The organism is Enterococcus sp. DIV1059_2 (assembly GCF_051713685.1).
Taxonomy (GTDB): domain Bacteria; phylum Bacillota; class Bacilli; order Lactobacillales; family Enterococcaceae; genus Enterococcus_D; species Enterococcus_D casseliflavus.
The window spans coordinates 286937-402279 of record NZ_JBIOQK010000001.1 but is presented as its reverse complement, the minus strand read 5'-3'; the positions used below and the strand labels follow the sequence as shown (position 1 = coordinate 402279).

The window sequence follows — 115343 nt, the reverse complement described above, 5'->3', positions numbered from 1 at the left end:
CTAAAGCTGCATTGGGTTGATTGTAATCAGAGAATTGGACATATTCTAAATTGATGCCTTCGTCTTTCAAACGATCCTTGACATCATCCCAAACGTCGGTGTCCGCCCCGATCACCCCTAATTTCACCGTCACTTCTTCTTGGTCATTGGCTGCGGCACTGCCATTGTTTCCGCATCCTGTAATAAATAATAATGCTGCCCCTAAGACGATTGATTGTACGATTTTTTTCATTTTTGCTTCCTCCATAGACTTGCTTGATTTTTTATTTGTACGTAAGTGGTGGTCAGTGTGATACTCGTTTAATGAGTAGGTTGCTGACAAATTGACTGATAAAAACGAATACCAAGATGATCAAGGTCGCCATGATCGTGACATCGGTCTGGAATCGGTTGTACCCGCGGGTGATGGCTAAGTTGCCTAAACCACCAGCGCCAACAGCTCCTGCCATGGCGGTCAATCCGATCACATTGATCACGGTCAATGCAGAGACCCGAATGATTCCCGCCACGCCTTCTGGTAAATAGACCCGAAAAATGATACCGAAAGGACTGGTGCCCATCGCTTCAGCTGCTTCTACGACACCGGGGTCAACTTCTAGCAAGGCGATCTCGATCTGCCGAGCAAAGAAGGGGATGATCCCAGCAATCAGAGGAACCAATGCTGCTGTTTCGCCGATGGTCGTTCCAACAAGGAATCGGGTAAAGGTTCCTAGTAACGTCAATAAGATAATAAAGGGGATCGAGCGGACCACATTGATGACTTTATCGAGAAATTCAAAGAGCGGTCGATTTTCTAAAATCCCATTCGGTCGAGTTACTACCAAGACGATCCCTAACAAGATACCTAAGATGCCCGCAATCAAAGAGGTCCAAAAAACCATATACAAGGTTTGGATCGTTGCTGTCACAAATTCATCTTGGATCGCAACAACATTGGGAAAATATCTTTCTAATAAGGCAGCCATCTAAAATCCTCCTTTAATCACATTGTTTAATGGTTCTGCATGATTTTCTTTTAAAATATTGGTGTAAACTCCTTGAGCCTTCAAGTATTCTAAGGCATGTTTACGCTGATGATATTCGCCAGATAAGCTAACGACTAAGCTGCCGATCGGCACTTCTTGCAAGATCTCCACGTTGCCGTAAAGAATATTGGTGGTCACTTTGTAGCGGCTGTACAATTGGGCGATCAGTGGTTCATTGGTTTGATCGCCAACGTAGGACAGCTCCACCAGCCATTCATTTGGTGCCAAGGAAGAAAACTTCGAACTGCCAAGGATCGTTTCTAAGGCTTGGTCGATGTGCGTCGCCGTTCGGATGAAATCTTTGGTCAATGGTTTTTCTGGTTGACTGAAAATCTGAACGCTTGAACCTTGCTCGATGACTTCGCCGTCTTCCATCACTGCCACTTTGTTGCAGATTTCTTTGACGACTTGCATCTCATGAGTAATGATCACGATGGTCAAGCCGAGGGTTCGATTTAATTTTTTCAACAAAGCCAATATCTGTAAGGTCGTTTTCGGATCAAGGGCGCTGGTTGCTTCATCACAAAGCAAGATCTCTGGATCATTCGCTAACGCTCTGGCAATCGCGACCCGCTGTTTTTGTCCTCCAGATAGTTGGCTAGGAAACGCTTGGGCTTTTTCTTCCAATCCCACCAATGCTAACAGCTCGGTTACTTTTTGATGACGTTCCTGTTTGGACCGTCCCCCATATTTTAAGGAGAAATCCACGTTATCAAAAACATTGCGGCTGTCCATCAAGTTGAAGTGCTGAAAGATCATTCCGATCGTTTTCCGTTTTTCTCGCAGGGCTTTCGCAGAAAGCGTGGTCAGCTCGGTACCATTGACGACGACGCTGCCGCTACTTGGGCGCTGCAATAAGTTGATCACACGGACGAGTGTACTTTTCCCGGCGCCTGAGTAGCCCACGATGCCGTAAACGTCCCCTTTGTCGATCTCGATCGATACGTTTTTGACCGCTTGGATCGCGGGTTTCTTTGGTTGATTGAATGTTACTGATATGTCTTTTAATGAAATCATCGTCTTCCCCCTAGTTCTTGTCTTTTTCAATAAAAAAAGGCATCCTCAAACAAGTCACCTGTGACTTGTTTGAGGACGCCTTTTTGCGTGTTACCACCTCAGTTTAAGCTGTACTCGCATACAGCTCCTTTTCGAGTACGATCATACTCTAGCCAGATAACGGTCGCTACCGTCGTCGCCTTGCAAACTACTGCTCGGAACGAATCACTCCTTGGCCATTTTCTAAAAGTCGTTTGATGCTTCTTTTCAGCTACCGAAGCTCTCTGTTGAAAAAACGTGCTTTTGTACTTACCAATTCTTCGTGTGTGGTGCTATTTGATTTTAGGTATAAAAAAAGTCCTTTTACCAGCGTTTGCTAGTAAAAGGACGAATACTCGTGTTACCACCTTTTGTTTAGAAGGTTTCCCTTCCCTCAACCCAACGTCTAGTCGTGCTAGAGATTGGTGCACTTTGTAACGGTAGTGCGCATCCGTGATTGCCTACTTATCGACAATCAATCCTCCAAGGCCATTTTTCATCGCTTCTGACTTGACTCTTTCCACCAACCAGAGTCTCTCTTTGAAGTATCCGCGGTTACTTTCCTTCTCAACAGATTCATTATTCTTGTTGAAGAGTACTTTACTGGAAAATGAACGCCTTGTCAACAAGAAATCACAATTTTTTCATCTGAGGATTTGCCAAGACTTCCGCAAAGCGTCCTTGCCAGATCATTTCGTACCAATCAATGATTTCAGCTGCTGATCGTCCTCGGCTTGGATACGTCGTTGTGGCTTGGGCATACACGACGTTTTGATAACCCAGACCATGCGCGAATTTGATCGTGCCATCAAGGCAATATTCCGTCTGAGCACCAGCAAATTCGATACTACGCACTTGGTTTGTCTGTAAGACCGCTTATAGATCTGTTTGAAAAAAACTATTGGCGTGTTTTTTTCGAATCAAACGATCCGTTGGTTCATAGGCCAATGCTGGGTGCAGTTGCCATGCTTTGCTACCGTAGGGCAACGTCTCCTCTTCATGCTGAACAAAAATAACTGGTTTTTCTTCTTTACGATATCGTTGGATTCGTTGGTTGACGAACAGCAATAATTCCGACAAATGGTCAATTGTTTGGTCATTTGTTTGACAGACCCCATTTTGCAAGTCAATGATCAATAAGACATCTTGCATCACTTCACTCCTCAATTTTGATAGAGCATGCCTTTTTCTGCTAACTGTTGTTTGGCTTTTTCCAGAGCCGCAGGATCGGTGTAGCGCAACGTATGCAAGTGTACCCCATTGGTTAAATCTGAGAGCAAGCGGGCTTCTGCATGTTTGGTTTTGTTGATGAAATCAGTCACGTCTTGGTCTGTTTGAATCTGCAAATTGCCAGTGATCTCTCCATAGATCTCATGCTCAACGATGACATCGACCACTTCCACACCACAAGCGACAAAGATGCGCAATTCTTCTTCCGTTTGTTCAGGTCGATGCTGCACTGCTAGCTTACTTACATGTCCTGCCTCATCCAACAGCGCTTGCAGACGATAGCCGCGAGCCGTAGCCACAATCGCTTCACCAGCTGCTCGCAATAAGGCAATGTCCCCAACGATGATTTGACGGCTGACTCCGAGGGATTCTGCCAGTTTGCTGGCACTGATCGCTTTGTCCGCTTGCTTCAATGCCGCTAAAATGTTTTCTCGACGTGTTCCTCCATCCATACTCATTCCTCCAATTGATTCTCTTGATAGGTTTTTGAGTGGTTCATAATTGATTGAAACATAGCCAAAATCGTTTCTTCATAGGCTTGATTAGAAATCGCCTGCCGAATGTTTTCCAGCACTTTCTCTTCACGATTTTCATCTAATACTGGCAATTGACTGCTTTTCTTCAATTGTACGATTTCGTTGACCGTGCTCATACGTTTTTCCAAAAGATGCGTGAGTTGCCAATCAATGTCATCGATCGCTGCCCGCTGAACAGCCAAGGGATCTTGCTGGTTGTTTTCTTCTTCTAAATCGATCGTCTTGATGACCCGTGCTGGATTTCCCGCCAACACAACATTGTCTGGGAATGATTTGGTAACGACACTGCCAGCGCCTACCACGACATTGTTGCCTAAGCGGACCCCTGGCAAAATCGTGGCCGCACCACCGATCCATGCGTTGTCGCCAATCACGATCGGTGCCCCTAATTCTAAGCCGCTGTTTCGTTTGACCGGATGTAATGGATGAGTCGCCGTAAACAACCGAACATTGGGTGCCAGCATACAATTGTCGCCAAAGGTAATCGGGCAAACATCTAATAGCACACAGTCGTAGTTAGCATAGAAGTTTTTGCCGACAGAAATATTGTAGCCATAATCAAAGCGGACATTCGGTTCGATATAGATTCGACCAGTCACAGAGCCGAAAGTTTCTTTTAGTAACTGCTCTTTGATTTTTGTATCAGTTTCTTGGTTGATCAGGTTCATTTGTTCACGGGCATATTTTCGATCTGCCACCAATTCTGGATCTGGGGAAAAGTACAATTCGCCAGCAATCATTTTCTCTTTTTCGGTACGTTGTGTCATATCATAAACTCCTTCATTCAATTTTCTGGAAAAACGTTTCGGCTGCTGCGGTCAACATGCCATATTCATTCGGGATCGCCAATGGTTCCTTATTGATGACCAACACCTGCTGGCTGTAATCGACTAGCCCTGCAAAAGGATAGACTTGCAGCGAAGTCCCCACGACCACCGTCAGGTCGGCTTGAGCAACGGCTTGAATGGCTCCTTCAATGGTTTCATCAGTAAATCCTTCCCCGTAAAGCACGATCGCTGGCCGAATCTGACCACCGCACCCTGCATGGTGCCAATCTTGCAAATACGCTTGCCAAGGTACCGAATTGCCGCATTTTCGACAATAACAGTTGTACAAGGAGCCGTGAAAATCGATTCTTTGGTGACTGCCTGCTTTTTCATGCAAGCCATCGATGTTTTGCGAAACGACCCAGACGGTTTTCTTCGCTTGCAGCTCAGCCATTTTTTGATGAATGATATTAGGCTGTGCTTGAGGATGGTAGAGGTGCTTGACGAACTGATAAAATGTTTCCGGTTCGTTTTCTAAACAGTCATGGCTTAACAAATACTCTGGCTGTGCCACTCCTTGATAGACCCCTTTTAAGGAACGGTAATCAGGAATGCCCGATGGGGTCGAAACACCAGCCCCCGTCAAAAAGGTCACGGATGGTGCGGCGGTGACCGCTGCGATTGCTTGCTCAATAGATACCTTCATCGTTCTAACTTCCTTTATGGCTTTTCTCTTATTCTAACCGAAAAAGAACCGTTTTTGCGAAAAATCAGCCATTTTCTTTTTTAAAAGCAACTAATGCTTTTTCGTGCGGAATTGCTTATAATAGATGCAACAAATGCAAGGAGAATGGGAAAACCAAATGAAAATTTTGATTATCGAAGACAACAATGAGATCAGCGAAATGTTGGCTACTATTTTAGCAGCTGACTATACTGTCCAGCAAGCCTATTCAGGCACGGAAGGTCTGCTACTTTTTCAGCAAGATGCTTTCGACTTGATTTTGCTAGATCGAATGCTCCCTGGTAAAGATGGGACACAAGTCTTGCAAGAGATTCGCCAAACCTCCACGGTCCCCGTCATTATCTTGACTGCCTTAGATGAACCAGCCGATGTTTCCACCCTTTTGCTGGCGGGTGCCAATGATTACTTGACCAAACCCTTCAATGTCGAAGAATTAAAAGCCCGTATCATTGTTCAGTTGCGCACAAACAAACAAGCCCCTCCTGTTGCCAGCAGCCTCTCGTATAAAAACATTCAACTGTTGCCTGACTCGTTTCAGCTGCAACGAGGAGAAGCAACGGTTCAGTTGAAGAAAAAGGAGTTTGAGATTTTTTCCCTGCTCTTAGCCAACCCCAAAAAAGTTTATACGAAAGAAATGCTCTATGAAGCTGTTTGGCAAGAACCCTATTACGGTGAAGAAAACACGATCAATGTCCATATCAGCCATTTACGCAGCAAAATCAAAACACTCGATCCAGAGGAAGCGTATATCGATACTGTCTGGGGCATCGGCATCAAGCTAGCTTAAAAAGGAGGAACCCCATGCATATACTTCAGTTTTTCGCTGCCTTGATCGTTGCTTTATTGATCGGTTACTGGCTATTTTTACTGTATGATCTGAAAAAGTACCACCAACAATTAGCAAGAATCAGCGAAATCGAAACAAATCAAGAGATCCATTTGCAGACCCGAGTGCCCGCTTTAAAAGCGATCGCCTTGTTAAACAATCAGATACTTAGAAAAAATAAGCAGCAACACTATCAAATGCTGCAAGAAAACCAGCAATTGGAACAAGCCATTCAAAATATCTCTCACGACTTGCGCACCCCTTTAACGGTCGCCAGCGGCTACACACAACTGCTGCAAGCCGATACGACCCTCGACAACCAACAGCTGCAACTGTTGGAAAAAGTCAGCAGTAACCTAGAAAAAGTCGAAAATCATCTGGAACAGTTATTGACCTATCAGCGCCTCAAAGACAATCAACTGGCTTTGATCTTAGAAGAATTCGATCTTTCTCGTTTGCTGGAGGAGGAACTGCTCCAGCTCTATCCTTCTTTTGAGGAAAACCATTTATCACTGACGGTTGCGATCCAACCCAATATCATGATCATTTCAGATAAAAAAAGTTGGCAGCGTATTTTTCAAAATGTCCTTGGTAATCTGCTGGAACATGGCAATGAAACGGGAACGATCCGCTTGAAACAACAAGGAGATCGCATCGTTTTCCAACAGGAAAATCAGCTGAGGACACCGATCCAGCATCCAGAAAAATTGACTCACCGCTTTTATACGGAAGACCTTTCACGGCACAAACAGCAAGCTGGACTTGGTCTGTATATCATCGCGGCATTGACTCATGCATTAGAGGGCAAGATTCAATTGGATACAACCGAAGAGACGTTTCGTTTGACTTTGGCTTGGCAGCAGTCTGCTAAGTCCCATTAAACACTGGCTACACGGACAAAAACGCCCAACAGTCTGACCTTTTGCGGTCGGTCCTGTTGGACGTTTTTCTTTTCTTTATAATTCTTGTCTCTTAAACACCAGATGTGCAGCCAAAAGACAAAGCAACAAACTAATCAGACTCCCGACAAAAATTGGTTGAACCATTTCCCACGTTTTGAAAGTGGTCATAGTCACCATCTCTAATCCGCCTTGGAAATCCAAGTATTCTAAGAATTTCCAGGTTGGCAAAGAAAAACGTGCAATCGCAAAGCCCATTGGAATAAAGATCGTCGCCAATACGCTGACTGCTGTATTTTTAGTCAAATACAACACCAACAAGGCAAAGGATGAGGTAGCCAATAAGATCAATACAAAGCCAGCGAAATAATACACTAAGTTTTCTAGCTGAGAGATGTCTTCAAAGCCGGTACCGCCAATGATCGTTCCCGCAACAAAGCTCACTAAGCAAATAGCCAAAATTTGCAAGACAAGTACCAACGCATACACCAAGAATTTTCCAAAGAGATAGGCGGGTTTAGAAACACCGACGGTAATGATATTCTTCATCGTCCCTTTCGTGTACTCACTCCCTAAAACTTGCATCACTAACGGCAGTGAATAATATAATAGCATGGAAGACAGGCTGGTCTGGATCGCAAGAAAGCCCGTCATTTCGGCAAGACTGCCTGTGGTTTGCGTACTATCTCCCAGGGTGACTCCCACGTCACCATTTGAAACAACCGCTAAAATCACCAACAATAAAATAATTCCTTCTGTGATCCAAAAACTTTTACTTTTAGATAAACGATACAAATCTGCCCGAATAAAATTCAACATCTTAATTTCCCCCTTCACTTGTCACTAACTCTTTGAAATACGACTCTAGGTTTTCCCCTTCAAAAGAAATCTGGTCGATAGCGATCCCTTCATAAACCAATTGACGGATTAGATCACGAATCAATACATTTTCTTGGTAGATGTGGATCTTGTGGTCACTGACAACTTTATATTCAGAAATCAGCTGACTGTCCAGTAAGCGGCTAGCTGTGGCTACATCATCGACTTCTAATTGAATAAACCGTTTCGCCATCAGATCGAATTCGTGTTTGGTCATCTCTTTGATCAGACGCCCCTCACTAATGACCCCAAAGCGTGTAGCCACTAAGTACAACTCTTCTAAAATATGGCTGGAGATCAAAATCGTCATGCCGCGTTCTTGATTCAATCGTAAAAGCAACTCTCGAAATTCAACGATCGCGACAGGATCCAAGCCATTGATCGGTTCATCTAAAATTAGAAAATCTGGCTGATTCAACAAAGCAATCGCTAAGCCCAGTTTTTGTTTCATCCCTAAAGAAAAATCACGGTATTTCTTGTTGCCGATATTGGTCAAACCAACAAACGCCAGTGCTTTACTAACGGCATCAGGTTCCACCACTCCGCTGATTTTGCAATAATAGTTCAAATTTTGTTCTGCGGTCAATTGGTCGTATGCGACTGGGGTCTCAATCACATTACCGACCCGTTTCAGCATCTGGATGTACGCTTTGCCGCCTTCAACACCAAACAACTGCAGACTGCCACTGGTGGGTTGGATCAACTGCACGATCGCTTTTAGTAAGGTCGTCTTCCCAGCACCATTTCTCCCTACCAATCCATAAATATCTCCTTTGGCGATCGTTAGATCGACATCATGCAGCGCCAGCTGTTTGCCGTAACGCTTGTTTAATCCTTTGATTTTAAGAACATTTTCCATTTCTACTTCCTCCTTGCTTGCTTCTGTGATCATTCTAGCAAGCAGATCTAAATCAGCTATTAACTAATTATTAATTGATTCTTAACTCGTATTCTTTTGCAAAAAACAACTTATTTCTATTATACACAGCTGAAAATGCACCTTTCGAAGAAAATCTCTCTTTGACAGAAAACCCTCCAGCAATAAATATAGCAAACGATCATTTTGCTGCAGCTTTTGCGCTTTGTTTTTTGCCTCACAAAGAAAGAGATTCCTTCATGACAAGGAACAAAAAACGTGGTAAACTAGTCACGAATCAAAGTGAGGTGAAATACATTGGTAGCAGCTATTATTTATTGGGCAATGATCATTATCAGTTTCGGTTGGTTGGCAGTCAGCTTATATTTCTCTATCTTCTATTTAGCACGTAAAGAAAATGGCAATTTATGGGCATTTGGCTTTTTAAATGTCATCACAGCAATCATTCAAGCCATCGTCCTTGTGGTTTATCGTACCTTAGGACAAGATTGGGGCGTTACACAATACTCAAGCCTCATCTATCTAGCACTTGGCTTATTGCTTGGCTTGACAGTCATCCAAGCTGTTTTAGGCCGTGAACCAAAAGCGAAAGTCGCTTAAGGGTTCCAATAGACACTCGTAAAAACGATCCGCTTTCTCTTTGATAAAAATAGGGAAATGGTCGTTTTTTTGTTAAAAAGAATTGACATTTGGGTGCTTTTCTTCTAAACTCTGAGAATAATCAAATTAAATACGAGTACCCTTTAACATTTAGGTAGAGGTCGCGAGGTTCATTAATCCTGCTGAGTGAAGCAACACGTTTACAGCAGAGCTAGGGAACATCGCCGAAACAAGATCGGTTTTGCTTGCATCGATTTTGTTGGGCCGCAAATGAACAATTTGCGGACTGTCTTAGCTTGTCTAAGTTGCGCTATGTTTTGTGAAAGGTTTGTCGACGATGACCTGTCAACAGCCGTTTTCCAATCATGGAGTACGGCTGTTTTTTTGCTTTTTCATCCTTACCTGCTTGTCCAACTCGTGAAAGGAAAGAGATAAAATGAAAAAAAATAATTGGATCTGGGCGGTCTTCGCCCTCTGTCTAACCCTCATTCAGCTGCCCCTAACCGTGCAAGCGGATGACCAAACGCCTGCGGAACAATTCCGTGTCGGTATGGAGGCAGGCTATGCCCCCTTCAACTGGACGCAAACGACGGACGCCAATGGTGCCGTGCCGATTTCTGGGGAAGAAGGCTCGGCGTTTGCCGGCGGTTACGATGTCCAGATCGCAAAACGAATCGCTGAAGGTTTAGGCAAGGAATTAGTGATCGTTAAAACCCAATGGGACGGTCTGCCGCCAGCTTTACAGGCGGGGACTATCGATGCCGTCATCGCTGGTATGTCACCAACGGCCGAACGCCGCGAGCAAATTGATTTTACCGATCCTTACTATGAATCCGACTTGGTGGTCGTAGTACGTAAAGATGGAGCATTCGCCGATGCCAAAAGCCTCGCCGATCTTTCGGGGGCAAAAATCACTGCTCAGCTGAATACCTTCCATTATACGGTCATTGATCAAATCCCTGAGGTCCAAAAAGAACAAGCCATGCGGGACTTCTCCTCCATGCGCGTTGCTTTAGCTTCGGGCATCATTGACGGCTACGTCAGCGAACGACCAGAAGGCGTCACTGCCGTCGGAGCAAATCCTGATTTGAAGATGGTCGAGTTCGATGAAGGAGCAGGTTTTGAAACCAATCCAGAAGACGTCCAAGTAGCAGTCGGGATGCGCAAAGGCGATCCCGATGTTGAAAAAGTCAATGAGATCCTTGCAGGAATCTCTGAAGAAGAACGGGTTTCCCTGATGGATCAAGCAGTCTTAGATCAGCCTGCAGATGCCAGCGGAGAAACGGCGGATCAAGGTCTGATCGCTGATTTCAAAAAAATCATTGATGATTACGGCATGCTCTTTTTACGAGGCGCTGGCTTGACCTTATTCATCGCGATCCTTTCAACGATCATCGGATTAATCATCGGTCTTTTAGTCGGTATCTTCCGGACACTGCCGCTTTCAGAAAATCCAGTAGGACGTTTCTTCCAACGAATCGTCAACGGCCTGCTGACCATCTATATCGAAGTTTTCCGCGGTACCCCAATGATGGTTCAGGCAATGGTTATTTTCTACGGAACGGCTCTAGCCTTTGGTGTCTCCATGAATCGCACGCTGGCAGCTGTGCTGATCGTTTCTATCAATACGGGTGCCTACATGTCTGAAATCGTTCGTGGAGGGATTTTTGCTGTAGATGACGGTCAATTTGAAGCAGCTCAAGCCATCGGAATGACCCATTGGCAAACCATGATCAAAGTCGTGTTGCCGCAAGTAATGCGCAATATTTTACCAGCTACCGGAAATGAGATCATTATCAATATCAAAGATACTGCTGTCTTAAGTGTCATCAGTGTTGCGGACCTCTTCTTCCAAGGTACATCAGCCGCTGGAACGAACTTCCAATACTTCCAAACATTTGCGATCATCGGTGTGATCTACTTAGTCTTGACCATCAGTGCCACCCAGATTTTGCGCTTTGTTGAACGCAAAATGGATGGTCCCAGTGCGTATGTCAAATTAGAAGACATCAACCCGAACGAATAAGGAGGAAGAACATGTCAGCAATCATTGAAATTGACCATTTAAAAAAGAGTTTTGGCGACAACGAAGTCTTAAAAGACATCAGTTTGTCTGTTAATAAAGGAGAAGTTGTCACGATCATCGGTTCTTCTGGTTCAGGAAAATCCACACTTCTTCGCTGCATCAACTTGTTAGAAAAACCAACCAGTGGGCAAATCATCTACTTAGGTGAAAATGTGCTGGAAAAAGGCTACGACTTGCCGAAATACCGTACGCATCTAGGAATGGTTTTCCAATCCTTTAACCTATTCAACAATATGAATGTATTAGAAAACTGCGTGACGGGCCAAGTCACTGTTTTGAAACGTGATCGCAAAGAAGCAGAAGCGACTGCCAAAGAAAATCTGGAGCAAGTCGGTATGGCTCAATATGCCAACGCCAAGCCTTCCCAGCTTTCAGGCGGACAAAAACAACGGGTAGCCATTGCCCGTGCCTTATCGATGAATCCAGATGTCATGTTGTTTGATGAGCCGACTTCTGCACTGGATCCAGAAATGGTCGGTGAAGTGTTGAAGACCATGAATACGTTAGCTCATACTGGCTTGACGATGGTGATCGTTACCCACGAAATGGGCTTTGCCAAAGAAGTGTCTGATCGGGTCATCTTTATGGATCAAGGTGTCATTGCCGAACAAGGGACTCCTGAAGATATCTTTATTCATCCAAAAGAACAGCGCACCAAAGAATTCCTTTCCCGTGTGTTGAATTAATTTTCTGTCTTGAAACACTTAGCGGTCTTCTTCCGAGCTTTTTCGTCCTTTTTCAGTACGCTTGGAAGAATTCAATGCTAAGTGTTTTTTTATTCTCTAAACGACAATTGTCAGAATTTATCAAAAAATCACAAAAAACCATTGCTATTTGTTAGAAACTTTGTTATTTTTTTTAAAACTAAGGAATTATAGGAGCTTTCATTTATGGAAAAAAAGTTACAGTTTAAGGATTATATGTATGTTGGATCAATGCTTTTTGGTCTTTTCTTTGGTGCGGGAAATCTGATTTTCCCAGTCCACATGGGACAAGAAGCCGGTGCGAATGTCGGCTTGGCCAATCTTGGCTTTTTAGTAACAGGGATCGGCTTACCGTTTTTAGGGGTGATCGCCATTGGGGTTTCCCAGAGCAGCGGTGTTTTTGAATTAGCTTCTCGAATCAATCGACGCTACGCACTTATTTTTACGATTTTGCTTTATTTAGTGATCGGGCCGTTCTTTGCTTTGCCCCGTTTGGCTACCACTTCTTATGAGATCGGGATCGCTCCCCATGTTTCATCTGACATGCAAACTTGGTTATTGGCGTTGTTTTCTGCCCTCTTCTTTGGCGCTGCCTGGTGGTTTTCTCGTAAACCAAGCAAAATCTTAGATTATGTAGGGAAATTTTTGAATCCATTATTTCTGGTCTTACTAGGCGTTTTGCTGTTTTTTGCTTTTTGGCAACCTCTAGGAACCATCAGCGATGCGCCGATCTATCCTAGCTATCAAAGCGATGCATTCTTTACTGGTTTCACCAACGGCTACAATACCCTTGATGCGCTGGCATCTTTAGCCTTCGGGATCATCATCGTCTCGACGATTCGCAATATGGGGGTTGAAAAACCCACGACAGTCGCAAAAGACACGATCCTTTCTGGTTCTGTCAGCATCGTGTTGATGGGGATCATCTATACCTTACTTTCTTATATGGGAACCAAAAGTCTAGGGCAATTTCCTATCAGCGAAAACGGGGGGATCGCTTTAGCACAAATCGCCAACCATTACCTTGGCACTGTCGGCAGTCTGCTGTTGGCTTTGATCGTTATCTCCGCTTGTTTAAAAACTGCCATTGGTTTGATCACGGCTTTTTCCGAAACCTTTGCTGGATTGTTTCCCAAGCAAAGCTACGGGTTCTTTATCGCTTTGACAAGTATCTTGCCAGCGATCTTCGCCAATGTCGGTTTGACCAATATCATTGAGTTTTCTATTCCAGTCTTGATGTTTATCTATCCACTGGCGATCACGTTGATTTTGTTGGCGATCATCAGTCCCTTGTTTCATCATCGTGCCAGTGTCTATCGAATGACGACATACTTCACATTGATCGCTGCAATCATCGACGGTTTAAATGCAAGTCCTGCACTGATTACCAACAACGCTTTCGTGCAAGGAATCTTGTCTTTTGCGTCAGAATATCTGCCCTTCTTCCAAATCGGGATGGGGTGGGTCGTACCGGCTGCGATCGGATTTTTGATCGGTTTGCTATGGTCGTGGTTCAAAAAAGACCCTGTTTCAGCCTAAATTAGTTAAAAAGATGAAAATAACCTACCTTTTTTTAAAGGGTAGGCTATTTTTTTGATTAAAAAGACTGACAGTTTCGTAAAAAAAAGATACAATAGAGCCACAAAGGAGGATACCTATGTTTTATGAAGAACTTATGATGGACCCGCAAACATTAATTAAATTTAAAATATTCCGGCGTATGCTGACTCTGCAAAACCCTAGCCACCCAATCGCACAATTGGCAAAGGAAATGGAGTTAAGCTACCAACAAGCTTTTATAGAGTTGACTGAGATCGACCAAGATCTAACTGAGTTAACTCCGGATCATATGTCGATACTCGGTCGTGGCGGTAAATTACAGCCTCAGAATATCGCGGTAACGATCGATGAATACCGCTTCTATTTATTGAATAAAAGCGTTCCGTTCTTATATGTTCTTTACATGCTGAATGAAGACCATCCTACGATCACGGATTTTTGTGCAAAATACGATGTCAGTCGTTCAACGGTGTCTCGCAAATTTGAACATCTAAAAAAACATTTGAAGCAATTTCAGCTTCGCTTTACGTACACTGAATCAAACTTGGTGGGCGATGAGCGTCTTGTGCGGCTCTCCCTATTCAATATCATTTGGTTAGGTACTCGTGGAATAGAATGGCCATTTGCGATCGCTGAGAGTGAGACAGAAAAAATGGTGGATCGATTCACGGAGTACTTCCCAATGACTCATTCTTATCTTGGCCGATTAGAGTTGAAGTATTTCGCCGCCTTGATTCTTTTACGAATCAAAAAAGGAAATTTTGCCAAATACGACAAGCGGTACAATTTCCTAATGAAAAATAATCCATATTTCGATTTTGAGCGTTTGACACAAGTCGTTGATCCTGAAGTTTCAATGACAGACAAACAATTAAAAGGCGAATCAGGGTTTATTTACTTGATGGCGCAAATCTTCCCATTCTATTTGAGTCCTGAAGAAGAAGCGTTGCAACAAACCTTGCAATTCTTTTCAAGCAAACAAAACCCAGTTTATCCATTAGTCGCAGACTTGTTAGCAGAGATGAAAGCAACCTTCTTTGCTTCACAACCTGGCCTGTTAGATGAGCCATTGGTCGTGGGCAATTTAATCAATGTGACTTTCGGCAACTACGTTTTCCGTCAGCCGTTTCCAAATATCTATCGCTTGCTGACGCCATCGATCAATCGCGGGTCTGCTGAAGAGCAGCTGCAGCAAAAAATCGATGAATTCTTAACGAGTTATCGCGAAGAATCCGCGGTGGACTATATCAACGATGAAAACCAAGAGCAGATGGCAACGATGTATACTCACGCCCTGCTGCCGTTTTATGATCAAATCCGTTATTCGAATCGTTTACGGGTAGGGGTTGCGTTAGAAGACAATTTCTTAGTCGTTCAAGGATTGAATCAATTCTTACATGACTTGACCTTCGTAGCAGCAGAACCTTATGATCTAAACCAGCAAGAAAACTATGATGTCATCGTTAGTTCCAATCAGTTGATGAAAAAACTCAAACCAGAAAAAATGAGTTATATTTGGGATTATGCGGCAGATGATCGGCAATACATTGATTTGTATCGTACCTTGAAAAACCGTTTTGATGAAAAGAACCTTTCTCTGTAATCAAACCGTTACGGTTTCTTAAGAACTTCCGAAAAGATTTGTCACAAAATATTCATATTTATCTCGTATACTCTATGTATACCAACAAACAACCCTAACTAACACTTTTTCATTTTTAACTCCTTCCCGTCGGCCACCCACCGACGGGTCTTTTTTTGCTTCTTTTCGCAGCCAGCAAACTTAAACACTTTCCAATCTTTTCTCCACAAAAAATTCATATTTGGACAGTATAGTATACATAACCCAACAAACAACCCTAACTAACACTTTTCATTTTTACTCCTTGCCTGTCAGCTACCCACTGACAGGCTCCTTTTTTTCTTACGGGGTTTGCCGTATACTAAAGCCAGGAGGTGTCCTATGACAAAAGCCATTACGACAGTTGACCAATACATTGCAGCAGCTCCAGCAGAACGACAAGCGACTTTAAAAAAGGTCCGTCAAACCATCAAAGCCGTTTTACCTGAAGCGGTTGAAAAAATCAGTTATCAAATGCCTACCTATCATCAGGGAGAAAATATCGTGCATTTTGCCTGCGCCAAACAGCATCTTGGCTTTTATCCCACGCCTTCTGCGATCACGGCCTTCCAAGAAGACCTACAACCCTACAAAACCAGTAAAGGGGCGGTTCAGTTTCCTTTTGCACAGCCGATCCCTTACGAACTGATCGCTGTGATGACCGCTTGGCGACTCGCAGAAGTCAAAAACAAGCACGCTTAACCAGCAATAAAAAAACCGCTGTGTCTAATGACGCAGCGGTTTTTTTGCTATGCACAGGCTTGTTTACAAGCCAGGTTTTGTATTCAAGGTGCTAACTTTCAGCACATGATGCAGGGGAATAATCCGCAGCTGCTGACGGTCGCTTTGTAATTTCAAGACAACTTGTTCTTTTGCTACCGTTTTGCCGACGATCCAGCCGGTAACGGTTTCAAAACCACCCAATTTCTCTGTTTTTACTTGCAGCACGACCAGGTGCTTGGCAGCGGCTGCCTCTTGCAGCGTTCGCTGGATTTCTTTGACTTTTTCAGACTGATTCTTCTTGTCAGCATCATCACTGAAAAAGGTATCCAGCAACGTTGTGGATGTCATCACAATGAGTTTGCCCAATTGTTTGATGGGCGATGGTTTCTTTTCCATTGGACATTCCTTTCTGCGCGTTGCAGCAGTTTATAAAAACCACACATACGTTCGCATTTCCATGGTTCTATTTTAGCAAATTTTTGGTAAAATACAAGCGAACACGCCTTATTTTTCAGAAGAAATAACCTCTAGCCAAAAAGGAATTCCTTCTTGTAGCAGTTGATAGGTCTCTTCGAAATCTCCTGTATAATAAGGATCTGGTACTTCCGCGGTTTCTTTACCAGGAACAACACTCAAATACGAACGGATCTTTGCGGTGGTATCGGCAGGTGCCAGCGCTTGAAGTGTTTCAACATTGCTTTGATCCATGCCGATGATCCAGTCAAATTTGGCAAAGTCTGCTTCTGTGATCTGCCGTGAAATGAGTCCCTCGCTGGATAAGTCTGCTTGACGCAATCTTTTTTTGGTTCCGGGATGAGCAGAATGTCCGACTTCCCATGAGCTGGTCGCTGCCGAATCGATCTGCCAATCCAAATTGCGTTTTGCTATTTCTGCTTTATAAATAGCTTCTGCCATGGGGGAACGGCAAATATTACCTAAACAAACAAATAAAACTTTCGTCATCGCTCACTGCTCCTCTTTTTCATAGATTTGGTGGCCAAAAAATTCCACATCCTTCGCCAAACGAAACAATTGCGTTGCAATCTCTAAAGGGGTCTCTGGAAAGTCGTTGTGAATCCAATTTTCCAAAATACCTCCGCAGCCGTAGGAAAAGAACCGGCTATAAAATAGAATGTCTTGTTTCGTCAATTGTTGCTCTTGATCGACCTCCAAGAACAAGCGCTGAAAAAGCGGTTCTGTGATCTGTAGAAATCCGTTCATTAAGATTTCGCGGTCATAAGCCAGTGATTTGCGGTAAAAGGCCGGCGCTTGTTTCATTGCTTTCAGCATGCGCAAGGCGGCTTCTTCCCAGTTATCAAGGGAGACATCTTCTGTCGTCAAAAAAATCAGGGCATCTTGCCGATAGATCCATTGGATCAAAGCTTTTTTATCAGGAAAATGGTAGTAAAACGTCTGCCGATTGACTTGCGCCTTTTCGGCGATCTCCTGTACGCTGATTTTATTCACTTCTTTGGTCTCACAAAGGGTGATCAATGTCTGGCCAATCACAGCCTTCGTTTGTTTCCCATCCATCATAGGGCACCTCTTTTTCTTCTCTTTCTATCATACCAAATTTTCCTGCAAAAAAAAATCCTATCAAATGGTCCTTTTTCACAGACCTTCCTCGAAACCTTCATCAGAGCAATAGATTTCTGGGCGCTTTTTAAATAGGACAGGTTTCTACAAAAAACGCCTGCCTCCATTTGAGGCAGACGTTGCTTTCGATAGTTAAACGGCAGGTTGCTCATTGTGCCATTTTGGTTTGAAACTGTTCTCTTCGAATCACACTGACTTTTTCAGTGAAATTGGCCCAGTCGATGGGTCTAGGTGGTGCCAGCCATAAGATATGGTCGATCCCCAATGCACCATAAAAGGGTAAGTTTGAAAGAATCAGATGCGTATGATCATCTGGGTAACTTTGGAATTGGACATTTAAATCGAGGATTTTTTCGATATTCTTTTGGATCATCTGATTGTAGGAATCGCCAAATGAAAAGTCCACGCAGACATACAAGGGAACCAAAATCTCTTTTAGCGGAATCGTGGAAATCAACAGAATCAGGTACCTGAAAAACAAAAACTCTTTATTGTTCCATAAGATCGGCCGGTTGCGGCTTTCTTCCAGATAGTTACGGCAAAAGGCAGCATATTCTGGATAGGTTTCAAGAAAATACGTCACATCCATATATTGGTATTCATAGCGAGAACTAAAGGAAAACGACAAGAGCTGATAATGGATCGTTGTCGTTTCAGCATGAAGAAGTGCCAACGTGTCCGCGGTTAAGGAAAACTGCTGTTGGACGGCTTGAATAAAATGCTCGTTTAATTGTTGGATATAGGTTTGTTCTTGATCGATGTAGCTATTGTTGTCGATCAGCCAGCCCTCAACGATCAAAAAGCGCAAAATATCTCGAGCTTCACGCTCTAGCACTTCTTGATCGGTGATCGTCAAAATCTCCTGCAGCCAGCGTTTCAATTCCTCAATGATCACGAGATGTTTGGGCAAGACTAAATCATTTTCCACGCTGTTTTGCAGGTAATGACCATTCGTCATCCGTGCCAAAACGATTCCTAGATAATGTTTCTTGCGAATCCGCATGCGAGCAGACTGTTCTGGTTTAAGCCAGGTGCTTTCATTAAAACGATCAAAGGTCTTTTCTTTTTCCAGGATTTCTTTTGGAAAAGGCGAATGATTCAGATAGTATTCCTTCATAAAAAAGAGAAAAATAAATTCCCTGATCTCACTTTCCTCCCCAACCAGCTGAAATTCTTTCGTCACTTCAATATCATATTCTTTCAAGATCAGTTTGAACTGTTTAAATTCTTTATAGACGGGATTATGGCTTAAATAGTGATTGGTGGCAAATTCGTATAAAGAAGACAATTGCTCAAAAAAACATTCTTTCAACATGGAAAATTTCAACGCTTGATCCAAATAATAGGTCAGCAGTGTATCGGAAGTTGCCAGCCCCGAGGCATTCAGTTTAATGACCGTCCCATCGGTCACGATCTCAAATTCCTCGTTCAATCCAAGTTCATAAAAATCAAGATTCAATTCTTGAACGGTTTTGTTGATCAAAAATTCCGACATGGTCAATTGATCCATCAATGTTTCCTTCGTTTCCGAAAGAGCGACTGCGTTTTCCAAATATTGCAGCATCACCAGTTTTCGTTTGTCCGCCTTATTCAAAAATGTCACAAACATGCGTTTTCAAGCCTCCATTGTTTTTTTGGCCATAAAGGACGTTTCCTGAAAATAAGTAGCACAAGCTGGCAAGATAAGAAGGCTTATCATCGCCATCACCATCTGTATTATTTCCTGGCAGTGCTAGATCGACGTTCAAACGATCCGGCGCAAAGACATCCTCCAGCATGACTCGTTGGGCAAAATGTTTTTGCTTTTCCAAAAAACTGCTTTCTGACAGTGAGGATCGCTCCGGCTCTTTTTTCGGAACGGTTTCTGGTTCAGGCGCGGGTTGTTCTTTGGATTCTTCCATTTCAGTTGGCGGTTCCTCCACTTTTTCTGGTATTTCTTCTGGTGGGTCCGTCGGGACGATTTCTTCTGAGGGGTCCAGCGGATTATAAATGGTCGCAAAAACGACTTGTTCTGTAACAAGATCGATCATTCCGATAATCATGCACGCACCAATGACAAAGCCAAATCTGCGTTTCATTTTATTCACCCTCCTTATCATCAGCGCATCTTCTGATGATGTTTCTACGACGCTGAACGGTCCAACAACTTATGGGCGCCCAGCAGACATCCACTAATTATAAATAAAATAACAAATAAAAGAAACCAATTTTTCATTGATTGTTGTTTCCATACCGTTTCTTGTTTTTCAACCATCACTTTTGCTGCTTTCGGCGTGCTAATTGTCGCCGCTGGTTTTTGTGGATGATCGGCAGTTGCCTGCTCAACAGGAATCGCTGTCAGCACGTACCGTTCTTCTGTTCGAGTAGGTGTAGGACAAGTGATCAAGGTCAATTTTGATGTCTGTTCTTCCTCTAGCACCGACAAGTCCGACTCGTCTACGATTTTTTTATCCGTGATGATATACTGTTGGCTCTCCTCGAGATAGGTCACTGATACTTCCATCCCCACCTGTGCTTCTAGCAACTGACCAAATAACAAACTTTGTCTGCCAAGATGATGCCCTAAAACGACAAAATTGCTATTTTTCAACGAACGTTCGGGAAACATCACGACGCCGCCTCTCAGCAGCTGTTGATTCGTTAGTCCCACCAACAGCGGCTGCTGGAAATCGATCGCCTCGATTGCGACAAAGCCGTACCCAGTGATCGTTGTCGGCTGAGGCGCCAATACATCTGACAGAGCTGGCATTTGGATCGTTTCTTCTTCTGGGATCGTTGCCGGCAGTTGGGTGGCTATCGTCAATTGCGTGGTGCGTAATTGCCAACTGACGATGCTTTCTTTGAGAAAAGGCAGTGCCAGCAAAAGGATACCTACGATGATCAACCCATCGATCAAGCATTTCTCAAGGCGCTCACGCTTCATCCGTTTCATTTTTTTTCTTTCGTCGGTACCATAAAAGCAGCAGCAAGGCGAGTAGTAGCAACAGTCCGCCGATCAAGAAATAAAGCCATGTGTAATCTGTTTCGATCGTCACATCCTTCTTATTAAGATCACGTGCGACCTCTCCCGTCACTGTAAATTCTTTTTCGAAGGTCCATTTATAGAGATAGCTTTCTTCTTCGCCTTCTTCATTTTCAATTTTGTATTGCCCTTCATCGCTTTTTCCACCATAAGCAACGGAAGTCAACACATAGGTCCCTGCTTCTAAACGTTGTCCTTCTAAAGAGATTGGGTACGAGAAGTTGGAATTAGGTGCCATTTGCATTCGTGAGGTATCCGAAGAATACAAGACGTCGCTATCACCTTTTTTCTTCACTTCATTGATCAGGCGTAATGAATTCAAGTAAGCTGCTTCAGGATTTTGAAGGGTGACATTGATAGTATTTCGGGCGTTGACTTGACTTGGTCCAACATCCAGCAGTTTTAGATCCGGTGAAACTTCTGTTGTGTTTTGACGCAGTAAAATCGCAACGACATAGGCATACTCATTCTTGATAGCTAACCCTTGCTCTTCTTCACTGTCAGCAGTATCGGTTTCCTCTGTCGTCTCTTTTAAGGTCAATCCACCTGCGATGACCCCTTCAAAGGATTCTGAAGGCATGGTGATCTTTAAGGGCAAGGTGATTTGGGATTGTTTGGGGATCGTGATCTCTTCATCCACTTCAATCAAATCAGCCATATCATAAGGCAAGGTTTCGTCCGCTTCGATGTCGTTTTCGCCATATTCCACGACTCCGTTTAAGTTTGTGGTAGCTGAAGCGATCACTGGCGCGATGACGACCTCTTGATCGGTGTCATTACGCAATTGAACTTCAACGGTTTGTACCGTACCCGGCGCCATTTTCAAGTCAAAATAAGTTTTTTCTTTATCGATTTGATTTTCTGGAATTACGGGATTGACGGCAAAGTTAAATTCAGAAGCGGTTCCTATCGTTGGTACAAAAAAGAAAATACTTGCGAATAGGAGCGCCAAAAGCTGGTTGATTTTTTTCATGATGGATGTCCCTTCTTTCTATGTATTCTCCTTAAACCACGAAAGGGTTCAAGGAGAAAGCTGGTACTTATGGGTTTGTTGGTGTGTCTGTCAGTAACCAAGTAAACGTGGTGTTGTATTGGCTGGCATATTTTGTCGTTGAGCCTGGAACTTCCAACTCAATGCTATCCATAGCTGCAGCTAAACTATCGCCCCAGCTCATTAGATAGGTCCCTGCCCCTTCGCCATCTTGGGCACTCATCACTAAGGATTGGGCACCATTTGGATTCAATGTGATCGTTGAACTCACATTTGATGGTTTTGGTGACAAGGAAGGTGTTACTACAGTTCCCTTCGTCAAGCGAATTTGCGCGGCGGTCAATTCTTGATCTTCTGCTGTTTTGAACTGACCATTTTGGCGAACATTCAATGTCCAACCGCTCTCTGTTCCCCGATTGTCTGTCACTTGGACAAAATTTGGTCCTTCTTGATTCACATTTGCTGAATCTACGTATTTTTGGGTTTCCGCATGGTAGATCTCTGTTTTTGAGGTGATTTTTTGCGTACCAAAGTAAAGACTTGAAGCAAAATCAATCGATAACGGTCCGTTGGTTCCTGGATTTGGTCCATCTGGGTCCGTTGGGTCAACTGGTTTGATCGGATTTTCTGGATCTGGGTCTGTTGGACTGATTGGATTGGTTGGGTCTGTATTTGGTTCAAAAGTGATCTGTCCGTTTGAATTGTATTCTGCGCTGTCCGCTGCTTGTGCCAGCACAGGAGCAGCGAAGCTTAGCCCTAATACTGAGAGAAATGCTAGTGTTTTTTTCATGTCTATACTCCTTATCCTTCCGTTCCTGGTGTATCTGATAATACCCAAGTTAGTGTAGTCGTGTAGCTAACGGCATCTTTTGGTGTGCTGCCGGGTACAGAAAGTGCGACTGCTTTGGTAACATCTGCTTGTACTTCTTGGCCATCCTTATCTATTTCAGTGACCGTCTCAACGCTTCCCCAAGCGTTGACCCATGTTCCAGCACCCGTTTGATTTGCTGCGGTCATCACCACTGATTCAGCACCTGCTGCATCCAATGTGATCGTCGCTTCTGCCACTGGAGCAGTAACGCCGATCGCATTTGATTTAACGGCAGGACTTGTTAGGGTAATGACAGAACCAGTCAATTCTTGATTCAACGTCGATTCGTTTTTGAATTGACCATTTTGCTTCACAGACAACCGCCAACCAGCATTACTACCGCGATTATCCGTTACTTGAACATAATTGGCAGTTTTTAATGTAGAAACTGTGTCATCGTCATTCAAATACCCTTGTGCTCGTGCATAATAGACTTCGTTTTTATTGGAGATTTTATTGACACCAAAATCTAAGCTAGAGGCATAATCGATCGATAATGGTCCATTCGTTCCAGGGTTTGGTCCATCTGGATCGGTTGGATCCACAGGATTGACTGGGTTTTCTGGATCTGGATTTTCTGGATTGACTGGGTTCGTCGGATCGGTATTTGGAATAAAATCAACCGCCCCATTTGAGGTGTAAGAAGCCGCTTCAGCTGCTGAAACCTCAGTTGCTGCACTCGCTGCTGCCAATACGGCAAGACTTAAAAAGACCCATGCTGTTTTTTTCATTTCTATTTGACACTCCTTTATCTGTTTTACTGAAAATCAGTGATTTTAATTGCTTTCAGGGACATTCTTTAAATTCCAAGTCAATGTCGTCCGATACTCTTTGGCTAATTTTACGGAACTGCCTGGTACATTTAATTTTACTGCCGTTGACCCTTCCGTTGCATTGTTCCCAAACTTGTAGATCCAAGTGCCCATTCCTTTTCCGACAGGTGCGTTGACCAATGTGATTTCACTATCGGGTACAAAGGTATGAATTGCCGTAACCGTTGGTGCATACTGCATATCGGTGACCGAAGTTGCTGCACCTGAGGCGATCGATAATGAAGCCCCGACTAGTTCTTCGTCATCAGCCGTTTTGAATTGTCCGTTTTGCACAACGCTCAATGACCAGCCTTCTTGTGTTCCTCGTTTATCTGTTACTTGCACATAGTTTGGTCCAGCAGCGCCAGCTGTGAACTCTTGCAGCTGTGCGTAATAATCTTTTGTTTCGGAAGTGATCAGTTGGTTGCCAAATTGAAAGCTTGAAGCAAAATCGATCGATAATGGTCCAGCTGTTCCAGGGTTTGGTCCATCTGGATCGGTTGGATCGACGGGATCCACTGGTTTTTCTGGATCGGTCGGATCAACTGGATTGGTTGGATTCGGGTCCGCTTCAAAAGTGATTGCTCCATTTGAGGTGTATTCAGCGGCATTAACGGTTGTTGGTAACAGAGCAGTGCTCATCAATAGAATGCCTGCCGTCAAGAAAAGTTTTTTCATTTTTTGTTCTCCTTTTGATTAAAATGATTCCTGCTGCCAACAAAACGACAAGACCACTGCTTTGATAGCTATTAAAGTGATCCGACCCTGTTGCCGGCAGAATGTTGTTGCCTTTTTGATTTACTTGTTTATTCCCTGGCTGTTCTTTTACGGGCTCTTCTGGCTCCTCAACTGGTTCTTCATAGACACCGAAAAAGGAAGTAATGCCATTGCTGTCATAGGCACCTGCTTCGGCTGCTGAAACGAGCTGAGGAAACATTAATAGACAGCCAGCAATAATACCGATCATGATTTTTTTCATTTATTTTCCTGCCTTTATGGGTTGCCAGGTGCCGAAACTAGCTGCCAGCTCAAGGTTCCTTGATAGTCCCCGACTTTTTGCTGTTCGACTGGAACGGTAAGCTTGATTCCTTCATTCTGACTTTCGCCCCAGTGCTGGTTCACGACGTATGTGCCATTTTCTGTCAATTCCGTTTCCTCGATGATCATTTCCCCACTGGTTATCATCTGTTCTTGACCGTTTGTCACAAAGCGGAAGACATCGGTTAATTGATCTGTCCCATCCGTTAATGGCTGTTGCTCTTTGACCGTCAAGCGCCATGGACTCCGTTCGGACCCTCTCGTATCTTTCACTGCTAGCTCGCCTATAATCGTTGGCCAATAATCTTGTGTTTCTGTGGCAACTTTCTGCTGCCCAAAATCAAAGTCTGTTGGCACACTGCTTAAAATAAGCTCGCCGGCAACTGCGACATTGACGACTTTTTCTGCCCGTTGACTGCCTGCTTCATAATGGTAAGCCGTTGACACATTTTTCAACAGCTCAGCTTCCGTTGCTTGCTGGATCGCGGCAAAAGCTTGTGGATCGACAGTCGGTGGTACATTTGCCCGATTATCTGCAAAAATCGTGGTTGCTTGGGTATAGTCTGCCAAAGCGGCTTCATCTGTCAGTGCCGTTGCTTCTGGTAAGGTCAAACGGACATCTTTTGCATAGACGGCAAATTGCCGATCAGCAGAAATGACACTTTCATTTTTGACCACCACCAGATTCACGGTAGTTTCTGCCTGATTCTGATCGTTTTCCCCTACGGAAAAAGTGACCGCTTGTTTGCGGTAGACCGCTGTTTCTAACGGTTCTTGAATCGCAGCTAAGACCTCATCTGTCAGCGTATCCTTAAAGAAAGGACGCCCGCTGGCTTCGAGATAAGTCACGGCTTGTTCTTTTGTCAGCGATTGTGCCTCTTGCTCTGTAAGGATCACATTGCGGGCTTGGACTTCCGCCTTATTTGAGTAGCGGACACTGATATCGTAACTATACTCCCCATCAGGACTCGTCCAATCAACTGGCTCTGAATCTGGTTGTTCCGTCAACTGCTGCTCCGTGCTATCCAGCTTGCTGGATTTGATTTGACCCGCATAGACCCATGAACCGGACGTTTGGGTTTCTGGTGTGAACGTCAATGTTGGCAATTCCGCTACCGTGTAAGGAATCAATAAACGCCCTTTTTGCACCTGTGTCCCCGCCTGCTCAGTTCCCCATGCTTGCAAAGTCAGCGGCGTATTGTTCTCTTTGACTGCCGTTACATTGTGACTAATGGCACCGATCCCATTCGCGACTCCGGGTGTTTCGACTTCGTAGTTAATGATCGAACCTGGTATTGCAATACCGTACCCATTGGCTGCATTGGTCACATCGTTGTCCCCGATGAAGGTTTTCCCAGTCGCTTTTTCGATCCCGCTGAAATTGATTGGCGTGATTGCTGCAGCATTAGCAGCAGTTGGATTTATGGTCAGTACTTGATAGGCACTAACCGCACCAAACCACGTTCCTTGACTGTTGACTCGAGAACCTGCATCATTGGTCGTCGTTTTCAGCCACGTTAAATGATCTTTGTCCGTATCTGGTGTGGCGAAATCCGAGAGATTGATTCGCCCCGTTCCCGGCGGCGACTCGATCGTCCCTTTGTCTTCTACCGTTAACTTCGCTCCTGAAATCAAATTCGTTGCGGAAGAAATCCCGATACCAGCATCTTTGGAAAGATGGATGTCACCGAACTGATGATAGGTCGTTGCGTGATTGGCAGCAGTCGCTGAACGGCCATTTTTGATGTCTCCCCCATTGGCCATCAGCTTGATGCCGTTTGTCACATTCAATTCGGTAAAGTTGACGATCCCCAGACCCGTCACAGCGATTGGATCAGTTTGATAAGAAGCTGTCCCATCGACATTTTCACCAAAGTTCATCTTCACTTGATTACTGCTGTTGGCTACGATCGTGTTCGTAAAGTTATCTGACGCGTTTCCGCCTGAGATCCCATTGATACTTTTGGCTCCTTGAAGTCGCATCTCGACATCTCTTAAAATTTGATTGGAAGAAATATTGGAATAATACGTGGTGTATAAATTCCCGATACTTGATCCTTCCGCCTGGATATTCATATAAATTTTGCCACTTCTTGTATTGCTAGCAGTCCGTCCGCCATCACCATAGATCGTTGCCCCATTCAGCGCATCTGACCCCGGCTTTGTGTAAATGTTCAATGTAATCGTATTGGAGCTGTCGGTCCCAACGATATTTGTACTGTTAAACGGATTACCGCCTGAGATGTTCGTTCCAGAAGGAAGGGCAAACTCACCATCGTAATTTCTCAAATCCAATGTCAAACTGGCATTTCCTAATAACCGTCCATTGTTCGTAACACCGCCTGAAAAACCATTAGACCCTGTACGCGGAGTACCTGAGAAGTTTCCGCCAAACACTCGATTATCTGAGTTTCCGTTAATGGTGTGGGAAGAAGCGACACCATAAGAGGCACCGAGTGAGGCATTGATCACCCCATCATAAACCGTTACTGCGACATTGCCGGTCACTAATAAGTCATCCCAGCCGCCACCAGATAAAAACCAGTCTACTTGCCCATTATTTACTGTCGTTCGTCCATCTCCGTAAACACGGCGTCCAGTATAGCCTGTTCCTTCTAGCGTATCGACGATCCCAGAGTTCAAAGTATTGGAAGAATTTCCCTCAATGACACCTGAGAAGGAACCACCGTAGGTCCAGCGAGCAACCGTGTTATTCAAGATCGTTTTGGTATTCCCTTTAATATAGATATCCCAAGCTGTTCCTGGATAACCGCCGCCACCAACGATATCCCATCCAGATGAATAGCCTCTCGTTTTATTGCTCGTTGAGTAATCTAGATTTGTCGGTCTGGTTCCTGTGTAAGCAATCCCATCTCCCCCAGGACTACCATCCGAAGTGATCGTACCAACTTCAATCGTCGTATTTCCCTCAACATAGCCGCCTCGACCAGCTGCCGTCGAATAAATCGCACCGTTTGAAAAGGAACCGCTGACTAGATGAGAAGTGATATCGCCATAAACTTTAAAACTTGCCGCTGCTTCTGCCAGTGCTGCTCGTTGCTCAGGAGTATAATTGTCATACGTCGTCGTATTCGAAGCCCCCATTGAACTTTGAGTCAAGGTACTAACGTTGTTTCCCCCACCGCCGTTAAAATCACCAATTCCGCCGACGCTGGCACTCGGTCCCGCTTTCACGGTGTTGACGATGTTTCCTGTGATGGTCCCAGTATTCCGATTGCCACCTTCAAATTCACTCCGTCCAGTGGAATAGCTGCTGGCATCAAGGTTGGTCACGATGGCATCCTTAGAACGGTCAGAGCCGATGTTTCCATAAAATGAACCGCCTACAAACCGATTGGATATCCCTGACCAACCGCCTGCACCCGAGATCGTACTGCGGATCGTTCCATTGATGTTGCCATATTGAACGCCACCAGCAAAAGTACTTAAACGGAAGCTTGCATTGGTGGTTTGAATCGTCGTTTCAACATTGCCTGTCACATTGGCTGTATTGGAAGCGTTTGTTCCAAAACCACCGCCATAATAATTACTTAAGGTCCCATTCAAACGATTGATCGTGACACTGGTATTCCCATCAATCGTACCGATATTGGCACCTCCAGCGATCGTACTGATATTACCTACTGTATTATTTACGACAATCGCTGTATTCCCGGTCAATGTACCACCGTTTTGATTCCCCCCATAAATATTCCAAGTTCCTGAACCTGTCGCATTCAATGTGATCGTTGGGTTTCCCGAAAGGTCGCCATTGTTGCTTCCCCCATAAATCGCAAGACCATTCCCGGTGGACCCACCGTTCAATGAAAGGCTATACCCATTCATGTACATCCTCGTACCACTATAGTTGAGGTTTCGAATCACTACATCAGAACCGAAGTAAATGTCCGTGCCAAGTGCAACCGTGCGACTCCCAGTGGTCAACGTTGTTGCATCTGTGATGGGATCATCACTATGCCCTGTGATGATCAAGCGGCTGACTTTTCCTTGTAGCGCATAAAAAGTCATGTTCGTATTATCGACTGTGGCTGGAATCGTCTTTGAAGTCAGATTCGTTGGCAGTGATAGCGATCCACCCGAGCCAACATACAAAGCAAATTCTTGGCCATTGCCGTTTTGATACATATCAAACAACGCTTGACGAATGCCTTCAGCACTATTGGTGTATTCCGCATATGCTGATCCATCTCCAGCTGGGCTTGGTACAGCGATCACTTTCGTTTTATCGGCTTCTGCAATGATCTCTTTGATCGATTGCTCTGCCAACGAGATGTCCGCCGCTCTTGCCTTAACCGTCGGTTTAAAAACAGCAGTTAAGGTTTGGTTCTCCGTGAGAATCAATTCGGTCAACGCTTGACTTGTATAGACCGTGCCATCTAACGACCAGCCTTCAAAAGCAGTATCATCTTCAAAAACTGGCAACTCACTTTCTTTTAGTGCTTCCCCTTTGTTTTTGCTGATCTGAGTGCGGGTTTCCCCGGTAGAAAATAGATGCTCCGTGTCTGTCAGAAAGGTCACCTGTACTTCTTCTGCAGCTTCCGATGAAGCTTCTGTTTCAGATGAAGCTGTGTCAGTGGCTCCTGTAGACGAATCTGTCGAAGCAGGTTCACTAGATGCTTGCACTTCAGTTTCGTTCGTCTCTTCCAGACTGTCGATCGATGAAACGACAGGGTCAGAAGAAGACATACTTTGTTCTTCACTTGTTTTTGTAACACTTTCGGCTTGTGCCACTACCATTGCATATGAAAAACACGGACCTGATGTTAGTAGAAAAACAAGTAAAGTTGTTAAAAACCGTTTCACTTTATCCCTCCTATCTTAAAAAAATAAACGTATCGCGCAGTGCACGCCCTGTGTTACAACTCTTAGTTTAGCGAGTTGGCGAAAGAGAATTATAATTCTTTTTTTCTTCCATTCAAAATTATGATTATAATTGATTTTTCATAATTCTGATTTTTGTAACTTCCACATCTTAGAGCTATCTGTTACTCATCGATTGAAAAAAAGCGCAAATTATCAGGATGAATCATCGATTCTTTTCAAAAAACTGCTTTTCTCTTTCATAAATCATACAAAAAACGAGGGATAAATCAACACTCATAATTAAATTAAGATGAGAAAAATAAATAAAAAGTTAGAATATTTGACAAAATTCAGCGGCACAAAACTCTTTTCTAACGACCTAAAATAATAAGTTAAAAGAACGCTTCCTATCTTCTGACTGTAGATAATGATAATGTTATAATCAAAAATGAATAAAAAACGTTATTTAAAAATTCCATTGCATATAAAATAACAAAATAAAAATTATTATTTTTTTTATAAATCACTGATTTTGATAAAATAAGTAAAGTTATTTTTGAAATAACGCAAAAAAAGCCTCAAACAGCGTTCTCTGTTTGAGGCTTTTTCAACTCTTTTTTCTTTAATGGATCAATTAAATAAATGAGCCGCCATCCACAAAAGTGGTATAAATATGCTCGTCCGCCACTGGATCCCCTTGGATCGATTGTACGATTTTCTCAGCTGCCACCATGCCCCATCGATGTTTCGAATAGGAGATGGTCGCTAAGCGCGGCTGCACAAAAGCGCCTAATTCCGTGTTATCAAACCCGATGATGCGGATCTCTTTTCCGATGCGATAGTCGGTCTCGCGGACATATTTGTAGACACCGATCGCCATTTCATCATTGAAGGCAAAGATATCAATGGGAAACTGGGGATCATTTGCTAAGAGCTGTTTTGCCGCTCGATAACCAGAAGGTTCCGTGAAGTCACCAGGAATGACTTCATAAGGAATACCAAAGCGCGTCAATTCTTTCGTACTGGCTTCCAAGCGCTCCCGACTGTCGTAGCCTTTTTCTGGCCCTGCTAAGAGGAAGACTTTTTGGCTTTGTCCAGCGATCAAGCGATCGATCGCCAGCGCAGCCCCTCCTTTATTGTCTAACAAGACTTGATGGATGTTTTCATGAGACAAGACACGGTCTAACACGACGATTTGATGCCCTCGTTGGGCGTATTGCTCGATTTCCTTTGCTGGAAACGTCCAATCCAAAATGATGGCACCGTCCACCATCCGCTCAGGAATAAACAAGTGTGATTTCTTGCCGCTGCAGACGATCATTTCATAGCCGAAAAGTTCCAGCCCTTTCTTGATGCCATCTAGCAATTCCCCATAAAAACTTCCGGCATAATCGGCGAGATAAACACCGATGATGTTGGTTTGTCTGCGTTTCAGTGTGCGAGCAGCCATGTTCGGAACATAGTTCAATTCGTTTGCGATCACTTGAATCCGCGCGCGGGTTTCCTCGGTCACTTTTGGACTGCCATTCAATGCATACGAAACGGTGGATATGGAGACACCCGCTTTTTGGGCAATATCTTTGATTCCTACCATGGCTTCTCCTTTCTTAACGATAAATATCGATCGTATTGGTTTGGTTTTCGTTTAATTTGGCGCAAAGGGCTGCTTTCTTCAGGACAAGCGCACCTTGACGGTAGCGATTTTCCGCAAACTCAGTGGATATTTCTTCCCCGTTGATCAATACATTCGGCGTACTTGCCGAATGATAGACGATTTCGACCGGCCGATCAAAGAGTCGATACGTCAGTGTCAACCCTGCTAGCTCCGCTGGCAAGACGGGATCAAGTTCAACGTGATCAACAAAGGTACGAATGCCTAACACATTGCTGATCAACTGATTCATATAGATCCCTGGACCACTAGAATAGATGCGCCAGCCGCCTTTGACGCCGACTGCTGCCTCCTTAAGTTTACCAAAATTTTCTTGGGCTTCAACCCTTGTTTTGAAATCGCCATCAGAACTGCTGAAATACGCATTTGCTTGACGAATCTCCGCGTTTTCGACCCGTTGAGCGATCTGGATCGGATTGATGACCCCAAGCGCTTGCCAAGTCTCTTCTTCTCGACCTAATTTCGCCATCGCTTCGGTAAAGCGGATGTGGGCGTGAACGTACTGCAAACCGATTTCTCGTCCAAAGTTGGCTGCTTGTTCTGCTCGCTTGAAATTGGTGCTGACACCACCCGCATAAGTCGCTGGACGATTCATCAAGCGCACCCCATCTGGAAATTGCAAATGCTCCTTGATGATCGCCACATGATGATCGGCTTGTTCGGGAGATAACAGCTCACCGATCATGCTTTGTTGCATCGGCAGCAAGCGGTATTGGATACCAGTTTTCTTGTCAGTCGGATGGACCATCAGTTCCACGTGCTCGCTATCTTCCATATAGACAAATCCTGGCAACGTGCCATCAGCTAACATGTATTTTTCAAAGTCGTGTTTGATGCCCTTAGACAGTTCTGTTAAATGTTTGGCATACTCTGGGTCAAATGCCTGCAACTGGCTGGCTAATTTTTTCAATACTTCATAGGTCAAGGCAACGGTCCAGCTGCTGGCCATTTGTTTCTTCAACTTACTGTTATTTGGCTGCAAGGTGTCATCCCAATCGCCATCGCCATAACAAGACAGGTACGTTCCTTCCAAGAAGTTCGCTTCGATATACGCCACTTCTTTTTTCAAATGATCAAACAAAGAAGCTTTGGTCTTGGTTTTCAGGAAGGTTGCGCGATCCGTATAAGGCAGTTCTTTTTCCAAAATCGCGAAATCTTTGGTTTTTTCGAGATAGTCACTAACGACTTTCATTGGCCAGACGATCACATCTCCGTGGCTCTCATCGGCTTTTTGTTTCTCATAGCGGTCAAACATAAACCATTGTGGCCAGTTGCCGTCATCTGCAAATTGATTTTCAAACAAATGCTCGATGATGGACGCCACCATTTCAGGACGATTAAGTGCTAAGAAATACTCAGTCGGTCCTTGGGAAACGTCTCGAGTCCCCCAAGCAGCACCACCGTACTGTTCAAGACCATGAGGAGACAGGTAATGAACAAGCATATTGTGGGTGTACCAACGTGCCAAGTGATTGAAGGATGTAACGTCCGCCTGCGAATGTTTCAATTCAAACTGATTCAACAAATCATCGACAAAGGCCGTATAGGCAGTGTCTTCTTGCTGGCGATCTAACGTTTCGGAAACAAAGGGTTCACCAGTCAGTGTGCCTTGGATCACGAAGGAAACCGTCGCCTGTTCTGCAAAGGTCAATACGGTCGTGCTATCAGCAGCGGCCACATTGAAGATTGCTTCATCGGTCAGTTCAAAAGGCTGAGCTGCATGGAGATAATACGTCAATTCTGGATAAGTTTCCGCAATCGGTGAATCCGCTGTTCCTTTGATGGTGAGCAATTGTTGGTCTTGCGTAACAGCAGCAGTCGGTGCGGCTTCATCGATCCCCATCACAAATTGATTAGTGATGGCCCAGGTGTAGGCACGTCCTGCTTCACTGGTGATGGTGGTTGCGATCGTGCGTCCGTTTGCTTTCGTGAAGGTCGTTACTTGAATGACATCATCCGCTGTTTTGTAGTACCACGTCGCCGAATTCAAGCCCATTTCAAAAACAGATGGCATCGTTAAAATCCGCCATTGATCGCCGTCTTTCAGGTAGATCCGCTGACCAGAACGTTTGACCAGATTCAATGAGTTGCGGCTATTACTCAACAATTTGTTCATGTTCGTATTGCCTAATACGATTTGGGAGTTAAACATCCCCGTCATGTAAACAGTCGTGCTCAAAATGGGTTGATCGACGATCAACTCTTGTCCGCTCATCAAAATATGCCCATGGGAGCGTTCCATCTGTGCTTCTTTTTCCTTCAACACGACATGGTGATAGTCAGGGGTAAAAAAGGAATAAAGCTGCTTATCAACGATTTCTACTGCTTCTTGCTGCGGGAACCGCTCGTTGATTTCTTCTGTGGAAAATGTCAGCCCTGTGAGCGGTCGACCGAAGTTTTTTCGTGGCTGCGCCGTTGCTTGCAACGAGTCAAAGGACAAGGCTTGATACGTTTCTTTCAGCGTTTCAAGTGCAAACTGCGGTTCATTGACTGCCGTCGCTTGATTGGCTTTGACCGCTGCGTAAAAAACGATTTCCGTAGGCGTCTCACTTACCGTCAACCATTGCGTTTGCAGTGCCGTATAGGCAAATTCGTATTGATACACTTCATTGGCTAACGTTTCTTGGCTAAGTGCAGCTGGTTGATTCGTTTCTTTGTAGCTGCGACCGAAAAATTGATAGCCATCCGTCGAGAAGCCTTTTAAGGCTTGGAAGCTGCCCTGTTCCACTAATGGAAATTGACCATTTTGTGGTTGATTTTGGCGCGAGGAAAGCACGATGCGATCCTTATCATGGCTAACATGATGGTCGATATATTGCGAAACATAGGCTTCATTGGATTGAACAGCACCTTTGGCGGCATTACCAAGGTCTTGTCCGTAAACTAGTTCCGCTTCCCCAGAACCACTCAATTGAACCCGCCAGAACCAGCAATCTTGTGCCAATTGGAAATCAACTTGGTAATCGATGGACTGGTACGTCCCAGTCCAAGTCAGCTGTTTTTCTGAGTAGGCAAAGGCACTGTTAGCATTTGAACCGATCAAGGGAATAAAGGACAACTCCCCCGCCTCACGCAGACGTAGATAGATTTGATTCAAACTACCATCTAGCGCATTTCCGTTCAACTGATTGATCATTACACCGTGACTTTGGATCTCATATAAATCACCGTTTGGTAAAAACGTCACGGTCGTATTTGCGTTATTCATCACTATTTTTTTCGTCATAGAAACCTTCCTATCTTACCTAACTAATTGCAGGGTTGTTTGTTGGGTGTCTCGGCTGTTCCCACCAATCATGATGTGGAATTTCCCTGGATCACTGCTTAATTGTTGGTTGCTGTGGACATAGCGCAGCAGTTCTTCCGTGATCTCAAATTGAACGGTTGCTGATTCGCCAGCCTCTAGCCAAATTTTCTTAAAGCCTTTCAGTTCTTTCACTGGGCGAACCACTTCACCGACTAAATCGCGAATGTAGCATTGGACCGTTTCCCAGACCGCTGCTGTTCCTTGGTTCGTAACAGTGATGGAAGCCGTGACCGTTTGATCTTTGGTCATAGTCGGCTGATCCAACGTCACCGCAGAATACGCAACTGGGCTATAACTCAAGCCAAACCCAAATGGATATTTGGCATAATTGGAGACATCCAAATATTTCGAGACATATTTTTCATCCGGTGCACTTTCATAAGGACGACCGGTATTGTCAACGTTGTAATACACAGGAACTTGTCCAACGGTTTCTGGGAATGACATGCTCAAGCGACCGCTTGGATTGTATTCTCCCCACAGGATCTGAGCAAGTGCGTTTCCGCCTTCGGTTCCAGGGAACCAAGCCTCGACGATCGCTTTGGCTGCATCCACACCTTGCAAATCAAGAGGACGACCGTTATAAAGAGTTACGATCAATTGCTCGTTGTATTCTTTTAAGGTTTCAACCAAGGACAATTGGGCTTGCGGCAAACGAATGTCGCTGCGGCTGGCAGCTTCGCCGCTCATCCATTCCTGCTCTCCTAGTGCTAAGACCACTTTATCGGCTGCCTTCACTAATTCGATCGCTTCTTGGATCGCCGTTTCAGACGGTGCAAAATAATCAAAGGGCTCTTGACCGATCAACAGATCCGCACCCAAGGCTTGAGCACCCTCCACTAATGTCACTACTTCTTCTTGTTTTCCTTGCCAAGACCAAGCACCTAATAGATCACGGGAGTGAGCACCTGGGCCCACGATCGCGACTTTTTCGGTTTTCTGCAACGGCAGAACACCTTCATTTTTCAACAACACCATTGATTTCTTTGCGATATCGCTGGCGATCTCTCGGTGTTCTTGAGACAAAACAGTGGCTGCTTCAGCGGCTTCATCAGCGCCGCGGTATGGATTTTCAAATAGACCCAGCTCATTTTTCAAGGTCAAGATTCTTAGCACCGCTTCATCGACTAAGGCTTCCTCAACGGTGCCTTCTGCGATCAACTCTTTCAAGTTATCGGTGTAGCAAGTCGTCATCATCTCGATATCGACCCCAGCTTTGATGGCTAGTTCAGCGGCATGTTTTTCATCCTCCGCTACGCCATGAGCGATCACTTCTTTGATTGCTGCCCAGTCAGAGATCACAACGCCTTCAAACCCGAATTCTTCTCGCAAAACATCGCGGAAAAGCCAGCGATTGGCCGTTGCTGGAATGCCGTCTACCGTATTAAAGGAGGTCATCACCAGCTTGGCACCAGCATCAAGGGCTGCTTTATAGCCTGGCAAATAACTTTCTCGCAGTTGGCGTTCTGACATATTGACCGTGTTGTAATCGCGACCACCGATAGCCGCACCGTAAGCCGCAAAATGTTTGACGCAAGCAGCCACGCGGTTGAAATCCGTTCGCAAATCATCCCCTTGATAGCCTTTGACGAAGGCTTCAGCGAAGCGACTGTTCAAGTAAGGATCTTCCCCGGTCGATTCCATGACACGGCCCCAGCGTGGGTCTCTTACTAAGTCCACCATCGGTGAAAAGGTCACATGCAAGCCAGAAACAGCTGCTTCTTTGGCAGATACTTCCGCCATTTTCTCCGCTGCTGCCAAATCCCATGAACTACCTAATCCTAATGGAATCGGGAAAATCGTCCGAAAGCCGTGAATGATGTCCGCCATTAATATCGTCGGGATATTCAAGCGGTTATTGGCGATATACTCTTTTTGGACGCGGATCGCTTCTTTTGCACCAGAAACACCTAGCGTTGTTCCCGCATTGTTGATGTTTTCTTGTGTCAGTCCTAAGTCGCCCATCGGACCTGTTTTCTCTTCTGCTTTATCTGAATAAAAAGCCGCTGCCAGTTGCAGCAACTGATCGATTTTTTCATCTAAGGTCATTTCTGAAAGTAGTTCGGTTAATTTCTGCTGTTCCATTTTTATTCATCCTTTGCTTTCTTCAAATTGGACTTCTGCTGCTAAAGGGAAATGATCGGAGGGAAAACGACGATCATAAGAATCCGTTAGACAGGCGGTTTTGACCACCGTGAAGCCTTTCGTATAGATATAATCAATTTCTTCTAGTTCTTGCCATGGTAACGTATAAATAAAATTTTGATAGGAGCCTTTTGGCCCATGATGGGGCTTTTGTCCATGTTCTTTGGCATTTTGAAAATGCTGCTCTAAGTACCGATGCACCCGCTCCGTTGGCTCCGCATTCAAGTCGCCCATCAGCAATACAGGATAGCGTTCGATCTGATCTGCCAGCTGCTCAAGGATCACTTTCATCCCTTCAAAACGAGCCATTTCTGAAATATTATCTAAATGAGTCGTGATAGCAAGAAACGGCGGATTCTTTTTTTCCTGCAAGACTGCCCAAACACATAAGCGTGAATACGCAGCTTCTGGATGAATACTTGGTTCAGTCGGTGTCAATGACAACCAAAACGAACCTGAATCTAATAACTCGAAAGCCTCTTTTTGATAATACAGTCCGATGCCTTCGCCTAAGCCATCACCGTCACGTTCAGCCGTGACGGAAGCATACTGCGCTAACTTTGCTAAATCTGCAAATTGGCTGGGACGAGCTTCTTGGATCGCCAGAACATCCCAGTCGTAGTAATCGATCAAGGAGCAGACCGCCTCCGATCGATAGTGCCATTGCCATTCTTGGTCATAGTCGGTATCGACTCGTAGATTATAGGTTGCTGCTTTCATCTGCATTCATTTCCTTTGAGTAATTTTGTGATTTGCTGCATCTCACGACGGATTTGTTTCGCTTCGCCGCCGCCATGCCCTTTATTTAAGTAAATACGCAATTCTTTCGGTCCAGGAATCTTTTTATAGGAAACGAAGAAATCTTCCATGGGACAGATGGGATCAGCACTGCCGACCGATGTATAAACAGGACCAGTTATCTGATGAGCAAAATACTTCAAATCAAAATAACTCATGACTTGATAGATCGTTTCCCGCGTTTCTGGAAATTGTTCGATATACTCTTGAATCACCTGGTAACTTCCTGTTTTTTGTTCGATCCGATGGACAAGATTGGAGTGGCTTGGCACATCGGCAAACGTCGCAAAAATCGGGACGTTCGTTAATGCGTTGACCAATAAGGCGATGCCGCCTCCTTGTGAGCCGCCTCTTAAAATAATGCGCTGCGGATCGATTTCCGGTATCTGTTGAAGGACTTCTAGTGTGCGCAAACTATCTGCGACCAATCGCTTCATATAAAAATCTTCTTTTTTCAAGATGCCGCGTCCAAAAGGTGCTTCATGCTGCGTGGTTTCATAGGGAACCTGATCTTGCGTGCGTCCCCCTTGCCCGCGATTGTCGATGACAAGACAGCCGCAGCCGATCAATAACCAATGAGCAAATTGGAACGGTTCTTGCACATGATTCATATAGCCTAAAAAATCAATCACGATTGGACAATCTGCCGCTTGTTCTGGCAGCAGCAGATGCCCATAGATCGTTTCATTACCAAGACTTTGAAAAGAAATCGTAAAACAATCGATCCCTTTCAGCAAAGGCGCTTGTTTGGTTCTTTCAAAGGCTAGCGGAAGGGTGTCAAGTTCTTGTTGGACCGAAGCCCAAAAATAGGATCGATCCGTCGCTGTGGATTCAGTCATTTGTCTCTTCCCCCTTCGCTAATACTTTATTGAAAAACAACACTTGGACAAAGGCTGAGCCTGAGATCCCTAAACAAACAAATAAGAATAGGTTCACTTTGCTGCACAATACAAAGACAAGAATGGGGACCACCAATAAAATGATCGCATTCGCCGTACTGCTAAGAACCGCATAGGCCGTTTCTTTTGCTGTTTCTTGCAATGATTGGGCAAACAAGCTGTACAAGAGAACGAACACGACGAGATACAGCGCAGCCAAGCTAACGAGGATCACGGCTAAAACGCCAAAGTAAGGTGTAATCATCATCAAGGAATAGATCAACCCAGCAAAGACTGCGACATACGCAATAATAAGACCTTCTAAGAAGAGCCCACGTTTGAGGTTGCTTAAGAATGCTTGCTTGTATCGCTGCCAAATCGGGACATCCCGTTCCTTGTACAATTGATCGATCGTCTGATACAGCGCGATCAATGCTGGTCCTGCGAGAATCAGCGTCATTGCTGGAATCATAAAGAGAAAACTAACAATGATCATATCTGCTAAAAAAGCAAAGACCCGATAGTACCATCCTTCATAAGAAAATAGTCGATTCATTATGATCCTCCAATCAAAACTTGCTGATTTGTGCTGCGGGTGCTACGTAAACTTGTTTCTTGCCTTCTTGTGAATTTGGGTCGTTTCTCAACGTACAGTTTTCTGGGTTGCAGGTTGCACGTCTCACTACGTGAGCCAATCGCAGTGATTCTTTGTACGGACACTACGCTCCCTGCAGTCGCCTAGTACTTTGAAACATCAGATTTTGCGCAAAGTACGCGCAAAACCTGTGTTTCTTTGGTTGGTCACTACGCTCCTTACAGTCGCCTAGTACTTTGAAACATCAGATTTTGCGCAAAGTGCGCGCAAAACCTGTGTTTCAAAGCAAAGGAGAGGAAAGGTCTTTTTTTTGGCTTCCTTTCCTCTCCTATGGGGGTTATTTTAGTCGTTCGCGGTTTTCGGCCATTTTTTCAGTTTTAATGTCTTTGATTGCATCCCAGTTGTTTGAATCTAAGAAGCTTTCAAAGTCGGTTAGTGTGCTGTCAAATGTTCCTTCATCTTTTGAACGGATCAGTGAGATGATCGTGCTGTTGATTTTGGTTTTGATGGCTGTGTTTGAACGTGCTTCAGCAGTTCCAGCATCTGGATCCGTATTTTCAATCACAAAGTGTGGATACAATTTGCCTTCGCCCCACTCTTGCATTTGAGTCAACGCATTTTCGGTTTTGACTTTCATTGCATTGACACGGTCATTGTTAAAGTAGTTGAAACGGCTGATACCATATTTTTTGTTGTAGCCTTCGTTGTCGGTTTGTTCCATTTCTTTGATTTCTGGCAAGTAATCGATTTTGCCTTCATCGTTGTATTCATACGTCACGCCTTCAACACCGAATTTTGTCAAAATTTGTCCTGGTTCATCGATCAAGTACGTGAAGAGTTGGGTTACTTTTGCTGGATCCGCCGCATCTTTTGTGATGTAGTTGATCAACCAGCCAGAGATTCCAGTTTGGTTCAAGGTTGCTTCACGACCAGACGTGCTGGCAGGGCCATCGATTGCGATATAGCGTGTGTCAGAGTTTTTCATGAATTCAGTGAAGTTCCCGCCTTGTCCGCTCGTTCCTGCGACTAAGATCGTTGCATAATCCCCTTGTTTTACTTTTTCATCATAGGTTGGACCGTCATCGGTAAAGCTGTCATCACTGATGTTGCCGTCACGATACACTTGATTGAAGGTTTTCAACCATGAGATATATTCTTCATCTAAATTACGGTCGTAGAACGCACCATCTTCATCTTCTAATGGAACACCTAAGAAATCTTGCAATTTATCTAAGAATGGTCCTGCTGTTTCGCCGATCGTTGTGAAGCCCATTGGTGTCAAATCAGGGAATTTCTCGCTGATTTCTTTCATGACTTTCACATAGTTTTCTGGCGTCGAAACATCTGGTTTGCCTAATGCTTCATAGACATCTTCACGGATCACAAAGTTGTCGTTGACGGGAATATTGCCGCTTTCGTAGTCTGCTGCTGTGTTGGAATAGTTTGGATAGCCATAAGTTTTGCCATCATCTAAAGCAAACCATTTGAAGGTATCTTCGGTCACGACATTCATCAAATACGGATCGTATTGTTCCGCTAAATCGTTCAATGAGTATGCCCAACTATCAGCTTTTGTGGCTGCTTGGCTGGTTTTATCCATCAACGTCACGATATCAGGCATATCACCACTTGAAATCAAAGCATTTAATTTCGAATCATCCCCTGAAATAAATTCAATATCAATGTTCAAATCTTTTTTGATTTGGGCTGTCGTCACATCTTCACCAAATGGCAAAGCTGTCCAGTCTGAATTGATGTACCATGTGATCTTGGTTGGTTCTTCTTTGGTATCGAGTTTCCATGCTGGTGTCTTTTCATCTAACTCATACCGATCTTTGATAGAAAAATCCGAACTGCTGGCATTGTCTGAGCTGCCGCCACATGCTGCTAAGCTGAGTAATGCTGATGCTGCCAATAAACCGCCTACTACTTTTTTCATGTCTATCCCTCTTTCTATTCTTTTACTGCACCGGCCATCATACCGCCGATAAAGTGTTTTTGAAGCAATGGATATATAATTAAAATTGGCACTGTCGTGATGACGATCGTAGCCAACTGAACCCCACGGGTCGTTGCTTGGACGATAAAGTCGGTACTACCGCTTTCAGTCATCGTACTCAAGTTGGATTGGACGATGATTTCATAAATCTTCATTTGCAGCGGATAGAGATACTCTTTTGTGATATACAGTTTTGTCGTCATAAAATCGTTCCATTGGCCAACCCCGTTGAACAAGATGATGGTTGCCAAGGCCGGTTTCGTTAATGGTAAGAAGATTTTATAGAAGATTTGGAATTCACTTGCACCGTCGATCTTCGCAGATTCTTCGAGTGAAGGCGGAATCTCACGGAAAAAGTTCATTAAAATCACGACATCATAGTAGCTGAACAAGGCTGGAATAATGTAGACCCAGAAAGAATCCAGTAATCCTAGCGAGCGAATCAGCAAGTACGTTGGAATCATCCCACCACTGAAGTACATGGTGATGACCCCCATCGTTGTATAGATGTTGCGGCCGACCAAGCGTGATTTACTCAATCCGTAAGCCACGATCGCACAAAACAAGGTATGGGTCGCAGCCCCAAGAACCGTTTTTAACACTGAGATCAAGAAGGCACGGGGGATACTTGCGTCGGAAAAAACTTTCCGATAGTTTTCCCAGGTAAAGCCTTTGGGCCATAACACGAGGCCGTTGCCCGCTAATCCAGAACTAGAAGACACGGAGGAAACCAAGATATTCCAAATCGGTACGATGATCATCAATGAGAATAAAATCAAGATCACGGTATTGAAGAAGTAAAACCACGTGTTTTCTTTTGCTTTTCTTTTGATCATGTTTTTTCCTCCTATAAGATAACTGAATTGCCGTTGTTCAACTTGCGGGTCACTCGATCCGTGATCACCAATAAGATGACAGAAATGACCGCGATCCCCAAGCCGACAGCAGTTGCATAAGAGAAATCACCTTGCGTCAACCCCATTTTATAAACGAAGGAGTTGATGACTTCTGAACGGTTTTGGTTCTGTGAATTCATTAAAACTAATGTTTGATCTAGGTTTGACCCTAAGATACCGCTCACATTCAGAATCAAGTTTAAGGAGATGATCGGTGTCAGTAATGGCAATGTGATCGAACGAATCTGTCTTAGCTTGCTGGCACCATCGATTCGTGCGGCTTCATAAAACGTTGGATCGATCCGCGACATACCTGCCAAGTAAAGGATCGTTCCCCAGCCGACTTCTTTCCATAGATCAGAAAGGACCGCGATCCACCAATATTTGCTTGGATCCAATAGATGATTGACCCCTTTGTCCATCAATCCTACCGACATCAGCACTTGGTTGATGAAGCCGTTCGTTGACAGCCAAGAAATCATCATCCCACCTAGCACGATCCATGAGAAAAAATGGGGAATGTATGAAACCGTTTGAATAAATTTCTTCAAGCGGCCATCTTGCATTTCAAAAATCATAATGGCTAACACAATCGGGATCGCAAAACCTAAACCTAATTTCAATAAGCTGATGGCTAACGTATTTCTAACCGCTTCCCAGAAAAAACTGTCATTCATAATGATACGGAAATTCTCTAACCCGACCCATGGTGCTGATGAAATCGTGTCAATCACCGTATAGTTTTTGAAAGCGATTATAATTCCGTAGATCGGAATATAATTAAATACGATCATAAATGCCACGCCGGGAAAAACCATCCAGTGAAGCTGCCGTTGACTATAAAACTTTTGCAGTTTACTCATACACAAAATCTCCTTCTTTCTATCCTCGCAACACTACGTATATCTCCACATTTTGGTGAAACGTTTCTACAAAAAGATTATATCCGCTGCCAATCGAAAATGCAAGCCTTTTCAATTATTTTTTTCAGCTTTTCTTTTTTCACAAATTTCGTTGGGTTCCTCACAAACAAAAAAGCTTTCATATCAGCTTTTTAAGAAGAAATCATTTTTACAAACATTTCCTTTTAATCAAATTTCACAAATATTGTATTTTTTCAACATCGATTAATTCACAGAAATCATTAAAAAATAAAAAGAAACGTTTCACCAAAAGCACAAAAAAGCAGCAATCATCGTTGATTGCTGCTTCGTTCTATTCACTTCTTTGGGGATAGCCAAAATGGTCATAGGCTAACGGCGTTGCGATCCGTCCACGCGAGGTGCGTTTCAAAAATCCTTTTTGGATCAAAAACGGTTCGTACATATCTTCCACTGTTTCGGTTTCTTCCCCGATATTGACAGCGATCGTACTTAATCCCACCGGGCCGCCTTGATACAATTCGATCATCGTGCGGATCAATTTCTGATCGATATAATCCAAGCCAGCATGATCGACTGCCAAAAGCGCCAATGCCTGGTCAGCAACGGTGCGATCGATCAACCCATCCGCTTGCACTTGCGCATAATCGCGAACTCGTTTAAGCAAACGGTTGGCGATCCGTGGAGTGCCTCGGGATCTGCGGGCGATTTCGATCGCCCCTTCTTCCACGATATCCGTTTCAAAGATCGACGCAGTCCGCTGCACGATCTCTTTTAAATCATGGTCTTCATAATATTGCATATGAGAAATGATCCCGAAGCGATCCCGTAGTGGCGCCGAGAGCATCCCCGCCCGCGTCGTTGCGCCGACTAAGGTAAATGGCGGGAGCGGAAAATGAACTGGGTGAGCCGTTGTCCCTTGCCCCACCATGATATCCACATAAAAATCTTCCATTGCCGAATAAAGCATTTCTTCGGCGACACGAGGCAAGCGATGGATCTCATCGATAAACAGAACATCCCCCGGCTGCAGCTCATTCAAGATCGCAATCAAATCCCCTGGTTTTTCGATCGCAGGACCGCTGGTCGTCTTGATTTGGACCTGCATCTCGTTGGCGATCACCATTGCCATCGTTGTTTTCCCTAAGCCTGGCGGACCATATAAGAGGACATGATCCAACGCTTCTTCTCGATTTTTCGCCGCTTGGATATAAATCGAAAGCTCCTGCTTGACTTTGTCTTGTCCGATATATTGGGCAAGGGTTTGCGGACGCAAGGATTTTTCGATGATCTCTTCTTGTTCTGTGCTTTCTGGCGAAACAATTCGTTCATCCATCGTCTACTTGCTCCTTACTTTTTCATCATCAATCGGAGAGCTTCCCGCAAGTACTCATCCGTCGATTTTGTGGTATTCGCCGCTAATTGTTTTTCGGCTTTCTTGACTTCTTTTTCGCTATAACCCAATGCTTTCAAGGCTTCCATCGCTTCATCTAAAGCAGTCGTTGCTACGCTTAGAGGAACGATCGCTTCTTCTCCAACCAGTTCAGCCACTTTGCCTTTCAAGTCTAGGATCATTTGCTGCGCCGTCTTTTTACCGACACCTGGGAACTTAGTCAAATAATTGACGTCCCCATTTTCGACTGCCGTGATCAACCCTGTATGGTCTTCATTGGCCATGATTGCTAACGCACTCTTTGGTCCAATACCTGAGACACTGATCAATTTTAAAAACAACTGCTTGCCTTCGATCGTGGCAAAGCCGTAGAGACTATGAGCATCTTCACGAATCACTTGGTGCAGATAGATTTTTACTTCTTGGTTCAACTTGCCGCTAAATGAATACGGATTGCCAAAAGCGATCTGATAGCCGATGCCATGGGTCTCAACGACGATATACGCCGGAAAGATATCCGTTACTTTTCCTATGATATATTCGTACATGTGCTTTCCTTTCTGTACATATGTTCCCTTTATTGTAGCACAGACGAGAGGGCAAAAAAAGGACTGTGAACGAAGGAAAAGGCTTAGCAGGAAACAAACGGAGGAAAAACCGTTGTTTCAGTCGCATTTTTTCAAACGAGACATGCTGCTGCGTCTTTTTTTCGCACACAGTTCCTAATACTTACTCAACGAGTGATTTGAATTCGCCATAGCCTTTTTCATCCATTTCTGCTAAAGGGATGAACTTCAATGCTGCCGAGTTGATACAATAGCGCAAACCGCCTTTGTCCTGAGGACCGTCTGAAAAAACATGTCCTAAATGAGAGTCAGCTTCTTTGCTGCGGACTTCTACCCGATGCATGCCGTGAGAAAAATCGGCTTTTTCTTGAATATCTTGGCGACTGATCGGTTTCGAAAAGGACGGCCAGCCACAACCTGCGTCATATTTATCAGTAGAAGCAAACAATGGTTCTCCGTTGACGATATCAACATAGATCCCTTTTTCATAAAAATCATCATACTCGCCAGTAAAGGGGCGTTCGGTTGCATTTTCTTGGGTCACCGCATATTCGATCGGCGACAATTTTTCTTTTAATTCTTTTTTATCTGTCATTTTTTCACCTGCTTTTCCTCTAGACTCATCCTGTATGCTCTATCATGCCTTTTTTCTTAGCGAATGTAAAATGACTTGCTCAAATTATTTAAGGGTTTTGCAGCTTTTGCCAACGAGTCGTTGGTTCCGCAAAGTGGTAAAAATGCGGTTGGTCTTTTGTATAGATTTCTTCGGTTAAGACAGCTTCTGGCAAGTTGCCAAACAACCCAGCCGCAAAAAAATAGGTGTGTGTTTCATTGAGGTAAAAGAACAGGCTCGAGCCGCATTGACTGCAAAATCCTCGCTGTGCCCACTCAGAAGAATCGTAACGTCGCAGCCACTTCGCTCCTTGAAGAGCCATCTGGTCCTCCGAGCATGGCGCAAGAGCAAACATCGGTCCGCTATGAAATTTCTGGCAGAGACTACAATGACAAACCGTGATTTCTTTCGCAACTCCCGTCAAGTTGATCGTGACTTTGCCGCAAAGACAACTACCAGAAACATCCATCCTTATTCCTCCTCCGTAAACTCTTGCAACAACTGATAGACCGTAGCGACAGGAAATCCTACGATCGTATAAAAATCGCCGTTTATCGATGAGACAAATATTTTGGCTGCCCCTTGGATCCCATAGGCGCCCGCTTTGTCTTGGTACTCATCTAAGGCAAGATACTTGTCGATCTCTTGATCCGTCAAAGGACGAAACACAACTTCCGTCGAAACCACTGCTTGGCGTTGCTGTTTGCCTTTTTGCAAAACGACGGCGGTATGCACCCAATGGGTACGTCCGCTCATTTTTCGCAACATCGACCGAGCATCTTTACGGTCGACTGGCTTTCCTAAGATTTCTTCATCCACCACGACCGTCGTATCGCTCGCGATCACCAGATCTTCAGGATTGGTTTGTGCAATAGCCGCCGCTTTTTCTGCTGCCATCCGTTGGACATAAGGGATCGCAGCTTCGTTTGGTCGGACCGACTCGTCGATATCTGCTGGTATGACCGCAAATTCCGAGACTAACTCTGCTAATAATTCTTTGCGCCGCGGCGACTGTGAAGCCAAAATAATCATTCCATGCCACTCCTTGCTCGATGAGGATCTTGAATCCGTTTGAACATCCGCTCCATGTCGCTGTTGGTGAAATGGATCAGCACCGGACGACCATGGGGACAGTTGAAGGGATTCTCGCATTTCGCTAAATCTTGCAACAAGATCCTAGCTTGTGCTTCATTCAAATAGTGATTGGCTTTGATGGATCGTTTGCAGCTCATCATGATCGCGGTTGCTTCACGAAACTTTTTGACACTGACACTTCCTGTCGTCAATAACATATCGATCATTTCGCGGATGATGGCTTCTTCTTCACCTCTAGGGTACCACGTCGGGTGCGCTCGGACGATGAAACTATTGGTCCCAAAAGATTCCAGATGGATCCCGACTTCTGCCAGCTTGTCGCTTTGTTCTTGTAATTGCAGTGCATCGCTGTTGGGATAATCCAAAACGATCGGCACCAACAATTCTTGCAGGTCATTGGTCACTTCGCCGATTTTTTCGCGGTAATACTCGTATTTGATTCGTTCTTGCGCCGCATGCTGGTCGACGATATATAGCCCCGCCTCGCTTTGGGCAAACAAATAGGTCCCATGCATCTGCCCAAAATAATCCAATTGGGGAAAACGCTCCTTCGCTGGTTCTTCTTCCAGCAACCGTTCGACCGTTTTTAGGTAGTTGCGGTCATCCCCATGCATTTCAGGATGCAGAGTCGCTTGACTTTGCAGATCTTGCGCCGTAAGCTCTGGCGTCTCATCTGGGAGAAAGACTGGCGCTTCTGGCAGCGACGCTTTTGTTTCCGTCTGGCCTTCCACAAATGGTTTTCGGACAGGCTTATTTGGCAGCGTCTCTTCCAAACTGCGAAAGGTTTCCTCGGTTTCTTCCAACAGGTTGTCGCTAGATTCCTGTGGCATTTCTGGAAGTTTTCCACCTTCCTCCACAGGTTTTTCCACAGAGTTATCCACAGTCTGTTGATAAGTGTTGCTCTGCACCTCAAATTTCCCTGTTTCGCGATTATAAGACAACCCAGAAGTCGAATTTCCTGCTGACTCCAGTTCCAAGCCAAGCTGCTGGGCTTTTGGCTGATCGGCAACTTTTTTCTTAAAACGCAGATTGTCAGCCGCGTTAGGAATCAAATTGATTTCCCGCAGCGCCTCATTGATGGCTTTACTGATTAGCTTGGTCAATTCATCTTCTTTTGACAAACGAACTTCTTGCTTAGTCGGATGAACGTTGACATCGACTAATAAGGGATCCATTTTGATTTCAAGGACAGCTAATGGAAAACGACCGACCATCAATTTTGATCCGTAACCAGCAACGATCGCTTTATTCAAAGCGAAGTTGCGAATATAACGACCATTGATGATCGTGGATAAATAGTTGCGGCTGGCTCGGGTGACTTCTGGCAGTGACACAAAGCCAGTGACTTTAAAGTCGAGGTCCTCAGTATCGATCGCGATCATTTTTTTGGCGGTTTCCACCCCGTAGATCCCTGCGATGGTTTGTTTTAACTGCCCACTTCCAGTGGTGCTCAACATCTTATTGCCTTCATGAACGAGACGAAAAGCCACTTCTGGGTGGCTCAGGGCGATCCGATTGACGATATCGCCGATGTTCGCTAGTTCCGTTTGCAGCGTCTTGACATATTTCAAACGTGCCGGTGTATTGTAAAAGAGGTTTTCCACAGTGATCTTGGTTCCTTGCCGCAAGTTGGCAGGCAGATGCTCTTCAACAGCGCCGCCTTTTAAGCGCACAAAGGAGCCTTGTTGGGCGCCTTTGACTGCCGTTTCAATCGAGAGGATTGAAACCGAAGCGATACTAGGCAAAGCTTCCCCGCGAAACCCGAGGGTACGTATTCGAAACAAGTCATCCCGATTGTGGATTTTACTGGTGGCGTGGCGTTTAAAGGCAGTCAAGACATCCTCTTCTGCAATTCCTTCGCCATTATCGATGACTTGGATTTTACGCAAGCCCGCTTCTTCAATAAAAATATCGATTTGGGTACTGCCGGCATCCACGGCGTTTTCAACTAATTCTTTGACGACAGAAGCCGGTCGCTCAACGACTTCTCCTGCCGCGATTTGGTTCGCCAGACGTTCGGATAACTCTTGGATCTTTCCCATCTGCTGACCTTCTTTCTAAATTCGTTTTTGCAGCTCGTACAATGTATTCAGAGCATCCATCGGGGTCATTTCCAACAGATTCAATTTCTTCAATTGATCGATGACGCCGATTTCTTCCGTAGATACTTCACTAAACAACGACAACTGCTGACTTTCTTCGACGACGGGTTTTGGCTGTACCGTCGGTTCATGTTCTTCCAGCGCTTTTAAGATCGTGGCTGCGCGCTGTAAGAGTGCACTTGGCAGTCCAGCGATTTTGGCTACATGGATCCCATAGCTTTTATCTGCGGGCCCTTCCATCATCTTATGCAAGAAGACGACTTCGCCTTCTTTTTCAACGGCACCAACATGGACATTGCGCAAGTGCGCCAATTCCTCATCTAAAATCGTCAGCTCATGATAATGGGTGGAGAAAAGTGTTTTGGCATGAACTTCTTTGTGGATATATTCAATGATGGCTTGTGCCAATGCCATCCCATCATAGGTCGCAGTCCCACGCCCTAACTCATCAAACAAAATCAAGCTGTTAGGCGTTGCATGACGCAGCGCTTGGTTGGCTTCCATCATCTCCACCATAAACGTGCTTTGACCGGCGATCAGGTCATCGCTGGCACCGATGCGAGTAAAGATCCGATCAAAAATCGGCATCTCTGCAGATTTTGCGGGTACGAAACAGCCGATCTGCGCCATAATGACTAGCAAGGCAAACTGCCGCATGTACGTACTTTTCCCAGACATATTTGGGCCTGTGATCAACAAGATCTCTGTTTCTTCATCCATCACGATACTATTCGGAATGTACTCTTGGTGACCAAGGACTTTTTCCACTACAGGATGACGGCCGTCGATGATCGATACCGCTCGTTTTTTCGCTACTGTCGGCCGCACGTATTGGTAGCGTTCCGAAACTGTGGCGAAACTTTGTAAGACATCGACCGCACTGACGGCTTTGGCTAACTTTTGTAGACGGGTGATACTCTTTTTCACTTCTTCACGGACGTCAAGAAACAGGCGGTATTCCAAATCCACCGATTTCTCTTCGGCTTCTAAAATCAAAGTCTCCAGTTTTTTCAACTCGGGGGAAATAAACCGTTCCGCATTGGCTAACGTTTGCTTGCGCTCGTAGCGAGAGGTATCTAAATTCACTAGATTGGCTTTCGTGATCTCAATGTAATAGCCAAAGACACGGTTGAACCCAACTTTCAGGTTTTTGACTCCCGTCGCTTGGCGTTCGTTGGCTTCTAATTCCGCCAGCCATTGCTTGCCGTTACGCATCGCTGTACGGTATTCATCTAATTGTTGATGGAACCCGTCTTTGATAATGTTGCCTTCCGTGATCTGTAACGGGGCATCTTCATCGATCGCAGCTTCGATCAGTGCAACCAAATCATCTAGGGGCGTTAATTCCAGCAGCAAGTCATTCCACTCGCCACGGTTGATGCCTTGCAGCAATTGCGCGATCAAAGGCACTTGCTCCAAAGAAGATTTCAACTGCAGCAAATCGCGGCCATTGACATTTCCGAAGGCGACCCGTCCGACTAAGCGTTCCATGTCATAGACTTTCGTCAACGCTTCTTGCAGATCTGCTCGCTCAAAGAAACTGTCCAGTAACGATTGGACCATTTCTTGGCGGGCAGTGATTTTCTTTGGCTGGATCAAGGGACGGTCTAACCATTGCTTTAACAAACGGCCACCCATTGCGGTTTTTGTCTCGTCCAACAACCACAAAAGAGTCCCTTGTTTTTTTCCAGTTCGAATCGACTGCGTCAATTCTAAGTTGAATTTGGAATAATGATCCATTTTCAAGGCATGATCGGGCTGATATTCCACGGCTTGTTGAATATGCGCTAAACTGCGTTTTTGGGTGATCGCCAAATAACTTAGCAACTTCCCTGTGACTACTTTTTCTAACTCTTGGGAGAGAGGTTCTGTTAAAAATTGAAATTCGGCATTTTCTTCCAACGTTTCTTGCTTAGAAAACACGACATTCAAGCGATTGGTCAGTGTTGTTTGCAATGACTCAGGGATCTCGCTGCACAAAACGACTTCTTTCGTTTGCAGAGCGGCGGCCTCATTGACGACAGCTTCTTCATCTTCCAATTGCGCTGCTTTTAATTCACCGGTACTTAGATCGACATAGGCAAAGCCAAAACGCTCCCCTTGCTGCAAAACAGCTGTCAAAAAGTTGTTTTCTTTGGCGGATAGGCCTTTGCTGTCCATCACCGTTCCCGGCGTGATCAGTTGAACGACTTCGCGTTTGACCATTCCTTTGGTGGTTTTTGGATCTTCCACTTGCTCACAAATCGCTACTTTGTAGCCTTGCTCGATCAAGGTGTCGATGTAATTGCTGGCAGCGTGGTAAGGCACCCCACACATAGGGATCGGTTCCTCCGCATTTTTGTTGCGGCTGGTTAACGTCAGTTCTAAAATTTGTGCTGCCTTGACAGCATCCTCATTAAATAATTCATAGAAATCCCCTAAACGATAGAATAAAAAAGCATCTTGGTACTGAGCCTTGATGCTTAAATACTGTTCCATCATCGGGGTATTTTTAGTTTTTTGAGGCATTGGTTTCATCCTCCTCGATGGCTTTATTCATTTTCTTTTGGATCTCCGTCGTGACATATTGCAGCAATTCATCTGCTTGCAGTAACGCTTGGCGATAAGCAACCACTAAAGGATGCTGCTCGTATTCGTTTGTCAATGACGCATAACGCTGCTCGGCAGCTTTTTTTGCTTCGGGTTTCTCATAATGCTCAAATTGAACGATCTCTTTTTGCGCTTGCTTCAGCGCTTCTTCCAGCTCCAATAGCCCTTGGTTTTGCAAGGCTCGTGCTTGAATTTCTTGAAATTCTTGAACGATCGGATGATCAGACAAGAGCCTTTGCAAAGCAGCCAGCTCTTGGGCAACGTGTGGTTCCTTGGCTAATTGCTCTTCCATGCTTCTCCTATTCTGTAAACGGGCGATCTTCACTGATTTGGATCGGACGGATCGATTTTGCTTTACCAGTGGCTTCATCAATCTCAAGCAAGCAAGCCGACAAAATACTGCGGCCTTTTTCAATCACTTCAAACCGTTGCGGCAACGCCGTCAAAAATTTTTCAATGACTGGTTCGCGTTTCATCCCCAAGATCCCATCATAAGGACCAGTCATGCCGACATCTGACAAATAAGCTGTTCCTTGGGGCAAAATCCGCGCATCATTGGTCTGGACGTGGGTATGCGTGCCGACGACTGCCGAAACACGGCCATCCAAATACCAGCCCATCGCTTGTTTTTCGCTGGTGGTCTCCCCATGAAAATCCACAAAGATAAACGGTGTACGTTTGCGGGCAATCGCAACCAGTTCATCCATTTTGCGAAACGGATCATCAAGGTCTACCATGAACGAGCGAGCTTGCATGTTGATTACCGCTAATTCAATGGTGTTGACTTTCACAAATACCATGCCGACGCCCGGTGTTCCCTCTGGAAAATTGGCTGGACGAATCATTTTCTTCGCATCGCCAATAAATTCAAAAATGTCACGGTTGTCCCATGTATGATTGCCTAGTGTCACGACATCGACACCATCTTGCAAAAATTTCTTATAGATTTTACCAGTGATCCCACGACCCGCCGCCGCATTCTCGCCGTTTGCGATCGTCACCTGTGGTCGATACGCCTTTTTTAATTTTGGAAGGTACTCCGTGATCGTTTCTCTTCCTAATGAACCAACTACATCTCCAATGAATAATACCCGCACACATTTTCCTCTTCTCTTTTAGCTTCTTTTCTATTATAAGGGTTTTGGTCCAGAAAAAAAAGGTTCTTTCACTTGCGGTTCTTCCCTGTAGCAGGACAAAAAAACACGCTAGACTCTTCCGCATCAGTCTAGCGTGTCGCTTAATTCTCTTAGGAAACAGTGGTGTCCTCTTGTCCTACGTGTTCTACGATCGCCACGATCAAATCACGGGCTTTTTCCATCGCTTCCACGGTAATAAATTCATACTGGCCATGGAAGTTTTCACCGCCGACAAATAAGTTCGGTGTTGGGATCCCTTTATAGGTGATTTTCGAGCCGTCGGTCCCGCCACGAAACGGTGCTTCGATCGGCGTCACGCCAATCGCTTGCATCCCTGCTCGGGCAGCTTCGATACTGCGGGGATCTTTCTTGATCAAATCCCCCATATTGTAATATTGGTCATACAGCGTATAGGTGATACGTTCTTGCTCATAGGCTGTGTTCAGTTCATCAATGATCCCCACGATGTTGGCTTTTCGCTGTTCAAAAAGCGTATGATCGTGATCACGAATGATATAAGAAACTTCTGCTCGACCAATATGTCCCGTCAAATTGTGCAGCAGGTAGAAGCCTTCATACCCGCGGGTGCGTTCAGGAACTTCCTCTGCTGGTAAGGCATCATCGATTTGATGCGCGATTTTCAAGGCGTTGACCAAACGACCATAGGCAGTCCCAGGATGCACACTCGTACCGTCGATCGTTATATCGATACGAGCCGCATTAAAGGTTTCATACTCCATATGGCCCACGCGACCACTGTCCATCGTGTAAGCAAATGCTACTGGAAAATCCGCCGCATCAAAGCGATCAGCGCCAGTCCCGATCTCTTCGTCCGGACCAAAAGCGACCCAGACATCGCCACGCTTATGCGCATCCATCGTTTGTAAGATCCGCAGCGCATCAATGATCTCTGCGATACCAGCTTTATCATCTGCACCCAGCAGGGTCGTTCCATCCGTTGTGATCAACGTTTCGCCGACATAGTCTTTGAGATTAGGAAATTCAGCAGTTGTCATATAAATAGCTTTTTCTTTATTTAAACAAACATCCTTGCCATCGTAATTTTCATGGATCTGCGGTTGAATATTTTCAGCTTCGAAATCTGCCGTATCTACATGGGCAATAAAGCCGATCGCCGTTTTTTCAGGATTACCAGGTAGACGTCCGATCACAAAACTATTCTTTTCATAGTAAGCAACATCCGCTAATCCCATCTCGATCAACTGATCTTTCAATAAAAGAGCCAACTCAACTTGTCCCTGCGTCGTTGGGATGGTCTGACTCGTGGCATCCGAGCGAGTATTCATTTTTGCATAGGTCAAAAAATCCTTTAAGATTGCTTTCAATTCTGCACATCCTTTTTCTTCAATTTTTCTACTATCTTTATAACGATAGGGGACGATTGTCCGTTTCGTGGATCACTTGTCGAAAATCAGCAAAGCCAGCTGCTAACCCGCGCAGCAAGATCTCTGCCGTTCCCATATTGGTGGCTAAAGGAATCTCGTACACGTCTGACAAGCGAATCAATGCCGTTACATCTGGTTCATGGGGTTGTGCGGCTAAAGGATCGCGCAAAAAGATCACCATGTCCAAGTCATCTTGCGAAATCATGGCGCCAATTTGCTGGTCTCCTCCCAGCGGCCCTGATTTGTAGCGGTGGACAGGCAATTGGGTTGCTTCTTCGATCCTCTTCCCCGTAGTTCCTGTTGCGAAAAGTTCATGCTGCGCTAAAATTTCTCGATAGGCAGTCACTAATTTTACCATTACATCCTTTTTTCGATCATGAGCAATCAATGCGATTTTCATTTGCTGCATTCCCCCTTTTTTCTATTGTACCAATTTATTTTCTTTGCGACCGAGAAAAAACAAAAAAACATAGCACAGATGCCGCAAATCGACTGTGCTATGTCTAAAGGATTCCTTTTTAAATCAGTTGTAATTCTTTCAAGGCTAACCAGATACCATCTTCATCATTGCTAGCGGTCACCATATCTGCGACTTGTTGGATCTCAGGGACCGCATTGCCCATTGCCACACCGACACCTGCGGCAGTCAGCATTTCACGATCGTTTTGGCCATCACCAAAACAGATCACATCTTCTTGCGCTATCCCTAATTGTTCTGCGACACACAGGATCGTTGCTGCTTTGGAGCCTTCTTTTGGAACGACATCCACACTGTTTTCATGCCAACGTACAAAACGCAGTTTGCTGTATTTCTCGTCAAAGAAATGCTCATACTCTTTTCCGTAAAAAGCCAATGCTTGATAGACTTCTTTTTCTTCAGGAAAGTCCATGTCCAACTCAGGAAGTTGGGCACCAAAGGAATGCATCGCTGCTTCCATTTTAGCAATATCCAACGAAGACGCTCGTTTCGCTGTATCCATCCCGACAAAGGCCGTATCGATCCCAAGCTCTTGGGCTTCTGCCACGAAAGCAGCCAATTGCGTTTCATCGAGTAAGTTTTTATACACCTGCTGATGCGAAAGAAAGGCGGCTGCCCCATTACATAAAATGTAATTATCAAAGGACAACGAACGAATAATGTCTTGGGCGTGAAAACGACTGCGCCCAGTGGCAACGGTCACGAAATGGCCAGCATCTCGCAGAAGATCAAGGGCTTTTAGCGTACTGTCTAGTGGCTGTTTGTTCGAGTCAAGCAAGGTTCCATCAATATCAAAGGCAAAGAATTTCCGATTCATAAAAGGTTAAGGCTCGCTTTCTATTAAGAAGTAACTAAGATTTTGGTCTTGGTTGCGGTCATTTTTACAAAAAACAGCAAGAAAAACCGTACATACTTATTCTTAACACAAATGACCGCTGATTTCAACGCTCCGTTAAGGGATGATAGCTTCTTCCTAGAGAAATGTTAGAGAAAAGAAAAAAAGAAGCATCGCTGCTTCTTTTTGTAGGTTCTGATTAGTCGACATAGGTCGATTTTGAGTTGTTCAACCATGCATAGCCAAGTCCCATGACCAAGCCACCGCCGATATAGTTACCGATAAAGGCAAAAACTAAATTATGGATCACACTGCCGACAGTCATGCCTGCCAAGTGTCCGCCTGAAGCCCAGAAAGCTAAGGTAAACGCTGGGAAGTTAGCGATGACGTGTTCGAAGCCTAAGAAAGCAAAGATGAAGATGATGAAAATGATTGCTGCGACTTTTCCAGCATCGTCTTTCATCCGCATGCTGACCAGCACGGCTGTGTTTACCACGATATTAGCGAACATCGCTTCCACTAAAATTTGGATAGTGGATTTTTCTAATTTTGCAGTGATCGAGGTCAGCATAAAGTTGTCTGCGGTCAGCCCTTGAAAAGGTCCGGTTAGCGCAACGATCGAGCCGAAGATCACCCCGCCGATCAAGTTGAATAAGACACACGTAAGCAAAATTTTCAATGCCAAAGGAATACTTATACGTTTACGGTAAACCCCAACAGTCATATACAACATATTCGATGTTCCTAATTCTGCGTTCATATAAAGAATCATGACTAAAGACCAGCTAAACATAAATGCATACAAAATTTTTCCTAACCCGTGAACCATTGATTCACCTTTCATAGCGATCGCAAAAGCAATAGCTGTTCCGAGGGTCAAGAATAAACAAGCCATCATCGCACGTACAGCGTAACGCAAATAACTACTCTTGATCAAATCGATTTTCTTTTCTATGGATGAATCGATCTTCTCAAATAATGGGGATACTGGATTCATTTTTCTACTCCTTTTATGAAAAATTTTACTTCGTTATAATTTGCACAATACTTCCATATTCTAATGACGAAATGCTGATTTGTAAAGAGATATTTGAAAATATAAGTAATTAATGAAAAATTTCAAGCTTTGTTTTCATCAAATCCAAAGCCAGCTCCATCTTGACTTTTGCCCCTAGTTTGTCGTATACTATTCCTTGTGTAAAATAATGCAGCAGGAAAATAACAGCTCGTCACCAGTTCGTTGCCCCTCGGGTGCAATTGCGTAACCGCGGCTGCAAAGGTGAAGATTGAAGAACGAACTGCACGAATGTGAGTTTTTCAACGGATTATTTTACTCCAAACTATTTTATTGGAGGAACTAAATTATGTCTCGTTATACAGGACCATCATGGAAAATTTCTCGTCGTTTAGGAATTTCTTTATCAGAAACTGGAAAAGAATTGGCACGTCGCCCATACGCTCCAGGTCAACACGGACCAAACAGCCGTGGCAAAAAATCAGAATACGGCATGCAATTAACTGAAAAACAAAAATTGCGTCATATGTATGGCATGAACGAACGTCAATTCCGTACATTGTTTATCAAAGCAAGCAAAATCAAAGAAGGTAAACACGGTGTTAACTTCATGATCTTGCTAGAACAACGCTTAGATAACGTTGTTTACCGTCTAGGTTTAGCAACTACTCGTCGTCAAGCACGTCAATTAGTAAACCACGGTCACGTTTTAGTTGATGGCAAACGCGTTGATATCCCTTCATACCACGTTGAAGTTGGACAAGTCATCAGCGTTCGTGAAAAATCACAAAACATCTCAACAATCAAAGAAGCAGTTGAAGCAACAGCTGGCCGCGCGTCATTTGTAAGCTTTGATAGCGAAAAATTAGAAGGTTCATTAACTCGTTTACCTGAGCGTGATGAATTGTCTGCAGAAGTTGACGAAGCACTAGTCGTTGAATTCTACAACCAAAAACTTTAAGATTTCAACCGACACGATTCCTTTTGGGAATCGTGTTTTTTTGTGGACTCAGCGGATTTACGGATCCCTTTAAGAAGACCCTTAAAAAAATACCAAAAAAACCGACAATGATACATCGCTGTATTCATTTGCCGGTTTTGTTCCTATTTTAGATAAAGTTCGCAACAGTTTCGCCTTCTTCTTGCTTTTGGCGATAATTAAACATAAGCAGCTCTGTTTGGCGTCGTTTGAAAATGATCTTTCGTAAGTTTCGTGGCACAAATTTACGAATGTCTTCTTCATTGTACCCCACTTGGAGCTTGTTCTCATCTAAGATAATTGGTCGTTTCAATAAGTTCGGGTATTTTTCGATCAATGAAAGCAACTCTTCTAGCTTCAACTCTTCTAAATCAATGTCTAGCTTTTGGTACACTTTTGAACGAGTAGATATAATGTCTTCCGTTCCATTTTTCGTTAAAGAAAGAATCTCCATTAGTTCATCACTATTTAATGGATCGCTAAAAATGTTTCTCTCTTTAAATGGCAGTTCATTTTCGGTCAACCATGCACGGGCTTTACGACATGACGTACAGCTGGGTGTTGTATATAGTGATATCATTTGTTCATTCTTCCTTTCTCTTTGATGTACTTCGATTTTTTGTTTGGTGCTCAACCTTCGATTTGATCGATCGTTTCCTGTTTGACGATATCGGCGATTCGAATATTGATCTCTTTGACTTTCAAAGAAGTCAAGCGGCTAATTTCTTCTAAGACCACTTCTTGGACTTGCGCAAAGAGTTTGGGGATATCTTTGCCGTAAGCCACGATTACTTCCAAATCAACTGCAACCTCTTCTTTCCCAACTTCCACATCAATGCCAGAAGCGACTTGCGGCTGTTCTTCAAGGTTTTCGGTCATATCTGAAAGAAATCTGCCATTTACACTAATCAAGCCATCAATTGACTGCAAAGCGACACCAACAATTGTTTCAATGACTTTCTCTTCAAAGGACAGTGGACTTGCTTGCGCTGCTTCATTAGACACATTCGTTGTTTGCTGATCGTCAGTCATTTTTCACACTCCTTGGTTAAATAAGAAAGGATACTAGAGACATCGCAAAGTCGCATACACGACCTTGTCTAAAGTGGACATTCCTCTTGGGAATTTTTTTCCCTACCTTTCTAGCATAAATTCTTTTTGTTTTTTTTACAAAGAAAAACACTTGTTTTCGGAATAAATTTATCGTGCAAGATAAAATGAATGCGCTAAAAAAATCTCAAAGCATAATTTTCCTGAAATGATTCGTTTTTCTTGACAAAAAAAAAGAAAGCATCTACAACGCTCTCTTTTTTTCGTGTTATTTTGACAAAACTTCCAACGGATCAATCAGTTGGTGTCGCGCTAAACTTGGTGAAAGACTGACTTCAAAATGCAAGTGCGGGCCTGTACTGTTCCCCGTACTTCCCATAGAAGCAATCACCTCGCCTTGTTCGACCGTTTGACCGACTTCCACTAAATTGCGATGATTGTGGGCATACAATGTCGTCAGCCCATCTTTGTGCTCAATGGCAACATAATTTCCCCATGAAGAATGATATTCTGAGCGGATCACTGTTCCTGAAAGACTAGCCATGATTGGCGTTCCTTGCGGTGCGGCGAAGTCCACTCCACGATGAAACCCATTGCCTCGTGGACCAAAGACAGAGGAGACAACTGGATTGCTGACAGGATAGATCATCTTTTCGCTGCCTGTCGGTAATTCTGGTTTCTCTTTGTCATAACTCGTCAGGGCATACGCTTCGATCAGCGCATTCAGCTTCTCATTGTATTGTGTATCTGATGCATAACGTCCGGTCAGATATTCCGTGGCGTCTTCATAAGATTCCGTTTCTGATTTCCAAACACCTTTATAAAAATTCGGATTGTGGTCCAATCCTTCTTTCAACAATTTCGCATAATCTTTCAAAGAAGATTCGATGCTGTCATATTGGCGAAAAGTGGCATGAACTGTGTATAAATTACCAGAACCATCGTCTTCTTGTGTTTGGAAGGAAATCCCATTCCCTTCATAAAGTCCCTTAATACCAAATAAGTTATAAAAAGGCTCCTGGCTCAGACGGCTTCTTCCGCTGCCAGACTCTAAAATCGCTTGGGCAATCATGACCGATGCGTAAAGATCTTCTTCTTGTCCAACTTTACGAGCATCTTCTCCAATCTCCATAATAAAGTCCCACGTTTCTTTGACTGGCGTGACTTCAAATTTTGCTGGCTCATCTTCTTGCGGCGGCGTTACTGTCAACTCTGGTACATTCGGTACTTCTTTGATGTCAGGCGAAGGCTGGCTTGGTGTTGATTCTGGCTCTGGATTTGGTGTTGTCTCTGGTTCTGGATTTGGTTCTGGATTTGGTTCTGGATTTGGTGCTGGATTTGGTGCTGGTTCTTCTGGTTCTGGCACCGGCTCAGGTGTTGGTTCTGGTTCTGGATTCGGCTCAGGATTTGGTGTCGGCTCTTCTGGTTCTGGTGTTGGTTCGGGTGTCGGGGTTGGTTCTGGTTCTGGCAAAGGTTCTGGTGTTGGCTGTTCAGGAGCAGGTGTTGACTCTCCTGGAACTACTTCGCCGTTTTCTCCTGGTACCGTTGCGGCATCTTCAGGGACCAAGCCCATGGTTGGCCCGTTCACTCCCGGAACCGTTGACTCAGCTGTATTTTGACCTGCAGTAGACTCGTTCGTCAAAACAGATGCCGCAGCCGATACTGGCAGCATTGTTGAAAATTGACTGGTAATAATGGCAATCGCCATCCATTTTTTTATTTTCATTCGTGAACTTTCCTCCTTTATTCCTCCCTCTATCATACAAAAAATGCAAGAAACTTTGTAATCAATTTTTGCATTCCTATATGAAAAACGAGAAAAACTTGATTTTTCGCTACTCTTCCCTATCTTTAATTACGCACAAGAAGTTCCTCTTGCTTGCAAAAAAACAAAAAACAACGGTGCTGTTCTTCACCGTTGTTTTTTATGCGAATGAGCGCTAAGAAATTCAGACGATTCTTTTCGTTGCTCGCTCAATGACGATGGGATTTTGAGTAAGCGTCAGTTTCTTTTGATAGACTTGTAGTTGAATACCACTACCCTTTATTAGCGAAATTTTGATTGCCTGATGGTTGACTGACACGTCAATCAAACATTGGTTATACGTAATTTTGAATGTATATTTTTTCCAGTCTGCTGGAATTGTGGGGGCTATTTTTATTCCTTCTCCATCAGTTCTCACGCCACCAAATCCATAGACGATATTCATCCAAGCTGCAGCAATCGAAGTCATATGCAATCCTTCACGAGTATTACGATTGAAATTATCTAAATCCATTCTAGTGGCAAATTCAAAAAAATGATAAGCTTCATTTTCCATGCCCAATTCTGCCGCCAAAATAGAATGAATCGAAGGTGACAGCGAGGATTCGTGAATCGTCCTTGGTTCATAATAATCATAGTTGATTTGCTTTTCCGCTTTCGGAAAAGATTGGTTATACAAGAACAGAAACATTAAGACATCTGGCTGTTTGATCATATTGTTACGATAGATTCGATCGTAGGACCAATGATCATAAAGCGGGAACTCTTCGACGGGAATCGAGCGGATATCCACATGAGGCAATTTGAAAAAACCATCATGTTGTTCAAACAAACCATACTCCGTTTTTAAAATAAGCATTTCTTTGCTACAAATTTGCCAGTAGCCAATCTCCTTTTCACTCAAACCATGCGCTGATAGAAGGGTACTATATCTAGTTTCGTCACTCGTTTTCAATTTTTTCAATACCTCTACAGTATAATCGAATGTTCTTTTCGCCATATAATTTGTATACGTGTTGTGATTTACCATCATCTGAAATTCATCTGGTCCCATCACCCCAAAAAAGCCAAATTCACCTTCTGGAGACCAATCACCTCTAGATGCCAAAAAGCGAGAAATTTCAATCAACATTTCGATTCCGTGTCCATACAAAAATTCAGTATCTTTTGCTACCTGCATGTAGTGCCAGATACCATAAGCAACAGCCGTGCTTGGCTGAAACTGAAGGCTGGCATGCTGCCAAAGATCGCTGGCTTCGTTCCCATTCAATGTAGCGATGGGATAACAAGCTCCTTGGCAATCAAGCTGGCGTGCTCGTTTTTTTGCTTCCGCCAAAGTATGATAGCGAAATTCTAATAAATTTTTTGCAGCATCAAGATTTGTCAATAAGTAAAAAGGAAGGCAGGAAGTTTCCGTATCCCAAAAAGCATGTCCACCGTATGCTTCACCAGTGAGCCCTTTCGCACCAATATTATGACTAGGATCTTGACCATGGTATGTTTGATGTAACTGAAAGATGCAGTAGCGAATCCCTTGTTGATTACTTGGATCACCATCGATTTGGATGTCTTCCTTAGCCCAAACATTTTGCCAATAGGTGCGACTCTTTCGTTCCATCTCATCGAAGGAAAGACTTTTTTCCAGATCGGTGAGACAATGGTGTTTTAGTTGATTTAAATCAAGTCCGGTTTTATCGGCAATATTTACCGCATTTCGGTTTACTTGAAAGTTCATCCCTTCTTCTAGTTTAACGTTAAACTTGCGGCCGATAAATTTATCCCTTTCCACAAGTTGCGTGTCGAGGGACTCAGTGGCGGATAAAGAAAAGCCAGCATAAATGGTTTGCTTGGTGCTTCTTGTTTCTGCTGCTAAAAACGCATGCCTATTTGAAGATTCTTTTTCTCGTTCCACCCAAAAATTTTGACCTTCAGATAGATGGCTCGTGGCAAAGTCAATCCCCATCAAAATTGAGATGGATGGACTACCTTCAATGACTTTTAACGAGATCTGCTGATACCCTAATGATACCGTTTCTCTATCTAGTGAACGTACAAAAGTCACCTTTAATTTGATATCCTTCTCAGGTTTCCAATAAAAACTACGAGTCAAGATACCTGTTCTAAGATCAAGTCGTCGTTGAAAAGATTCGATATCTGAATAAGCTAAATCTAGTAACACCTCACCACACCAAATTCTGGTATATAGCCAATCGACCGCATTGACCATAAAATGACTCCTCGAAATGATCCCCTTATACTTTACGCGGTTTTCCTTAGGGCTATTTTCGTAGATTCCATTGAAGTAGCTACCTAGCAATCGTTCTCCCGAATATCCTTCTTCAAAATAACCACGGATGCCCATATATTCATTTGCCAAAGAAAAGATCGATTCGGACACTTCACTTCGTTCTTTATCAAACCCTTCTTCTGAAACACTCCACGGATCAACCGTATAGTATCTATCTGCAATCTTCCCCATAACACGTTCCTTTCTAGTATGTTGTTTTTCTTACAATCAATTTCCCATTGAGTAATGTGATTTGCGGTTCATTCGAATGGTTATCAATGATATTGACCAAGGTAGTCATGGCTGCTTCCCCTTTTTTAATCTGATCTAATCTGATCGTAGTTAACGGAGGATCATTTAAAGCTGCATAACGGATATCATCAAAACTGATGATCGACAGTTTCTTTTCATAAAAAATAGCTTCTTGTTTTAATTTATGAATAAACTTGATCGCTAAGTAGTCTGCTGTAACGAGCACTGCTTGAAACTTGTCTATGCTGCTGATCATTGTTGCTTGTTGTTCTTCTGTATACTCTAATCCCTCATCAGGCTTTATACCAAAATCCTGCAAAGCCTGATGATAGCCTAGATACCTTTGTTGAATAACCGATGTCTTTGATTGATCAAATTCATAGGACAAAAAGCCGATCTTAGTCAGCCCTTTTTCAAGTAAAAAGGCAGTCGCTTCATATGCCGCTTTTTGATCATTCGTATTAATAAAAAAACTATTCGGATAGTCCGTGATTCGATTGAACACTTCATCTTCTAGATGCGTATCAATGAAAACGATTGGGACCTGGACAATCCGATTGACTTCTTCAAATAATTCTTGACTAAATCCTACTGCAATAAACCCATCAAATTTCCAATTTTTCTGTAATTCTCCAATATCATCTGTTTTGGTCACGCTATGGACGAGTGTAAAAAAGCTGTGCTCTTTCGTCACTCGCTGTATGCCATCTAGAACTTCTGTCACAAAAGGGTCCGCAAAGTCCAAATTTTTTTGATCTGAAAAATACAGTACCCCAATTAAGCGAGAAGAAGATTTGACTAACGCTCGTGCATTCATATTTGGTGAATAATTATATTTTTTTATGATCCCTTCGATCATTTCTATCTTATCTTGGGACACACGGTGCGCTTTTTTATTTATGACATTCGAGACCGTCGTCACACTGACCCCTGCTTCTTCTGCAATTTTTTTAATTGTAATCCTCATGCGCTTTGTCCTTTCGATAGTACTTGTTTTTCCTTATTATACCGCATTGTCGAGAAGCATCAATCAAAGGATAGCCAACAAGAATGGGTACCCTTTATTAGAACAATGACAATTTAAGAAAGTGGACTCTTTCCTCCTTGAGTTCTTCTTACGCTCTCTATTTTGTAGGACAAAGGGGCACAGCACATGGATCAAGGTCTCTAGCTAACTACGAACTCATCAAATTTCTTGGGGTTCAGCGATGGTTCGCTCAGTCTTTTGATACATTTTTTTTAAGAGTAGATTATTGATCAATGAAGTCATGGCGAACCCACCAAACGTATAAACGTAAATAGCAGTCAACAATCTTTCGGGACTACTCAAGCTAAAATACATCATCATACTATTAAAGAGCAACAGCAAACCCGCTTGCTTCCCATTTTGAATCGCTATCAGCAAACAGTTCTTGATACTACGCCACACACCATCTTCATATCTACCAATATAAGAAAATAGCATGACAAACAATAATAAGAGACAGACGATGAAAGGGAATAAAATGGCTAAGCCAATCACCCTAAAGACTATAGCTTGAAGGGTAAACAAATAGAAATTGAGTGAAAAGATCGTTGTAAAAAAAAGAATACCTAACCAAATAATTGTTGCTTCAAAAAAATCCCTTTTTATCGTAGAAAAGTAGTGTCGCACAAGCCCTTCTTCTTGGCCCGCCAGTATTTTTTGCCAACAAGTGTTCATGGCTGTCAAAGAGACGCCGATTGTAAGGATCGGCAGACTAGTAAGAAGAAATAAGCCATTAAGCAAGCATATATCGGTAATCCTTGTTAATCCTTTCATCAATGGCGTATCAAATCGAAACAAAGTTTTCATGTATACTCCTTTCACCTAGAATAGGAAGGCTGAAGCAGTATTTCTACTTCAGCCCGCACGATCTAATTTATAATTGCTGAGTATCGATCAAAGGCATCGTTTTGGATTCCCATAAACTCTTCGATCCCCATTGCGTTCAATTGTTCCAGATAGCTCTCCCATTCTTCTTCAATTCCGCCTTCTACTACCCATTTGGCAGCCATTTGCGAAGCATAAGAACTAATATCTACATAAAGTGCTGACAACCGAGCCAATTCTTCTTGCGAGTAAATCACATTCGGAAATGCAGGTTGGACGTATTGATTGATTTCACTATCAAGAATCAATTTCAATCCATCCCCTTGTGTTTCATCAATCGTCACACGCTCATTAAATTGATCATCCACATATTTTGGTCCAAAATCGCGCAATGAATTGATCCAAGCCCATTCATCCGCTGATTTCCCATCCTGTGGTGGTAAAACTGTATACTGGTCCCCGTTTTTCTCAACCCCAACACCAAATGAGCCATAAAAGGTTTGAATACTTGCATCATCTGTATAGAATTGATCAGCCCACTTTAAGAGCTCAGCAGGATTTTCACAACTCGTTGTTATCATAAACTCATTCCGACCGTAGTTATAATGATCTGGATCAGATATGACATAGCGTTGTCCATCTGGTCCTTTCAATGGTGGTAGTGCAACATACTCCTCAGCATGTAAGCCAAACGTTGCATCCGCCGTCCAGCCAGCAGCCACCCCTACAAGAGCGGTATCTTTATTCATTCGTTTCGCATCACTCATGGATGTATCTTGGGTAAACAATTCTGGATCAATTACCCCAGCTTGATACGCCTCACTCATCCAAGCAATGCCATCACGATAGGTTTCTTCCATGCGTAAGTAGATTGGTTTTCCATCCTTCATTGACATTTCGTACGTATTGTCAGCTCCAAGCCGATTGTTAAACGGTAAAATGAATGAGAAGGTTTCACTAAAGTTTCCGACACCATACGGAATCTCATCCGTTGCATCTCCATTTCCATTGGCGTCCTCTTCTTTAAAAGCTGTTAAGACATCAATAAAGTCTTCATAGGTATCAGGCATCTCCAAGCCAAGATTATCAAGCCATGTTTGATTGATAAATAGTTGGTTCGCAATGAGCGGACGCATTGGTAATTTTTTCGGCAAGCTATAGATATGCCCGTCTGGTGATGTAATCATTGCTTTAATTTTCGGATCTTCCGACATGATACGAGTAAGATTAGGCATGTTTTCTGCAATCAAGTCTTCTAATGGAATAAACACATCTTGGTTTTGTGCTATTTCTGCATCATTAAAGGTGATTGACCCTAAAAAGGCATCAGGCAAATCGCCCCCAGCCATCAATACAGACTTTCTCTCACCCCAATCTGCTGAAAGATGAATATCCCATTCGATTTGAATCCCCGCTTTTTCTTCTGCATCTTCTAAAAAGCCTTTTGTAAAATCATCTCCCCAGTCTGACCAGCGAACAGTGGTGATTTTAAATTGATTCGTGTCACTTCCTTGCTCCTCTACCGCCCCTTCATTTCCACAGCCAGTCATCATCCCTAAAATTCCTAAAGAACAAAACAAATACCTCCATTTAAACTGTTTCATCATCATTCCTCCATTTTTTATTCTTTCAACGCGCCGATCATGACACCTTGATTAAAATACTTTTGTAAAAACGGGTATAACATCATAATTGGTGCTGTAGATACGACAATTGCTGCATATTTCATCATGTCTGCCGTTGCTCTTAGCTCAGATGCAAGTTCTCCGGTTGCTTGTGTTTGTAGTAATTGATTACTTATTAGTAACCGTCTAAGTATCAATTGCAATGGTTGTAGATTGTCATTGGTCAAATAAATCAATGCATTGAACCATGAATTCCAAATACCAACTGCTGTCCATAAACCGATAACAGCCAATATCGCTTTTGAAAGTGGCAGTACCATACTAAAGAAATAGCGGATCGTTCCACAACCATCAATTTGAGCTGCTTCCCATAAACCAGCAGGAATACTATTGTTGAAGAATGTTCTAGCTACGATGATATTGTAACTAGATACTGCAAAAGGAATGACCATTACCCAAAACGTATCTAAGAGACCAACATTCTTGATCGTTAAGTAAGTCGGGATCAAGCCGCCCGAAACGAACATGGGAATAATAAACAATAAAGCCAGCCATTTCCTACCGTGCAAATCTTTTCTAGATAAGGCATAACCAGCGGGGATATTAACGAATAATGCGACAGCGGTTCCTACGATAGTATATAAAATGGTATTCAAGTAGCCTCGCCAGAATAAGGTCTGCTCGAATAAGCGGATATACCCATCTAATCGCCATTCATTTGGCCACAACCAAACATTCCCATTCCCGACATCCGCTGGATCACTAAAGGAAGCAATGATCACAAACCAAAGCGGATAAATGATTAGAAGGATCAACAAAATGGCTACCCCATAAACAAAGAAATCGAATATCCTTTCAGAACCAGTTTTCTTACTTTTTTTCATAATCTCCTCCTAAAACAACCCAGTTTTCGTCAAGCGTCTCGACAATGCATTCACTAAGATCAATATGATTATATTGATCACTGTATTAAATAAGCCGATAGCAGTTGAATAACTATATTGAAAGTTTATTAACCCTACTTTATAAACATATGTGGAGATAATTTCGCTTCCTGCTAAATTCAAAGCATTTTGCAACAGCAAAACTTTTTCAAACCCAACACTCAATAAACTACCTGCTCTTAATATAAGCAAGATCATTGCGGTGGGAAGAATCAGTGGTAAATCAATGTGCTTGATTTTTTGTAGTCTTGTGGCACCATCCATAGTCGCAGCTTCGTAGTAAGTGGGATCGATCGCTGATAAAGCCGCTAGATAAATAATGCTGTCCCACCCAACATGTTGCCAGACATCACTCCAAACGTATACGCTTGCAAAACTTCCTGGCTGAGAAAGCAAGGAAGGCAATTCTATGCCAACAAGCCGCATGAGGTTGACAATCAAACCATTGGTAGGTGATAGAAACAAGATCAACATCCCGCACATAACCATTGTAGAAATGAAGTGAGGTAAATAGGTGGTGACTTGGAAAAACTTCTTGAATTTTTCTACACGAATTTGATTGCAAAGAATTGCTAATGCAATTGGCAATGGAAAGCCGACAATCATACTGTAGAGGGAAATAGTTAGCGTATTTCTAAGGGTTACTCCAAATTGGAACGAATTAAAAAATTGAGAAAAATGCTTAAAACCAACCCACGGACTTCCAAAAATACCCAGTGATGGGGTGTAATCTTTAAATGCAATTACTAAACCATACATTGGAATATAAGTGAATATGACTAATAAAATCAAAGCCGGCGCTAATAAGACGTACAAAGAAAGACTATTTTTCATTTTATTCTTGTGAAAACTTGCGTTGCTTTTTTTTTGCACATGTAACCCTCCTACAAAGAAAATCATTCTTTTCATTTTTTTACGGTAGAGATAGGAAAAAAGTAACTACTCCTCCAAATAGCCATTCGTCTACTATAGAACGAATGTAAAACAATCATTGGCCACGTATCCTGATTGTTTTTTACTTAGAAGTGAATCAATTTTTTAGTCTGTCTCTTGAAGGTTTAACGTTAAACTATAAGACAAAGTTTAACGTTAAACTTATTCGTTGTCAACGCTTTCATTAATAAAAAACAACAAACTTCTTCTGAGTAATTGGATGGTCGTATAAGCACTAGGATTTTGAACAAAACAAAAACAGCAGCGAGCTTCCTCCCTGCTGTTTTGATCTATCTTGACTCTATATCGATATATTCCCGATCGTTTGACACTTCTTTGTAGGCGGGACGCATGATTTTTTGTGCGTTGACCAGCTCTTCGATCCGATGGGCGGACCAGCCGACGATCCGCGCGATAGCAAACATTGGTGTATACAGTTCTTCTGGCAGATCCAACATGTTATAAACAAACCCGCTGAAAAAGTCGATATTGGCACTGACTCCTTTGTAGATTTTGCGCTTTTCATTGATGACTTGAGGAGCAATACGTTCGACCATTGTATACAATTGATATTCTTGCCAAGCTTCTGATCCTTTTTCTTGGGCCAATTTTGCCACATAATTTTTAAAAATCGCCGCACGGGGATCGTTGTCGCTGTATACCGCGTGGCCCATGCCATAAATCAATCCTTTACGGTCAAACGCTTCTTTATCTAAGACTGCTTCCAAATAGCTGCGGATCGCCTGTTCATCGGTAAGATCAGCAACGTTGCGCTTCAAATCTCCCATCATTTCCGTCACTTTGATATTAGCACCACCGTGTTTAGGCCCTTTCAAAGAACCTAGCGCTGCAGCAATCGTTGAATAGGTATCCGTCCCACTGGAGGTAACGACTCGTGTCGTAAAGGTCGAATTATTCCCGCCGCCATGTTCCATATGCAAAACCAGTGCCATATCCAATGTTTGGGCTTCTTGGAAGCTATATTCTTTCGTTGGACGTAGCATAGTCAAAATCGTTTCAGCTGTACTCAACTCTTCGGTCGGACGGTGGATATACATACTCTCCCCTTGATTGTAATGATTGTAGGCATGATAGCCGTAGATTGCCAAGAGCGGAAAGACACTGATCAGCATCAGACTTTGTTCCAATACATTTTCAATGCTGATGTCATCTGCTTGTGGATCGTAACTTGCCAGTGTCAAGATACTGCGAGATAAGCTATTCATGATATCAGAAGAAGGTGCTTTCATAATGACGTCACGAACAAAATTGGTCGGCAATGTACGTTTTTCTGCTAATAGGCAATGAAAGGCCGCAAGTTCTGTTTTGTTTGGCAGTTCGCCGAAAAGTAATAAATATGCAATCTCTTCAAAGCCAAAGCGTTTTTCATTGACGAACCCTGCAACTAACTCGTTGATGTCAATTCCGCGATAACGCAGCTCGCCACAAGCTTCAATTGGCTTGCCAGCAATGATTTTTTCTGGATAAATGGTGGAGATCGTCGTAAGCCCTGCTAAGACCCCCGTGCCATTTAAATCCCTCAGCCCACGTTTCACATCATATTCTGAATAAAGATTCACATCTATCAAATTGTATTTCTGACATTGCGATGCAAGATAGGACAGCTTCTCTTTCTTTTCTAATCTTTCCACGGTGATGTTACCTCCAATCTTTCTACAAACTATCGACTACAATGTTATTTAACCGTATACAAACATCGTTAAAATAGTCATCCTATAAAATCGTTGCTTTTTAACAAACTTTCACACATTATAGCACGATGTTTAGAAAATGAAATATTTTTCATAAATTTAATTGATTTTTTAAATTATCAACGTATAATTATTCCTAATAAGTACGTTTATCTTCGTAAAAAGGAGGATTCTTATGAAGTGGCAATCTCAACTCACCGTCAATGATACGCAATACACGTATATTGACTTAGCGAAAATCACCCAAGACTTAGGGGCTGATTTATCTCGCTTGCCCTACTCCATTCGAGTTTTATTGGAAAGTGTTGCTCGTCATCAAGACGAGGAAATTACAGAGGATTATTTACCATTTTTAGCGAACTGGCAGGCAGAAACCCCTACTGGTGTCGTGCCATTCAAACCAGAGCGGGTCGTTTTGCAAGACTTTACTGGGGTACCCGCAGTCGTTGATTTGGCTGCCATGCGGGATGCGATGGTCGCTTTAGGCGGTGCCGCAGAAGACATCAATCCTGAGATTCCCGTCACACTCGTCGTCGACCACTCTGTGCAAGTCGATCAAGCCGGTACTCCTGGGGCGATCGCTTTTAATACGGAGCGGGAATTTGAACGCAATGCAGAACGCTATCAATTCTTGAAATGGGCGCAAGGTTCTTTCGACAATTTCGAAGTCGTACCGCCTGAAACAGGGATCATTCATCAAGTCAACATCGAATCGTTATCTGATGTAATCTTGCAAAAAACACACGAAGATCAACGACTGCTGTTTCCTGATACATTGCAAGGAACCGATTCTCACACCACGATGATCAACGGCTTGGGGGTTCTCGGTTGGGGGGTTGGCGGTATTGAAGCGGAAGCTGCGATTCTTGGCGAACCTTCTTTCTTCCCTACGCCTGAAGTCATCGGGGTGAAATTTATCAACGAGATGCCTGCAGGTACCACCGCCACCGATTTAGCACTAAAAGTAACTGAAGTGCTGCGGATCGAAAAAGTGGTCGGAAAATTTGTCGAATACTTCGGTCCTGGCTATCGTCATTTAAGTTTAGCTGATCGAGCAACGTTAGCAAACATGGCTCCCGAATATGGTGCGACTTGCGGTTTTTGTCCGATTGATCAAGAGACCTTGAACTACTTAGCAACGACCGGTCGCTCCAGCGAGCTGATCGAACTCGTTGCCGCTTACGCCAAAGCCAACCATTTCTTTTATGATGAAACGATCGTGCCGACCTATACTAAGACGATCACCATCGATCTAGCAGAAGTTCAGCCAGCATTAGCGGGCCCTAAGCGCCCGCAAGATCGGATTTTGCTTCCAGCAGTCCGTCAGGATTTTGAACAATCGGTCACGGCTGCCGTCGGTCCCAAGGGCTTTGGTCTTTCAGAGGACGAATGGCAAAAAGAAGCCAGCGTTACCTGGCCAGATGCTGCACCTGACAAATTAGTGACCGGCGATATCGTCTTGGCGGCGATCACTAGCTGTACGAATACGAGCAATCCCTTCGTCATGCTTTCGGCAGGTTTATTGGCTAAAAAAGCCATTGAAAAAGGTCTGACCGTCTCTCGTACGGTCAAAACCTCCCTTGCACCTGGCTCCCAGATCGTGACCACCTATTTGCAAAACAGTGGTTTGCTGCCGTATTTAGAGCAACTCGGCTTTTATTTGGTGGGCTACGGTTGTACCACCTGTATCGGAAATTCAGGTCCTTTAGAAGCGCAGGTCGCTGAAGCAATTGAGGCAGACAATCTACTGGTGGCATCGGTTCTGTCAGGCAATCGAAATTTTGAAGGAAGAATCCATCCACAGATCAAAGCCAATTATTTGGCTTCACCGCCATTAGTTGTTGCCTATGCCATCGCTGGCAGCATTCGCAAAGATCTCACAAAAGAACCGTTAGCTATCGTCAATGACGAGCCGGTGTATTTGTCTGATATTTGGCCTAGCAATGAAGAAGTCAATGCTTACGTTCAAGAGTACGTCGGACCAGAAGCATTTCGCGCTGCCTATGAGCATCTTTTTGATGCCAATGAACGCTGGAATGCGATCGAAACCACCACGAGCGCATGTTATGAATGGGAGGAGCAATCCACTTACATCGCTCATCCGCCCTACTTTGAAACATTGACCAAAGAGTTGCCTAAACCAGATGTCTTAGCTGATCTGAAAGTCTTGGCAAAATTGGGTGATTCCGTCACCACTGACCATATTTCTCCTGCTGGCAGCATCAGTATGGATTCTGCAGCTGGAAAATTTTTACAAGAAAAAGAAGTTCCGTATCGTGAATTCAACTCCTTTGGTTCGCGGCGCGGCAATCATCAGATTATGATGCGGGGGACTTTCGGCAACATCCGTCTGCAAAACCAGCTAGTGCCTGGCAGTACTGGCAGTGTCACGCATTATTTTCCAACTGGGGAAACCCTGTCGATATTTGACGCAGCTATGAATTACCAAAAAGCTGGTCAAAGCTGTATCATTTTAGCTGGTAAAGATTATGGCATGGGTTCTTCTCGCGACTGGGCCGCCAAAGGAACACAATTGTTAGGCGTTAAAGTCGTCTTAGCAGAAAGCTTCGAACGAATCCATCGCAGCAACTTGGTCATGATGGGGATCATTCCGCTTGAATATCTTGCTGGTGAAAGTGCCGCATCGTTTGATTTGGACGGCAGCGAAACATTCTCGATCGCTTTGCCAGAAGAGCCAGTGGTCAAGCAGCTGATCGAAGTCACTGCGCAACGGATTGACGGAGGGACTGTCTCCTTTATGACCCGCCTGCGCTTTGATGCCCCTGCAGATATTCGCTATTGGAAGCATCAAGGAATTTTACCGATGGTCATTCGAAAAAAAGCTGAATTAGGAGGAACTGCCCATGCCTAACCAAACAACCCATGAAGCAACGACGATCACCATTCCTTACATTGCAGGAGACGGCATCGGTGCCGAGATTTGGCAGGCTGCGCAACCTGTGATTGATGCCGCTGTAAATAAAGCCTATGACAATCAACGCCGCATCGAATGGCTGGAAGTTTTAGCTGGAGAAGCCGCCTTTGAACAGACGGGGGAATGGCTGCCGCAAGCAACCATCGATACGATCAAGGCTCAACAATACGCCTTAAAAGGACCGTTGACTACCCCAATTGGCGAGGGCTTTCGCTCCTTGAATGTCACCTTGCGGCAAACGCTGGATCTTTATGCCTGTGTCAGACCTGTTCGCTATTTTACAGGGGTCCCTTCGCCTTTAAAGCAGCCAGAAAAAACCGATATGGTGATCTTTCGAGAAAATACTGAAGATGTTTATGCTGGCATCGAATTTGCCAAAGACGACGACGCAACGCAGCGTCTGATTCAGACATTGCAAGCAGACTTTGCTGTCAAGGCGATTCGTTTTCCTAAAACTGCCGCTATCGGCATCAAGCCGATCTCTTTAGAAGGCAGTCAGCGCTTGATCGCTGCTGCCATTGAGTATGCGATCGCTCAAAAGCGGCCCACGGTGACCCTGGTGCATAAAGGCAATATCATGAAATTTACAGAAGGCGGCTTTAAAAACTGGGGCTATCAGCTTGCAGAGACCACATACGCCGACCAGTGTTTTACAATGAATCAATACAACAAAATCAAAGCAGAAAACGGCTCAAAGGCAGCCGAAGCCGCCCTTGCCTCGGCAAAAGCGGCTGGGAAAATCGTTGTTAACGACGTGATCGCAGACAACTTTTTACAACAGATCCTTTTGTATCCAGAAAAATTCGACGTCATTGCCACTTGTAATTTGAACGGCGACTACATTTCTGATGCACTTGCTGCACAAGTCGGCGGCATCGGGATCGCCCCCGGTGCCAATATCAACTACACTACTGGGGCAGCCATCTTTGAAGCTACCCACGGAACAGCACCGGATATCGCAGGACTTGGCAAAGCCAATCCCTGTTCGCTGCTGCTGTCAGCGTGCATGCTTTTAGAACATTTGAACTGGCCAGAAGCAGCTCAAATCCTAACACAAGCCATTGAACAAGCCTTGCAAAGTCAACACGTCACTGCCGACTTCGCGCAGTTGATGCCAGAAGCGGTCTGTTTAACGACACAAGCGTTTGGTGAACACCTCCTTCAGTTGATCCATTCGTAAACTCAAGCTGTGATTGAGTCGGCATTTGCCTGCTCAATCACAGCTTGATTGCGTTTTCACCTTTTGAGAAACTATACTTAGAGCATGAAAGGGGGAATTCATTTATGAGTGAATTCAACATGAGAAAAATCGGTCAGCAGATCGCTGCCAAACGCAAAGAAAAAAATCTGACCCAAAGCAACTTGGCCGACCAGTTACTTGTCAGCTATCAGGCGGTCAGTAATTGGGAGCGGGGCAACTCACTGCCGGACATTGAAAAATTGCCGCAGCTAGCAGCGATTTTAGACCTATCCATCGATGAGCTGTTAGGGAAGCCAGCAGCTGCGGTGCAACATTATCAAGCGGGAACCGCACAGCCAGAAGAAATCGCCGAACTAGCTCCGCTGATCAAACCGCAAGAATTGTCAGCGTTGATTCAAGAAGAACCGTTTCAAGAAACTTCTTTAGATTTAGACTTATTGCCTAGGCTAGCACCTCATTTGACCAGCGCAGACTTGCAGCACCTGCTAAATGGTGCCGAGAATATCCCAGAAGAGGTACTGGAAGAACTCCTGCCGTTTTTGAAAAAGCCCCAAGTAGAAGAGCTCCTGAAAGGCAAGCACTATTCCATGGCTTTTTGGGAAGAGGCGGCGCCCTTTTTACCCTCCAACTTTTTGGCGGGAGAAATCAAAGGCTGGCTTGAAAATCCTGACTTCCGCTTTTCTGAGATTGAAGAACTGCTGCCCTTTTTACCTGCGCCGTATCTGGATGAACTCCTGCTGACCGCCCTGGAACAGCCAAACGTTGCCGCAGCAGAACGCTTGGCTTATGATGAAATCGAAGAACTGCTGCCGTTTCTGACAGAAGCAACGATCTGCCGGCTCGTTCAAGCACTGCCCTTCTCAACAGATGAGCTGGAAGAGATCGCCCCTTTCCTCTCCTCAAAGAACTTGATTGTCCTTTTTAAAAAAGGACACTAAAAAAACAAGATTCTTCTTTACTTTTGGTAAACCACCGTTTATAATTTCGTTAACCAAATAAATTAATTTTAGGTTAACGAAATTATTATTAGAGAGAAGGATTCGATGAAATTATCATTACGTGAACAAATCCATGCCGCTTTATTTGCGATCATTATTGCTGGTCTTTCCCAACTGACGATTCCATTAGGTTTGATCCCATTGACAGGACAAACCTTTGCGATCGGGCTGGCGGTGACTTTCCTCGGCACGCGAACTGGAACGATGGCGATCGTCATCTACTTGCTGTTAGGATTGATTGGTTTGCCCGTTTTCGCTGGTTTTTCCAGTGGTGTCGGTGTTTTGTTAGGACCAACTGGTGGCTATTTAGTCGGCTTCCTCTTTAATGGATTGCTTACTGGATTGATCGTAGAAAAAACAGCGTTTCGCTACACAGGAGCAGTGATCGGCAATATTGTCGGTGCGCTGGCAACTTTGTTGTTTGGTACATTATGGCTGAAATGGAGCACGGACATGGCATGGCCGGCTGCCTTTAACGGTGGCTTTGTTCTGTTTATTATCCCTGGGATCATCAAAGCCGTTGCCGCAGCTTATCTAGGTATCTTTTTAAGAAACCGCTTGGCGCAACCATTGGCTTTACGTTAATAAAAAACACTCGCGTCATATGCAGCGATTCCCATCAGTTAGCTTTTTCGTCTAACTTCTGGAAATCGCCGCATCACGCGAGTGTTCTTTTTTATTTCTTCCCCTCTTCAATCGAGAGCTGCGGCCAAATTTTCTGCCACTGCTTCATCGCTTGGCGTTGTCGATAAACCGCAAGATACTGTTCATTTTGGGCAAAATGCGGTGTTGGACGCACCCGAAAACTGCAAATATCCTGCCAGCCAAAAGGCGCCATCAATTCAAGCTTGCCTTGATTCATTCGTGCCGCTACCGCTGTACAACGCTCTGGAAACTTCGTTAAAGCATCGAAGGTACTTGTATAAGGCGGCTCCTCGGCAAAATTATGTTGGTGCATCAACGCTTGGTTTCGAACCTCCCAAGGAAATTCGGGAAACGAGCGGCGCAGTTGCGCTTCGATCGCTGCTGTTTCTTCTATGCTTACAGTCGGATCATAAAACACGACATCAATATCGGTTATTGGCACCTCCGCTATTTTTCCACTGAGAAAACCCCATAAATAATTCCGCAGGTACCCAGCACACAGCCAGCAATCCGACAGCTGCAACGCTTCAATGATCGTAAGCAGTTGTCGACATTCACGATTTTTTGCAAACAAGTTCTGGATCGCTTGTTCCTTCATTGGCGTCCTCCTCTAATGGGCTCAGGCTAGTTATTTCAAGGTCCAACCACCGTCGATGGGCACGATCGCCCCCTGCAAGTAACTAGCTTGCGGACTGGCAAGAAAAAGAGTCAGCGCTGCAACTTCTTCTGGTTGCGCCCAACGCTTGACCGGCGTCTCTTCTGCTACCCATTGCGCCATTTTCCCGTCACCGGCAAAATCAGCCGCATTCATCGGCGTTTGAATCGCACCGGGCGCGATGCCCTTCACCGAGATCCCTTGATCTGCAACATCCAATGCCAACTGTTTGGTAAACCCGACGATCGCGTGTTTTGCGGTTGTATAGGCGATCCCGCCCCCACCTGCGACCATTCCAGCGATCGACGCCATATTGATGATCGTTCCGCCGCCGTTGGCTTGCATCAGCGGCAAAATTTCTTTCGTTAAATAAAACATGCTGGAGACATTGGTTTGAAATATCTCCTCCCACTCCATTGACGTCGTCTCAGCGATCGTATGATAGCCGTCAAGTTTTCCTGCTGTATTTAACAAGACTGTGATACCGCCAAAGTGCGTCACACAAGCTTGGACCGCTGCAAGACAATTTTCTTTCACCGCTAAGTCACAACATGTGCCGAAAAAGCGGGGCTGGGCTAAAAGCGTATCAGGAAACGATTGGCAGTCAACACCAAATACTTGAGCGCCTTCTGCAAGAAACACCTCTGCTTGCGCTTTACCGATACCTGAAGCAGCCCCTGTGACAAACACAATCGTTTTGCCATCGATCCACGCTGCCGTCATTCCACGATTTTCCAATCTTCCGCAAGAATGTCGCAAACAGTCGGTGCGAAACTCGAGAATCCCTCATCTGCTGTTTTGATCAAAAAGTAAGGGGTGACTGGGGCATTGTCGTAGACTTCGCCTTCAACGAATGTCACATAAAGTTCAAAGCCGCCCCAACCTTCACGAATGATTTTTTTGCCAGCTTTTAATTCTGGTAAGATTTCTTCAAATGTCATGATTTTTCTCCTTTGTGTGTTTCTTCTAATGGTTTAAATTGCTTGGAAAATCAATTACGAAAACAAGCAGAACTCGTTTGCTGCGCTAATACGGCAGCAGCGTGATCGCTTGCGCCAATTCCTCTAAAAGATGCGCCGTTTTATAGTCCTCAAATGCCTCATGATGGTTTCGCAGCAGCGTCCGAACTTTCGTTGGAGAATATGCTTCTGCTAAGTGATTTTCCAAAACGAAGCGTCGGGTCAACTGCCATTCATAATAGTAGCCGAAGGGACGGCAATAGTAGCTGGTTCCCGCAAGCTCTTTTTTCTCAAAGCGTCGATGGGTATGCCCAAAGACGACTGCCCGCACATTGGCGTACTGATCGATCACTGCGCCAAAATCAGGCGACCCCAAAAACGCATTTAGGTGGTTCCAGCGGGCGTACTTGCCGGTCTGCCGCACAATAAACGCTTCTTGGGGCACAAAATGCGTAGAAAGAAGAATTTCTTGGTCTTGCGGCAAATGGGCCAATGTTTCCGCTAAACGCTCATTGATGGCTTGGCTGATCTCCTTATCCGATCCCTTTCGTTGAATCATGCGGTCATACCAAAACAAATTTTTCAGCCGCGAGATCTCAGCTTCACTGGTCAGATCAGAATATTGGTAGTCATACCAGCCATTGATTCCCAACAGCTGTGTTTTTTCTGATAAGCGATACGTCTGAAAATTAAGAAAGGCGGGATCATCGAAAGCCTCGATCTCTTGTTCCGTCAAGTCCACCATTTCATGATTGCCCCAATGAAAGGTCGTTGGCACCTGTCGACTTTGAAAAAATGCGACCACGTCTAATAGCCGTTGTTTTTTATTCGCCACATCTCCTGCCAGATGCAGATGGGTCACCTGATTTTGCTGCAAATAATCAGCGATCAGCTGCAGATGGGGATCAAATAATTGGTTGATATCGACGTGCAAGTCGCTAATAACCGCCAGCGTGCCCATCTCAGCGGCCCGCCGTCTGCTTTTCGATCCGTAACAATTGGACATCGTTAGCTAAGATCCCGCTATTTCCCACCAATTGCAACCGTTGATAGGTCGGTTCCACCTGCATCCGAGTCTGTTCTTCTAAATACACCTGAGCCCCTTGCTTCAACCAAATCGTGCCTAAGGGTGTCGTTAAAGGGGTGTCGTAGATCGCCAATCCTTCTTCTGGATAGCTTTGCGGCACGATGATCAGGCGAAAATGGATGTCCAAACGGCAGGTGATCTCCGTTGCAGGAAACGGACCGACGCCGTCTTCAAAATCCAAATAGAGACGATCATCTGGCTGCACATAAGGGGTTATTTTTTCAATTGCTGCTGGCTCAATGTTCAGTTCCATGACGAGAGCCCTCCTTTACATGATACGTTTTTTCCATTCCTCCAGGGTGATGCCACGCGTGACTTCATCGATGATTTCTTCACCCGATTTGCGGGCAGCTGGGATCGTTGCTTCCAATTTCATCCCAATTTTCTCCATGACCCGTCCAGACTTGGGATTTCGGGCATCATGTCGAGCAAAAATTCGAATCAATTCGAGTGTTTCAAAACCGAAATGCAGCAGTGCCATTGCCGCTTCTGGCATAATCCCTTGCCCCCAATAATCGCGACTCAATGTATAACCGAGCTCAGCGATCTCTTTTTCTGATTCTACCCGCAAATCGATGGTCCCGATCATTTTTCCTGAGTCTTTTTCTTCGATCGCAAATTTTCCTAAGGGTGCAGCAACAAAATACTCGGCGATGCGTAGTTTTGTTTCTTCAACCGACCCATGTCTAGCAAAGACGAAGGTCGTCGTTTCTTCATCATTTGCATAGGCAAACATGTCCGCTGCATCCGCCAAGGAAACAGGACGCAAGAGCAGCCTCGGTGTCTCCAACCGTTGATTTTCTGCTAACAATAGCAAATGTCGTTCTTTTGTTGTCATAGGATCCCTACTTTCTGTCAATACTCTCTCACGATCGCACCCCTCTTTTGCTATTTGCTGGATATGCTATAATAAGCATAAGTAAACGCTTTGAGGAGGATACTTCAATGTCAGACGAATTAGAAAAACGCCTTGATACAGGAATGTATGGGACGCCTCGCGTCAACCCAGATGAACAGCGCAAGTATTTAGGCACGTTTCGTGAACGGTGTTATCTTAGTATGACAGTAACAGAAATGAAGAAGAAGGACAACCAGAAAACGCTCTTGAACGCCTTACCAGATTATCAAGGAGCGCTCGTGCTGCTTAATGGAAAATTGCCAGAATCGATCCAGACCGATTACATCACTTTACTGACCAAGCAACAGATGGAATTTCGGATCGTCTCCGATGCCCAAGATGCCGGTCCAGACAGTATCGGCTTGCTGATTGCTGGGAAAGAAGCCGTCAATGAAGACGTCATCGATATCGAAAAAAAATTCCCTGCAGCTGCCGCTCCATCGGATAAAGAGCAGGAACAACCAGAGAAAACGTCATTTTGGAAACGTCTTTTCCATTAAAAGGAGGAACTATCATGGAACAATCAACACCGCCCTACCTTTCATTAAAGAAAGAACTGCTTGATGCTTTGGATCTGCATATCGATTTGTTAAAAACGGCACCCACGATCGAATCCAGCCATCTAGATGGCGTATTGTTCATGATGCGCAGCTTGGGTTTTATGCTGGATCGCGCTCCGAAAGTACTCCTTCTGGAGGATAAGAATGAAATGAACTTTATGATGTTTCAATATTATAGCCTCCTGTCGGAACTGAAGTACAATCTGGTTTTAAACTTTCCCTACGCCTCGATTCAAGGCGTACCGTTATTGACCTTGATCCAACGTTTTCCTACCACGTATGAAAAAGAAATGAAACAATGGTGGGAAGCCCGAACGGGTCTCAAGGTGGAAGAAACAAAACAAACGATTGAGATCGCTGCTTTTGAAGGATAAGAAGATAAAGAAAGGCTCACGATACCTCCTGCAGATAAAAAGTACTGGATATAATAGATTGCTAATGAAGCGAACCATAAAGCAGGACGATAACGTATCTCTCATGATTTCTTCAAATAAAAACCAGTCAGAGGCAGTTTCTGACTGGTTTTTATTAGTTTTAAGTTGTATTCTTCTTAATTTATATGAAACATCAAAGAATCAACTTAACTTTTTTTATTTAGTAAAAATCAACTGTAAAACCAATTGGATCTCCATTTGCATTTAGCGCTGGCCGAATAACAAAGCCTGTAAACTCTAAAAACTTCCCTTCAGCCCATAAAGAATATGCACTTGCACTCGCTTCTGCACTAGTAGCTGCAAAAATGCCGCTATTACCCAGATTGACTGGAGTATTCACATCTGTTTCGCCAGAGCCATCTTCTCCGCCATCTACATCTGTACCGCCACCATCGGTTCCGTTATCGCCACCGTCTACGTCTGTACCGCCACCGTCGGTCTCATTATCGCCGCTATCTACATCTGTACCACCACCATCGGTTCCATTATCGCCGCCGTCTACATCTGTACCACCACCATCGGTTCCGTTATCGCCGCCGTCTACGTCTGTACCACCGCCGTCGGTTCCGTTATCGCCGCCAGTTCCATGGCTTGATGTACCAAACTCAATGTAAATGTAATCACCTTCTGGATAAACAGCGTAGCCCTTGACTACATCAGGGTAATTCTCACGCAGCCATGCGGAGGCTTCTGTTGTGTTTAAGAATGGACCGACCCGCAGTTGTCTATAATATGAATTTTCATAGACAACGGTAATCGTAATTTCACGATCAATTGCTCCACCGTTATCTTTATTACCAACACCAAATTCAATATAGATATAATCACCTACAAAATGAACTTCATGCCCCTTAACTACTTCTGGATAATTTTCATGCTTCCAAGCAGTAGCTTCCTCGTTACTTAGGAATGGTCCGACACGTAGACGAGTATAATATGAATTCTCATAGACAACTTCAACTACAATTTCACGGTCAGTCGCGCCTCCATTATCAGGTGTCGGAATATTGAACTCAATATAGATATAGTTTCCTTCTAGATAGATTTGTAGGTCTGAAACTAAGCCAACATAGTTTTCAAGCAGCCATGCCGCCACTTCATCGGTAGTTAAGAATGGTCCGACACGGAGGCGTGTAATTTCTTCATTTTCTGCAACGACTGTCACTTCAAACTCTCGATCAACTGGTGGATTAGTGGAACCATTATCTCCACCTGAACCATTATCCGTTGCTGGTGGTGTTGGCTTTGTGGAGTCCTCTCCTGATCCATTATCTGTTGCAGGCGGCGTTGGTTTTGTTGATCCGTCTCCTGATCCGTTATCTGTTGCTGGAGGTGTCGGTTTTGTAGAGACATTTGATCCATTATTACTGTTTCCAGGATTTGTATTGCTTCCTCCCCCAATTGGTTTGGTCGGATCAATTTTGTCAGTATCTTGAATCACTGCTTGACTAATCGTATTACCCTCTGCATCCTTTAGAGAAACCACATTTCCATCAAACACTAATTTGTTGCCAGCATAAATCAAGTCAATATTGTAAATATTATTCCATTGTGCTAGACGTTCGATCGTAATATTTGTCGCTTTACTGATGGCGCTAAGTGTATCACCCCAAACAATCGTATATTCATTCCCAGTAATATCAGCTTTGATTTGTTCGGGTGTTCTGGCAACCCATACGCTTGCGGAAATAGGGGATGCTGTTTCTTCTGATGCTGAAACTTGATTTGATAACGCACCAGCCGTAAAAATTGTTGCTAGTAATGCCAACGTTTTAACAATCTTACCATTAAATTTTTTCATTCCGTACTCTCCTTTTTTGTAATGCTATTATATTCAACTTATTACACACCATAACCTGATTAAAATTTCAGGATGGATCTGTATAATAAATTTAGTATACTTATCTACTCAGAAGGGCTCTTGTGAATCATAGCCCGTTGAAAGACAGAAAAGAGCGGCTAAAGAAAAAGTGATTCCTCGGTTAGAAGCACTAAAACCATTGATTTAAGCCTACGAAAAAAGCCTGCACACTGAATGAAGAACCGACAAAGCACTGTCAAACATTCGCAGGGATCGGAAAAAATCATCCATATCCTTTGTGTACCTATAAGATGCTGCCAAAGGACCGTTCCACAAATTCTTAAAGCAATGCGCCTATGTTTAGGAGTCACCCATCGAACCACAATCAGTTTCGGCTATAATACCTGCCTTACTTCCAAATAACTTGAACATTGAGTATCGATTCAACTCCGTTTCCGATGATGAACTTTCATTTTTGATTCAATTGAAAACAATCTTTGCACTTCTTTTGTCACTAACAAAGATAAGAGAACCCGTCTGCCTTTGCCGCTTTTTTGATGCCAACCATTTTGTTATATGTAAAAGCATAGTTGAAAGACAATATCTATGTTCATATCTTTTTTATACATGCTGACCTAATTTAGCGGCTCTCCAAAAAACGATAGTTATTTAATCGTGTATAAAAAAACTAGAACTTCCTCTCTTTAGATTACCAAAAATACAATTATTTTTCCAGTATTCATATTAAAATAAATATTTTTTGATAAATAAAGACAAAAAAACGAGGGAATTAACTATTGTGCTAACTGTCAGATCAGGAATCAAACAACGATATAAAAAAAACTGCACACTTTGAAAGGAACTCTCCTTCCAAAGTGTGCAGTTCTTTGCTTTTTGTACTTCCATCAGCTCTCGAAGACTTCAGGGAACAACAGGCGTAAAACAGACATAGTTAAGCGTCGGCCTTTCCCGCTGTATGGATAAACGTGCATATGCATCGCTGGGTTGAAATTGGCTTCAATGATTCCATAAGCCCCCGGTTCATTGGCTGGCTTGGTTTTATCTGGAATAATCAGATCGATTCCGCTGATAGATGCTTGTAATGCGGCTACCGCATCGACTGCTACTTGTTTGTAATCATCGTTGAAGTCATCCGTCACATCGATAGAATCACCGCCAGTACTGATATTCGAGTTTTCTCGCAAATAAACGATCTGCCCCTCTTCGGGTACTGAATCCACTTGATACCCTTGCTCTTTTAACATCAGTTGTTCCAGTTCCCCTAATTGGATCAGCTCTAATGGGGTCCGATGATGGGTGCCGCGCAATGGATCGAGATTTTTCTCTGCGACGAGTTCCGTGATCGTGCGCTTGCCGTCACCCACGACATTGGCAGGGATACGTAGTAAAATCGCATCGACTCGCCCATCGATCACGAAGAACCGATATTCCGTCCCTGACAAAAAAGTCTCAACGAGGATCGAATCATCTTCCGCAAAGGCAATGGCGACCGCCGCTTGATAATCCGCTAAAGAGGCACCTTCTTTGAAAATCGAGATACCGATCCCATAGTTGGTGGTTTTCGGTTTTACCACAAACCCGCTGTGGGCAATCTGAGGATAAAACGCGATCGCTTCTTCTGCCGAAGCGAACTCAGCGCCACTTGGTACATGAAAGCCATTTTCGGCTAAGATTTTTTTAGTGACCGTTTTATTCGCCATGATCAATGGGACGATGTACTGATCCTTACTGGTCATATTGGCATTTTTAACATATTCGATGTGGTCTTTCACGGCTAATTTCAAGAATTGATCCGTTTCATCCAGTACCGTCACTTCGATTCCTTTTTGGATCGCATCGAACAAGAGAATTTGGGTCGACAATTCCATTGCTCGAAAGCCAGCTAATTGATACGGTTTTTCCCAAGCAGCTTGATGATACTTTTGTCCCAGCACTGTTGCTGTCTGGGCTTGACTGGTTGCTTGACTTGCTGAGAAAAGACGTCCCGCGAAGGTTCTTTCTGGTTCAGCCAGCATTTCTGAGAGCTGATCCAAAAATGGTGGATGCGGCAGCTCAAGGGCTTGGGCAAAGTCCATCATTTCAGTAATCAGCGCTTGCGCTTCTTGCTGATAAGTCAAAGGTGCAAGCGGATGTTCTAATGCGACCTGATCATTTCTCTGATTGCCCTCTTCGATCCACGCATCCGCATCGCTGCCTTCTTCTTTTGTACTTAAAAACAATAAGAAGAAATGCAAGAATGCGACTTGCTCTTTGGAAATCCCATAGCGGGCAAAGGGATCGATGTCAATATTTCTTAACTCAATATAACGGATACCCGCTGAGGCTAAATCTGCGACCCGTTTTCCCCCACGTAGACGCACTGGCGCATAAAATTCTTTTTCTTCTGAAAGCTTTCCCGTCTCCACTAATTTGGCAATATCTGCAAGATAGGTCTCTAACGAAGCGTAAGATACCTTGACGTCTTCGTGATTCGTGTACCCATAGCGGCTATTGCGAATACTACGGACTGGTTCTTGCGGTCCGTTTTCTGTCGTAAAATAATTGGCTTCTGAAGCAGGAGTCGCCCCAAAGAAATACGTCAAAAACCAGCGATAGTGCAAATAATTGCGAGTTACTTTCAAATAAAGTGCCGTTTTAAACGTCTGGAAGCTTTCCTTCGTTTCAGACAAAGCATACAGCTGCTGCAAAAAGTCTTCCGCAAATTCGAAATTGAAATGAATCCCACTGACCATTTGCTTGCGGCGACCATATGTTTTGGCTAAATAGCGGCGGTAGAGCACATCTTCAAATTGGTCTAATTTAGCAATGACGATGTCTTCTTCTTTTTCTGGTAAAGCCGGTGGCATACTCAATGGCCAGAGCATTTCTTCTGCTGACATCGAACGATACGCCACATCATGAATAGCCCCTAAAAAACGGAACAATTCATCCACGGAATCAGCGACGGGCGTAATCAGTTCCAGTTGGTTTTCGGAAAAATCCGTTTGGATATACGGATGGAAGCGCCGATTGCCTAACGTTTTAGGATGATCGGTACCTGCAAACGTCCCATCGAGCCGCACCCGCTGCGCTTCACGCTCAATCCCGTAGCGTCCTTTCAATAAATAGGGAAAAAGCTCTTTATGTGATAACAATGTTTTTATTTTCATTCGACTGCCCTCTATGTTCTTCTACTAAATTTTTTCTCAAATGCTATTTCTTTCCATCTATTATAGTGAAAACTGGTGAAAAAAGCAGAAATTTGCTCCTCACTTGTAATATCTCTTACTAAAATTACCAAGAATTTATAAAATACTTGAATAAATTTGATATTTACCTTCAAAATAAAGTATACTGCTTATAGAACAGTAAATTATTATGTCCATATTACTCTTTTTTGAAAGGAAGAATAGTGAATGAAGCCACTTAATCTTACCAAACGCGAACGTCAAATCATGAATATCTTTTGGAATTCAGACAAACCTCTTTCTGCAAATGACATTGCTGTCCAACAGCAAGATCTAAGCAAGAATACCATTCAAGCAGTCGTACGTAAACTAAAAAACCACGACTTATTGAAAGTAGCGGATATCGGCTACAGCGGTACTGTTTTGACTCGGTTGTATTCTCCGAATGTGACCCAAGAAGACTTCTTAGCAGCAGAATTGTCTGATCAATCTTTATTGAATTTGATTACGAACTTTATCGAAACCAATAAAGATATCGATACATTGAACAACTTGGAAAAAATGATCACTGAGCGCCAAGGGGAACTTAAGAAATAATCTTTCCCTACCGTTGAACTCGTTGTATTCTGCCTGATACTTCCCAAAGTTTTTAGACAGTGCAGAAGAAAACGAAGTCTTCAAACTGCTTTTCCTGGTTTTTGGCAAAGTCGTGCATCGCTGTACCCACATTTGCCACGCCAAGTGTTCTCAGCTTTACGTCACAAGTCAAGCTCGTGGAAAGAGACGACGACCCGTTTTCTCTTCCCTTTGATCTCACAAAAGCAACAATAAAGGAGAGCCATGTGTAGGTGTATCACCTAACACAGGGCTCTGTTTTTTTATTCTTTGATCAAGCCTTTGAATAAGCCAACGACAAATTCATTTGGATCAAATGGTTCTAAATCATTGATGCCTTCTCCGAGTCCCACTAATTTGACGGGCAGCCGCAGCTCGTTACGGATCGCCAAGACGATCCCCCCTTTGGCTGTTCCATCAAGTTTGGTTAAGACGAGACCAGAAACATCCGTCGTTTCTTTAAATTGTTTTGCTTGATTCATCGCGTTTTGACCTGTTGTTGCATCCAACACGAGCAGGACTTCATGAGGGGCCGTTGGGTCCACTCGTTGAATGATCCGTTTGATTTTTTCTAGTTCGTTCATCAAATTGACTTTGTTTTGCAAACGACCCGCTGTATCTACTAATAAAACGTCAGCATTTTCTCGTTTTGCGCGCTCCATCGCATCAAACACGACTGCTGCTGGATCGCCTCCTGCATTGCCACGAACGACTTCAACACCAGCCCGTTCACCCCAGACCACTAATTGATCGATGGCACCGGCACGGAAAGTATCCGCTGCAGCCAATAAGACTTTCTTGCCTTCGGCTTTGAATTGGTGGGCTAATTTCCCGATACTGGTGGTTTTTCCAACACCGTTCACGCCAACAAATAAAATGACGGTCAACCCCGACTGCATATTCAACTCGTTGACTTCACCGACACCTGCTTCCCCATATAAGTCAACCAATTTTTCGATGATGACATTTTGGACATCTGCCGTTTTCTTCACATTACGTAGTTTGACTTCTTGTCTCAATGCATCCGCGATCTTCATCGCCGCATCAAAGCCGACGTCTGCGCCGATCAGCGTTTCTTCCACTTCTTCGAAGAAGTCTTCGTCCACCGTACGGAAGTTGGCAAACAATTCGTTCATCCGTTGCCCAAAGGTTTTCCGTGATTTCGTCAATCCTTTGGTGTATTTATCCTGCACACTTTCCGTTTCTGGCGCTGGTTGAAGGATTGGTTCAGAAGCTGGTACTTCCTCTGATGGTATATTCTTAGCCACTTCTTCTGGAATACTTGGTGCCTCTTCTCCTTTATTCGCTGTCGTTGCTTCTTGCTGCGGGGACACTTCAGCAGTTTCTTGCTCTGCCTCCAAATCACTGGAGTCGGCGGCTTCTGCAGGTGCCACTGGTTCTGAAGCGCCTTGTTCAGCAGGAGTTTGTGCTGGCTGGCTTTCTTCTGAACGCTGTGCCTCTGGTGAGTCAGCATCGACTAACGGTTTGTCGGTTTCTTGCTCTGCTTCTTTGGTTTCTCCAATCAGCGCTTTTTTGATTTTGTCAAAAAATCCCATCTTACGCACCTCCTTTTAAGACATATTCTTCAATCACTGCTGCCACACCGTCTTCTTGGTTTGAAACGGTGACAACGTCAGCTGCCTCTTTAATGATTGGCACGGCATTGGCCATCGCTACGCCAATCCCTGCATAGCGAATCATCGGCAAGTCATTTTCTTCATCACCGATCGCCATCACTTCTTCTTGCTTGATCCCTAAATCTTGCGCCAATAGGCTGATACCATAAGCTTTGGTGATTCCTTTAGGCATAAATTCCAACAGGTTATTCCGGCTTTTGATGATTTCATATTTCTCGCGGATCTCTGAGGAAATCTCAGGGATCTTAGGATCCAAGACTTCCTGATGGTAGGCGATCACCGCTTTATTATAGAGCATCGATTCATCAAGATCAGCTACGGCAAAAGGACGACAATCCAATAAAGGATTTAACGAGCCATAAATCGATGGATGCGCTGCTGAAGTGGGTAAACTCAAGACGATCTCTTCGGATACCACGTCTAGAGGCAAATTCAAGTCTTCCGCTACTGAAACCAATTCATGGATATCTGCCAGCTGCATCGCTGCTTTTTCAATAATCTCGCCAGTCTCATTTTTTTGAACCAAACCGCCGTTAAAGGTGATACTATAGTCGCCGGGTTCTTTCAGCGATAATTCTTCTAAGTACGGACGGATCGCCCGTAATGGACGTCCCGTACAAATGACGATTTTTACGCCTTGTGCTTTGGCACGAGCAAGTACCTCTTTGTTGCGAGGAGTCACTTCTTTTTTGTCATTCAATAACGTTCCGTCTAAATCGATCGCAATCAGTTTAATCATATCATTCCTCCTCTATGCTTGATCTGCTGCAAAACTACCGCCTTCACGCACTTCTTCTAAGCGCACGGACACGGTCTTCGACACTCCAGATTCTTGCATGGTCACACCATACAACACATCTGCTGCCTCCATCGTTCCTTTACGGTGAGTTACGACGATAAACTGTGTATCATTTTGGAAAGCACTCAAGTAATGACCGAAACGAGAGACATTGGCTTCATCCAATGCTGCTTCCACTTCGTCAAGCACACAAAACGGTACTGGACGAACTTGAATAATGGAAAACAATAACGCAATCGCAGTCAGTGCCCGTTCGCCCCCTGATAGCAAGCTGAGGTTTTGCAATTTCTTGCCCGGTGGTTGGGCTTCGATCTCGATCCCAGTGTTCAATAAATCTTTCGGATCTGTTAAGACTAATTCCGCATGACCGCCGCCAAACATATTAGGAAATACTTGTTTGAATTGCAAACGGATCGCATCGAAGACTTCGCCGAAACGGGTTTTGACTTCTTCATCCATTTCAGACATCGTATCAAATAGCTGTGCTTTAGCCGACAGCAGATCGTCTCGCTGACTCGTCAAGAACAAATGCCGTTGATTGACTTGCTCATATTGTTCGATCGCATTTAAATTGACTGGACCAATTTGCTCGATCGCTTGTTTTAGTTCCTGAATGTCGACTTTGGCTTGTTCTGCATCCTCGATATCAGGGAAATCTTGCGCTGCCTTTTCAAAGGTGAGATTGTATTCTTCTTGTAAATACAACAAACGATTATCCATCACCAATTCTGCGCGATTTTTTTCGATCTCAACTTCGGTTTTTTCTGACAGCTTTTCTTTTTGCGTTAAGTTTTCAGCACTCAAAGCTTCGTCTAATGCGCCGATTTCTTGTTGAACGACTTGACGTTGTTCACGAATCACCGTCAATTCCGCTGTTACCTGCTGCTTGGTTTTTGTGAAGGCTTCAATTCGCTGAAGAATGCTTTCTTCTGAAAACTCATGATCGCTGACGTTGCTTGTCAAGGCAGCTAACTGCCGTTCTAAAGAGAGTTGACGCGCTTCGTTTTCTTCTAATGCTTGATTCGTAGCGGCAATTTTTTGCTGCAAATGCGCCACTTGTTCTTTTTGAACTGCGAAAGCTGCCTGCAAGCGCGCACTTTCTTGTGCTAAGGTTTGGCGTTTTTCCTCGATCAAGTCTTCTTCGGCATTCATTTGATGAATATCTTGGTCGATTTTCGCCAATTGCGCTGCAATATTCTTTTGCTGTTCTTCCAAGCTCGTCTTCTTCTCATCATATTCCTCAAAGAAGGCTTGCACTTCGCGATGTTCAAAATCAAACACTTGCTGCTCTTGCTTCAAGCGGCTCAGGTCATTCTCAAGATTTTGTAAGCGGCTTTGCAGCTCATGCTCCGTCATGCGAGCCTGTTCTCCTTGCGTCCGCAATTCTTCTAATGCTGCTTGTGCTTCTTTGGTCGCTGCTTCAAAATGCTGGACTTGCTTTTCCGTTTTTAAAAGCCGCTCATCCAGTTGCGCCGCTTGTGCCGTCAATTGTTGCAGCTCGTTGCTTTGGCTAAACAAACTACCGGCATTTTTCTTCGTTGCGCCACCCGTCATGGAACCGCCAGCATTCATGACATCCCCTTCTAAGGAAACGACCCGATAGCTATAGTTCAATGCCCGTGCTAACGCATTGGCACTTTGCAAGTCTTCGGCAATCAAGATACTGCCTAACAAGTTATCCGTAATCGTTTGGACGTGTTCGGGCGACTGGACCAATTCGCTGGCAACGCCGATAAATCCAGACACTTGCTTGGCTTGATTGCGGGCATAATCTGGCAAATGACGGGCTTTGATGGTCGTCAGCGGTAGGAAGGTTGCACGACCCCCTCGATTTTCTTTCAAATACGTGATGGCTGCTCGCGCATCCCGCTCATTTTCAACGACGACATGCTGTGCAGCGGCGCCTAATGCGGTCTCGATCGCCACGGTATAGTCTTGCGGCACATCGATCAACTCCGCTACTGCGCCAACGATACCGCTGATCTGCTGTTTGTTTTTCAAAATCAAGCGAACGCCTTGATAAAAGCCGCTATAATTTTCTTGAATGTCTTGCAGACTGCGCTGTTTCGCTCGTACCTGCTGCACTTGACTCATTAACTGATACATTTTCTTTTGTTCTTCATCAAAGCGTTTTTTGTTGGTCTGAGCTTTTTCTTGAAGATGGATGTATTGCTTGCGTTGTTCTTCTAAAATCGCTTTAGCCTGCGTCAGCTGCTCTTCCACGATTTGCGCTTCCGTCGTCTTTTCTTTCAACGACGTATTCATTTGCGTCTGCTTGCTTAGCGCCGTTTGATTTTTCGCGGCTTCTTGTTGGTATTGACGCTCCAAGTATTTCAATTCGTTTCCAATCGTTGCCTGCTCCTGCATGGCTTCAACATATTGGCTACGCAACTCTTCAATGATTTCTTTTGCTGAACGTTGGTACTTTTCCTGCTCTTGCTGACACGCCAGCATCGCTGCTTCAACTTCCTGCACACTACGATTCTTTTGTGAAAGCAAGCCGATCAGTTCCGTTTTTTCTTCATTTAAAAGTGTGACCCGCTCTGTGACTTCCTCTAAAGTTTCTTGGTATTCGGCAGAGCTTTTTTGCGTATGCTTTGAACGTTCATCCAAGACTTCTTTTTGCCCTTCGGCTTGCTTCAGTCCTTCGGTGACCTCTAAAAGCTGCTGATTCAAACGCTCCAACGTTTCATCAAAAGCAGTACGTTGTTGCCGCAAAGAATGTAACGACAGTTCCCCTTGGTTGATTTTTTCGGAAATCTGCGCCAGTTCTTGGTTAAAGGTACTCAGTTGAGCTTTGGCTGTCTCCCACGCTTCTTTTGCTTTCGTGATCTCTAAGACCGCATAGGCCACATCGACCGTCGTCAATTTTTCTTTTAACGCTAAAAAGCGGTTGGCTGCTTCACTTTGGGCTGCCAGAGGCACCAACTGATCTTCTAGTTCATAAATGATATCTTGTAGACGGCTTAAATTGTCTTCAGTTTCAAACAATTTTTGCTCGGCTTTCTTTTTCCGCTGTTTGTATTTCAATACCCCCGCCGCTTCTTCAAAAATCCCACGACGGTCTTCTGGTTTGCTGCTGAAAATTGCTTCTACCTTGCCTTGGGAAATGATCGAAAATGATTCTTTCCCCAACCCAGAGTCCATAAACAGCTCTTGGATATCCTTTAAGCGGCAAGCTTGTTTATTTAAGAAAAAGTCGCTTTCGCCGGTTCTTCTCAAGCGGCGAGTCACGCTGATCTCACTGTAATCCATCGGCAAGTAATGATCGCTATTGTCTAAAACGATCGTCACTTCCGCTATATTTAGCGCTCTGCGGGTGTCAGAACCTGCAAAAATAACATCAGGCATTTTTCCACCACGTAGATTTTTGGCAGATTGTTCTCCTAAAACCCAACGAATCGCTTCGGTAATATTGCTCTTGCCGCTGCCATTTGGTCCGACGACTGCAGTCACTCGATGTTCGAAATCAATGACTGTGCGGTCGGCAAAGGATTTAAAGCCGGCAATCTCTATTCGTTTTAAATACACTCCGCCAGTCCTCTCTTACTGTTCAAGATCCGCCAAGGCATTCGCAGCGGCGTCCTGTTCTGATAATTTCTTCGATTTTCCTTGTCCTTTTCCGATCAAGGTATCATCGCAATAGACTTCCGTCCAAAAAATCCGTTCATGGGCGGGACCTGCTTCTTTGATCAAACGATAATTGATGGAAACATCGCCGCCACGCTGCAAAACTTCTTGCAAGCGGGTCTTGTGATCCATCTCATGGGAAAAAGCACCTGCTTTTACTTTTGGAAAAACAACTTTCGTCAAAAAGCCGCTGACACTTTCCAGTCCTTGATCCAAGTATAACGCACCTAAAAAGGCTTCAAATAGATCACAAAGCAAAGAAGGTCGTTTACGACCGCCAGAGTTTTCTTCCCCTTTGCCTAGACGAATGTATTCATCGAATCGGCAATCTTTGGCAAACATGGATAAACTGTCTTCGCGAACGATTGCCGCCCGTAGCTTCGTCAGCTTACCTTCGGGCAGATCTGGCAATTCACGATACAAATACCGTGAAACGATCAACTCTAAGACAGCATCGCCCAAAAACTCTAAACGTTCGTTATCTGACAAGTGCAAGTTGCGGTGCTCATTCACATAAGATGAATGCGTAAACGCTTGTTCAAGCAGATCTACATCATGGAACACAATATCAAACTTTTCTTTTAGTTCTTTCGTTAATTGTGTATTCATTTGTCACATTCCTTCATTAGTTTATCGACACTTCCCTATTATACTGGTTTTTGCCGAATTATGAAATGTTTCCTCCAAATTCTTGGAAAGACTGTAATAAAATTTTATTTACTTAATCTTCTCCTGTATAAAAAAGCCTGTTTTCCTCAGATACCCGCAAAAAAACAGAAAAAAAAGACGTCCTGGAAAGGACGTCTTTTCATCGATCATTGATTAACGAGATTCAGCTGTAACTGAAATTGTTGCCCAAGGATTGTAATTCACATCATAAGCCCATGTGAAGTCTTTGACGCGATTTGATACAGGTAACACCGCACTACGGTAAAGTGTTGGGATAACAAACGCTTCATCAGCAGCATATTCTTGCCATGCATCAAATGCTTCTTTACGTTTTGCTTCGTCAAACGAATCTTTTGAATCGATTGCTTCTAGCAATTTCGTATTTTCTTCTGATTCAAAACGAGTGTAGTTGAACGCAGAGTTAGGTCCATACAAGCCCATTGGTGATGGGTCATAACCAGTATTCCATGCACCTTGGTAAACATCAATCTCAGGATCATCATTTTCCAATTTGTCATAGAATGCTTGGAAGTCGATCAAGCGACCTGTTGTGTATTGTACATCAAGTCCGATTTCATTCCATTGTTGGATGTAGTAATCTGCTAATGGTTGTGCTGTTTCGCCACCTGACATTGAAGCAAAGTTAATGGTTAATTTCTCACCATTTTTGTCTTCACGCATACCGTCGCCATCGACATCTTTGTAGCCAGCATCATCAAGTAATTGATTTGCTTTGTCGATGTTTAAAGTATAACCTTCAACATCTGTATTGTGTAATGAGCCAAATACTGGTGGGATCAATGTCGTTGCATTTGTACGCAAGCCATTGTAGAAACGGCTTCCGACAGCATCATTATCTAATGCATAACCCATTGCTTGACGCAATGACTTGTCAGCCATTTTTGAATCAGGATTGTATTCAACTTTTCCTTCATCGGCATTCCATTTACCTAATTTGAAACCTAAATAAGTGTAAGCAGTATCTGTTCGGCCTAAGATTTGATAACCGTCAGTATCTTTATAAGTAGGATACGTATCTGTCGGCATTGATAAAGCCATATCATATTGTTTTGCGTTCATCGCTTCAACAATAGATGAAGTTGGAACTGCTTTAAATGATAATTTATCTAGTTTTGGCTTATCTCCATAATAGTATTCGTTTGGAACGTACTCTACGGATTCACCAGCTACGATATTTGACATTACATAAGGTCCGAAGACGATTGGATTTTTACGAACTTGATCGCTTGATTCCATATCTTTGACTTCGATTCCTTCAAAGGCGTGTTTTGGTAATGCTGAAGCCCAAATACCACCACCTGCTTGCATCATACCAGGGTGAACTTCTTTGTATTGAATTTTAACGACTTTGTCACTTTCTTTGGTGATACCAGAAATAGTATCAGCTTTACCATCATGGTAATCTTCCATACCAACAATGTTAGTAAAGTTACTATCATAACGAATACCAGTATAATCTTTGTTACCAATTACTTCGTAAGTGAAGATGATATCATCTGCCGTAACATCTTCGCCATCAGACCATTTCAGGTTGTCGCGTAAAGTAATTGTTGCTGCGTTGTTGTCTTCATCTAGCTCAAGGTTTGCAGCCCCGCCGTCAACAATTTTGAAATCAGCGTCATTGACGAATAAACTTTCATTACTTGGCAACATAAATTGTGCATCATAGTTATCTTGATAAAATTCTGTTTGGAACAACCCTTGGAATTGCGTATCCATCACTACTGCAACATCCAAAGTACCACCTTCGATTGCCTCTGCATCATTGCTAACTTCGATTGGGAAGTTGCTTACATCTTCCGTATCGTTTGCTGCATTGCTGCCGCCACCAGAAGAATCGGTTCCGCCGCCGTTGCTGCCACAAGCTGCCAATGCTAACACTGACAAAAGAGTGACCATACCAAAAATATTTTTCTTCATCCTGTATCCTCCTTGTTTATCCTAGTCGTTGACGCGCATCCGCTGAACGCTTAAATGCTTGACCAACGTAATTGATACTCAACATCAAGACTAAAATTAGAATTGATGCGGGTAACCAGATCCACTGTCTGTTGACCAGCACATCACCGCTGCTGGCATATCCGATCAGTGTTCCCAAACTTGGAACATTGGTCGGCAGACCAAAGCCTAAGAATGTTAGTGTCGTTTCAATACCGATATTCGCTGCAAAGTTCATTGTTAAGTTGGTGATGATCAATGAGCTAAGGTTCGGCATGATTTCGCGGAACATGATGACAAAGTCATTGGTTCCGAGGGTTTTCGATGCACTAACATAGTCGCGACGGCCTTCTGAAAGGGTCTTACTTCGGAAGAGCCTTGCTTTTCCGACCCAGTAAAAGGCACTCATGACCCATATAAAGGTCCAAACGTTGTAACGAGGTACGATCGATACGATAACGATAATGATCAACATGATCGGCAAAATCATAACGAAGTCAACGATACGCATCAAAATGTTATCAATGATGCCACCATAGTAACCTGAGATGATCCCTAGTCCGACCCCAACGATCGACGTAATGATCGTGATTGAAAAACCAATCAAGATTGAGTTACGCGCACCGATGATCAATTGTCCCCAAACATCACGGCCACCTTCATCCGCCCCTAAAAGGTAGGTGCCGCCGTTTGGCGAAATCGCGCCGGGTACAGCGTATTTATCAAGGATGCTGACACGCATCACTTGTGATTGGTCGATAACTGCTGAGCCGATAAACACGAACAACAAAACTGCGACTAACAACACTAATGAAAAGATCGCCATTTTATCTTTTAAGAATTCGCGAAAAATCATTTTTAATCCCATAGGCGGGATGCTCTCTTGTTTTAGTACTTTTTCTTTCTTTTCAGACACATTTATCCCCTCCTATTACTGGATTCTGATTCTTGGATCGACAATACTCATGATGATATCTGATAGCAGCGTACCGATCAAGGTCGCTAGTCCTAAGATCAATGTCAGTGAAGTGATCACGGCATAGTCCCGTTGGACGATACTATCGATAAACAGTTTTCCGACACCTGGGTAAGCGAAGATTTTCTCAATAACCACAGAACCTGCGATCAATGAAGTGATCTCGTAGCCCATTTGTGATGCGATCGGCAACGATGCATTACGGAAAACGTGACGTGAGAAGACTTTATTCGTTGGTACCCCTTTTGAACGAGCGGTACGAACGAAATCCAATGATTTCGAATCAATGACTTCACTTCGCAAGTATTGGATCGTCACTGCTGTTCCTAATAATGCAGAAGTGATCGCCGGTAATAGTAGGTGATACAAGCGACTCCAAAACTCAGCCATGCCGCTGACCCCCGGTGCAACGGAACCACCCGTTGGGAACCAAGCCAATCGGTAACCGAAGATGAACAATGCGATCAACGCAAAGATAAACAACGGTACGGCGAAACTGAAGAAGTTGTAAACAACGACGACTTTATCAAGCAATGAATTTTGGTAACGTCCTGCCCACATCCCTAAAGGAATGGCAATCACGTAAGTCAAAATGACCGTCAATAAAGATAACCACAATGTATTGCTGATACGTCCTGCTAATAACGTTGAAACAGGTAATTTAAAGATGAAACTTTGACCAAAGTCCCCTTTTAAGGCATTTCCGATCCAACGGAAATACTGGGTATACCATGGGTCATTCAAACCAGCGGCTTCACGCATCCGCTCAATAACAGCTGGATCTTGGTTTGGATTGATCAAACCGGTAAATGGATCCCCAGGCATTGCTTGTGCGATCAAGAAAATCAAGATACTCAAAATAATGACTTGCGGGATCATCAACAACAAACGACGTAGAATTGTTTTCCACATTATTCAGCACCCCCGTTTTTCAATGCGACTTGGTGCGACTCGGTGATTTTACGCAAGTCATACACTCTGCCAGTTTCGTCGTAGTAATCTTTTTGATGGGTCACATATTCCAACTCGACCTTGCGGCGGTTTTCTTTGTGAGCATCGCGATTTTTTACGTCGATTTGAGGAATCGCTGATAATAAACGTTTTGTATAGATGTGACGCGGGTCTTGATAGATGTCTTCCCGTGTCCCGATCTCAACGAAGCGGCCTTTGTACATGATGGCGATATTGTCACACATGTGTTTTACGACCCCTAAGTCATGAGAGATAAATAAGAAACTTAAGCCAAATTCTTGCTGGATCCGTTTCATAAAGTTCAGTACCTGCGCTTGCACGGATAAGTCAAGGGCTGAAACCGGCTCATCGGCGACGATCAGTTTTGGATTGGATGCTACCGCGCGGGCAACCCCTAACCGCTGACGTTGGCCACCAGAGAACTCGTGAGGATATTTGTATAGGGCATCTTCTGGCATCCCAACGATATCCAGAAGGCTTTTCACGCGTTTTTTCTCTTCTTGATCGCTTAAGCGTTCAAAGTTGCGTAATGGTTCGGCGATAATGTCTACCACGCGTTTTTTAGGATTCAAGCTGGACATTGAATCTTGGAAAATCATTTGGACATCTTTGTTGTAGTTCATTTTCTTGCGGACAGAACGTTTGGTCACGTCTTGCCCGTCATAAATGATTTCGCCACTGGTGATTTTTTCTAATCCAACGATGGCTTTCCCCGTCGTGGATTTACCAGAACCAGACTCACCAACCAATCCGTAGGTTTTTCCTTTTTCTATGATGAAGTCCACACCGTCAACGGCATACACATGGTCTGTGACGCGGTTGAAAAATCCGCTGCGAATAGGATAGTGGACTTTCAGATCTTTAATTGTAATTAATTCTGTCATCTACACTTCTCCTTCTTCGTCTCTAAAATGAAAATGCTTGTAGCATGTGCAACGGACCAAATGATCAGGTGCTACTTCATGCAAGACTGGGTTTGCTTCGTGGTCGCTTTCAGGAATCCAAGGAATCCGTGCGGCAAACCGACAACCCGTCCGCGGCATATTTTTCAATGACGGAACTACGCCTTCGATCACGTGCAGTTCACTGTCTTGTGAATTTTCTTGAGGGATCGAGTTAAGCAATGAGCGGGTGTATGGATGTTTCGGATTGGCAAACAACTCTTCGGCTGTTGCGACTTCCACAAACTGACCCCCGTACATCACGGCTACTCGGTCGGCCATCTCTGCTACGACACCTAAATCGTGGGTGATCAAAATGATCCCCGTCTGTGTTTCTTCTTGCAAATCTTTTAGTAGATCAAGGATCTGTGCTTGGATCGTCACATCCAACGCGGTCGTTGGTTCATCGGCAATAATGATTGGTGGTTTACAAGCAATCGCGATCGCAATGATGACCCGCTGACGCATCCCACCAGACAATTCATGAGGGTATTGACGTCCTACTCGCGGCGGATTGGGAATCCCCACTTGTTCTAATAATTCTAATGCTCGTGCTTGACGCTGTTCGGCGGTCATATCTGTATGGTAGGATAACCCTTCTTTGATTTGATCTTCGATCCGCATCAAAGGATTCAGTGCAGACAATGGATCTTGGAAAATCATCCCAATATCATTTCCGCGAATTTTGTTGTACAGCGTTTCGTTTAAGTTTGACAAGTTTAAATCTTTATATAAGATTTCTCCGGTGATTTTCGTGTTGTTTGGGTCATGCAGCCCCATGATCGTTGTAGCTAACGTACTCTTGCCGCAACCAGATTCTCCTACGATCGCTAAGATCTCATTGCGATCCAGTGTAAAAGAAATACCATCTACTGCGTCATAGTAATCGTCTTTAATACGAAAACCTGTGTGAAGGTTTTGAACATCTAGTAATTGATTATCTCTGGACAATCGAATACCCCTCTCTACTTTCTAAGATGTCTTGCAATTTAATGTAAAAAAGAAGGAACATGCATTTCATTTCCAAAAGCTTTCTTAACATTGTATAATATATTCTTAATAATTATATAGAAATGCTAACAATAATGCAAGTCCCAGAAAAGTTAATACACTGAATTTTCAGAAAATTTACATTACGCTTTCAACGCCGTCATGTCAGGTTTAACGATCGTTTTTTAGATTTTGATTTTAAAGAAAAGCCGCCCAAATCACAGCGGATCAATTATGAGAAAGAAAGAGCTAAGTCATCTAGGACTTAGCTCTTATGTCTGTCTTAAGCAAGATGGCTTGAAATATAATCAACCGCTCCACCGACTGTTTCGATCTGCTCGGCATCTTCATCAGAAATCTCGGTACCAAATTCATCTTCTAGTTCAAGGACGAATTCCATCACACTGATCGAATCAGCGTTCAAGTCGTCTTTAATGCTCATCGTATCCGTTACGTTCTCTGCGTCAATTTCAAAATGATTGGCGATCACGACCGCAACTTTCTTGAATACTTCATCTCGTGTCAACTGGCTTCACCTCCACGCGTTTGCACAAAACATAGAATGGCTAACAAACATTGTACTGCTTTCTATGCTTTTTGTCTAGATATTTTTGCAATTTCATTACAATCATTGCATTATGATTGCGTTTCGTCTTTGTCAGTCGGCATTTCTTCAAAATGGGCGACCAATTGTGCCACGACATCTGTCGCTAACATCGTATGGATCTGCTTGATGGTGTACGCCACCGCTTCTGGTCCTGTCGCACCATGGGTTTTGATGACTGGTGCTTTCAAACCAAACAATACGGCACCGCCGTGTTTCGCATAATCCATTTCATTTTTCACTTTCCGCAACGCATCTTTTAATAATAATGCGCCTAATTTCCCTTTGGCACCAGAATCGAGAATCGATTGTTTCAACAGCGCCATCAAATTCAAGGCGGTTCCTTCGATCGATTTCAAAACAGCATTTCCAGTAAAGCCATCTGTCACGACGACGTCAGCTGCACCATCCAATAATTCCCGAGCCTCGACATTGCCGATAAAGTGGATCGTCGGGTCTTGCGAAAGCAGTTCAAAGGCTTTTTTCGTTAATTCACTGCCTTTGGTTTCTTCCGTTCCGTTATTTAACAAGCCGACCCGTGGTCGATTGATCCCGCGAACTTTTTGGGCATAAAAGGACCCTAAGACGGCATAGTTTGCCAAATGTTCTGGTTTATTGTCGGCATTGGCACCTAGATCCAGCATGTCAAAGCCAGCATCTTTGCCGATCACTGGCATCGTGGACATCAATCCGGGACGGTCGATCCCTTTGATCCGACCGACGATAAACAAACCAGCCGCTAATAAGGCCCCAGTATTTCCAGCTGAAAAAATCGCATCTGCCTCACCATTTTTGACCGCTTGTGCTGCCAAGACCATTGAGGCGGTTTTTTTTCGTCTGATCGCTTTGACAGGTTCATCATCACTATTGATTTTTTCATCCGTGTGGATAATGGTGACATTTTTATCATCCGTCATGTATTTTTTGATTTCATTTTCTTTTCCGTAAAGGAGGAATTCAATCTCTGGAAAGTCTTTTTTTGCCAGCATGACTCCTTCTACGATCGCTTTTGGGGCGTTGTCTCCGCCCATTGCATCAACAGCAATCCGCATCTCGCTGCCACTCCCTTCATTTTCCCAATCAGTATAGCATATTCTTTAATCAAAAAATTGTTTGTCTGCTTTTTTTGCTGCTAAATAGTTCGCCAATGCCGAAAATTCTGGCAACAGCTGCCAGCCATTTTTTTGCCAAAGCTGGGCAGCTTCGACTTGTGCCACTTCTAGAATATGGGCATCTGCGACCAAATCGGCAGCCGCAAACTCTGGCAAGCCCGATTGTCGATTGCCGAAGACTTCTCCTGGTCCTCGCAACTGCAAATCTTTTTCGCTGACTACAAAGCCGTTGGTGGTTTCTGTCATGATCTTCATTCGCTCGACCCCTATCTCATTCTTCGGGTTTGCGATCAATATACAGTAAGAAGCATCGGCACCGCGCCCTACCCGTCCACGCAATTGATGAAGCTGGGCTAACCCGAAGCGATCGGCGTCAATGATCAGCATCACTGTCGCATTGGGGACATTGACTCCTACTTCGATGACCGTCGTGGAAACCAAGATCTGCAGTTGATTTTCTTTGAAAGCTTCCATGATGCTGTCTTTTTCTTGATTCTTCATTTTCCCATGCAGCATTCCCACTTGATAAGTAGGAGAAAAGTAACTTTGCAGCTGCTCATAAATCTCCGTGGCATTCTTGACATCCAGCATTTCGGATTCTTCGATCAAAGGACAGATGACATACATCTGATGCCCATGTGCCAATTCTTTTTGCGCCCACTCTAAGATCGATTCAAACTGCGGCGGACGGACCCAGCGAGTCTCTACAGGAATCCGTCCTGCTGGCATTTCATCGATCACCGAAACATCCATTTCGCCATAAACCGTGATCGCTAACGTACGAGGGATCGGTGTGGCGGTCATAAAGAGCACATCAGGCAGATAGCCTTTTTCCCGTAAGACTTTTCGCTGATTGACTCCAAAACGGTGTTGTTCATCGGTGATGACTAAGCCAAGATGTGCAAAGTCCACGCCTTCTTGAATCAGCGCATGGGTCCCAACGATGATGTCGATCTCCCCGGCTGCTAATTGTTCTAAGATGACTCGCCGTTCTTTTGGTTTGGTCGAGCCTGTCAAAAGAGCGGTGGTCACTTCTAAGGGGTCAAAGAGCTGATTCAAGCTTTCTAGGTGCTGCTGGGCCAAAATCTCAGTCGGCACCATCAGCGCGCCCTGAAAGCCAGCCGTCATCGTGGCATAAAGGGCGATCGCCGCCACGACTGTTTTCCCGCTTCCTACATCTCCTTGCAAGAGTCGCTGCATGTGCTGCGGACTTTTCAGGTCATGGCAGATTTCATTGGTCACGCGCTTTTGCGCATTCGTCAATTCAAAGGGCAGTTTACGAGTAAACTCTTTCAAGCGTTGCACATCATAATCGATCGCCAAGCCGTTTTTCTCGGCTTTTTCGCTTTTCTTCAGTCCTTGGATCTGCATTTGGAACAAAAAGAACTCTTCAAAAATCACCCGACGCTTCGCTTGATGACTCTCTTGGGGATCTTTAGGAAAGTGCATCGCAAACATCGCGGATTTCCGATCCAACAAGCGATATTTTTCAATCAATGACAAAGGCAAGATCTCTGTGATCTGATCACCAAAATCAAGGAATGCCTGTTTGATCAGTTCGATCAACACACTTTGACGCACGGCTTTATTGACATGATAAATGGGGGCAAAGTCTTCTGCGCTCTTGCTGCCGAGAATTTTCATCCCCGTCAGTCCTTTGCGTTTGGCGTCCCATTTGCCATAGACGGCGATCTCTTCTGAAACCTCTACTTTATCCTTCAAATAAGGCTGATTGAAAAAGGAGACATTAAAGACATCGTGGTCTTGCATCATGCGAAATTGCAACCGACTTTTCTTATAGCCAAAGCGATTGACGACCGGCGGGGAAACGACGATCCCCTTGATCGTTACTTTTTCTTGGTCTTGAATCTCCGCTAATTGCCGTTCTTGAATGTCTTCATAACGAAACGGATAATACTTCAGCAGGTCTTCAATGGTTTCGATCCCTAAACTCGCCAAGTCTTGGGCGCGTTTTTCTCCGACACCCTTTAATACCGTAAGTGGCTGATTCAGCATAGGTACCCTCCTTTTCCAAAGTAATTTTATTTATTGCAGAGATTCCTGCATTCATAGAAAAAGACGGAGCCAAAAATCATCTACGATTTTTGCCCCCGCCGCCTAATTTGTTTATTCTGCTGAGAAAAGATACGGATAAACTGGCTGATCGCCTTGATGGATCTCTACTTCGATCTCAGGATGCAGCTCAACGATCGCTTCTTCAATTTTCGCTGCTTCTTTGGCTTTGCCTTCTTCACCGATAATGATGGTGACGATCTCAGTATCTTCTGTGATCATTTTTTCTAAGGTAGTCATGGAAGCAGAGAAACGATCAGGAACAGAAACAACGATTTTGCCGTCGACCATTCCTAAGAAGTCGCCTTCTGTAATTTCGATGCCATCAATTGATGTATTACGGATCGCATGAGTCACTGATCCGCTGACAACACTTGCTAAGACATCGGTCATAGCTTGCTGATTTTCAGCTAGTGTGGATTGCTCGTGGAATGCCAGCATCGCTGTCATCCCTTGTGAGATCGTCCGTGTTTCAACAACCGCTACTGGAATCTCGGAAACTTCCGCTGCTTGCTGTGCAGCCATAAAGATGTTTTTGTTATTTGGTAGAACGATCACTTGGTCGGCATTAACTTCATTGATCGCCAACAAAATGTCTTCCGTACTTGGGTTCATCGTTTGGCCGCCACTGATGACATATGAAGCACCCAGGCTAGTGAACAATTCTTTCAAGCCTTCGCCAGCCGCGATCGCGATGATCGCAAATGGTGTCCGTGGACGTTTCACTGGTGCAGGTTTTGCACCTTGCTGGTCGTGTTCCAAAATCGTTTCATGCTGAAGACGCATGTTGTCAACTTTGATTTTCACCAATGAGCCGAATTTTTGACCATAATTCATGACTTCGCCAGGATGTTCCGTATGGACATGGACTTTGATGATCTCATCGTCGTTGACCACTAATAAGGAATCCCCTAACTCATTTAAGTAATTACGGAATGTTTCATAATCAAATTCACTATCTACAGTCGGACCTTCACCGATCTTCACCATGATTTCTGTACAGTAACCAAAGGTGATATCTTCTGTCGCTAAGTGTCCTTGAACGCTGCGATGATGTTCGGCATTGACCATTTCATCCATAGCCGCTGGGGAAGGTTCGAAGATTTCATCGGCTGGGTATTCACCCGTCAACGCATTTAAGAAGCCTTCATAAATGAACAACAATCCTTGACCGCCGCTATCTACCACGCCGACTTCTTTTAAGACGGGCAATAGATCTGGGGTTTTCGCCAATGAACGTTTTGCACCGTGAACCACGGCTTTCATCACTTCGATACAATCATCGGTAGTTTGTGCTTTTTTCTCGCCATATTCAGCTGCGATGCGTGCCACAGTCAAGATGGTTCCTTCCACAGGTTTCATGACTGCTTTATAGGCGGTTTCTACTCCATGAGTAAAGGCTTGAGCCAATTCTGGTGCAGTGAGTGTTTCTGCGGTCGGGATAGCTTTAGAAAAACCGCGGAATAATTGAGATAAAATGACGCCAGAATTCCCACGTGCGCCCATCAATAGTCCTTTTGAAAGTGTAGCGGCAAGATCGCCGACGTTTTCTGAAGTCGCATCTGCGACCGCTTTTGCTCCACTGGTCATGGATAGATTCATGTTTGTCCCAGTGTCTCCATCTGGAACAGGAAACACATTCAATGAGTTGACAAACTCTGCATTAACTTGTAGACGAGCCGCGCCTGCCTGCACCATTTCTTGAAACTGACTTGCGCTGATATTCGTTACCTTCACTTAGATAGTCCTCCTTAAAATCATCCGCCATGAACGGATCCCTTGCCTAATCTGGCAGTACACGTACGCCTTGAACAAATACATTTACCGAGTTCGCAGATACACCTAGCATCGTTTCTAAGTTGTATTTCACTTTTTCCTGCACGTTGCGGGAAACTTCGGAAATTTTTGTTCCATAGCTGACGATCGTGTATACATCCACTGCAATGCCGTTTTCTTCTTGGCGGACAACGACACCGCGAGAATAATTTTCTTTTCGTAAAATTTCATTGATGTTATCTTTGATTTGTTTCTTGCTAGCCATACCAACAATGCCGAACACATCTGTTGCTGCGCCTCCGACCACTGTTGCAATGACTTCATTGCTGATTTCAATAATACCTGATGAGGTTTGAATTTTTACAGCCATTTTATAGCCTCCTTCAATGGGCATGACCCATCTTTCTTCTTACATATTTTATCATAGCTGTACCGCAAATAAAAGGATGAGACATATGAAAAGGGGCTTTCTGACCAAACGTCTTGCATTTCGACCTTGTTTAATTTACAATGTTTACCGGGAAAAGTCAATGTTTCTTGAAAATTACTCTTGCTTTTTTCACCTTTCTGTGATAAATTCAGATGGTATGAGCTGAAATAGCGCTCCAACATCAAGGCAAAGGAGGAAATAACCACATGGCTAAAGTTTGTTACTTTACTGGACGTAAAACTACAAGTGGAAACAATCGTTCTCACGCAATGAATGCGACAAAACGTACTGTGAAACCTAACTTGCAAAAAGTTCGCGTTATGATTGACGGAAAACCTAAAAAAGTTTGGGTGTCAACTCGTGCTTTGAAATCTGGAAAAGTTGAGCGCGTATAATTAGACCTTTTCGGCCGTTCGTTTTGAACGGCTTTTTTTGTACCCTTTTTTCTTTGGTGCGCTTTCACTTAGGTTTTCATTAAAGAAAACAGGTCTTTGTTTTTTTAATCGATTCACCTGTGGTAAACTAAGAAAAAATTGATAAAGAACAGGTGACTTCTTGTGACGAAAATAAAAACATTTGCCAAACAACATTGGCCTTATATGCTTGCTAGTTTCTTCTTGCCGTTTCTTATCATGGCAGTGATCTATTTGACCATCGGCATCTACCCTGGCAGCAGCCGCAGTGTCTTAGCCAGTGATGCCTTTTCGCAATTCTCAAACTTTCATGCCAGCTTTCGCAATATGCTCTTAGGCAAGCAAAGTATCTTTTATACATGGAATGCCTCTTTAGGCTTGAATTATCTGGCACTGATCTCCTATTACTTAGGCGGGATCTTCACTCCTCTGGTCTTGTTTTTCCCAAATCAGCTGATGCCAGATGCGTTGTACTTCTTGACCTTGATCAAGATCGGCAGTGCGGGCTTGGCGTTTTGGTTTTATGCCAGCCAAACCTTTAAGATCCAACGTTGGCAGCATGTGACCTTAGCCGTCTGTTATGCCTTGATGTCCTTCATCACCGCCCATTCAGAACTGATCATGTGGCTTGATGCCATGATCTATCTACCGCTAGTGATTTTGGGTATTGACCGTTTAGTGAAAAAGAAAAAACCAGTCGTGTTATTTACCAGTTATCTGCTGTTATTTTTATCCAGTTTTTACATGGGCTTTATGATCGGTCTCTTTTCCGTAATGTATTTCTTGGTTCAGTTGGGGCGCAACTGGAAGCAAGCTCGGGGGGCGATCATTCCTTACGGCATCACCTCCTTGTTAGCTGGCGGCGCCTCAATGGTGATCATCTTACCTGCCTTATTGGATTTGCGCTCAAACGGGGAAGAATTAACAACGATTTCTTCCTTTAAAACCGAAGCCACCGATGTCTTTGACCTCGTGATGAAAAACATGATCGGTGTTTACGATACGACAAAATACGGCTCCATTCCCTTCATCTATATCGGCTTATTGCCGCTGCTGTTGTGTATTTTATATTTTGTTTCGAAGAAAATCCGCTTGAAGGATAAATTCTTATACGCTGGCATGTTTGCTGTTTTGATCGCCAGTTTTTATATCGTGCCGATGAATCTTTTTTGGCACGGGATGCATGCCCCAAATATGTTCCTTTTCCGTTATGCCTATTTGTTCTCCTTCTTAGTGATCATGCTGGCGGGATACGGGTGGGAGCAGCTGCAGCAAAAAGATCGCGGATTGTTTCTCATTATTGGTCTTTCTACGATCGTGGTGTTTGCCCTCTCCTACGCATTGAAAGGACCTGGAACCTATGAATATGTTTCCGCTACTTCTTTTGCGCTAACGATCGTATTCTTTGTTCTTTACTTGTTATGTATTGGGTTCGGGCAATTAGGTCTTTTAACACAAAAACGAGTGACGATCTTGATGCTAATCTTCGTCTGCGGAGAAATGGCCGTCAATACGAGCGGCATGGTTCGCGGAATTTTGAATGATTGGAACTATGCTTCTCGCAGTTTGTATACAGAACCTTATCCGGACATCAAAAAACTAGTCACTCAAGCCAACGAAGACAATGATACCTTTTTCCGATTAGAAAACCTTGATCCTGTTTCTTCCAACGACAGTATCAATTATGGCTACAGCGGTGTCAGCATGTTTTCTTCGATCCGTAACCGCAATTCCTCAAGCTACCTGGATAAGCTGGGCTTTCGGTCCCGCGGCACCAATTTAAATATCCGCTATCCGAACAATACCTTGCTGATGGATGCTTTTACAGGAATCAAATACAATATCTCCAAGCCAAATCTCACCAAATACGGCTTTCAACGTGTGGGGGAATCTGGTGAATACAAGCTTTATGAGAATCAAAATGCGTTACCGCTAGGTTTCTTGGCTGAACCAACCATTGAATCGATTGATCAGCCGCAAAATGACAACTTGACGAGCCAGAAAAATCTTTTCAATGGCTTGGCGGATTTAAATTTAGAGTATTTTGCCTTTCAGCCAATCACGGTGATCCATAGTAAAAATACAGATATCACCAATGACGGCATGTATATGAAATTTACCGAGCAAGAAAGCAATGTCGCAAAAGAAGTGACTTGGCAAGTGGAGGTTCCAGCGAACTCGCAAGCATACTTGAGTCTTTTCCCTGCCAACTTTGGGGAATTGGAAAGCTCATCTGCCACCGTGACAGTCAACGGTCAGCAGCGAGAAACGCAAATCAGTATCGACGGTCAATACTACGACTTAGGGCACTATGAGACCGATACGACGGTTCAATTCACCGTCAGCTTCTACGGAACGCCTGAAATCTCCTTCCAAAACCCGCAAGTCGTGACCTTGGATACCAACGCTTACCAACAAGCAATTGATGCGATCCAAGATCGAGGGGTCGCTATGACGGTCGGCAAACGCAGTGCCAAAGCCGATATCACGACTGAAAAAGAGCAGCAGCTTGTAACGACCATCCCTTATGACAAGGGCTGGACTGCTACGCTTGACGGCAAAGAAGTTCCAATCACCGCCTTTCAAGACGGCTTTATCAGTGTGACGATCCCAAGTGGCACCCATCACTTGGAACTGTCCTTCTTGCCGCAAGGCTTTGTTATCGGTGTTTGCTTGTTCTTCGGCTGCATCGCATTGTTTATCCTGTTTGCTTGGTTTTACCAGAAACAAGTAGCCAAAAAGCAAGTTTTAGACGACCAACGTCAACTCATGGATCAACCACCAGAAACCTAATCGAAAAAGAACCAACTCGTCTTTTTGAGGCGCTCCCCATAAGTTAGAGCAAACGCTGACTTATGGGTGTCGCTCAATGATCGGTGAGTTTGGTTCTTTTTGTGCTGGCGTTCCGCAGTTGTTCGCTCTAGTGGTCTTAGCCTCCACTGCCGACTAGCTCCCCTTCGATGCGGGGCCAAATGCCTAGCCCGTTAGCCCTTAGAGCGTTTAGCGAAACATAAGATAACTGTTAGGTTCTTCCGCATTTTTCTTGATGGAGTGCAACGATCGCTCCCATAATTTAACCATTTTGGTTTGTTTCAAGACGCGAAAGATCGAAAGCCCTTGGTCGATTTTCAACAGTCCTTTTTCTTGATCGCCATAAATATACCAGTACCACCCTTGATAGCAAAGAAGATGCGTGCTGTTTAGCATGTCTCCGCGATCTGCCAATAATTCCTCTGCAATGGTCAACACCTCTTTTGCCCACTCCAGGCGGCGAAAATTGACAAACGTCGTAAAACAACTAAAAATCAAATCCATTTGAATTTCTCGCATCAAGGACAAGCCTTGCTCTTTTTTTGTGCGGGAAATAGCGATCTGCAGTAAGTGATAGGAGGTTTCGACAGGAAACAAGAATTGAAAATACCGAAACAGCAAAATCTCATAAACGCCCCAGTTGTCTACTTTCGTAAGGTAGGAAATGACGGGGCGAGTTTTGGTGCGTAGCTTTTCCATATAGTCACCAGAAGAGTGATTGGGTTTAAGACCTGAGAGATTGATTTCATGTATCTCCTTTGTGATCTCAAGGTACAGAAAAACAAAAGAATGCTGTTTGGAAGCGGCGATCAGTTCGCTGCGCATTTCCTCCAGCCCTTCTTTGCTTCGCTGGGCGTGGGCGTTACTCAAGAAAGCTTCTTTGTTGATCCCTAAAATTCGATCCAGTAAATCCATAAATTCGCTCGTCATATAGCTGGGGAAGCTCATCAGGTTGTCGTGACTTTTTATGCCTTTTTGCTGCGCACGTAAATAATAAAACTCCTCTACCGTAACATGGATATTTTCTAATAAGCGTTCCAATCGATGAATACTGATACTTGAAGCACCTTGCTCAAATTTACTGATAAACGAGCGACTGTTTTGTTCATCCGCCACTTGAGCGATCGTATAGCCGCGCTCTTTGCGCAATTGTCGGTACAGTTTTCCTTCTTCCATAACCATCCTCCTAGCGATCAGTCTGCAAACGCCAAACCAAACTTGCTTTACGAATGAAGCTCTGCCATTAAATGCTACTATTTTAGATTCAAATCTAGATTCAACCTTATAAAATGTTGAGGAACAAAATCTTCGGTCCCCTATTTACATACCACTCTTTTAGCTGTTAGCCACTCGTGGCAGTAACCTCTGGTACGCTCCTGGTACATTTAAATTCCACTATAGTGGATTATTTTCTCTTCTTAGTATAAAGCATCCTATACTGATTTTACAACGTAGAACGTGAAAGGATGATTTCGATGAAAGAATATCAACAAAACAAAGGCTATCGTGCCTTAGTCAACGCCGCCTTACTCAGTGGCATCGGCATGAGTTTATTTAATATCGTGTTCGTGGTTTACGCCAGTACATTACCCTTTAATGCCCTTGCTGTTTCCTTAGCCTCCATGGCACTGTTAGTCCCTGATCTCTTACGGATCCTGACTGGCTATCTAGCCGATCGTACCAAAAACAAAGTGCAATGGATGATCAGCAGTCGACTCTTACAAGGGGTCCTTTTTGTGGCACTCGCTTTTTTGATCCAACTGCCGCCTAGTTTATGGTCTTTCTTCCTTTTGCTAGGCATCAACATTGTATCTGATTGTTTGGGCGCTTATTGTTCTGGGTTGCAGCTGCCCTATGTTCGCCGTCTTGTGCCTGCTGACGCCTTAGACAGTGCCATGGGCTTTCAAATGGCGTGTCAAACCACCGTTCAAATCGTCTTTCAAGGGATCGGTGCTTGGGGGATCATTTTACTGAATAATAATTTTGCCGCTTTTGGTTTGATCAATGCCGTGACGTTTTTCTTAGCCGCCATCGTGATCTTCTGGAACCGCTCGCTCTTTTATGCGGTGCCAGGGAAAATCAATCAAGCACCAACACCACTCTTTCAGAATTTCTCGGAAACCTTTAAATTATTGACTGGTACAGCTTTTCTTAAAAAGATGATCCTCTTTGCCTTACTGATCAATACCTTAGCCGCTAGTACGAGCGGTCTACTAAATCTCCAGCTGTTGGATGACCTTGCGCTTTGGTTTGCCACTTATGGCAACACCGTTGCGATGGCAGGCATCGCCACTTCCATCGGCATGGTCGCTGGCGCCTTGTTTGCTGCCGACTGGTTCAAGAATACTGGTCTGGTTCGCTTGATTGCGTATACCTCCTTCGTTTTATGTCTATTGACCTTGAATTTTCTCTTTCTGCATAACCGTTGGCTTATGATTGCGCTGCTCTTTGCTGAAGGCTATTTGATTGGGAAAATCAATCCCCGCTTTTCAGCACATCTGATTCGTGAGATCGATGAAGAACATCTCGCCATCAGCAGCGGGATCTTTTCCACCATTGTGATGCTAGGGGGACCCGTCGGTCAGATGGTCTTTTTAGGCATCGGCAATCGCTACCACGTTGCTTGGAGCTGGCTGCTTTACTTGCTTTTCGCATTTTTGGTAGCCATCGCCGCCTTAGTCGCTGCCAGTACGTTAGAAAAAACACCCACCACTGCTGCGCCTAAAACCGCTGTGGAAAGGACTGAAGATTGGCAAGAAACTGCCCCTGTTTTGCCTGAGAAAAAATAAAAACACAAGCTTTCGCTTTCTCTTTTTGGACAAGAGCAGCGAAGCTTGTGTTTTTTCTTATTCATAGGCAACGTGAACCAAATACAATCCTTCTGGATGAGCTGTGGGTCCTGCCGCATTTCGGTCTTTTTGCGCAATGATCGCAGGAATACTGTCAGGTGCGAGTCGTCCATTGCCGATTTTCAACAATGTGCCCACCATGATTCGGATCATCTTGTACAAAAATCCATCGCCGCGAAAGGTGAAAATCAACTCATCTCCAGCGTCATTGACCGCCATGGACGCCTCATGGATCGTCCGTGTTTTGTCATCGACGGAACTGCCCGTCGCGCAAAAACTGGTAAAGTCATGGGTGCCTAAAAAATCTGGCAACGCTCGTTGGATTTTTTCCAAATCTAGCGGATACGGATAATAGCTGGCATAATGACGGCGGAAAGGACTGCGAGGTTTCCCAATGTCCACTCGAAACTGGTAGGTTTTTTCAACGACTAAGTAGCGGGCATGGAAGGTATCGTCAACGATCTCCACCGATTTTACCGCAACATCTTCTGGCGTTTGGGTATCTAAACCAAAGCGCATTTTTTCCAGTGGGCGCTTTTGAGGGAAATCGAAGTGGATCACTTGCCCTTGCGCATGGACCCCCGCATCGGTGCGGCCAGAGCCATGAATCTGAATCGGCTGACCATTGTTCATCTTCGTTAATGTCTTTTCAATCTCTTCTTGAACCGTTCGTCCATTGGGTTGACGCTGAAATCCTTGAAAATTCGTGCCATCATAAGCGATCGTCGCTTTATAGCGGACCATTGAATCACCTGTTTCTTTCTATTTTTTCACAAAAAAGCCTATGAGAAAAGTCTGATCGATCGACAGGCCTTTTCGAACCAGCCGCTGGGATCGCCAGCAGCCTCGTTGCTTCGTTAAGAACCTTTCGTGGGTTGACTTCAATCATAGGTCTTCGATTATCCTCGTAAGAACACTAACGCGACTGTAAAGAGCGCAAAAACGATGACAACCAATGTGTCCCGTTGATGCCAGTGCAAAATCCGATACTTCGTACGCCCTTCGCCGCCTTGATAGCCTCTGGCTTCCATAGCGGTAGCTAGATCTTCCGCACGGTTAAAGCTGCTGACAAATAAAGGAATCAATAAAGGAACGATCGCCTTCATCTTCTGCAACAGTCCCCCTTCGCCGAAATCGACCCCGCGGGCACGCTGAGCATTCATGATTTTTTCTGTTTCATCCATCAAGGTTGGCACAAAGCGCAACGCGATCGACAGCATCAGTGAGATTTCATGGACAGGGAAACGGATCGCTTTTAACGGACGCAAAATGTATTCGATCGCATCTGAAAGCTCTAATGGAGGCGTCGTTAACGTCAACAAGGTCGACATGAAAATGATCAAAACAAAACGGCAAAAAATAAAAATCCCGTTTTGGACACCAAATTCTGTAATGTTAAAGATCCACCAAGACCAGTAGACGTCGCCGCCGGTAGTAAACAAAATCTGTAACGCCACAGTAAACAAAATCAGCCAAATCAAAGGTCGCACGCCTCGAATAAAGAAGCCAAAATCGATTTTTGAAAAGGAGATACAAAAGAGCGTAAAAGCACCCGCTAATAAATAGCTTTGCCAATTATTCGCCAAAAAGATAATCGCGATAAAATAAAAACTAGCAATCAATTTGACTCGTGGATCTAAACGGTGGATCAAGGAGTCCCCAGGAATAAAACGACCGAAAATCAGTTTATTCATCATGGGCAGTCGCCCCCTTTGCTACTAAAACATCTGCCAGCTCATCAGCTGTTAGCGGCAACTGCTCAAATGCCAATCCTCTGGCTTGTAGTTGCTCCGCAAATGCGGTTGCTGTCGGTACACCCAACTGCTTTTCTTGCAGCCAGGCAGTATCTTGAAACACAACGGACGGCGTGCCTGCTTTGACGAGACGTCCTTTTTCTAACACATAGACATAATCAGCAAAGTTTGCCACATCATCCATCAAGTGGGTCACTAAAATGATCGTCATGTTCTTTTCCCGATGCAGGCGATCAAACATTTCCATCATCTCTTTGCGTCCTTGTGGATCTAAGCCAGCTGTCGGCTCGTCTAAGACCAAAACTTCTGGTTCCATAGCCAAGACCCCTGCAATCGCTACACGGCGCATTTGGCCCCCTGAAAGGTCAAATGGTGAACGTTCCAGAAAACTTTCATCTAAACCTACTAATTGAATGTATTCTTGGGCTAAACCTTTGGCTGCTTCTTCGGAGACCCCAAAGTTTTTCGGTCCAAAAGCGATATCTCTCGCAACAGTTTCTTCAAATAATTGGGATTCAGGAAATTGAAAAACGATCCCGACTTTTTTACGTAACGGTTTTAGATTTTTGTTATCTGTCTCGGGTTTGATGACTCGCTCACCGATCGTGACCGTGCCAGTCGTTGGTTTTAATAATGCATTCAAGTGCTGCAGCAACGTAGATTTTCCGCTCCCTGTATGACCGACTAAGGCGGTATAAGAGCCTTCTTTGATCTCTAAATCGATATCGAACAAAACCCGCTGTTCAAACGGAGAATGCGGTTGGTAGGTGAATCCTACTTGTTCAAAACGGATGTCCATAGCCAATCCACCATCCCTTCTTCAGTTAAGTACGCTTGCGGTACCGTGACGCCCCGCTGTTTTAGTGCCGCCTTTAATTTTTCAGGAAATGGCAGATCTAAGCCTAGCTCAATCAGTTCTGGACCTGCAGAAAAAATCTCTGCGGGTGTCCCTTCGCGGACGAGCTCTCCTTGACGCATCACCAGCACCCGATTGGCATTGGCTGCTTCATCGATATCATGGGTGATCGATAACACGGTCAAATTGTTTTTCTCTTTGATTTTTTTGATCGTTGCGATCACTTCTTCACGGCCTTCTGGATCTAGCATACTAGTGGCTTCATCAAGAATGATGATATCTGGGCGCAATGCAACGACGCCCGCAATGGCTACCCGCTGTTTTTGACCACCAGAAAGACGCGCGGGTTCCCGGGTCGCAAACTCGCTCATCCGTACTTGTTCCAGAGCGTCTTTGACACGAACCAGCATTTCTTCTCGCGGGATTCCTTGATTTTCCAAACCGAAAGCCACATCATCTTCCACCGTCGAACCAACGAATTGATTGTCAGGGTTTTGAAAGACCATACCGACCATTTTTCGAATATTCCAGATATTTTCTTCATTCAAAGGCAATTCGCCGACAGAAACACTGCCCTCTTGCGGCAAGATCAAGCCATTGATGGTTTTTGCTAAAGTTGATTTACCAGAGCCGTTATGGCCGATCAACGCCACCCATTCCCCTTTGTTGATGGAAAAGGATACGTTATTTAACGCGGCACGCTCTTCTTCGCTATAACGCACAGTAATAGCATTCAATTCAATGATTGGCTTCATGATAGACTCCTTCATTTGCGATTAATTCTTTCTAACACTACCAAAAAAGCGCACGTTTTTCAATGATTCACGCACGATTTGTCTCCAGATCTTTTTTTCACTTGCCATTACCTGTCTTGACAGGTAATCGAAAGTAAAAAAAAAGCACTTTATGATGAGTGCGTACACCTCGAAATACATCGAGGTGTAGGCGCTGAGCTAGACTCGGAAAGTTTCTTCCAACATCATAACACTCTTAGTAAACATCTATAAAGTGATGATAAGTGTGATTTTAAACAAGTTCTAGGATAACCATTGGTGCAGCATCTCCGCGTCTTGGTTCTGTTTTCAAGATACGAGTATATCCACCTTGGCGATCTGTGTAACGAGGAGCGATATCATTGAATAATTTTTGTAATGCTGATTCAATAACTACTTCTTCGTTTTCTTCACGTACACTTGCAACTTCATTACGAACGAATGCTGCTGCTTGACGACGTGCATGCAAATCACCACGTTTACCTAAAGTGATCATTTTTTCTGCAGTTGAACGAACTTCTTTCGCACGAGCTTCAGTCGTAACGATACGTTCGTTAATGAATAAATCAGTTGTCAAATCACGCAACATCGCTTTACGTTGGCTAGATGTGCGTCCTAGTTTACGATAACTCACGTGGTTTCCCTCCTTCACTTTCGAATGTTGTATCGGTCAGACGAACCGAACTAACGTAATCGAAAACGGTTTAATCGTCTTTACGTAGTCCTAAACCTAAATCATGTAATTTCACTTTGACCTCTTCAAGAGATTTGCGGCCTAAGTTTCTTACTTTGATCATTTCTGGTTCAGATTTGTTTGTCAATTCTTGTACAGTATTGATTCCTGCACGTTTTAGACAGTTGTATGAACGAACAGATAAGTCTAATTCTTCGATCGTCATTTCCAACATTTTTTCTTTTTGTGTTTCTTCTTTCTCAACCATGATTTCAGCGTTTTTCGCTTCATCCGTTAGGTTAACAAAGATGTCTAAATGTTCAGTCATGATCTTCGCAGACAAACTCATTGCTTCCAATGGTTCGATTGAGCCATCAGTCCATATTTCCATCGTTAATTTGTCGAAATCATCCCGACGACCGACACGTGTGTTTTCTACTTGGTAGTTGACACGACGTACTGGTGTATAGATTGAATCGACTGGAAGAACGCCGATCGGCATGTCTTCTTTTTTGTTTTCGTCCGCTTGAACGTAGCCGCGGCCAGGTTTCACTGTTAAGCGAGCATGGAACGTAGCACCTTCAGAAACGGTACAGATATACATATCTTTGTTAAGGATTTCTACATCACTATCAACGATGATATCGCCAGCAGTTACTGTAGCAGGTCCTGAAATATCAATTTCAAGGGTCTTTTCTTCATCCCCGTACATTTTCAATGCAAGACCTTTAATATTCAAGATGATTTGAGCAACGTCTTCCCGAACACCCTTAACAGTTGAGAATTCGTGTAAAACTCCATCGATTTGAATATTGGTGATTGCCGCACCAGGTAAAGAAGATAATAAAATACGACGTAGGGAATTTCCTAGTGTAGTTCCGTAGCCTCTTTCAAGAGGTTCCACGATGAACTTGCCATAATCTTTGTCTTCATCAATCTTTGCGATTCTTGGTTTTTCGAATTCAATCATTCTTATCTATTACCCCTTTCAAAACGAAAAGTGTCTTGTTCAATGACGTATTTGTTACACTCAAAATGAGCAGCACTCATTAAACACGACGGCGTTTTGGAGGGCGGCATCCATTATGAGGGACTGGAGTCACGTCACGGATCGCACTCACTTCCAAACCTGCTGCTTGTAATGAACGAATTGCTGCTTCACGTCCAGAACCAGGTCCTTTAACTGTTACTTCAACAGTTCTTAATCCGTGTTCCATTGCTGCTTTGGTAGCTGTTTCTGCTGCCATTTGAGCGGCAAAAGGAGTAGATTTTTTGCTTCCTTTGAAACCTAATGAACCAGCTGATGACCATGCTAATGCATTACCATGAGTATCAGTGATCATTACGATTGTATTATTGAATGTTGAGTGAATATGTGCAATACCCGCTTCAATATTCTTTTTCACACGGCGTTTACGACTCACTTTTTTTGCTGCCATGAAGTTTTAACCTCCTTCACTTAGGAATTATTTTTTCTTGCCTGCGACTGTTTTAGACGGGCCTTTACGAGTACGTGCATTGTTTTTCGTGTTTTGTCCACGAACTGGCAATCCACGGCGATGACGGATTCCACGGTAAGAACCGATTTCCATCAATCGTTTGATG

The 115343-nt window shown here is 44.0% G+C and carries 102 protein-coding genes, 1 pseudogene, 1 riboswitch and 1 other annotated feature (2 of these 105 running past the window's edge); of the genes and pseudogenes, 19 read left to right on the top strand and 84 right to left on the bottom strand.

The window, feature by feature from the left end; all coding sequences use genetic code 11:
- The 7 genes and pseudogenes from IGI72_RS01935 to IGI72_RS01905 all read right to left on the bottom strand — a co-directional run.
- Positions 1–232, bottom strand: the 5' end (the start) of a protein-coding gene (locus IGI72_RS01935; protein ID WP_005227209.1) for a MetQ/NlpA family ABC transporter substrate-binding protein. 608 nt of this gene lie to the left of the window's left edge; 232 of the gene's 840 nt are visible here — the first part of the coding sequence; the start codon lies at positions 230–232; the stop codon falls past the left edge of the window.
- A gap of 52 nt (positions 233–284) precedes the next feature.
- Positions 285–965, bottom strand: a complete 681-nt coding sequence (locus IGI72_RS01930; protein ID WP_010748680.1) for a methionine ABC transporter permease — start codon at positions 963–965, stop codon at positions 285–287.
- Positions 966–2042 carry a methionine ABC transporter ATP-binding protein gene (locus tag IGI72_RS01925; RefSeq protein WP_010748679.1) on the bottom strand — a complete coding sequence of 359 codons (1077 nt, stop codon included), beginning with the start codon at positions 2040–2042 and terminating at the stop codon, positions 966–968. It abuts the gene before it with no gap.
- Positions 2043–2401: 359 nt separating this feature from the next.
- Positions 2402–2640 (bottom strand) — a binding site (T-box leader).
- 53 nt (positions 2641–2693) lie between these two features.
- Positions 2694–3212: pseudogene (locus IGI72_RS01920) on the bottom strand (cysteine hydrolase family protein).
- Positions 3213–3223: 11 nt separating this feature from the next.
- A complete protein-coding gene (locus IGI72_RS01915) occupies positions 3224–3748 on the bottom strand; it encodes a transcription repressor NadR (RefSeq protein WP_005227206.1) in 525 nt (174 codons plus the stop codon).
- Positions 3745–4593 (bottom strand): chorismate mutase, encoded by an 849-nt coding sequence (locus IGI72_RS01910; protein WP_005227205.1) that lies wholly within the window; start codon positions 4591–4593, stop codon positions 3745–3747. The genes IGI72_RS01915 and IGI72_RS01910 overlap by 4 nt, the downstream gene beginning before the upstream one ends.
- Positions 4594–4606: 13 nt before the next feature.
- Positions 4607–5299, bottom strand: a complete 693-nt coding sequence (locus tag IGI72_RS01905) for an NAD-dependent protein deacylase (RefSeq protein WP_271771283.1) — start codon at positions 5297–5299, stop codon at positions 4607–4609.
- A gap of 157 nt (positions 5300–5456) precedes the next feature.
- On the opposite strand from IGI72_RS01905, the gene IGI72_RS01900 reads away from it, so the two are divergent.
- The gene (locus IGI72_RS01900) at positions 5457–6125 is read left to right on the top strand and encodes a response regulator transcription factor (protein WP_015508850.1); all 669 of its coding nucleotides are present in this window, start codon (positions 5457–5459) and stop codon (positions 6123–6125) included.
- Between the two features lie 14 nt (positions 6126–6139).
- Complete coding sequence (locus tag IGI72_RS01895; RefSeq protein ID WP_438752845.1) at positions 6140–7045, top strand: sensor histidine kinase; 906 nt, start codon at positions 6140–6142, stop codon at positions 7043–7045.
- A 75-nt stretch (positions 7046–7120) separates the two neighbouring features.
- Here the strand turns inward: IGI72_RS01895 and IGI72_RS01890 are convergent, their stop codons facing one another.
- Positions 7121–7882 carry an ABC transporter permease gene (locus IGI72_RS01890; RefSeq protein WP_010748673.1) on the bottom strand — a complete coding sequence of 254 codons (762 nt, stop codon included), beginning with the start codon at positions 7880–7882 and terminating at the stop codon, positions 7121–7123.
- Between the two features lies 1 nt (position 7883).
- The gene (locus IGI72_RS01885) at positions 7884–8801 is read right to left on the bottom strand and encodes an ABC transporter ATP-binding protein (protein ID WP_438752842.1); all 918 of its coding nucleotides are present in this window, start codon (positions 8799–8801) and stop codon (positions 7884–7886) included.
- 315 nt (positions 8802–9116) lie between these two features.
- On the opposite strand from IGI72_RS01885, the gene IGI72_RS01880 reads away from it, so the two are divergent.
- The 6 genes from IGI72_RS01880 to IGI72_RS01855 all read left to right on the top strand — a co-directional run bounded on the left by IGI72_RS01880 (position 9117) and on the right by IGI72_RS01855 (position 16092).
- Complete coding sequence (locus IGI72_RS01880) at positions 9117–9419, top strand: hypothetical protein (protein ID WP_005227198.1); 303 nt, start codon at positions 9117–9119, stop codon at positions 9417–9419.
- Between the two features lie 147 nt (positions 9420–9566).
- Positions 9567–9740, top strand: a riboswitch (Lysine riboswitch).
- Between the two features lie 115 nt (positions 9741–9855).
- Positions 9856–11445: an ABC transporter permease subunit gene (locus tag IGI72_RS01875; RefSeq protein WP_016609561.1), complete on the top strand. Its 1590-nt coding sequence runs from the start codon at positions 9856–9858 to the stop codon at positions 11443–11445.
- Positions 11446–11456: 11 nt separating this feature from the next.
- The gene (locus tag IGI72_RS01870) at positions 11457–12191 is read left to right on the top strand and encodes an amino acid ABC transporter ATP-binding protein (protein ID WP_005227196.1); all 735 of its coding nucleotides are present in this window, start codon (positions 11457–11459) and stop codon (positions 12189–12191) included.
- A gap of 204 nt (positions 12192–12395) precedes the next feature.
- Positions 12396–13748, top strand: coding sequence for a branched-chain amino acid transport system II carrier protein (gene brnQ / locus IGI72_RS01865; protein ID WP_086338985.1), 1353 nt, complete (start codon positions 12396–12398; stop codon positions 13746–13748).
- Between the two features lie 118 nt (positions 13749–13866).
- Positions 13867–15372 (top strand): helix-turn-helix domain-containing protein, encoded by a 1506-nt coding sequence (locus IGI72_RS01860; RefSeq protein ID WP_005227194.1) that lies wholly within the window; start codon positions 13867–13869, stop codon positions 15370–15372.
- A 360-nt stretch (positions 15373–15732) separates the two neighbouring features.
- Positions 15733–16092, top strand: coding sequence for an iron chaperone (locus IGI72_RS01855; protein WP_074934419.1), 360 nt, complete (start codon positions 15733–15735; stop codon positions 16090–16092).
- Between the two features lie 63 nt (positions 16093–16155).
- Here IGI72_RS01855 and IGI72_RS01850 read toward each other — a convergent pair whose 3' ends face one another.
- From IGI72_RS01850 to IGI72_RS01685, 34 genes are all read right to left on the bottom strand, one after another.
- A complete protein-coding gene (locus IGI72_RS01850) occupies positions 16156–16509 on the bottom strand; it encodes a hypothetical protein (protein ID WP_005227192.1) in 354 nt (117 codons plus the stop codon).
- Between the two features lie 108 nt (positions 16510–16617).
- The gene (locus tag IGI72_RS01845) at positions 16618–17076 is read right to left on the bottom strand and encodes a low molecular weight protein-tyrosine-phosphatase (RefSeq protein WP_015508845.1); all 459 of its coding nucleotides are present in this window, start codon (positions 17074–17076) and stop codon (positions 16618–16620) included.
- Between the two features lie 3 nt (positions 17077–17079).
- Complete coding sequence (locus tag IGI72_RS01840) at positions 17080–17649, bottom strand: TetR/AcrR family transcriptional regulator (protein ID WP_005227190.1); 570 nt, start codon at positions 17647–17649, stop codon at positions 17080–17082.
- 208 nt (positions 17650–17857) lie between these two features.
- Positions 17858–19318, bottom strand: coding sequence for a helix-turn-helix domain-containing protein (locus IGI72_RS01835; RefSeq protein WP_010748665.1), 1461 nt, complete (start codon positions 19316–19318; stop codon positions 17858–17860).
- The gene (locus tag IGI72_RS01830; RefSeq protein ID WP_015508844.1) at positions 19296–19787 is read right to left on the bottom strand and encodes a hypothetical protein; all 492 of its coding nucleotides are present in this window, start codon (positions 19785–19787) and stop codon (positions 19296–19298) included. Before IGI72_RS01830 ends, IGI72_RS01835 begins: the two co-directional genes overlap by 23 nt.
- 44 nt (positions 19788–19831) lie before the next feature.
- Positions 19832–20632 carry a class A sortase gene (locus IGI72_RS01825; protein WP_159161128.1) on the bottom strand — a complete coding sequence of 267 codons (801 nt, stop codon included), beginning with the start codon at positions 20630–20632 and terminating at the stop codon, positions 19832–19834.
- Entirely contained in the window at positions 20622–21704 is a 1083-nt protein-coding gene (locus IGI72_RS01820; protein WP_159161083.1) for a DUF916 and DUF3324 domain-containing protein, read from the bottom strand. The genes IGI72_RS01825 and IGI72_RS01820 overlap by 11 nt, the downstream gene beginning before the upstream one ends.
- A gap of 67 nt (positions 21705–21771) precedes the next feature.
- Complete coding sequence (locus IGI72_RS01815) at positions 21772–22512, bottom strand: WxL domain-containing protein (RefSeq protein ID WP_060792398.1); 741 nt, start codon at positions 22510–22512, stop codon at positions 21772–21774.
- An 11-nt stretch (positions 22513–22523) separates the two neighbouring features.
- Positions 22524–23324, bottom strand: coding sequence for a WxL domain-containing protein (locus IGI72_RS01810; RefSeq protein ID WP_016609550.1), 801 nt, complete (start codon positions 23322–23324; stop codon positions 22524–22526).
- 45 nt (positions 23325–23369) lie between these two features.
- Entirely contained in the window at positions 23370–24083 is a 714-nt protein-coding gene (locus IGI72_RS01805) for a WxL domain-containing protein (RefSeq protein ID WP_438752836.1), read from the bottom strand.
- A complete protein-coding gene (locus IGI72_RS01800) occupies positions 24016–24384 on the bottom strand; it encodes an LPXTG cell wall anchor domain-containing protein (RefSeq protein ID WP_010748658.1) in 369 nt (122 codons plus the stop codon). Before IGI72_RS01800 ends, IGI72_RS01805 begins: the two co-directional genes overlap by 68 nt.
- A gap of 14 nt (positions 24385–24398) precedes the next feature.
- Positions 24399–29267, bottom strand: a complete 4869-nt coding sequence (locus tag IGI72_RS01795) for a hypothetical protein (RefSeq protein WP_438752833.1) — start codon at positions 29265–29267, stop codon at positions 24399–24401.
- A gap of 634 nt (positions 29268–29901) precedes the next feature.
- Positions 29902–30861: a LacI family DNA-binding transcriptional regulator gene (locus IGI72_RS01790; protein WP_438752830.1), complete on the bottom strand. Its 960-nt coding sequence runs from the start codon at positions 30859–30861 to the stop codon at positions 29902–29904.
- A 13-nt stretch (positions 30862–30874) separates the two neighbouring features.
- A complete protein-coding gene (locus IGI72_RS01785; protein WP_438752827.1) occupies positions 30875–34165 on the bottom strand; it encodes a GH36-type glycosyl hydrolase domain-containing protein in 3291 nt (1096 codons plus the stop codon).
- 15 nt (positions 34166–34180) lie between these two features.
- Positions 34181–36331: a glycoside hydrolase family 3 N-terminal domain-containing protein gene (locus IGI72_RS01780; RefSeq protein ID WP_438752824.1), complete on the bottom strand. Its 2151-nt coding sequence runs from the start codon at positions 36329–36331 to the stop codon at positions 34181–34183.
- A gap of 6 nt (positions 36332–36337) precedes the next feature.
- Positions 36338–37117 carry an endonuclease/exonuclease/phosphatase family protein gene (locus IGI72_RS01775; protein ID WP_271771309.1) on the bottom strand — a complete coding sequence of 260 codons (780 nt, stop codon included), beginning with the start codon at positions 37115–37117 and terminating at the stop codon, positions 36338–36340.
- A complete protein-coding gene (locus tag IGI72_RS01770) occupies positions 37108–38028 on the bottom strand; it encodes an acetylxylan esterase (RefSeq protein WP_016609538.1) in 921 nt (306 codons plus the stop codon). Before IGI72_RS01770 ends, IGI72_RS01775 begins: the two co-directional genes overlap by 10 nt.
- Entirely contained in the window at positions 38021–38623 is a 603-nt protein-coding gene (locus tag IGI72_RS01765; protein ID WP_016609537.1) for a DUF624 domain-containing protein, read from the bottom strand. The genes IGI72_RS01770 and IGI72_RS01765 overlap by 8 nt, the downstream gene beginning before the upstream one ends.
- Positions 38624–38999: 376 nt before the next feature.
- On the bottom strand, positions 39000–40601 hold the full coding sequence (locus IGI72_RS01760) for a sugar ABC transporter substrate-binding protein (protein ID WP_010748650.1): 1602 nt from the start codon (positions 40599–40601) through the stop codon (positions 39000–39002).
- A 14-nt stretch (positions 40602–40615) separates the two neighbouring features.
- Positions 40616–41497 (bottom strand): carbohydrate ABC transporter permease, encoded by an 882-nt coding sequence (locus IGI72_RS01755; protein WP_005227173.1) that lies wholly within the window; start codon positions 41495–41497, stop codon positions 40616–40618.
- A gap of 11 nt (positions 41498–41508) precedes the next feature.
- On the bottom strand, positions 41509–42420 hold the full coding sequence (locus IGI72_RS01750) for an ABC transporter permease (protein WP_005232388.1): 912 nt from the start codon (positions 42418–42420) through the stop codon (positions 41509–41511).
- A 352-nt stretch (positions 42421–42772) separates the two neighbouring features.
- Positions 42773–43774: a Holliday junction branch migration DNA helicase RuvB gene (gene ruvB / locus IGI72_RS01745; protein ID WP_005227171.1), complete on the bottom strand. Its 1002-nt coding sequence runs from the start codon at positions 43772–43774 to the stop codon at positions 42773–42775.
- Between the two features lie 14 nt (positions 43775–43788).
- Positions 43789–44379: a Holliday junction branch migration protein RuvA gene (gene ruvA, locus IGI72_RS01740; RefSeq protein WP_005232405.1), complete on the bottom strand. Its 591-nt coding sequence runs from the start codon at positions 44377–44379 to the stop codon at positions 43789–43791.
- A 181-nt stretch (positions 44380–44560) separates the two neighbouring features.
- Entirely contained in the window at positions 44561–44992 is a 432-nt protein-coding gene (gene msrB, locus IGI72_RS01735; RefSeq protein ID WP_008376288.1) for a peptide-methionine (R)-S-oxide reductase MsrB, read from the bottom strand.
- Positions 44993–45080: 88 nt separating this feature from the next.
- Entirely contained in the window at positions 45081–45479 is a 399-nt protein-coding gene (locus IGI72_RS01730) for a GFA family protein (protein WP_438752818.1), read from the bottom strand.
- 2 nt (positions 45480–45481) lie between these two features.
- Entirely contained in the window at positions 45482–46042 is a 561-nt protein-coding gene (locus IGI72_RS01725; protein ID WP_015508832.1) for a Maf family protein, read from the bottom strand.
- Positions 46039–48147, bottom strand: coding sequence for a DNA mismatch repair endonuclease MutL (gene mutL, locus IGI72_RS01720; protein WP_438752814.1), 2109 nt, complete (start codon positions 48145–48147; stop codon positions 46039–46041). The genes IGI72_RS01725 and mutL overlap by 4 nt, the downstream gene beginning before the upstream one ends.
- Positions 48148–48162: 15 nt before the next feature.
- The gene (mutS, locus tag IGI72_RS01715; protein WP_438752812.1) at positions 48163–50715 is read right to left on the bottom strand and encodes a DNA mismatch repair protein MutS; all 2553 of its coding nucleotides are present in this window, start codon (positions 50713–50715) and stop codon (positions 48163–48165) included.
- Complete coding sequence (locus tag IGI72_RS01710) at positions 50699–51088, bottom strand: YlbF family regulator (RefSeq protein ID WP_010748643.1); 390 nt, start codon at positions 51086–51088, stop codon at positions 50699–50701. Before IGI72_RS01710 ends, mutS begins: the two co-directional genes overlap by 17 nt.
- Before the next feature lie 7 nt (positions 51089–51095).
- Complete coding sequence (locus IGI72_RS01705; RefSeq protein WP_010748642.1) at positions 51096–51893, bottom strand: TIGR00282 family metallophosphoesterase; 798 nt, start codon at positions 51891–51893, stop codon at positions 51096–51098.
- Between the two features lie 149 nt (positions 51894–52042).
- Complete coding sequence (gene pepT / locus IGI72_RS01700; protein WP_438752810.1) at positions 52043–53278, bottom strand: peptidase T; 1236 nt, start codon at positions 53276–53278, stop codon at positions 52043–52045.
- A gap of 37 nt (positions 53279–53315) precedes the next feature.
- On the bottom strand, positions 53316–53738 hold the full coding sequence (locus IGI72_RS01695; protein ID WP_008376307.1) for a methylglyoxal synthase: 423 nt from the start codon (positions 53736–53738) through the stop codon (positions 53316–53318).
- A 118-nt stretch (positions 53739–53856) separates the two neighbouring features.
- Positions 53857–54633: a Cof-type HAD-IIB family hydrolase gene (locus IGI72_RS01690; RefSeq protein WP_005227160.1), complete on the bottom strand. Its 777-nt coding sequence runs from the start codon at positions 54631–54633 to the stop codon at positions 53857–53859.
- A gap of 217 nt (positions 54634–54850) precedes the next feature.
- Complete coding sequence (locus IGI72_RS01685) at positions 54851–55648, bottom strand: formate/nitrite transporter family protein (protein ID WP_438752808.1); 798 nt, start codon at positions 55646–55648, stop codon at positions 54851–54853.
- 367 nt (positions 55649–56015) lie between these two features.
- Between IGI72_RS01685 and rpsD the strand changes: the two genes are divergently transcribed.
- Entirely contained in the window at positions 56016–56627 is a 612-nt protein-coding gene (rpsD, locus tag IGI72_RS01680) for a 30S ribosomal protein S4 (RefSeq protein WP_005227158.1), read from the top strand.
- 148 nt (positions 56628–56775) lie between these two features.
- On the opposite strand, the gene spx is transcribed toward rpsD, so the two are convergent.
- The 10 genes from spx to IGI72_RS01630 all read right to left on the bottom strand — a co-directional run bounded on the left by spx (position 56776) and on the right by IGI72_RS01630 (position 69005).
- Positions 56776–57225 (bottom strand): transcriptional regulator Spx, encoded by a 450-nt coding sequence (gene spx / locus IGI72_RS01675; protein WP_438752806.1) that lies wholly within the window; start codon positions 57223–57225, stop codon positions 56776–56778.
- Positions 57226–57275: 50 nt separating this feature from the next.
- Positions 57276–57677, bottom strand: coding sequence for an Asp23/Gls24 family envelope stress response protein (locus tag IGI72_RS01670; RefSeq protein ID WP_005227156.1), 402 nt, complete (start codon positions 57675–57677; stop codon positions 57276–57278).
- Positions 57678–57963: 286 nt separating this feature from the next.
- Positions 57964–59421 carry a peptidoglycan DD-metalloendopeptidase family protein gene (locus IGI72_RS01665; RefSeq protein ID WP_438752803.1) on the bottom strand — a complete coding sequence of 486 codons (1458 nt, stop codon included), beginning with the start codon at positions 59419–59421 and terminating at the stop codon, positions 57964–57966.
- Positions 59422–59644: 223 nt separating this feature from the next.
- A complete protein-coding gene (locus IGI72_RS01660; protein WP_438752801.1) occupies positions 59645–61939 on the bottom strand; it encodes a glycoside hydrolase family 65 protein in 2295 nt (764 codons plus the stop codon).
- Between the two features lie 13 nt (positions 61940–61952).
- Complete coding sequence (locus tag IGI72_RS01655; RefSeq protein ID WP_016609209.1) at positions 61953–62966, bottom strand: LacI family DNA-binding transcriptional regulator; 1014 nt, start codon at positions 62964–62966, stop codon at positions 61953–61955.
- A gap of 219 nt (positions 62967–63185) precedes the next feature.
- Positions 63186–63833 (bottom strand): DUF624 domain-containing protein, encoded by a 648-nt coding sequence (locus IGI72_RS01650; RefSeq protein ID WP_087626795.1) that lies wholly within the window; start codon positions 63831–63833, stop codon positions 63186–63188.
- Positions 63834–63895: 62 nt separating this feature from the next.
- The gene (locus tag IGI72_RS01645) at positions 63896–65461 is read right to left on the bottom strand and encodes a sugar ABC transporter substrate-binding protein (RefSeq protein WP_438752798.1); all 1566 of its coding nucleotides are present in this window, start codon (positions 65459–65461) and stop codon (positions 63896–63898) included.
- Positions 65462–65472: 11 nt separating this feature from the next.
- Complete coding sequence (locus tag IGI72_RS01640) at positions 65473–66360, bottom strand: carbohydrate ABC transporter permease (protein ID WP_005232446.1); 888 nt, start codon at positions 66358–66360, stop codon at positions 65473–65475.
- Positions 66361–66369: 9 nt separating this feature from the next.
- Positions 66370–67329, bottom strand: a complete 960-nt coding sequence (locus tag IGI72_RS01635; RefSeq protein WP_087626793.1) for an ABC transporter permease — start codon at positions 67327–67329, stop codon at positions 66370–66372.
- Between the two features lie 314 nt (positions 67330–67643).
- Positions 67644–69005 (bottom strand): citrate/2-methylcitrate synthase, encoded by a 1362-nt coding sequence (locus tag IGI72_RS01630; protein ID WP_167822184.1) that lies wholly within the window; start codon positions 69003–69005, stop codon positions 67644–67646.
- Positions 69006–69240: 235 nt separating this feature from the next.
- Between IGI72_RS01630 and acnA the strand changes: the two genes are divergently transcribed.
- The 4 genes from acnA (at position 69241) to IGI72_RS01610 (ending at position 74784) form a co-directional block, all read left to right on the top strand.
- Positions 69241–71937 carry an aconitate hydratase AcnA gene (gene acnA / locus IGI72_RS01625; RefSeq protein WP_438752794.1) on the top strand — a complete coding sequence of 899 codons (2697 nt, stop codon included), beginning with the start codon at positions 69241–69243 and terminating at the stop codon, positions 71935–71937.
- Positions 71930–73180, top strand: coding sequence for an NADP-dependent isocitrate dehydrogenase (gene icd, locus IGI72_RS01620; RefSeq protein WP_428206909.1), 1251 nt, complete (start codon positions 71930–71932; stop codon positions 73178–73180). Before acnA ends, icd begins: the two co-directional genes overlap by 8 nt.
- 104 nt (positions 73181–73284) lie before the next feature.
- On the top strand, positions 73285–74139 hold the full coding sequence (locus IGI72_RS01615) for a helix-turn-helix domain-containing protein (protein WP_115231613.1): 855 nt from the start codon (positions 73285–73287) through the stop codon (positions 74137–74139).
- Positions 74140–74244: 105 nt separating this feature from the next.
- Entirely contained in the window at positions 74245–74784 is a 540-nt protein-coding gene (locus tag IGI72_RS01610; protein ID WP_375806750.1) for a biotin transporter BioY, read from the top strand.
- A gap of 91 nt (positions 74785–74875) precedes the next feature.
- On the opposite strand, the gene IGI72_RS01605 is transcribed toward IGI72_RS01610, so the two are convergent.
- The 6 genes from IGI72_RS01605 to IGI72_RS01580 form a co-directional block, all read right to left on the bottom strand.
- The gene (locus tag IGI72_RS01605) at positions 74876–75442 is read right to left on the bottom strand and encodes a nucleotidyltransferase family protein (protein ID WP_005227149.1); all 567 of its coding nucleotides are present in this window, start codon (positions 75440–75442) and stop codon (positions 74876–74878) included.
- A 30-nt stretch (positions 75443–75472) separates the two neighbouring features.
- Positions 75473–76222 carry a 3-oxoacyl-ACP reductase gene (locus tag IGI72_RS01600; protein WP_438752788.1) on the bottom strand — a complete coding sequence of 250 codons (750 nt, stop codon included), beginning with the start codon at positions 76220–76222 and terminating at the stop codon, positions 75473–75475.
- The gene (locus IGI72_RS01595; RefSeq protein ID WP_005227147.1) at positions 76219–76440 is read right to left on the bottom strand and encodes a DUF2829 domain-containing protein; all 222 of its coding nucleotides are present in this window, start codon (positions 76438–76440) and stop codon (positions 76219–76221) included. Before IGI72_RS01595 ends, IGI72_RS01600 begins: the two co-directional genes overlap by 4 nt.
- 85 nt (positions 76441–76525) lie before the next feature.
- On the bottom strand, positions 76526–77419 hold the full coding sequence (locus IGI72_RS01590; protein ID WP_438755047.1) for a metallophosphoesterase: 894 nt from the start codon (positions 77417–77419) through the stop codon (positions 76526–76528).
- A gap of 1 nt (position 77420) precedes the next feature.
- Positions 77421–77798, bottom strand: coding sequence for an iron-sulfur cluster biosynthesis family protein (locus IGI72_RS01585; RefSeq protein WP_005227145.1), 378 nt, complete (start codon positions 77796–77798; stop codon positions 77421–77423).
- A 15-nt stretch (positions 77799–77813) separates the two neighbouring features.
- Positions 77814–78383, bottom strand: coding sequence for a GNAT family N-acetyltransferase (locus tag IGI72_RS01580; protein WP_005227144.1), 570 nt, complete (start codon positions 78381–78383; stop codon positions 77814–77816).
- Between the two features lie 107 nt (positions 78384–78490).
- Between IGI72_RS01580 and IGI72_RS01575 the strand changes: the two genes are divergently transcribed.
- Both IGI72_RS01575 and IGI72_RS01570 read left to right on the top strand, forming a co-directional pair.
- Positions 78491–78943: a YueI family protein gene (locus IGI72_RS01575; protein WP_010748630.1), complete on the top strand. Its 453-nt coding sequence runs from the start codon at positions 78491–78493 to the stop codon at positions 78941–78943.
- Between the two features lie 14 nt (positions 78944–78957).
- A complete protein-coding gene (locus tag IGI72_RS01570) occupies positions 78958–79377 on the top strand; it encodes a hypothetical protein (protein ID WP_010748629.1) in 420 nt (139 codons plus the stop codon).
- A gap of 220 nt (positions 79378–79597) precedes the next feature.
- On the opposite strand, the gene IGI72_RS01565 is transcribed toward IGI72_RS01570, so the two are convergent.
- On the bottom strand, positions 79598–81205 hold the full coding sequence (locus tag IGI72_RS01565; RefSeq protein ID WP_438752785.1) for a LysM peptidoglycan-binding domain-containing protein: 1608 nt from the start codon (positions 81203–81205) through the stop codon (positions 79598–79600).
- A 938-nt stretch (positions 81206–82143) separates the two neighbouring features.
- On the bottom strand, positions 82144–84408 hold the full coding sequence (gene gshAB / locus IGI72_RS01560; RefSeq protein WP_074535384.1) for a bifunctional glutamate--cysteine ligase GshA/glutathione synthetase GshB: 2265 nt from the start codon (positions 84406–84408) through the stop codon (positions 82144–82146).
- Between the two features lie 246 nt (positions 84409–84654).
- Here gshAB and IGI72_RS01555 point away from each other — a divergent pair, with 246 nt between their 5' ends.
- Entirely contained in the window at positions 84655–85023 is a 369-nt protein-coding gene (locus tag IGI72_RS01555; RefSeq protein WP_005227140.1) for a BlaI/MecI/CopY family transcriptional regulator, read from the top strand.
- Between the two features lie 281 nt (positions 85024–85304).
- On the opposite strand, the gene ftsY is transcribed toward IGI72_RS01555, so the two are convergent.
- The 14 genes from ftsY to IGI72_RS01485 all read right to left on the bottom strand — a co-directional run bounded on the left by ftsY (position 85305) and on the right by IGI72_RS01485 (position 103549).
- Positions 85305–86597 (bottom strand): signal recognition particle-docking protein FtsY, encoded by a 1293-nt coding sequence (gene ftsY, locus IGI72_RS01550; protein WP_252704811.1) that lies wholly within the window; start codon positions 86595–86597, stop codon positions 85305–85307.
- Between the two features lies 1 nt (position 86598).
- Complete coding sequence (locus IGI72_RS01545; protein ID WP_005227138.1) at positions 86599–87417, bottom strand: Cof-type HAD-IIB family hydrolase; 819 nt, start codon at positions 87415–87417, stop codon at positions 86599–86601.
- Positions 87418–87429: 12 nt separating this feature from the next.
- Positions 87430–91008 (bottom strand): chromosome segregation protein SMC, encoded by a 3579-nt coding sequence (smc, locus tag IGI72_RS01540; protein ID WP_438752782.1) that lies wholly within the window; start codon positions 91006–91008, stop codon positions 87430–87432.
- 15 nt (positions 91009–91023) lie between these two features.
- Positions 91024–91716 (bottom strand): ribonuclease III, encoded by a 693-nt coding sequence (gene rnc / locus IGI72_RS01535; RefSeq protein WP_005227136.1) that lies wholly within the window; start codon positions 91714–91716, stop codon positions 91024–91026.
- A 213-nt stretch (positions 91717–91929) separates the two neighbouring features.
- Positions 91930–93717, bottom strand: coding sequence for an oligopeptide ABC transporter substrate-binding protein (locus IGI72_RS01530; protein ID WP_016611487.1), 1788 nt, complete (start codon positions 93715–93717; stop codon positions 91930–91932).
- 16 nt (positions 93718–93733) lie between these two features.
- On the bottom strand, positions 93734–94603 hold the full coding sequence (locus IGI72_RS01525; RefSeq protein WP_153883525.1) for an ABC transporter permease: 870 nt from the start codon (positions 94601–94603) through the stop codon (positions 93734–93736).
- Positions 94604–94666: 63 nt separating this feature from the next.
- A complete protein-coding gene (gene opp4B / locus IGI72_RS01520; RefSeq protein WP_005227132.1) occupies positions 94667–95623 on the bottom strand; it encodes an oligopeptide ABC transporter permease in 957 nt (318 codons plus the stop codon).
- Positions 95623–96567: an ABC transporter ATP-binding protein gene (locus IGI72_RS01515; protein WP_005227131.1), complete on the bottom strand. Its 945-nt coding sequence runs from the start codon at positions 96565–96567 to the stop codon at positions 95623–95625. The genes opp4B and IGI72_RS01515 overlap by 1 nt, the downstream gene beginning before the upstream one ends.
- Positions 96568–97575, bottom strand: coding sequence for an ABC transporter ATP-binding protein (locus IGI72_RS01510; protein ID WP_005227130.1), 1008 nt, complete (start codon positions 97573–97575; stop codon positions 96568–96570).
- Positions 97576–97897: 322 nt separating this feature from the next.
- Positions 97898–98140 carry an acyl carrier protein gene (gene acpP, locus IGI72_RS01505; protein WP_005227129.1) on the bottom strand — a complete coding sequence of 81 codons (243 nt, stop codon included), beginning with the start codon at positions 98138–98140 and terminating at the stop codon, positions 97898–97900.
- A gap of 110 nt (positions 98141–98250) precedes the next feature.
- Positions 98251–99270 (bottom strand): phosphate acyltransferase PlsX, encoded by a 1020-nt coding sequence (plsX, locus tag IGI72_RS01500; protein WP_016609182.1) that lies wholly within the window; start codon positions 99268–99270, stop codon positions 98251–98253.
- Positions 99271–99315: 45 nt separating this feature from the next.
- The gene (gene recG / locus IGI72_RS01495) at positions 99316–101346 is read right to left on the bottom strand and encodes an ATP-dependent DNA helicase RecG (RefSeq protein ID WP_438752779.1); all 2031 of its coding nucleotides are present in this window, start codon (positions 101344–101346) and stop codon (positions 99316–99318) included.
- Between the two features lie 111 nt (positions 101347–101457).
- Positions 101458–103140, bottom strand: coding sequence for a DAK2 domain-containing protein (locus IGI72_RS01490; RefSeq protein ID WP_005227126.1), 1683 nt, complete (start codon positions 103138–103140; stop codon positions 101458–101460).
- Positions 103141–103186: 46 nt separating this feature from the next.
- A complete protein-coding gene (locus tag IGI72_RS01485; RefSeq protein ID WP_005227125.1) occupies positions 103187–103549 on the bottom strand; it encodes an Asp23/Gls24 family envelope stress response protein in 363 nt (120 codons plus the stop codon).
- 266 nt (positions 103550–103815) lie between these two features.
- On the opposite strand from IGI72_RS01485, the gene rpmB reads away from it, so the two are divergent.
- Both rpmB and IGI72_RS01475 read left to right on the top strand, forming a co-directional pair.
- Positions 103816–104004, top strand: coding sequence for a 50S ribosomal protein L28 (rpmB, locus tag IGI72_RS01480; RefSeq protein ID WP_003128045.1), 189 nt, complete (start codon positions 103816–103818; stop codon positions 104002–104004).
- 162 nt (positions 104005–104166) lie between these two features.
- On the top strand, positions 104167–106815 hold the full coding sequence (locus IGI72_RS01475) for a YfhO family protein (protein ID WP_438752777.1): 2649 nt from the start codon (positions 104167–104169) through the stop codon (positions 106813–106815).
- Positions 106816–107022: 207 nt separating this feature from the next.
- Here the strand turns inward: IGI72_RS01475 and IGI72_RS01470 are convergent, their stop codons facing one another.
- A complete protein-coding gene (locus IGI72_RS01470) occupies positions 107023–108009 on the bottom strand; it encodes an Rgg/GadR/MutR family transcriptional regulator (protein WP_151195765.1) in 987 nt (328 codons plus the stop codon).
- Positions 108010–108308: 299 nt separating this feature from the next.
- Here IGI72_RS01470 and IGI72_RS01465 point away from each other — a divergent pair, with 299 nt between their 5' ends.
- Positions 108309–109622 carry an MFS transporter gene (locus IGI72_RS01465; RefSeq protein WP_422704968.1) on the top strand — a complete coding sequence of 438 codons (1314 nt, stop codon included), beginning with the start codon at positions 108309–108311 and terminating at the stop codon, positions 109620–109622.
- 57 nt (positions 109623–109679) lie between these two features.
- On the opposite strand, the gene truA is transcribed toward IGI72_RS01465, so the two are convergent.
- The 8 genes from truA to rpsM form a co-directional block, all read right to left on the bottom strand.
- Positions 109680–110426 (bottom strand): tRNA pseudouridine(38-40) synthase TruA, encoded by a 747-nt coding sequence (truA, locus tag IGI72_RS01460; RefSeq protein ID WP_010748617.1) that lies wholly within the window; start codon positions 110424–110426, stop codon positions 109680–109682.
- Positions 110427–110581: 155 nt separating this feature from the next.
- Entirely contained in the window at positions 110582–111379 is a 798-nt protein-coding gene (locus IGI72_RS01455) for an energy-coupling factor transporter transmembrane component T family protein (protein WP_005227113.1), read from the bottom strand.
- Positions 111369–112235 carry an energy-coupling factor ABC transporter ATP-binding protein gene (locus tag IGI72_RS01450; RefSeq protein ID WP_438752774.1) on the bottom strand — a complete coding sequence of 289 codons (867 nt, stop codon included), beginning with the start codon at positions 112233–112235 and terminating at the stop codon, positions 111369–111371. Before IGI72_RS01450 ends, IGI72_RS01455 begins: the two co-directional genes overlap by 11 nt.
- The gene (locus IGI72_RS01445; RefSeq protein ID WP_005227109.1) at positions 112211–113047 is read right to left on the bottom strand and encodes an energy-coupling factor ABC transporter ATP-binding protein; all 837 of its coding nucleotides are present in this window, start codon (positions 113045–113047) and stop codon (positions 112211–112213) included. The genes IGI72_RS01450 and IGI72_RS01445 overlap by 25 nt, the downstream gene beginning before the upstream one ends.
- Positions 113048–113318: 271 nt before the next feature.
- Positions 113319–113699 (bottom strand): 50S ribosomal protein L17, encoded by a 381-nt coding sequence (rplQ, locus tag IGI72_RS01440; protein ID WP_003128038.1) that lies wholly within the window; start codon positions 113697–113699, stop codon positions 113319–113321.
- A 70-nt stretch (positions 113700–113769) separates the two neighbouring features.
- Positions 113770–114708, bottom strand: coding sequence for a DNA-directed RNA polymerase subunit alpha (locus IGI72_RS01435; protein ID WP_008376367.1), 939 nt, complete (start codon positions 114706–114708; stop codon positions 113770–113772).
- Positions 114709–114787: 79 nt separating this feature from the next.
- Positions 114788–115177, bottom strand: coding sequence for a 30S ribosomal protein S11 (rpsK, locus tag IGI72_RS01430; RefSeq protein ID WP_005227104.1), 390 nt, complete (start codon positions 115175–115177; stop codon positions 114788–114790).
- Between the two features lie 27 nt (positions 115178–115204).
- Positions 115205–115343 carry the 3' end of a 30S ribosomal protein S13 gene (gene rpsM, locus IGI72_RS01425; protein WP_005227102.1) on the bottom strand. It continues 227 nt past the right edge of the window, so only the last 139 of its 366 coding nucleotides appear in the window; its start codon lies beyond the right edge, outside the window; its stop codon occupies positions 115205–115207.

Bases quoted from the DNA above. Each gene is read 5' to 3' on its own strand.
- IGI72_RS01930 (WP_010748680.1), bottom strand. From the start codon at position 965: ATGGCTGCCTTATTAGAAAGATATTTTCCCAATGTTGTTGCGATCCAA.
- IGI72_RS01925 (WP_010748679.1), bottom strand. From the start codon at position 2,042: ATGATTTCATTAAAAGACATATCAGTAACATTCAATCAACCAAAGAAA.
- IGI72_RS01915 (WP_005227206.1), bottom strand. From the start codon at position 3,748: ATGAGTATGGATGGAGGAACACGTCGAGAAAACATTTTAGCGGCATTG.
- IGI72_RS01910 (WP_005227205.1), bottom strand. From the start codon at position 4,593: ATGACACAACGTACCGAAAAAGAGAAAATGATTGCTGGCGAATTGTAC.
- IGI72_RS01905 (WP_271771283.1), bottom strand. From the start codon at position 5,299: ATGAAGGTATCTATTGAGCAAGCAATCGCAGCGGTCACCGCCGCACCA.
- IGI72_RS01900 (WP_015508850.1), top strand. From the start codon at position 5,457: ATGAAAATTTTGATTATCGAAGACAACAATGAGATCAGCGAAATGTTG.
- IGI72_RS01895 (WP_438752845.1), top strand. From the start codon at position 6,140: ATGCATATACTTCAGTTTTTCGCTGCCTTGATCGTTGCTTTATTGATC.
- IGI72_RS01890 (WP_010748673.1), bottom strand. From the start codon at position 7,882: ATGTTGAATTTTATTCGGGCAGATTTGTATCGTTTATCTAAAAGTAAA.
- IGI72_RS01885 (WP_438752842.1), bottom strand. From the start codon at position 8,801: ATGGAAAATGTTCTTAAAATCAAAGGATTAAACAAGCGTTACGGCAAA.
- IGI72_RS01875 (WP_016609561.1), top strand. From the start codon at position 9,856: ATGAAAAAAAATAATTGGATCTGGGCGGTCTTCGCCCTCTGTCTAACC.
- IGI72_RS01870 (WP_005227196.1), top strand. From the start codon at position 11,457: ATGTCAGCAATCATTGAAATTGACCATTTAAAAAAGAGTTTTGGCGAC.
- brnQ (WP_086338985.1), top strand. From the start codon at position 12,396: ATGGAAAAAAAGTTACAGTTTAAGGATTATATGTATGTTGGATCAATG.
- IGI72_RS01860 (WP_005227194.1), top strand. From the start codon at position 13,867: ATGTTTTATGAAGAACTTATGATGGACCCGCAAACATTAATTAAATTT.
- IGI72_RS01855 (WP_074934419.1), top strand. From the start codon at position 15,733: ATGACAAAAGCCATTACGACAGTTGACCAATACATTGCAGCAGCTCCA.
- IGI72_RS01850 (WP_005227192.1), bottom strand. From the start codon at position 16,509: ATGGAAAAGAAACCATCGCCCATCAAACAATTGGGCAAACTCATTGTG.
- IGI72_RS01845 (WP_015508845.1), bottom strand. From the start codon at position 17,076: ATGACGAAAGTTTTATTTGTTTGTTTAGGTAATATTTGCCGTTCCCCC.
- IGI72_RS01840 (WP_005227190.1), bottom strand. From the start codon at position 17,649: ATGATGGATGGGAAACAAACGAAGGCTGTGATTGGCCAGACATTGATC.
- IGI72_RS01835 (WP_010748665.1), bottom strand. From the start codon at position 19,318: ATGTTTGTGACATTTTTGAATAAGGCGGACAAACGAAAACTGGTGATG.
- IGI72_RS01830 (WP_015508844.1), bottom strand. From the start codon at position 19,787: ATGAAACGCAGATTTGGCTTTGTCATTGGTGCGTGCATGATTATCGGA.
- IGI72_RS01825 (WP_159161128.1), bottom strand. From the start codon at position 20,632: ATGAAGCGTGAGCGCCTTGAGAAATGCTTGATCGATGGGTTGATCATC.
- IGI72_RS01820 (WP_159161083.1), bottom strand. From the start codon at position 21,704: ATGAAAAAAATCAACCAGCTTTTGGCGCTCCTATTCGCAAGTATTTTC.
- IGI72_RS01815 (WP_060792398.1), bottom strand. From the start codon at position 22,512: ATGAAAAAAACACTAGCATTTCTCTCAGTATTAGGGCTAAGCTTCGCT.
- IGI72_RS01810 (WP_016609550.1), bottom strand. From the start codon at position 23,324: ATGAAAAAAACAGCATGGGTCTTTTTAAGTCTTGCCGTATTGGCAGCA.
- IGI72_RS01805 (WP_438752836.1), bottom strand. From the start codon at position 24,083: ATGAAAAAACTTTTCTTGACGGCAGGCATTCTATTGATGAGCACTGCT.
- IGI72_RS01800 (WP_010748658.1), bottom strand. From the start codon at position 24,384: ATGAAAAAAATCATGATCGGTATTATTGCTGGCTGTCTATTAATGTTT.
- IGI72_RS01790 (WP_438752830.1), bottom strand. From the start codon at position 30,861: ATGGTAGGAATCAAAGATATTGCCCAAAAAGCGGGTGTCTCCATATCC.
- IGI72_RS01785 (WP_438752827.1), bottom strand. From the start codon at position 34,165: ATGACGAAAAAAATAGTGATGAATAACGCAAATACGACCGTGACGTTT.
- IGI72_RS01780 (WP_438752824.1), bottom strand. From the start codon at position 36,331: ATGGAACAGCAGAAATTAACCGAACTACTTTCAGAAATGACCTTAGAT.
- IGI72_RS01775 (WP_271771309.1), bottom strand. From the start codon at position 37,117: ATGCAGATGAAAGCAGCAACCTATAATCTACGAGTCGATACCGACTAT.
- IGI72_RS01770 (WP_016609538.1), bottom strand. From the start codon at position 38,028: ATGACTGAATCCACAGCGACGGATCGATCCTATTTTTGGGCTTCGGTC.
- IGI72_RS01765 (WP_016609537.1), bottom strand. From the start codon at position 38,623: ATGAATCGACTATTTTCTTATGAAGGATGGTACTATCGGGTCTTTGCT.
- IGI72_RS01760 (WP_010748650.1), bottom strand. From the start codon at position 40,601: ATGAAAAAAGTAGTAGGCGGTTTATTGGCAGCATCAGCATTACTCAGC.
- IGI72_RS01755 (WP_005227173.1), bottom strand. From the start codon at position 41,497: ATGATCAAAAGAAAAGCAAAAGAAAACACGTGGTTTTACTTCTTCAAT.
- IGI72_RS01750 (WP_005232388.1), bottom strand. From the start codon at position 42,420: ATGAGTAAACTGCAAAAGTTTTATAGTCAACGGCAGCTTCACTGGATG.
- ruvB (WP_005227171.1), bottom strand. From the start codon at position 43,774: ATGGATGAACGAATTGTTTCGCCAGAAAGCACAGAACAAGAAGAGATC.
- ruvA (WP_005232405.1), bottom strand. From the start codon at position 44,379: ATGTACGAATATATCATAGGAAAAGTAACGGATATCTTTCCGGCGTAT.
- msrB (WP_008376288.1), bottom strand. From the start codon at position 44,992: ATGACAGATAAAAAAGAATTAAAAGAAAAATTGTCGCCGATCGAATAT.
- IGI72_RS01730 (WP_438752818.1), bottom strand. From the start codon at position 45,479: ATGGATGTTTCTGGTAGTTGTCTTTGCGGCAAAGTCACGATCAACTTG.
- IGI72_RS01725 (WP_015508832.1), bottom strand. From the start codon at position 46,042: ATGATTATTTTGGCTTCACAGTCGCCGCGGCGCAAAGAATTATTAGCA.
- mutL (WP_438752814.1), bottom strand. From the start codon at position 48,147: ATGGGAAAGATCCAAGAGTTATCCGAACGTCTGGCGAACCAAATCGCG.
- mutS (WP_438752812.1), bottom strand. From the start codon at position 50,715: ATGCCTCAAAAAACTAAAAATACCCCGATGATGGAACAGTATTTAAGC.
- IGI72_RS01710 (WP_010748643.1), bottom strand. From the start codon at position 51,088: ATGGAAGAGCAATTAGCCAAGGAACCACACGTTGCCCAAGAGCTGGCT.
- IGI72_RS01695 (WP_008376307.1), bottom strand. From the start codon at position 53,738: ATGAAAATCGCATTGATTGCTCATGATCGAAAAAAGGATGTAATGGTA.
- IGI72_RS01690 (WP_005227160.1), bottom strand. From the start codon at position 54,633: ATGAATCGGAAATTCTTTGCCTTTGATATTGATGGAACCTTGCTTGAC.
- IGI72_RS01685 (WP_438752808.1), bottom strand. From the start codon at position 55,648: ATGAATCCAGTATCCCCATTATTTGAGAAGATCGATTCATCCATAGAA.
- rpsD (WP_005227158.1), top strand. From the start codon at position 56,016: ATGTCTCGTTATACAGGACCATCATGGAAAATTTCTCGTCGTTTAGGA.
- spx (WP_438752806.1), bottom strand. From the start codon at position 57,225: ATGATATCACTATATACAACACCCAGCTGTACGTCATGTCGTAAAGCC.
- IGI72_RS01670 (WP_005227156.1), bottom strand. From the start codon at position 57,677: ATGACTGACGATCAGCAAACAACGAATGTGTCTAATGAAGCAGCGCAA.
- IGI72_RS01665 (WP_438752803.1), bottom strand. From the start codon at position 59,421: ATGAAAATAAAAAAATGGATGGCGATTGCCATTATTACCAGTCAATTT.
- IGI72_RS01660 (WP_438752801.1), bottom strand. From the start codon at position 61,939: ATGGGGAAGATTGCAGATAGATACTATACGGTTGATCCGTGGAGTGTT.
- IGI72_RS01655 (WP_016609209.1), bottom strand. From the start codon at position 62,966: ATGAGGATTACAATTAAAAAAATTGCAGAAGAAGCAGGGGTCAGTGTG.
- IGI72_RS01650 (WP_087626795.1), bottom strand. From the start codon at position 63,833: ATGAAAACTTTGTTTCGATTTGATACGCCATTGATGAAAGGATTAACA.
- IGI72_RS01645 (WP_438752798.1), bottom strand. From the start codon at position 65,461: ATGATGATGAAACAGTTTAAATGGAGGTATTTGTTTTGTTCTTTAGGA.
- IGI72_RS01640 (WP_005232446.1), bottom strand. From the start codon at position 66,360: ATGAAAAAAAGTAAGAAAACTGGTTCTGAAAGGATATTCGATTTCTTT.
- IGI72_RS01635 (WP_087626793.1), bottom strand. From the start codon at position 67,329: ATGAAAAGAATGATTTTCTTTGTAGGAGGGTTACATGTGCAAAAAAAA.
- acnA (WP_438752794.1), top strand. From the start codon at position 69,241: ATGAAGTGGCAATCTCAACTCACCGTCAATGATACGCAATACACGTAT.
- icd (WP_428206909.1), top strand. From the start codon at position 71,930: ATGCCTAACCAAACAACCCATGAAGCAACGACGATCACCATTCCTTAC.
- IGI72_RS01615 (WP_115231613.1), top strand. From the start codon at position 73,285: ATGAGTGAATTCAACATGAGAAAAATCGGTCAGCAGATCGCTGCCAAA.
- IGI72_RS01610 (WP_375806750.1), top strand. From the start codon at position 74,245: ATGAAATTATCATTACGTGAACAAATCCATGCCGCTTTATTTGCGATC.
- IGI72_RS01605 (WP_005227149.1), bottom strand. From the start codon at position 75,442: ATGAAGGAACAAGCGATCCAGAACTTGTTTGCAAAAAATCGTGAATGT.
- IGI72_RS01600 (WP_438752788.1), bottom strand. From the start codon at position 76,222: ATGACGGCAGCGTGGATCGATGGCAAAACGATTGTGTTTGTCACAGGG.
- IGI72_RS01595 (WP_005227147.1), bottom strand. From the start codon at position 76,440: ATGACATTTGAAGAAATCTTACCAGAATTAAAAGCTGGCAAAAAAATC.
- IGI72_RS01590 (WP_438755047.1), bottom strand. From the start codon at position 77,419: ATGGGCACGCTGGCGGTTATTAGCGACTTGCACGTCGATATCAACCAA.
- IGI72_RS01585 (WP_005227145.1), bottom strand. From the start codon at position 77,798: ATGGAACTGAACATTGAGCCAGCAGCAATTGAAAAAATAACCCCTTAT.
- IGI72_RS01580 (WP_005227144.1), bottom strand. From the start codon at position 78,383: ATGACAACAAAAGAACGACATTTGCTATTGTTAGCAGAAAATCAACGG.
- IGI72_RS01575 (WP_010748630.1), top strand. From the start codon at position 78,491: ATGTCAGACGAATTAGAAAAACGCCTTGATACAGGAATGTATGGGACG.
- IGI72_RS01570 (WP_010748629.1), top strand. From the start codon at position 78,958: ATGGAACAATCAACACCGCCCTACCTTTCATTAAAGAAAGAACTGCTT.
- gshAB (WP_074535384.1), bottom strand. From the start codon at position 84,408: ATGAAAATAAAAACATTGTTATCACATAAAGAGCTTTTTCCCTATTTA.
- IGI72_RS01555 (WP_005227140.1), top strand. From the start codon at position 84,655: ATGAAGCCACTTAATCTTACCAAACGCGAACGTCAAATCATGAATATC.
- ftsY (WP_252704811.1), bottom strand. From the start codon at position 86,597: ATGGGATTTTTTGACAAAATCAAAAAAGCGCTGATTGGAGAAACCAAA.
- IGI72_RS01545 (WP_005227138.1), bottom strand. From the start codon at position 87,417: ATGATTAAACTGATTGCGATCGATTTAGACGGAACGTTATTGAATGAC.
- rnc (WP_005227136.1), bottom strand. From the start codon at position 91,716: ATGAATACACAATTAACGAAAGAACTAAAAGAAAAGTTTGATATTGTG.
- IGI72_RS01530 (WP_016611487.1), bottom strand. From the start codon at position 93,717: ATGAAGAAAAATATTTTTGGTATGGTCACTCTTTTGTCAGTGTTAGCA.
- IGI72_RS01525 (WP_153883525.1), bottom strand. From the start codon at position 94,603: ATGGGATTAAAAATGATTTTTCGCGAATTCTTAAAAGATAAAATGGCG.
- opp4B (WP_005227132.1), bottom strand. From the start codon at position 95,623: ATGTGGAAAACAATTCTACGTCGTTTGTTGTTGATGATCCCGCAAGTC.
- IGI72_RS01515 (WP_005227131.1), bottom strand. From the start codon at position 96,567: ATGACAGAATTAATTACAATTAAAGATCTGAAAGTCCACTATCCTATT.
- plsX (WP_016609182.1), bottom strand. From the start codon at position 99,270: ATGCGGATTGCTGTTGATGCAATGGGCGGAGACAACGCCCCAAAAGCG.
- recG (WP_438752779.1), bottom strand. From the start codon at position 101,346: ATGCTGAATCAGCCACTTACGGTATTAAAGGGTGTCGGAGAAAAACGC.
- IGI72_RS01485 (WP_005227125.1), bottom strand. From the start codon at position 103,549: ATGGCTGTAAAAATTCAAACCTCATCAGGTATTATTGAAATCAGCAAT.
- rpmB (WP_003128045.1), top strand. From the start codon at position 103,816: ATGGCTAAAGTTTGTTACTTTACTGGACGTAAAACTACAAGTGGAAAC.
- IGI72_RS01470 (WP_151195765.1), bottom strand. From the start codon at position 108,009: ATGGAAGAAGGAAAACTGTACCGACAATTGCGCAAAGAGCGCGGCTAT.
- IGI72_RS01465 (WP_422704968.1), top strand. From the start codon at position 108,309: ATGAAAGAATATCAACAAAACAAAGGCTATCGTGCCTTAGTCAACGCC.
- truA (WP_010748617.1), bottom strand. From the start codon at position 110,426: ATGGTCCGCTATAAAGCGACGATCGCTTATGATGGCACGAATTTTCAA.
- IGI72_RS01455 (WP_005227113.1), bottom strand. From the start codon at position 111,379: ATGATGAATAAACTGATTTTCGGTCGTTTTATTCCTGGGGACTCCTTG.
- IGI72_RS01450 (WP_438752774.1), bottom strand. From the start codon at position 112,235: ATGGACATCCGTTTTGAACAAGTAGGATTCACCTACCAACCGCATTCT.
- IGI72_RS01445 (WP_005227109.1), bottom strand. From the start codon at position 113,047: ATGAAGCCAATCATTGAATTGAATGCTATTACTGTGCGTTATAGCGAA.
- IGI72_RS01435 (WP_008376367.1), bottom strand. From the start codon at position 114,708: ATGATTGAATTCGAAAAACCAAGAATCGCAAAGATTGATGAAGACAAA.
- rpsK (WP_005227104.1), bottom strand. From the start codon at position 115,177: ATGGCAGCAAAAAAAGTGAGTCGTAAACGCCGTGTGAAAAAGAATATT.